Annotated in this window: 98 protein-coding genes (2 of these 98 cut by a window edge); 42 read left to right on the top strand and 56 right to left on the bottom strand. The window is 69.5% G+C overall.

The annotated features are described in order from the left end of the window. Both ABN273_RS04935 and ABN273_RS04930 read right to left on the bottom strand, forming a co-directional pair. Nucleotides 1–370: the 5' portion of an MmcQ/YjbR family DNA-binding protein gene (locus ABN273_RS04935; protein WP_349447425.1), read on the bottom strand. The gene continues 11 nt to the left of window position 1, outside the view; only the first 370 of its 381 coding nucleotides appear in the window; it begins with the start codon at nucleotides 368–370; its stop codon lies off the left edge, out of view. Further along, nucleotides 367–1,398 (bottom strand): DUF2293 domain-containing protein, encoded by a 1,032-nt coding sequence (locus tag ABN273_RS04930; protein ID WP_349447424.1) that lies wholly within the window; start codon nucleotides 1,396–1,398, stop codon nucleotides 367–369. Before ABN273_RS04930 ends, ABN273_RS04935 begins: the two co-directional genes overlap by 4 nt. 173 nt (nucleotides 1,399–1,571) lie before the next feature. Between ABN273_RS04930 and ABN273_RS04925 the strand changes: the two genes are divergently transcribed. Beyond that, entirely contained in the window at nucleotides 1,572–2,375 is an 804-nt protein-coding gene (locus ABN273_RS04925) for an FKBP-type peptidyl-prolyl cis-trans isomerase (protein WP_349447423.1), read from the top strand. A 71-nt stretch (nucleotides 2,376–2,446) separates the two neighbouring features. Here the strand turns inward: ABN273_RS04925 and mads6 are convergent, their stop codons facing one another. Continuing rightward, entirely contained in the window at nucleotides 2,447–3,793 is a 1,347-nt protein-coding gene (gene mads6 / locus ABN273_RS04920; protein ID WP_349447422.1) for a methylation-associated defense system protein kinase MAD6, read from the bottom strand. A gap of 61 nt (nucleotides 3,794–3,854) precedes the next feature. On the opposite strand from mads6, the gene ABN273_RS04915 reads away from it, so the two are divergent. Beyond that, nucleotides 3,855–4,472, top strand: coding sequence for a type 1 glutamine amidotransferase family protein (locus ABN273_RS04915; RefSeq protein WP_349447421.1), 618 nt, complete (start codon nucleotides 3,855–3,857; stop codon nucleotides 4,470–4,472). Beyond that, nucleotides 4,469–4,915: a MarR family winged helix-turn-helix transcriptional regulator gene (locus ABN273_RS04910; RefSeq protein ID WP_349447420.1), complete on the top strand. Its 447-nt coding sequence runs from the start codon at nucleotides 4,469–4,471 to the stop codon at nucleotides 4,913–4,915. Before ABN273_RS04915 ends, ABN273_RS04910 begins: the two co-directional genes overlap by 4 nt. Nucleotides 4,916–4,929: 14 nt before the next feature. On the opposite strand, the gene ABN273_RS04905 is transcribed toward ABN273_RS04910, so the two are convergent. After that, nucleotides 4,930–5,193, bottom strand: a complete 264-nt coding sequence (locus ABN273_RS04905; RefSeq protein ID WP_349447419.1) for a hypothetical protein — start codon at nucleotides 5,191–5,193, stop codon at nucleotides 4,930–4,932. Nucleotides 5,194–5,469: 276 nt separating this feature from the next. Between ABN273_RS04905 and ABN273_RS04900 the strand changes: the two genes are divergently transcribed. Both ABN273_RS04900 and ABN273_RS04895 read left to right on the top strand, forming a co-directional pair. Then, entirely contained in the window at nucleotides 5,470–5,784 is a 315-nt protein-coding gene (locus ABN273_RS04900) for a hypothetical protein (protein WP_349447418.1), read from the top strand. A gap of 984 nt (nucleotides 5,785–6,768) precedes the next feature. Continuing rightward, nucleotides 6,769–7,113: an STAS domain-containing protein gene (locus tag ABN273_RS04895; RefSeq protein WP_349447417.1), complete on the top strand. Its 345-nt coding sequence runs from the start codon at nucleotides 6,769–6,771 to the stop codon at nucleotides 7,111–7,113. Here ABN273_RS04895 and ABN273_RS04890 read toward each other — a convergent pair. The 4 genes from ABN273_RS04890 to ABN273_RS04875 form a co-directional block, all read right to left on the bottom strand. Beyond that, nucleotides 7,037–9,253 (bottom strand): terpene synthase family protein, encoded by a 2,217-nt coding sequence (locus ABN273_RS04890; RefSeq protein ID WP_349447416.1) that lies wholly within the window; start codon nucleotides 9,251–9,253, stop codon nucleotides 7,037–7,039. The genes ABN273_RS04895 and ABN273_RS04890 overlap by 77 nt on opposite strands. 69 nt (nucleotides 9,254–9,322) lie before the next feature. After that, on the bottom strand, nucleotides 9,323–10,738 hold the full coding sequence (locus ABN273_RS04885) for a family 2B encapsulin nanocompartment shell protein (RefSeq protein ID WP_349447415.1): 1,416 nt from the start codon (nucleotides 10,736–10,738) through the stop codon (nucleotides 9,323–9,325). 30 nt (nucleotides 10,739–10,768) lie between these two features. After that, the gene (locus ABN273_RS04880) at nucleotides 10,769–11,704 is read right to left on the bottom strand and encodes a 4-hydroxy-3-methylbut-2-enyl diphosphate reductase (protein WP_349447414.1); all 936 of its coding nucleotides are present in this window, start codon (nucleotides 11,702–11,704) and stop codon (nucleotides 10,769–10,771) included. Nucleotides 11,705–11,715: 11 nt separating this feature from the next. Further along, a complete protein-coding gene (locus tag ABN273_RS04875; protein ID WP_349447413.1) occupies nucleotides 11,716–12,759 on the bottom strand; it encodes a polyprenyl synthetase family protein in 1,044 nt (347 codons plus the stop codon). Between the two features lie 203 nt (nucleotides 12,760–12,962). On the opposite strand from ABN273_RS04875, the gene ABN273_RS04870 reads away from it, so the two are divergent. From ABN273_RS04870 to ABN273_RS04850, 5 genes are all read left to right on the top strand, one after another. Next, on the top strand, nucleotides 12,963–14,144 hold the full coding sequence (locus ABN273_RS04870) for a zinc-dependent alcohol dehydrogenase (protein WP_349447412.1): 1,182 nt from the start codon (nucleotides 12,963–12,965) through the stop codon (nucleotides 14,142–14,144). Nucleotides 14,145–14,196: 52 nt separating this feature from the next. Next, complete coding sequence (locus ABN273_RS04865; protein ID WP_349447411.1) at nucleotides 14,197–15,243, top strand: NAD-dependent epimerase/dehydratase family protein; 1,047 nt, start codon at nucleotides 14,197–14,199, stop codon at nucleotides 15,241–15,243. Between the two features lie 93 nt (nucleotides 15,244–15,336). Beyond that, a complete protein-coding gene (locus ABN273_RS04860; RefSeq protein WP_349447410.1) occupies nucleotides 15,337–15,807 on the top strand; it encodes an ATP-binding protein in 471 nt (156 codons plus the stop codon). A 77-nt stretch (nucleotides 15,808–15,884) separates the two neighbouring features. After that, nucleotides 15,885–16,784 (top strand): dihydropteroate synthase, encoded by a 900-nt coding sequence (gene folP, locus ABN273_RS04855; RefSeq protein ID WP_349447409.1) that lies wholly within the window; start codon nucleotides 15,885–15,887, stop codon nucleotides 16,782–16,784. A 9-nt stretch (nucleotides 16,785–16,793) separates the two neighbouring features. Beyond that, on the top strand, nucleotides 16,794–17,186 hold the full coding sequence (locus ABN273_RS04850; protein WP_349447408.1) for a DnaJ family domain-containing protein: 393 nt from the start codon (nucleotides 16,794–16,796) through the stop codon (nucleotides 17,184–17,186). 172 nt (nucleotides 17,187–17,358) lie between these two features. Here ABN273_RS04850 and ABN273_RS04845 read toward each other — a convergent pair whose 3' ends face one another. Beyond that, entirely contained in the window at nucleotides 17,359–19,713 is a 2,355-nt protein-coding gene (locus tag ABN273_RS04845; RefSeq protein WP_349447407.1) for a glycoside hydrolase family 6 protein, read from the bottom strand. Nucleotides 19,714–19,980: 267 nt separating this feature from the next. Between ABN273_RS04845 and ABN273_RS04840 the strand changes: the two genes are divergently transcribed. The 3 genes from ABN273_RS04840 (at nucleotide 19,981) to ABN273_RS04830 (ending at nucleotide 27,154) form a co-directional block, all read left to right on the top strand. Next, the gene (locus ABN273_RS04840) at nucleotides 19,981–22,932 is read left to right on the top strand and encodes a glycoside hydrolase family 48 protein (protein WP_349447406.1); all 2,952 of its coding nucleotides are present in this window, start codon (nucleotides 19,981–19,983) and stop codon (nucleotides 22,930–22,932) included. Beyond that, nucleotides 22,875–25,508, top strand: coding sequence for a glycoside hydrolase family 9 protein (locus ABN273_RS04835; protein WP_502910948.1), 2,634 nt, complete (start codon nucleotides 22,875–22,877; stop codon nucleotides 25,506–25,508). Before ABN273_RS04840 ends, ABN273_RS04835 begins: the two co-directional genes overlap by 58 nt. A gap of 65 nt (nucleotides 25,509–25,573) precedes the next feature. After that, complete coding sequence (locus ABN273_RS04830; RefSeq protein ID WP_349447405.1) at nucleotides 25,574–27,154, top strand: cellulase family glycosylhydrolase; 1,581 nt, start codon at nucleotides 25,574–25,576, stop codon at nucleotides 27,152–27,154. A 239-nt stretch (nucleotides 27,155–27,393) separates the two neighbouring features. On the opposite strand, the gene ABN273_RS04825 is transcribed toward ABN273_RS04830, so the two are convergent. From ABN273_RS04825 to ABN273_RS04805, 5 genes are all read right to left on the bottom strand, one after another. Further along, a complete protein-coding gene (locus tag ABN273_RS04825) occupies nucleotides 27,394–27,918 on the bottom strand; it encodes a hypothetical protein (RefSeq protein WP_349447404.1) in 525 nt (174 codons plus the stop codon). Further along, nucleotides 27,915–28,964, bottom strand: a complete 1,050-nt coding sequence (locus ABN273_RS04820; RefSeq protein WP_349447403.1) for a lytic polysaccharide monooxygenase — start codon at nucleotides 28,962–28,964, stop codon at nucleotides 27,915–27,917. The genes ABN273_RS04825 and ABN273_RS04820 overlap by 4 nt, the downstream gene beginning before the upstream one ends. Before the next feature lie 138 nt (nucleotides 28,965–29,102). After that, complete coding sequence (locus tag ABN273_RS04815) at nucleotides 29,103–30,338, bottom strand: serine/threonine-protein kinase (protein WP_349447402.1); 1,236 nt, start codon at nucleotides 30,336–30,338, stop codon at nucleotides 29,103–29,105. Beyond that, nucleotides 30,325–31,296, bottom strand: a complete 972-nt coding sequence (locus ABN273_RS04810; protein WP_349447401.1) for a LacI family DNA-binding transcriptional regulator — start codon at nucleotides 31,294–31,296, stop codon at nucleotides 30,325–30,327. The genes ABN273_RS04815 and ABN273_RS04810 overlap by 14 nt, the downstream gene beginning before the upstream one ends. A gap of 178 nt (nucleotides 31,297–31,474) precedes the next feature. Next, nucleotides 31,475–33,616 (bottom strand): transglycosylase domain-containing protein, encoded by a 2,142-nt coding sequence (locus tag ABN273_RS04805; RefSeq protein ID WP_349447400.1) that lies wholly within the window; start codon nucleotides 33,614–33,616, stop codon nucleotides 31,475–31,477. A gap of 289 nt (nucleotides 33,617–33,905) precedes the next feature. On the opposite strand from ABN273_RS04805, the gene ABN273_RS04800 reads away from it, so the two are divergent. The 4 genes from ABN273_RS04800 to ABN273_RS04785 all read left to right on the top strand — a co-directional run bounded on the left by ABN273_RS04800 (nucleotide 33,906) and on the right by ABN273_RS04785 (nucleotide 37,184). Continuing rightward, nucleotides 33,906–35,180 (top strand): hypothetical protein, encoded by a 1,275-nt coding sequence (locus ABN273_RS04800; protein WP_349447399.1) that lies wholly within the window; start codon nucleotides 33,906–33,908, stop codon nucleotides 35,178–35,180. Next, nucleotides 35,177–36,175, top strand: a complete 999-nt coding sequence (locus tag ABN273_RS04795) for a hypothetical protein (RefSeq protein ID WP_349447398.1) — start codon at nucleotides 35,177–35,179, stop codon at nucleotides 36,173–36,175. Before ABN273_RS04800 ends, ABN273_RS04795 begins: the two co-directional genes overlap by 4 nt. 15 nt (nucleotides 36,176–36,190) lie before the next feature. Further along, the gene (locus tag ABN273_RS04790) at nucleotides 36,191–36,700 is read left to right on the top strand and encodes a MarR family winged helix-turn-helix transcriptional regulator (protein WP_349447397.1); all 510 of its coding nucleotides are present in this window, start codon (nucleotides 36,191–36,193) and stop codon (nucleotides 36,698–36,700) included. Nucleotides 36,701–36,773: 73 nt separating this feature from the next. Next, nucleotides 36,774–37,184, top strand: coding sequence for an STAS domain-containing protein (locus tag ABN273_RS04785; protein WP_349447396.1), 411 nt, complete (start codon nucleotides 36,774–36,776; stop codon nucleotides 37,182–37,184). On the opposite strand, the gene ABN273_RS04780 is transcribed toward ABN273_RS04785, so the two are convergent. Continuing rightward, nucleotides 37,172–38,578, bottom strand: coding sequence for a dihydrolipoyl dehydrogenase family protein (locus ABN273_RS04780; RefSeq protein WP_349447395.1), 1,407 nt, complete (start codon nucleotides 38,576–38,578; stop codon nucleotides 37,172–37,174). The two genes, ABN273_RS04785 and ABN273_RS04780, sit on opposite strands and share 13 nt — an antisense overlap. Nucleotides 38,579–38,725: 147 nt before the next feature. On the opposite strand from ABN273_RS04780, the gene ABN273_RS04775 reads away from it, so the two are divergent. After that, nucleotides 38,726–39,826 (top strand): sialidase family protein, encoded by a 1,101-nt coding sequence (locus tag ABN273_RS04775; protein WP_349447394.1) that lies wholly within the window; start codon nucleotides 38,726–38,728, stop codon nucleotides 39,824–39,826. A 13-nt stretch (nucleotides 39,827–39,839) separates the two neighbouring features. Here the strand turns inward: ABN273_RS04775 and ABN273_RS04770 are convergent, their stop codons facing one another. Then, nucleotides 39,840–41,372: an IucA/IucC family protein gene (locus ABN273_RS04770; RefSeq protein ID WP_349447393.1), complete on the bottom strand. Its 1,533-nt coding sequence runs from the start codon at nucleotides 41,370–41,372 to the stop codon at nucleotides 39,840–39,842. A 137-nt stretch (nucleotides 41,373–41,509) separates the two neighbouring features. Between ABN273_RS04770 and ABN273_RS04765 the strand changes: the two genes are divergently transcribed. Continuing rightward, a complete protein-coding gene (locus ABN273_RS04765) occupies nucleotides 41,510–43,012 on the top strand; it encodes an IucA/IucC family C-terminal-domain containing protein (protein WP_349447392.1) in 1,503 nt (500 codons plus the stop codon). Here the strand turns inward: ABN273_RS04765 and rfaE2 are convergent. Beyond that, a complete protein-coding gene (rfaE2, locus tag ABN273_RS04760) occupies nucleotides 42,984–44,399 on the bottom strand; it encodes a D-glycero-beta-D-manno-heptose 1-phosphate adenylyltransferase (RefSeq protein ID WP_349447391.1) in 1,416 nt (471 codons plus the stop codon). The two genes, ABN273_RS04765 and rfaE2, sit on opposite strands and share 29 nt — an antisense overlap. Before the next feature lie 64 nt (nucleotides 44,400–44,463). On the opposite strand from rfaE2, the gene ABN273_RS04755 reads away from it, so the two are divergent. The 5 genes from ABN273_RS04755 (at nucleotide 44,464) to ABN273_RS04735 (ending at nucleotide 48,712) form a co-directional block, all read left to right on the top strand. Further along, complete coding sequence (locus ABN273_RS04755; protein WP_349447390.1) at nucleotides 44,464–45,519, top strand: glycosyltransferase family 9 protein; 1,056 nt, start codon at nucleotides 44,464–44,466, stop codon at nucleotides 45,517–45,519. Nucleotides 45,520–45,572: 53 nt separating this feature from the next. Then, nucleotides 45,573–46,082, top strand: coding sequence for a SigE family RNA polymerase sigma factor (locus ABN273_RS04750; protein WP_349447389.1), 510 nt, complete (start codon nucleotides 45,573–45,575; stop codon nucleotides 46,080–46,082). A 64-nt stretch (nucleotides 46,083–46,146) separates the two neighbouring features. After that, the gene (locus tag ABN273_RS04745) at nucleotides 46,147–47,316 is read left to right on the top strand and encodes a hypothetical protein (protein WP_349447388.1); all 1,170 of its coding nucleotides are present in this window, start codon (nucleotides 46,147–46,149) and stop codon (nucleotides 47,314–47,316) included. A 38-nt stretch (nucleotides 47,317–47,354) separates the two neighbouring features. Beyond that, the gene (locus ABN273_RS04740) at nucleotides 47,355–47,933 is read left to right on the top strand and encodes a TetR/AcrR family transcriptional regulator (protein WP_349447387.1); all 579 of its coding nucleotides are present in this window, start codon (nucleotides 47,355–47,357) and stop codon (nucleotides 47,931–47,933) included. A gap of 20 nt (nucleotides 47,934–47,953) precedes the next feature. Then, on the top strand, nucleotides 47,954–48,712 hold the full coding sequence (locus ABN273_RS04735; protein ID WP_349447386.1) for an SDR family NAD(P)-dependent oxidoreductase: 759 nt from the start codon (nucleotides 47,954–47,956) through the stop codon (nucleotides 48,710–48,712). Between the two features lie 78 nt (nucleotides 48,713–48,790). Here the strand turns inward: ABN273_RS04735 and ABN273_RS04730 are convergent, their stop codons facing one another. Beyond that, nucleotides 48,791–50,305: a golvesin C-terminal-like domain-containing protein gene (locus ABN273_RS04730; RefSeq protein ID WP_349447385.1), complete on the bottom strand. Its 1,515-nt coding sequence runs from the start codon at nucleotides 50,303–50,305 to the stop codon at nucleotides 48,791–48,793. Nucleotides 50,306–50,565: 260 nt separating this feature from the next. Between ABN273_RS04730 and ABN273_RS04725 the strand changes: the two genes are divergently transcribed. From ABN273_RS04725 to ABN273_RS04715, 3 genes are all read left to right on the top strand, one after another. Further along, complete coding sequence (locus tag ABN273_RS04725) at nucleotides 50,566–52,518, top strand: family 10 glycosylhydrolase (protein WP_349447384.1); 1,953 nt, start codon at nucleotides 50,566–50,568, stop codon at nucleotides 52,516–52,518. Nucleotides 52,519–52,550: 32 nt separating this feature from the next. Beyond that, the gene (locus ABN273_RS04720) at nucleotides 52,551–53,633 is read left to right on the top strand and encodes a sensor histidine kinase (protein WP_349447383.1); all 1,083 of its coding nucleotides are present in this window, start codon (nucleotides 52,551–52,553) and stop codon (nucleotides 53,631–53,633) included. 106 nt (nucleotides 53,634–53,739) lie between these two features. After that, nucleotides 53,740–54,879, top strand: coding sequence for a monooxygenase (locus tag ABN273_RS04715; RefSeq protein ID WP_349447382.1), 1,140 nt, complete (start codon nucleotides 53,740–53,742; stop codon nucleotides 54,877–54,879). Nucleotides 54,880–54,970: 91 nt separating this feature from the next. On the opposite strand, the gene ABN273_RS04710 is transcribed toward ABN273_RS04715, so the two are convergent. Beyond that, the gene (locus tag ABN273_RS04710) at nucleotides 54,971–55,918 is read right to left on the bottom strand and encodes an ABC transporter substrate-binding protein (RefSeq protein ID WP_349447381.1); all 948 of its coding nucleotides are present in this window, start codon (nucleotides 55,916–55,918) and stop codon (nucleotides 54,971–54,973) included. Between the two features lie 473 nt (nucleotides 55,919–56,391). On the opposite strand from ABN273_RS04710, the gene ABN273_RS04705 reads away from it, so the two are divergent. Then, nucleotides 56,392–56,820, top strand: coding sequence for a hypothetical protein (locus ABN273_RS04705; RefSeq protein ID WP_349447380.1), 429 nt, complete (start codon nucleotides 56,392–56,394; stop codon nucleotides 56,818–56,820). Nucleotides 56,821–56,830: 10 nt separating this feature from the next. On the opposite strand, the gene ABN273_RS04700 is transcribed toward ABN273_RS04705, so the two are convergent. The 9 genes from ABN273_RS04700 to ABN273_RS04660 all read right to left on the bottom strand — a co-directional run bounded on the left by ABN273_RS04700 (nucleotide 56,831) and on the right by ABN273_RS04660 (nucleotide 66,728). Further along, nucleotides 56,831–58,009: an ABC transporter permease gene (locus ABN273_RS04700; RefSeq protein WP_349447379.1), complete on the bottom strand. Its 1,179-nt coding sequence runs from the start codon at nucleotides 58,007–58,009 to the stop codon at nucleotides 56,831–56,833. Next, nucleotides 58,009–58,683 (bottom strand): ABC transporter ATP-binding protein, encoded by a 675-nt coding sequence (locus tag ABN273_RS04695; RefSeq protein WP_349447378.1) that lies wholly within the window; start codon nucleotides 58,681–58,683, stop codon nucleotides 58,009–58,011. Before ABN273_RS04695 ends, ABN273_RS04700 begins: the two co-directional genes overlap by 1 nt. Beyond that, on the bottom strand, nucleotides 58,676–60,406 hold the full coding sequence (locus ABN273_RS04690) for a peptidoglycan-binding protein (RefSeq protein WP_349447377.1): 1,731 nt from the start codon (nucleotides 60,404–60,406) through the stop codon (nucleotides 58,676–58,678). The genes ABN273_RS04695 and ABN273_RS04690 overlap by 8 nt, the downstream gene beginning before the upstream one ends. After that, the gene (locus ABN273_RS04685; protein WP_349447376.1) at nucleotides 60,407–61,312 is read right to left on the bottom strand and encodes a hypothetical protein; all 906 of its coding nucleotides are present in this window, start codon (nucleotides 61,310–61,312) and stop codon (nucleotides 60,407–60,409) included. A gap of 62 nt (nucleotides 61,313–61,374) precedes the next feature. Beyond that, on the bottom strand, nucleotides 61,375–62,268 hold the full coding sequence (locus ABN273_RS04680) for a hypothetical protein (protein ID WP_349447375.1): 894 nt from the start codon (nucleotides 62,266–62,268) through the stop codon (nucleotides 61,375–61,377). Nucleotides 62,269–62,308: 40 nt separating this feature from the next. Continuing rightward, nucleotides 62,309–63,205, bottom strand: coding sequence for a hypothetical protein (locus ABN273_RS04675; RefSeq protein ID WP_349447374.1), 897 nt, complete (start codon nucleotides 63,203–63,205; stop codon nucleotides 62,309–62,311). A gap of 34 nt (nucleotides 63,206–63,239) precedes the next feature. Next, the gene (locus tag ABN273_RS04670; RefSeq protein WP_349447373.1) at nucleotides 63,240–64,151 is read right to left on the bottom strand and encodes a hypothetical protein; all 912 of its coding nucleotides are present in this window, start codon (nucleotides 64,149–64,151) and stop codon (nucleotides 63,240–63,242) included. Beyond that, a complete protein-coding gene (locus ABN273_RS04665) occupies nucleotides 64,148–64,468 on the bottom strand; it encodes a PadR family transcriptional regulator (protein ID WP_349447372.1) in 321 nt (106 codons plus the stop codon). Before ABN273_RS04665 ends, ABN273_RS04670 begins: the two co-directional genes overlap by 4 nt. 43 nt (nucleotides 64,469–64,511) lie before the next feature. Continuing rightward, nucleotides 64,512–66,728 carry a glycoside hydrolase family 9 protein gene (locus ABN273_RS04660; RefSeq protein WP_349447371.1) on the bottom strand — a complete coding sequence of 739 codons (2,217 nt, stop codon included), beginning with the start codon at nucleotides 66,726–66,728 and terminating at the stop codon, nucleotides 64,512–64,514. Between the two features lie 210 nt (nucleotides 66,729–66,938). Here ABN273_RS04660 and ABN273_RS04655 point away from each other — a divergent pair, with 210 nt between their 5' ends. Continuing rightward, entirely contained in the window at nucleotides 66,939–67,517 is a 579-nt protein-coding gene (locus ABN273_RS04655) for a GNAT family N-acetyltransferase (RefSeq protein ID WP_349447370.1), read from the top strand. Nucleotides 67,518–67,620: 103 nt separating this feature from the next. After that, nucleotides 67,621–68,442 carry an N-acetylmuramoyl-L-alanine amidase gene (locus ABN273_RS04650; RefSeq protein WP_349447369.1) on the top strand — a complete coding sequence of 274 codons (822 nt, stop codon included), beginning with the start codon at nucleotides 67,621–67,623 and terminating at the stop codon, nucleotides 68,440–68,442. 98 nt (nucleotides 68,443–68,540) lie between these two features. Here ABN273_RS04650 and ABN273_RS04645 read toward each other — a convergent pair whose 3' ends face one another. The 4 genes from ABN273_RS04645 to ABN273_RS04630 form a co-directional block, all read right to left on the bottom strand. Next, nucleotides 68,541–68,762: a hypothetical protein gene (locus ABN273_RS04645; protein WP_349447368.1), complete on the bottom strand. Its 222-nt coding sequence runs from the start codon at nucleotides 68,760–68,762 to the stop codon at nucleotides 68,541–68,543. 172 nt (nucleotides 68,763–68,934) lie between these two features. Next, on the bottom strand, nucleotides 68,935–69,282 hold the full coding sequence (locus ABN273_RS04640) for a hypothetical protein (protein ID WP_349447367.1): 348 nt from the start codon (nucleotides 69,280–69,282) through the stop codon (nucleotides 68,935–68,937). Nucleotides 69,283–69,512: 230 nt separating this feature from the next. Then, nucleotides 69,513–69,731 (bottom strand): hypothetical protein, encoded by a 219-nt coding sequence (locus ABN273_RS04635; protein WP_349447366.1) that lies wholly within the window; start codon nucleotides 69,729–69,731, stop codon nucleotides 69,513–69,515. Continuing rightward, nucleotides 69,728–70,171, bottom strand: a complete 444-nt coding sequence (locus tag ABN273_RS04630) for an ATP-binding protein (protein ID WP_349447365.1) — start codon at nucleotides 70,169–70,171, stop codon at nucleotides 69,728–69,730. The genes ABN273_RS04635 and ABN273_RS04630 overlap by 4 nt, the downstream gene beginning before the upstream one ends. A 137-nt stretch (nucleotides 70,172–70,308) precedes the next feature. Between ABN273_RS04630 and ABN273_RS04625 the strand changes: the two genes are divergently transcribed. Then, a complete protein-coding gene (locus tag ABN273_RS04625; protein ID WP_349447364.1) occupies nucleotides 70,309–71,142 on the top strand; it encodes a helix-turn-helix domain-containing protein in 834 nt (277 codons plus the stop codon). After that, nucleotides 71,129–71,353, top strand: a complete 225-nt coding sequence (locus ABN273_RS04620) for a DUF397 domain-containing protein (RefSeq protein ID WP_349447363.1) — start codon at nucleotides 71,129–71,131, stop codon at nucleotides 71,351–71,353. Before ABN273_RS04625 ends, ABN273_RS04620 begins: the two co-directional genes overlap by 14 nt. 258 nt (nucleotides 71,354–71,611) lie before the next feature. Here ABN273_RS04620 and ABN273_RS04615 read toward each other — a convergent pair whose 3' ends face one another. After that, entirely contained in the window at nucleotides 71,612–72,250 is a 639-nt protein-coding gene (locus ABN273_RS04615) for a TetR/AcrR family transcriptional regulator (RefSeq protein WP_349447362.1), read from the bottom strand. An 87-nt stretch (nucleotides 72,251–72,337) separates the two neighbouring features. Between ABN273_RS04615 and ABN273_RS04610 the strand changes: the two genes are divergently transcribed. Beyond that, a complete protein-coding gene (locus ABN273_RS04610; RefSeq protein ID WP_349447361.1) occupies nucleotides 72,338–73,174 on the top strand; it encodes an NmrA/HSCARG family protein in 837 nt (278 codons plus the stop codon). Between the two features lie 203 nt (nucleotides 73,175–73,377). On the opposite strand, the gene ABN273_RS04605 is transcribed toward ABN273_RS04610, so the two are convergent. Then, complete coding sequence (locus tag ABN273_RS04605) at nucleotides 73,378–74,040, bottom strand: TetR/AcrR family transcriptional regulator (protein ID WP_349447360.1); 663 nt, start codon at nucleotides 74,038–74,040, stop codon at nucleotides 73,378–73,380. 98 nt (nucleotides 74,041–74,138) lie between these two features. Between ABN273_RS04605 and ABN273_RS04600 the strand changes: the two genes are divergently transcribed. After that, nucleotides 74,139–75,239, top strand: a complete 1,101-nt coding sequence (locus ABN273_RS04600) for a serine hydrolase domain-containing protein (RefSeq protein WP_349447359.1) — start codon at nucleotides 74,139–74,141, stop codon at nucleotides 75,237–75,239. Between the two features lie 83 nt (nucleotides 75,240–75,322). Here ABN273_RS04600 and ABN273_RS04595 read toward each other — a convergent pair whose 3' ends face one another. Continuing rightward, nucleotides 75,323–75,508 carry a hypothetical protein gene (locus ABN273_RS04595; protein ID WP_345000866.1) on the bottom strand — a complete coding sequence of 62 codons (186 nt, stop codon included), beginning with the start codon at nucleotides 75,506–75,508 and terminating at the stop codon, nucleotides 75,323–75,325. A 153-nt stretch (nucleotides 75,509–75,661) separates the two neighbouring features. Here ABN273_RS04595 and ABN273_RS04590 point away from each other — a divergent pair, with 153 nt between their 5' ends. Beyond that, entirely contained in the window at nucleotides 75,662–76,633 is a 972-nt protein-coding gene (locus ABN273_RS04590; protein WP_349447358.1) for an NAD(P)H-dependent flavin oxidoreductase, read from the top strand. Nucleotides 76,634–76,756: 123 nt separating this feature from the next. Next, complete coding sequence (locus ABN273_RS04585; RefSeq protein WP_349447357.1) at nucleotides 76,757–77,572, top strand: SAM-dependent methyltransferase; 816 nt, start codon at nucleotides 76,757–76,759, stop codon at nucleotides 77,570–77,572. Nucleotides 77,573–77,632: 60 nt separating this feature from the next. On the opposite strand, the gene ABN273_RS04580 is transcribed toward ABN273_RS04585, so the two are convergent. Both ABN273_RS04580 and ABN273_RS04575 read right to left on the bottom strand, forming a co-directional pair. After that, nucleotides 77,633–78,775, bottom strand: a complete 1,143-nt coding sequence (locus ABN273_RS04580) for an FAD-dependent monooxygenase (protein ID WP_349447356.1) — start codon at nucleotides 78,773–78,775, stop codon at nucleotides 77,633–77,635. 67 nt (nucleotides 78,776–78,842) lie between these two features. Further along, nucleotides 78,843–81,908, bottom strand: a complete 3,066-nt coding sequence (locus ABN273_RS04575; RefSeq protein WP_349447355.1) for an AfsR/SARP family transcriptional regulator — start codon at nucleotides 81,906–81,908, stop codon at nucleotides 78,843–78,845. 245 nt (nucleotides 81,909–82,153) lie between these two features. On the opposite strand from ABN273_RS04575, the gene ABN273_RS04570 reads away from it, so the two are divergent. Further along, the gene (locus ABN273_RS04570) at nucleotides 82,154–84,697 is read left to right on the top strand and encodes a M4 family metallopeptidase (RefSeq protein ID WP_349447354.1); all 2,544 of its coding nucleotides are present in this window, start codon (nucleotides 82,154–82,156) and stop codon (nucleotides 84,695–84,697) included. Here ABN273_RS04570 and ABN273_RS04565 read toward each other — a convergent pair. Both ABN273_RS04565 and ABN273_RS04560 read right to left on the bottom strand, forming a co-directional pair. Continuing rightward, nucleotides 84,694–87,579 (bottom strand): ATP-binding protein, encoded by a 2,886-nt coding sequence (locus ABN273_RS04565; protein WP_349447353.1) that lies wholly within the window; start codon nucleotides 87,577–87,579, stop codon nucleotides 84,694–84,696. The genes ABN273_RS04570 and ABN273_RS04565 overlap by 4 nt on opposite strands. Before the next feature lie 207 nt (nucleotides 87,580–87,786). After that, entirely contained in the window at nucleotides 87,787–89,349 is a 1,563-nt protein-coding gene (locus tag ABN273_RS04560) for a cellulase family glycosylhydrolase (protein ID WP_349447352.1), read from the bottom strand. 211 nt (nucleotides 89,350–89,560) lie between these two features. Between ABN273_RS04560 and ABN273_RS04555 the strand changes: the two genes are divergently transcribed. Then, entirely contained in the window at nucleotides 89,561–90,382 is an 822-nt protein-coding gene (locus ABN273_RS04555) for an AfsR/SARP family transcriptional regulator (protein WP_349447351.1), read from the top strand. A gap of 34 nt (nucleotides 90,383–90,416) precedes the next feature. Here ABN273_RS04555 and ABN273_RS04550 read toward each other — a convergent pair whose 3' ends face one another. Genes ABN273_RS04550 through ABN273_RS04535 form a run of 4 tightly spaced genes read right to left on the bottom strand, consistent with a single transcriptional unit; the run spans nucleotide 90,417 to nucleotide 93,550 of the window. Beyond that, nucleotides 90,417–92,327, bottom strand: a complete 1,911-nt coding sequence (locus ABN273_RS04550; RefSeq protein WP_349447350.1) for an ABC transporter ATP-binding protein — start codon at nucleotides 92,325–92,327, stop codon at nucleotides 90,417–90,419. Between the two features lie 5 nt (nucleotides 92,328–92,332). Beyond that, nucleotides 92,333–92,869 (bottom strand): TlpA family protein disulfide reductase, encoded by a 537-nt coding sequence (locus tag ABN273_RS04545; RefSeq protein ID WP_349447349.1) that lies wholly within the window; start codon nucleotides 92,867–92,869, stop codon nucleotides 92,333–92,335. A gap of 46 nt (nucleotides 92,870–92,915) precedes the next feature. Next, entirely contained in the window at nucleotides 92,916–93,359 is a 444-nt protein-coding gene (gene lepB, locus ABN273_RS04540; protein ID WP_349447348.1) for a signal peptidase I, read from the bottom strand. Between the two features lie 11 nt (nucleotides 93,360–93,370). After that, a complete protein-coding gene (locus ABN273_RS04535; RefSeq protein ID WP_349447347.1) occupies nucleotides 93,371–93,550 on the bottom strand; it encodes a hypothetical protein in 180 nt (59 codons plus the stop codon). Nucleotides 93,551–93,690: 140 nt separating this feature from the next. Between ABN273_RS04535 and ABN273_RS04530 the strand changes: the two genes are divergently transcribed. Further along, a complete protein-coding gene (locus tag ABN273_RS04530; RefSeq protein ID WP_349447346.1) occupies nucleotides 93,691–94,242 on the top strand; it encodes an EamA family transporter in 552 nt (183 codons plus the stop codon). Nucleotides 94,243–94,319: 77 nt separating this feature from the next. Here the strand turns inward: ABN273_RS04530 and ABN273_RS04525 are convergent, their stop codons facing one another. From ABN273_RS04525 to ABN273_RS04490, 8 genes are all read right to left on the bottom strand, one after another. Continuing rightward, nucleotides 94,320–95,528, bottom strand: coding sequence for a M20 metallopeptidase family protein (locus ABN273_RS04525; RefSeq protein WP_349447345.1), 1,209 nt, complete (start codon nucleotides 95,526–95,528; stop codon nucleotides 94,320–94,322). 68 nt (nucleotides 95,529–95,596) lie between these two features. Further along, complete coding sequence (gene ectA, locus ABN273_RS04520; protein WP_349447344.1) at nucleotides 95,597–96,169, bottom strand: diaminobutyrate acetyltransferase; 573 nt, start codon at nucleotides 96,167–96,169, stop codon at nucleotides 95,597–95,599. 36 nt (nucleotides 96,170–96,205) lie between these two features. Continuing rightward, entirely contained in the window at nucleotides 96,206–97,099 is an 894-nt protein-coding gene (locus ABN273_RS04515) for a DMT family transporter (protein WP_349447343.1), read from the bottom strand. Nucleotides 97,100–97,153: 54 nt separating this feature from the next. After that, the gene (locus ABN273_RS04510) at nucleotides 97,154–98,506 is read right to left on the bottom strand and encodes a diaminobutyrate--2-oxoglutarate transaminase family protein (protein ID WP_349447342.1); all 1,353 of its coding nucleotides are present in this window, start codon (nucleotides 98,504–98,506) and stop codon (nucleotides 97,154–97,156) included. 163 nt (nucleotides 98,507–98,669) lie between these two features. Next, nucleotides 98,670–99,236: a GNAT family N-acetyltransferase gene (locus ABN273_RS04505; protein ID WP_349447341.1), complete on the bottom strand. Its 567-nt coding sequence runs from the start codon at nucleotides 99,234–99,236 to the stop codon at nucleotides 98,670–98,672. Nucleotides 99,237–99,340: 104 nt separating this feature from the next. Then, on the bottom strand, nucleotides 99,341–100,126 hold the full coding sequence (locus ABN273_RS04500) for an iron-containing redox enzyme family protein (RefSeq protein WP_349447340.1): 786 nt from the start codon (nucleotides 100,124–100,126) through the stop codon (nucleotides 99,341–99,343). A 27-nt stretch (nucleotides 100,127–100,153) separates the two neighbouring features. Further along, nucleotides 100,154–100,513 carry a hydroxyisourate hydrolase gene (locus ABN273_RS04495; protein WP_349447339.1) on the bottom strand — a complete coding sequence of 120 codons (360 nt, stop codon included), beginning with the start codon at nucleotides 100,511–100,513 and terminating at the stop codon, nucleotides 100,154–100,156. A 598-nt stretch (nucleotides 100,514–101,111) separates the two neighbouring features. Then, nucleotides 101,112–101,789 carry a transposase gene (locus tag ABN273_RS04490; protein ID WP_349447338.1) on the bottom strand — a complete coding sequence of 226 codons (678 nt, stop codon included), beginning with the start codon at nucleotides 101,787–101,789 and terminating at the stop codon, nucleotides 101,112–101,114. Between the two features lie 295 nt (nucleotides 101,790–102,084). Between ABN273_RS04490 and ABN273_RS04485 the strand changes: the two genes are divergently transcribed. Beyond that, nucleotides 102,085–102,768, top strand: coding sequence for a transposase (locus ABN273_RS04485; protein ID WP_349447337.1), 684 nt, complete (start codon nucleotides 102,085–102,087; stop codon nucleotides 102,766–102,768). A gap of 318 nt (nucleotides 102,769–103,086) precedes the next feature. Beyond that, nucleotides 103,087–106,167 carry an AfsR/SARP family transcriptional regulator gene (locus tag ABN273_RS04480; RefSeq protein ID WP_349447336.1) on the top strand — a complete coding sequence of 1,027 codons (3,081 nt, stop codon included), beginning with the start codon at nucleotides 103,087–103,089 and terminating at the stop codon, nucleotides 106,165–106,167. Between the two features lie 164 nt (nucleotides 106,168–106,331). Here ABN273_RS04480 and ABN273_RS04475 read toward each other — a convergent pair whose 3' ends face one another. The 3 genes from ABN273_RS04475 to ABN273_RS04465 all read right to left on the bottom strand — a co-directional run bounded on the left by ABN273_RS04475 (nucleotide 106,332) and on the right by ABN273_RS04465 (nucleotide 110,031). Further along, nucleotides 106,332–107,531, bottom strand: coding sequence for a tetratricopeptide repeat protein (locus ABN273_RS04475; protein WP_349447335.1), 1,200 nt, complete (start codon nucleotides 107,529–107,531; stop codon nucleotides 106,332–106,334). Further along, the gene (locus ABN273_RS04470) at nucleotides 107,528–108,877 is read right to left on the bottom strand and encodes an AAA family ATPase (RefSeq protein WP_349447334.1); all 1,350 of its coding nucleotides are present in this window, start codon (nucleotides 108,875–108,877) and stop codon (nucleotides 107,528–107,530) included. Before ABN273_RS04470 ends, ABN273_RS04475 begins: the two co-directional genes overlap by 4 nt. A gap of 404 nt (nucleotides 108,878–109,281) precedes the next feature. Continuing rightward, entirely contained in the window at nucleotides 109,282–110,031 is a 750-nt protein-coding gene (locus ABN273_RS04465) for a sulfite exporter TauE/SafE family protein (RefSeq protein ID WP_349447333.1), read from the bottom strand. A gap of 140 nt (nucleotides 110,032–110,171) precedes the next feature. Between ABN273_RS04465 and ABN273_RS04460 the strand changes: the two genes are divergently transcribed. Then, the gene (locus ABN273_RS04460; RefSeq protein ID WP_349447332.1) at nucleotides 110,172–112,472 is read left to right on the top strand and encodes a M20/M25/M40 family metallo-hydrolase; all 2,301 of its coding nucleotides are present in this window, start codon (nucleotides 110,172–110,174) and stop codon (nucleotides 112,470–112,472) included. On the opposite strand, the gene ABN273_RS04455 is transcribed toward ABN273_RS04460, so the two are convergent. Beyond that, nucleotides 112,459–113,928 (bottom strand): long-chain-fatty-acid--CoA ligase, encoded by a 1,470-nt coding sequence (locus ABN273_RS04455; protein ID WP_349447331.1) that lies wholly within the window; start codon nucleotides 113,926–113,928, stop codon nucleotides 112,459–112,461. The two genes, ABN273_RS04460 and ABN273_RS04455, sit on opposite strands and share 14 nt — an antisense overlap. After that, nucleotides 113,915–114,585: the 3' portion of a PucR family transcriptional regulator gene (locus ABN273_RS04450; RefSeq protein WP_349447330.1), read on the bottom strand. Its footprint extends 682 nt past the window's final position; the window shows 671 of its 1,353 coding nt (coding positions 683–1,353); the start codon falls outside the window, past its right edge; it ends in the stop codon at nucleotides 113,915–113,917. The genes ABN273_RS04455 and ABN273_RS04450 overlap by 14 nt, the downstream gene beginning before the upstream one ends.

Genomic DNA, 114,585 nt, shown 5'->3' with positions numbered 1-114,585 from the left:
GGTTCTCGTCGAGCTGCTTGACCGCCCGCTTGGGCGCGACGGTCCGGTAGCTCTCCTCCACCCAGTCGAGCAGCACGTCCGGCTCCGGGAGCTCCGACAGGAACGGCACGGTCACCCAGCCCGCCTTGCCCAGCCCGTGGCTGGTGGGCTCCGCCCCCTCGACGGTGAGCGCGTGGCCGTGCGCCTCCGACACCAGCTTCACGCTGAACTTGGGGTCCCACTTCTCGGTCTGCTCCTCGATGCCGAGGAAGAGGAAGACCTTCTTGTTCACCTTGATGACGGTCTCGCCCCACGGGTGGTCCTCATGGGTCTCGGGCAGTCCGAGCGCGTACGCGCGCAGCTCTTCCCGTACGTCGTGCCAGTCGCTCATCGGCGAAATTCCTCCAGCTTGCGCTCGATTCGTTCCCTGACCATGTCCCTGGCCTCCATCCTGGGCACGCCGGACATGAGCAGGTGGTCGTAGTCGGTGTCGAGGTGCCGGATCGAGGCTATGACGGCCAGCGTGATGGCGTTCTCGTCGAGCGCCCTGGCGGCCGCCGTCCTGCCCACCCGGCCGCTGCCGCGCTGTCCGGCGTGCTCGGCGATCTCCTGCGCCCGCTGCTCGGGGCAGCCGGGGAACAGCCTGGCGATCTCGGCCGCCATCCTGGCCTGGAACTCGACGTCCTGCTCCGCCCTGCGCTCCCGGTCGCGTTCGCGGCGGCGCAGGCGTACCTCCTCGTCGGCCAGGCACCGCTCCTCGGCGGCGGCCAGCGCGGCCTCCTCGACCAGCAGGCCGACACGCTGGTAGACCTTGCGCCGCCGGTTGTACCGCACGACCACCGCCGACAGGCCGCTCTCCTGCTTGGCCCGGCGGCTCAGCGCCGCGTTCCCCGACGGCAGGAACACCAGGTGGTCCATGTCCGCGCAGGTCAGGCAGTGCGGCCGGTCGTCCTCCATGATCAGGTAAGGGCCCGTGTCGCCGCACGAGGCGCATGTCCAGGCGTCGAGCGGGGCCACCGCCACCAGGTCGGGCACCTTGGGCTCGGTCAGCTTGCGGACCCTGGCCTCGCTGAGGTCGGGCGAGAGCCAGTGCACGCGGAACGGCTCCTGCCCGTGCCTGGCGGTGAAGCGCAGCTCGCGGCGGTCGCGCGTGCCGGCCACGTACGGCGCGTCCACCGGCTTGAGCCCCTTGGCCAGCGCCCACTCCTTCAGCAGCGTGGCCGTGGTGAGCAGGCGGTCCTCGTCGACGGCCGCCAGCTCGGACAGCGTGGCGACCCGGCCCTGCTGCCAGGTGGCCACGTGTCTGGAGTGCAGCCAGCGCAGCCCCGTCACCACGTCGATGAACGTCACGTACTTCCGCGTGGTCAGCGCGATCTCGGCCGCCTCCGCGACCCTGCGCGACAAATTCGGCTTGCTCACAGGGCCTCCTGCGTCGGCCCTGTGAGCATGCTGCTGTGTCCATTGGTTCGCTCGCTGCGCTCCCTCACGTGCTCCAGTCTCCCGCGCCTTTGTCGTGAGATGGCGAGACCCGCAGCTTTCCTTTTGGCCATCGCGGCAAGTAACCCCTACGGACCTGGCCCTGGAGGAAAATCGTGCGTCTGTTCTGGCCGGCCGTGCTCATCCTCGCCACCTCGTGTGGCCTGGCTGGGGACGGCACGCAGCCCGTGGTCACGGGTGCGTTCGGCACCAAGCCGGTCGTCGCCATACCCAAGGGCAAGCCGAGCCGCACACCGCGGATCACTGTGCTGTCGATGGGCAGCGGCCGGCGTACGCTCCTGGGCGACGTTGTGCTCGCTGACGTGGACATCCGGCGCTGGTCGGGCAATCGGCCGTACATGAGCACCTATGACGGCAACCAGCCCACCGCCGTCGTCTTCGACGGCAGGCAGGTGTCGGAGACCTGGCGGCAGTCGCTCATCGGCCGGCCGGCGGGCAGCCGGGTCATGCTGGTCAGCCCGGCGTCCGAAGCGCTCGGGCCCGACGTGCCGCTGACCGGCCTCGCACCCGCGGACACGCTGGTGCTGGTCTTCGACATCCTGGGCGGTTATCCGCCCGACGCCAGGCTTGTCGGCCGCACCCTGCCGGTGATCCCGGCCGACCTCGTACCGGGCGCGCCGCCTCGTGTCCTCATCGACGGCTCGGGGGACGAGATCGTGGCCGGGGCGAAAGTGGTGATCCAGTACGTGGAGGCGTCCTGGCCGTCGCGGACCGTCGTGGACTCGTCCTACCGGAGGGGTGGGCCCAGCGCGTTCGTACTGAAGGAGGGGTCCGTGCCGGATGGCTGGCTGGAGGCGCTCGTGGGCCGGCGGGTGGGCAGCAGGGTCGCGGTTTCCTGTTCCGGTGACGAGTCGTCGCTCTACGTGATAGACGTATTGGACACGTTCACGCACGTGTAAAGAGGGGCCGGGTGACAGGTGTGCCACCCGGCCCCTTGGCACGTCGGCGCGCTACGCGCACCGGCGTACTGTCATGATCGGGACACCAGCCGACGTACCAGCCGCTTGAGGCGGGACTCCTGGACCGGCGCACCCTCAAGGGCGTCAAGGGCCTCGGCGGCGGTCGGGCGCTTGGCCGGGAGGTGGTCCAGCATCCTGCGTACGACCTCGGGCACATCGGGCCCGTGGGCGTCGCCGCTGGTGGGGAGCTCGCCCGTGAGCAGGTGGTAGGCGATGGCGCCGGCCGCGTAGACGTCGGAGGCGGTCGTCATCCGGTCGGGCCGCTCCTGGCACTCGGGCGCCGCGTAGTGGGCGTCGAGCACGTTGCCCAGCTCGTGGGCGACGGTGTAGTTACGCGGCCCCGGCTTGGCGTAGTCGAACCCGGTCAGCACCGCGTGCCCGTCGTCCGTGACCAGCACGGAGGCCGGGGTCAGCGCGCGGTGGACGACGCCGTTGGCGTGTGCGTGCGCCAGCCCGCGCAGCAGGTCCTGGATCACGCCCAGGTGGGCGCCCTTGCCCAGCGAGAGGTGCAGCGCCTCGCCGTGCACGTCGTCCAGCACCAGCACGAACCGGCTCTCGTCGTCGATGGCGAAGAAGTCGCGCGAGCGCACCACGCACGGGTGCGGTGGGATCCTGGCCAGCGTCTGGTACGCGTTGGCGATGCGCTGCCGCTCGGCCGCCCGCGCCTCGCTGTCGGCCAGCGGGTCGGCCTGGTAGACCCGTAGCAGCACGGTCTCGCTGCCCGGCAGCGTCGCGTTGAACGCGCGGTATTCGGTGACCTTGGTGTCGCCGCCGAGCTGCTCCTCGACCTCCCAGTTGCCGAACCTGGGCGGCGCGGTGCTGCGGCGTACCGTCTGGTTGAGCGCGTCGAGGATCGCGGTGCGGTACGGCTTCGCGTCGGGGCTGCACCCGCGCCTGACCCTGGAGACGTCGCTCAGCGTGGTGAGCAGGCCCGGCAGGTCGGTGACGTTGACCGCGTCGCGTTGCGCCGGGTCGACCAGCTCGGCGTCGGGCGAGGTGAGCACGACCAGGCAGTCGACGTAGACCCGCTCCAGCTGGGTGGCCTTGGACACCAGCAGGCCCTTCAGAGCCTTGGCGGTGCCGCGCAGCTTGGCCACAGGAGAGCCGAACGCCTCCCTGCGCGGCGGGAACCAGCGCGTGCCCGACACCTCGATGCGGCCCCTGGTGCCCTTGACGTCGACGACCACGAGCGAGTGGCCGGTCAGCACGATCAGGTCCACCTCGAAGACGTCGTGGCCGCGCTGGACCTCGACGTTGTGCAGCAGCAGCCAGTCGGAGGGGGCGTGGTCGCGCAGATAGGCGATCACCCTCCGCTCGGCGTCGTTGACCGGACGTCCCCCGCCGACGATCTCTGCCATAGGGGGTATCCTCCCACGGTTATCAGTTGACAGCATGTTGTCGAAATGACAGTATGTTGTCATGAAGGAAATCGTGCACCACGCCGTCTATGACACGTTCGCCGACTGGGAGACCGGTCACGCGACCGCCCACCTGCGCAACGGACGCCACCAGCGCGAGCCGGGCGGCTACGAGATCGTCACGGTGGGCCTGACCACCGACCCCGTCGTGAGCATGGGCGGCCTCCGCGTCACCCCGGATCTGGCGCTCGACCAGCTCTCGCCTGCCGCCAGCGCGCTGCTCATCCTCCCCGGGGCCGATCTGTGGGACATGGGCGCCACACTCGCGCCGTTCGCCGCGAAGGCCCGGGAGTTCCTCGACGCGGGGGTGCCGGTGGCGGCCATCTGCGGCGCCACCGCCGGGCTGGCCAGGGAGGGGCTGCTGGACGAGCGCGACCACACGAGCGCGGTGGTGCAGTATCTGGCGGCGCAGGAGGGCTACGCGGGCGCCGAGCACTACCTCGACCAGGACGCCGTGCTCGGGGGTGACCTCATCACGGCGGGTCCGACGGAGCCCGTGGCGTTCGCGCGGGAGATCTTCCGGCGGCTCGACATCTACCGGCCGGAGGTGCTGGACGCGTGGTTCCGGTTGTACGCGAGGAGTGACGCGTCGGCCTTCGAGGTGTTGATGGCGGCATGACGGACACGCCGGAGCTGCTCTCGGGCCTCGCGCTGGCTTCGTTCCGGCTCAACGGGCAGTTCCTCCAGGTGGCGGAGGGGCTGGCCCGCCCGGCGGGGATGACGGCGGCGTGGTGGCAGGTGCTCGGCGCCGTCCTGTCCGAGCCGCTGCCGGTTGCGGGGATCGCCCGGGTCATGGGGATGAGCAGGCAGGGGGTGCAGCGGATCGCGGACCTGCTGGTGGAGCGGGGGCTGGCCGAGTATCGCCCCAACCCGGCGCACCGGCGCGCCAAGCTGCTGCAGCCCACGGCCGCCGGCCGCGCCTCCATCGCGAAGATCGTCCCCGGCCACCAGGCCTTCGCCGACCGCCTGGTGGCGGAGCTGGGGGCGGACGGCGCCCGCGACTGCCTGGAGGCCCTGCACCGCCTCTCCGCCGCCTTGGACCGCCTGGACGCCCAGCCGTAACCCGATGGCCGCCCTCAGCGCCTCTGGGCGCGGGACGGCCACGGCGAGGTGGCGGTGCGGGAGTAGACCGACAGCGTGGTCGCGGTCATCAGCATGGCGATCTGGGTGCCGAGCGCGGCGATGTAATAGCGAAATAGCCCCCAATGGCTGGTCAGGCCCAGTGTGATGCCGGTGATCAATGCGGTGAGGCTGAGCGGTATGCCGCCCGCGAGGACCAGTGGATAACCATGACCGTCTTGCGGATACGCGACCGCATCGAGCTCACTTCGGTTGATCATTTGCTAAACAATGGTGAACGGCTGCCCCATCGCGCGTGCGGCCGGTAAAAATAAAGCTCGTTCACCGGACTGTTTCCGTGATGCCTGCGCCGCGCCTGGTTGACGAGCGGGAAAACCGAGTGCCAAGAAATCGAGGCACCTCTTTGACCTCCCGGAGGGCTTTTTGAGTTGCGATTCTTGCCGCCTCCCGCGATTGTTATTTGCGGCACCTCACAGCCCTGCAGAAACGACTAGGGCGCCGGAAATTTCCGCGCCGATCCATGGAGGAAAGCACACATGATCCGTCGCATTCTGGCCGGTGCAGCAATCGCCGCCGCCGCTCTTGGCTTCTCCGCCACCGCGGCCTCCGCCGACGTCGGGCCCAACCCGCAGATCAGCGGGACGAGCCTCCTGAGCCAGCTGACCGCCGCCGAGAACCTGACCGCGCTGAACAACATCGCGAACGACTCGGCCAAGGACATCCACCTCGTCCCGGTGAGCGTCCCGGTGAACGTCCCGGTGAGCGTGCCGGTGTCCGACGTCGCCGACCTCGACGCCCCGGTCCTGGCCGTCCCTGTCATGAGCCAGGTCAGCCCGGTCGACAACGACTGACGGCTCCTCACGTGACGTAGGCAGGAAGCCGATCGCGGCTCTCGTGTGAGGGGCCGCCCGGCCAAGGTCGCCTTCCTGGTAGTTGAGGTGAACCAGAAGAACGGGCCGTGGACATTCGCGAAGCCACGGCACGGGTTTGGTGCGCACTGAGCTATCCGCGCCCTGTGGCCCGGGTCGATCACTGCAGGATCACCTGGGCCGCGGGGCCGTGGCCGTTCACGGCCGCACGACGAGGCCGACGTGCTCAGGCCCCGGCTGCGCCGAATCGTTGTCGTAGCAGACCAGATCCCCCCGGCTCCACCTCCTCCTTGGACATCCGGATCCCCGACCCTCACTGCCCCTGCGTCGTCACCCCGCCCCCGCCCCACGGGTAAGCGATGCCCGGCGTCTCCATCGCCGCGCGCACCGCGACGGTTCCGCCCGCCGATTGCACGGCCGGCGCGGGTTGCGGAATGCACAGTGCGCAGCAGAATCACCTGCGCCAGGGCCATCGATATCGGCGGCAGCCGACGTGGCCCATTCATGGAATATTCAGCGCGCCCGGAAAACTCATGCGCGCCATACCGTTCTGTCGGTAGCTTTCCTGCGCCTCTATGCCGACAAACGTAACGCGCCAACATCTGGATATATCCGGAATCAATCGTGCTTGTGGGCGCTCCGACAAGGTGGACGCCACGGGGGTCGGCCGGGGCATGCGCACGTCGAGGAGCAGGGGCGCGGCTGCCGGAGCGCCTTCGTGCCAGGCGTGCGGGGAGCCGTTGCCGCCACCCTGCAGCCGGCGGGCGAGCCCGACCAGGGGGCGGATCCCGCTCCCATCCGGCCCCAGCGCACGCCCTCGCCGGGCCCGTCATAATTTCCCCGTAATTCGGTCATTTTCCGGCGAAAATAACATAGCCAAACATACTTCGTGTAACCTAGGTTCTGGTTAATCGTCAGAGCAGGACCACGACCCCCAGAGCGTGTGTGTTGGGGGGTGCGAGGAGCGTGAGTGGCGCCGAAGAACGGCTGCTCTACCAGGACCGGCAGCTGACGGTCACGATGCGTGCGATTCCCGGGCCACCGTCCGTCGCGCTCATCGGGGAGATCGACGCCTCCAACAGTCCTGCGGTCGCCGGTGCCCTGGCGAGCTGCCGCCAGGGCGCGTACATCGTCGTCGACACCGGCGAGCTGAACTTCATCGACGTCTCGGGCCTGCGCGTGCTCGTCATGCCCACGCTGCCGCCGTCACAGCGGTGGATCCGCCTGCACAACGTCACGCCGTACCAGCGCCGGCTGCTGCGCATGATGGGCTGGTACTACGAGCCCCGCGCCCATCACCTGCCCGTTTAGAGAGCAGGGCCGCCGAGGTGCCCAGGCCCGTCGGCCCGCCCAGCCGGAACTGCGGCGGCCGGTTGTGGCGGCGCAGCGACTCCTCGTCGTAGCGGAAGCAGTGCCGGTGCCAGTGGAGTGTCCCGCTCACCCAGCCACGCAGCTCGTCCACGTACGCGTCGAGGTCGCGCCGGGCCTCCGCGTCGAGGCCGAGGTCGTCGCACACGAGCGGCAGCTCGTGCTCGACGATGTGCTGGAACTGCCGCATCCGCGAGGTCAGCAGGTCGTTGACGATGCCGAGCGCCGTCGGGTAGTCGCAGTCGAAGAAGTTCTGGACCACCAGCACGCCGTTGTGCAGCTCGCCCTCGAACTCGATCTCCTTCTGATAGGAGAAGATGTCGTTGATCAGCCCCCCGCAGTCGGCGAGGGTGTTCTCCAGCGACCGCATCGGGCCGCTCTCGTACACCTCCCGGCTGATCCCCTTCCCGCGCAGCAGCCGGGCCAGGCTCATCGTCAGCTCGAAGCCGAAGGTCTGGCGGCGCATCTCCACGTAGTCCACGGGGTCGGGGATGTGGTTGGCGAACTGGTTGGCCAGCTCCCACAGCCAGCTCGTGCACATGCTCTCCACCGCACGGCGCAGCTCGCGGCGCTCCTCGAGCGGCATCGGCCCCGCCGTGCGCGCCCAGACGTCGGCCAGGCCCCGCTCCAGCACGTTCGTGGGTGGTGGCGCGGGCGAGCCGTCCAGCGGCATGAACGCCGAGAGCCGCTCCACCGCGATCTTGGCCGCCACGAGGTTGCGCGAGCGGCCGAAGACGGCGGGGACGTAGTCGTCCGCGTGCGTCCCCCAGGTCACCCAGTACGACGCCAGGTTCAGTTCCTCAGGGCCGGCGTCGGGATACAGGGCCGCGGCGAGCAGCGGCATGTCGACGTCGATCAGCCGCCGCTCGTCCCACACTCCCGAGCCGAGCATCCCCATCTCCTTGCACCACGCCACGGTGTGCCGCCGGGCCGCGTCGAGATGGGGCGACAGCCTGACCTGGAACGGCATGTACAGGTCGGGGATCCGCGACGGCCCCACCCGCTGGTGCGGCACGTGCGCGAAGTTACGCAGCCGCTTGGCCCCCAGCAGGTTGACGATCGACGACATGCCCAGCGGCTTGGCGGCGGCGGCCCGCTTGTTCATGTACCGGCTGGAACGCAGATGCCACTCGTGCCCGCCCGCCTGCCAGTCCTGCAGCCCTTTGACGTAGGCCAGCACGCCGGCCGCGCTGATCGGGTCGATCGCGTACTCCACGAACAGCGGTCCCAGCTCGGTGAGCGCCGTGTGCTCGAACTGCTGCAGCCGCGAGGTCAGCAGGTCGTTGACGGCGTCGGCGGCCTCCTGCGTGCCGCAGCCGAGGAACGTCTCAAGCACCAGCACGCCGTTGCTCAGCTCGCCCTCGTCCCCGACCTCCCGCTCGTACGAGAACAGGTCGTTGCGCAGGTGCACCGCGTCCGAGAAGGCATCCTTGAGCACCCGCAGGGGACGGGTCCCAGCGATCCGCGCGGGCACCTCGGCCCCCACCGCGTGCTCGACGAGCCCGGCCGACCAGGGCGCCCCGCCGACCTTGCGGCGCATCTCGATGTACTCGACCGGGTTGGCCACCCGCCCCCGGTTCATGTTGGCCAGCTCCCACAGCGACTCGTTCAGCAGGTTGCGGGTGCTCTCGGCGAACCGCGCCCGCCAGTCCGCCGACCTGCTCGGCACCGTACGCACCCACAGGTCGGCCAGGCCGGCCTCGACCGGGTTGGTGGGCTCGGGCATGCTCGGGTCATCGCCCATCGGCATGAAGCGGGCGATCCGGTCGAGGTACGCCTTGCCGCCCCGCAGGTTGCCGGAGCGCTTGAACACCTCGAGGAAGTGGTCGTCGAAGAAGAAGACCCACACGTACCAGTCGGTGATCAGACACAGCTCGGCGCCGTCGCAGTCGGGATGGGTGTAGGCGCACAACAGCGGGTAGTCGTGGGCGTCCAGGTCGGCCTCCTCCCAGACGCCGGGGTCGTCGAGCATGCCCATGTCGCGCGCCCACCGTTTGGAGTGCGCGCGAGCCTCTTCGAGATGCGGGTTCAGCCGCGCCGGGTACGGCATGTAGAAGTCCGGCAGTTCGAACGGCTCGCTCATGGTCGCTCCTTGACAGTGCGCGGCCGGCACCGTGCCCGCGGTGCCGGCCTCCGGCGTCCGGTCCCTCGGTCAGCCGTTCCTGCCGACCTCGACGTCCTCCAGCACGCCGAGCGCGTCCGGCACCAGGACGGCCGCCGAGTAGTAGGCGCTGACCAGGTAGGAGATGACGGCCTTCTCGTTGATGTTCATGAACCGGACCGACAGGCTGGGCTGGTATTCGTCGGGGATGCCGGTCTGGTGCAGGCCGACGACGCCCTGGTTCTCCTGCCCGGTGCGCATGAGCAGGAAGGACGTCGTGTACGTGGCCGAGATCGGGATCTTGTTGCACGGGAAGATCGGAATGCCCCGCCAGGCCGGCACCTTGTGCCCGAAGGCGTCGATGGACTGCGGGTAGACGCCGCGCTTGCTGCACTCCCTGCCGAAGGCGGCGATGGCCTGCGGATGCGCCAGGAAGAAAGCCGGCTCCTTCCACACGGTGGCCAGCAGGTCGTCGAGGTCGTCGGGCGTGGGACGGCCCGTGCGGGTGCGGATGCGCTGGCTGAGGTCGGCGTTGTGGAGCAGGCCGAACTGCCTGTTGTTGATCAGCTCGTGCTCCTGCCGCTCGCGCAGGGCCTCGATCGTGAGGCGGAGCTGCTGGTCGAGCTGGCTCATCGGCTGGTTGTACAGGTCGGAGACCCGGCTGTGCACACGCAGGACCGTCTGGGCCACGCTCAGCTCGTACTCGCGCGGGCTCAGCTCGTAGTCCACGAACGTGCCGGGCAGCACCGGCTCGCCGGTGTGGCCCGAGGCCATTTCGATCGCGGCCTCGCCGTAGTCGTTGTGGGCGTGCTCCTCGCTCGCCTGCCAGCGGTCCAGATGCTCGCGGAGCGCGGGCGACTGGTCGGCCAGCTGCTCGAAGTCCTGCCTGGACAGGGTGAGCACGGTGGTGGCCGTCTTGGCCCGCGCGGTGAACGCGAACCGCCCGCCATCGGTCAGCGTCTGCTCGCCGAGGTAGTCGCCGTCGGCCAGGATGCCGAGGTTCTGCTCGTCGCCGTACGCGCCGCGGGTCACCTTGCTCACCCGGCCGTGGGCGATGAGCACGAGCCGGTCAATGGGGCGGCCCTCGGAGACGATCTCCTCGCCGGCCTCGATCTCGCGCTGCGTGAAGCCGCCGGCCAGGGCCTGCAGCGCCTCGGCGTCGTCGAAGCCGCGCAGCATGGGTATCTCGGTGAGCTCGGCTGGGATGACCCGCACGTCGGAGCCGGTGTTGCTGAACGTGATGCGGCCGTCGCCCAGCTCGTAGGTCAGCCGCCGGTTGACCCTGAACACGCCGCCCGAGCACTGAACCCATGGCAGCAGCCGCAGCAGCCAGCGCGAGGTGATCTCCTGCATCTGCGGCGGCGTCTTGGTCGTGGTCGCGAGCTGCCTGGCGGCCTCGGTGCTGAGGCTGAGCTGGCTGTTGCCGTTGACGGTCTCAGGGGCTGTTGAGTTGGTCGTTTCGGTCATCGTGCTGCACCACCAATCTCGGTATGGGACTTAACCGGGCTTGCGGGTGGGTCGGAGTTCGGGCGGAAGCGAGAACGTGAGGGTCTCCTCGGTCAGCGTCATCCGCTCCACGTCGGCGTATCCGCGGGCGGCGAGCCAGTCGAGTAACTCCTCGACCAGGTGCTCGGGGACCGAGGCGCCGGAGGTGACCCCGACGGTCCGCACGCCGTCGAGCCACCGCTCGTCGGCGTCGGCGGCCCCGTCGACCAGGTACGCCGCGTCCGCGCCCGCCCCCAGTGCCACCTCGACCAGCCGCCGCGAGTTGGAGGAGTTGGCCGAGCCGACGACGACGACCAGCTCGCACTGCGAGGCGATCCGGGTGATCGCCTCCTGGCGGTTCTGGCTGGCGTAGCAGATGTCGTCGCTGGGCGGGTCGACCATGTCGGGGAAGCGTTTGCGCAGCTCGGTGACGGCTTGCATGGTCTCGTCCACGGCCAGCGTGGTCTGCGACAGCCAGCTCACCGGGCCCTGCGCCGTCACCTCGCCGGGGCGGGCCGGGTCCACGACGTGGATGTGATCGGGGGCCTCGCCGTACGTGCCCTCGACCTCCTCGTGCTCGGCATGGCCGATGAGCACGATCTCGTAGCCCGCCTCGGCCATGCGTACGGCCTCCTTGTGGACCTTCGTGACCAGCGGGCAGGTCGCGTCGATCGTCCGCAGGCCGCGCCGCTCCGCCGCCTGCTTGACCGCCGGCGAGACGCCGTGCGCGGAGAAGACGACCAGCGAGCCGTCGGGCACCTCGTCGAGCTCCTCGACGAAGACCGCGCCGCGCCGGGTGAGGTCGCCGACCACGTGGGTGTTGTGGACGATCTGCTTGCGCACGTAAACGGGTGCGCCGAAGCGCCTCAGCGCCTCCTCGACGGTGGTGATCGCGCGTTCGACGCCCGCGCAGAAGCCGCGCGGGGCCGCGAGAAGTACCCGTCCCATTGGGGAACCTCCTAGTAGGTGCGGTGCGCGAGCTGGTCTGCCAGCAGGGCCAGCGCTCTCGCGGCCGCCGGCTCGATCCGCGCCGCGGCCAGTGCCGTCACGGCCTCGTGCACGCGTTCTTCGATCATTTCCTCAACCTGGGCCAGTGCGCCCGTGTCGCACAGGATCTGCCGCAGCTCCGCGGCGCGCTCCTCGGTCAGCTCCGGGTTGCCGTGCCAGCTCTTGAGATGGCCGAGCTGGGCGGGCGAGGCGTTGCGTACGGCATGCGCGAAGAGCACCGTGTGCTTGCCCTCGCGCAGGTCGTCGAGCGCCGACTTGCCGGTCTCCGGCTCCGAGCCGAACGTGCCGAGCACGTCGTCGCGGAGCTGGAACGCCTCGCCCAGCGGCAGGCCGAAGCGCGAGTAGGACTCCAGGAGCTCCATCGAGGCGCCCGCCAGCGCGCCGCCGATCTGCAGCGGCCGCTCGACGGTGTATTTGGCGGTCTTGAACCGGATCACCGTGAGCGCCTCGGCCACGCTCGCGCCCGAACGGAGCTGGGCGAGGATGTCGAGGTATTGCCCGCTGATGACCTCGGTGCGCATGGCGTCGAACACGTGGTGCGCGGCGCGCAGCCGGTGCGGCTCGACCCCGCACGACGACAACATCGTGTCGGACCAGGCCAGGCTGAGCGTGCCGAGCAGGATGCCGCCCGCCCGCCCGAACGCCTCCGCGGCCGGTCCGGGATGCAGCCCCGCCAGGCTCCTGTGCACGGTGGCCCGGCCGCGCCGCAGATCGCTGCCGTCCATGATGTCGTCATGGATGAGCAGGCCGGCGTGGCACAGCTCCAGGGCCGCGGCGGCGGTGATGATCTCCTCGCTGTCGCCGCCGCCCGCGCCGCGCCAGCCCCAGTAACACAGCTGCGGCCTGACGCGCTTGCCGCCGATGAGGATGAAGTCGGCGAGCAATCGGTACGCCGCCCCGACGTCCGGGTCGTCGACGGGGGCACGCCAGGCCTCGAGGAAGCCGGCCAGGCACCGGTCGACGCGCGACCCGACGTTGGGTTGAGTGAAGCTCACCGGCATGCGCGCGGCTCCTTCGGTCAGAAGTTCGCTACCAATAGTTATCCATCCAATACGCAGCGTGTAAAGGCTCTTTTGTAGCGGGCGACTTCTTTTGCCTCAGCAATCCCAACGGCAGGGCGTGTCAAGAGGGGTGGACAGTTTGATGCTCTATATGGGGGTATGCGGCATTTGTGGGGCCCCTTCCGTAAGGAGACACCATGAAGGCAGTCACCTGGCACGGTAAGCGCGACGTCCGGGTCGAGGAGGTTCCCGACCCCGCGATCAAGGAGCCGAACGACGCGGTCATCAGGGTGACCAGCACCGGCATCTGCGGCTCCGACCTCCATCTGTACGAGGTGCTCGGGCCGTTCATGGCCGAGGGCGACATCCTCGGGCACGAACCCATGGGCGTCGTCGAGGAGATCGGTCCCAGCATCGCGAACATCAGACCGGGTGACCGCGTGGTCATCCCGTTCAACATCTCCTGCGGCCACTGTCACATGTGCTCCATGGAGCTCTTCGCCCAGTGTGAGACGACCCAGGTACGCGAGCACGGCACGGGCGCCGCGCTGTTCGGCTACACCAAGCTCTACGGCCAGGTGCCCGGCGGGCAGGCCCAGTACCTGCGGGTGCCCGAGGCGCAGTTCGGCCCCATCAAGGTGCCAGAGGGGCCGCCGGACGAGCGGTTCCTGTACCTGTCCGACGTGCTGCCCACCGCCTGGCAGGCCGTCGCCTACGCGGACATCCCCGACGGCGGCAGCGTCACCGTCTTCGGCCTCGGCCCGATCGGCCAGATGTGCACCCGCATCGCCAGCCACCTGGGCCACCGGGTGATCGGCGTGGACGGCGTCACGCACCGTCTGGAGATGGCCCGCCGCCACGGCATCGACGTCATCGACGCGAGCGAGGTCGTGAACGTCCCCGAGGAGATCCGCCAGCGGACCTCCGGGCGCGGCACGGACTCGGTCATCGACGCGGTCGGCATGGAGGCCCACGGCTCGCCCGCCGCCAAGGTCGCCCAGACCCTCGCCGGCATGCTGCCGTCCGGGGTCGCCGCGCCGCTCATGACCCACGCGGGCATCGACCGGCTGGCCGCGCTCAACCAGGCCATCGACGCGGTACGGCGCGGCGGCGTCATCTCCGTCATCGGCGTCTACGGCGGCATGACGGATCCCATGCCGATGCTGCGCATGTTCGACAAGGGCATCACGATGCGCATGGGGCAGGCCCACGTCCGGCGGTGGACCAGCGCGCTGATGCCGCTGCTGACCGACGAGACCGATCCGCTCGGCGTCATGGACCTGGCCACGCACCGGATGCCGCTGGAGCAGGCGCCCATGGCGTACGAGATGTTCCAGAAAAAGTCGGACGGAGCGGTCAAGATACTCCTACAGCCATAACTTGGCAGGTCACGGGGGTTTTCCGGCCCAAAGGGCGGGCAGCGGAGCCTCCATGAGAGTCGTTGTGGTTGGAGCAACCGGAAACGTCGGCACCAGCGTGGTACGCGCGCTGGCCACGGACGGCGGCGTGACCTCGATCGTCGGGGTCGCCCGCCGGTTGCCCGGGTGGCGGATCGACCGCACCGACTGGCGGCAGGCCGACATCGCGACCGCGGACCTGACGCGGATCTTCGACGGTGCGGACGTGGTCGTGCACCTCGCGTGGCTGTTCCAGCCGACCAGGCACCCGGCCATGACCTGGCGGGCGAACGTGCTGGGCAGCATGCGCGTCTTCCGGGCCGTCGCCGAGGCGAGCGTGCCCGCGCTGATCCACGCCTCGTCCGTGGGGGCGTACTCGCCGGGGCCCAAGGATCGGCCGGTGGACGAGAGCTGGCCCACGCACGGCTGGCCAGGGGCCGCGTACGGGCGGGAGAAGGCGTACGTCGAGCGCGTGCTCGACGTCTTCGAGCACGATCACCCGAGCACCCGCGTGGTGCGGATGCGGCCCGGGTTCGTCTTCCAGCGGGCGGCGGCGACCGAGCAGCGCAGGTTGTTCGGCGGGCCGTTCGTGCCGCGGCGGCTGATCAGGGCGGGGCGTGTCCCGTTCGTGCCGGACATTCCGGGTCTGCGGCTGCAGGTGGTGCACGCCGAGGACGCGGCGGAGGCGTACCGGCTGGCCGTCACCAGGGACGTTCGGGGCGCGTTCAACATCGCCGCCGAGCCCGTGCTCGACCCGCCCGACCTGGCCAAGCTGCTCGACGCCCGTACGGTGTCGGTCTCGCCGACCGTGGCCAGGGCGGCCATGGCGATGGGCTGGCGCCTGAGACTCATCCCGGCCGCGCCCGGGCTGCTCGACCTGGTCCTGCGGGTCCCGGTCATGAAGACCGACCGCGCCAGGGAGGTGCTGGGCTGGACGCCGCGGCACTCCTCGTGGGAGGCCATGCGGGAGCTGCTCGAGGGGCTGCACGACGGCGCCGGCATGGACACCGCGCCGCTGGCTCCCGACAGCGGGCCGGTCGGACGAGTCAAGGAGCTCGCCACCGGCGTGGGCGGAATGTGAAGCCTGTGGTGTAAGACTCCGGCTTCGGGGAACGGGAGACAAAACGCGAGGTCCTGAAGCGCGGCCTGTGTGTCGGACGACACGGAGGAGTGCATGCGCACCCTGATGGCCCAGCCCTTCACCCTCCACGACGTCACGAGACTGCGTCGCGCCGTGGCCGAGTTGGCCCGGAGTTGCGGGCTGAGCGGTCCCCGGCTCCACGACTTTGTCCTGGCCGTGCATGAGAGCGTGGTCAACGTCGTGGAGCACGCCGGTGGGCACGGGTACTTCAAGCTGTGGACGGTGAACGGCGTGATCCGCTCCGAGACGACCGACCGGGGCTCCGGCATCCCCGGCGGATACGTGGACGCCGATCTCAAGCCGGTCGACCTCGCCCAGGAGGGCAGGGGGATCTACCTCATCCGGCGGCTGTGCGACATGGCCGACTTCGACACCGGTCCCGGCGGCACCACGGTCCTGCTCACCATGCGGTTGCCACGAACGCCCCACCGCGCCACCCATCGGCCCATGAAGCGGATCCGGGTGACCGCCGGCCACCATCCCTTCGGCCGCTTCACCGCCTGACACCCTGCTCCGGTGCGGGGCGCCGCCGGCGCGCTCCCAGGCGGCTGGCCTGGGCGGAGGGCAGGTAGGCTCACAACGTGAGCGGCGAAACGCGTTCAACCGGGATGATCTCGCCCGTCCGGCGCATCGGGCGGCGGGAGTTCGATTTCGCGCGCCAGGTCGCCATCATGGCCATCGTCAACAGGACCCCCAACTCCTTCCACGACCAGGGCCGCACGTTCGAGCTCGACAGCGCCGTCGCGGCCGCGCGCAGGGCCGTGGACGACGGGGCCGACTGGGTGGACATCGGCGGGTTCGCCTTCAGCGCGGCCCAGGCGCAGATCGGCACGGACGAGGAGATCGACCGGGTCGCGCCGCTGATCGCCGAGGTCAGGCAGGTCACCGACGCCGTCATCTCCGTCGACACCCACAGGCCCGAGGTGGCGCGGGCGGCCGTCGAGGCGGGCGCCGACGTGATCAACGACACCAACGGCCTGCGCGAGCCCGGCATGGCGGAGTTCGCCGCCGAGTCGGGGGTCAGCGTGATCGTCACGCACAGCCTCGGCGGCCCGGGCCGGCGCGTCCTGCGGCCGAGCTACGCCGACGTCGTCTCCGAGGTGGCCGAGTACCTGCGCGAGCGGGTCGCGTACGCGCTCAAGACCGGCATCGCGGAAGACAAGATCATCATCGATCCCGGCCACGACCTGAACAAGAACACCTTTCACTCGATCGAGCTCACGCGCCGGCTCGAGGAGATCACCGCGATCGGCTACCCGACGCTGGTGGCCCTGTCCAACAAGGACTTCATCGGCGAGACGCTCGACCGGCCCCAGAGCGAGCGGAAGGAGGGGACGATCGCCGCCAACGTCTTCTCCATCCTCAAGGGCGCCCGCATCCTCCGGGTGCACGACGTGGCCGCCACGGTCGCGTCCGTACGCATGACCGAGGCCATGCTCGGCTGGCGTGGCCCGCTGACCCCGAGTCACAATCTGGCCTGAGGAGGTCAATTGACCGAGCGGAAACCGCAGGGGATGCCGTTCGAGAGCTGGGTCGACCGGCAGATTCGCGAGGCGGAGGAGCGCGGCGCGTTCGACGACCTGCCGGGGGCCGGAAAGCCCCTGCCGGACCGGCCGTACGACGAGATGTGGTGGATCAAGCAGAAGATCCAGAGCGAGGGGCTGTCGATGCCCCTGCCGCCCACGCTGGCACTGCGCAAGGAGGCCGAGGAGGCGCTGGCCGAGGCGCGCGGGGCCAGGTCGGAGACCCAGGTGCGGCAGATCCTCGAGGAGATCAACAAGAAGATCCGCGAGGCGATCAGGACGGGGCTGTCCGGCCCGCCGCTCAACCTGATGCCGTTCGACGTTGACGAGGTCGTGTCGGAGTGGCGCAGGGCTCAATGAAAAGAAGGGGCCCCGGGAGCGGGGCCCCTTCGATTGGTCGAGGGACCCGGGTCAGGCGGGCCCCTCCGAGAGACCCGGGTCAGGCGGGCCCCTCCGAGAGACCCGGGTCAGGCGGGTCGCTCGGGCTTGCGTCGGGGGCCCGGATCAAGGTCCGGGCCCGCCGTGGCGGTTGCTAGTTGATGGGCGGGTAGGCGTTCCGCAGCAGCTCCTGGAACTGCGCGGAGAACCAGCGCCCGGACAGCGGCGCGTTGGCCAGCGCCCCCGACTTGTTGTGCTTGTTGAGGTCGTTGCCCTCGTACGTCGGGTCGCACATCCGGTCGAACTTCTTGCCCTCGTCGTTCGGGATGTCTGTGCTGGCGCCGTCGGACTCGCCCGGCGGCTTGATCCAGACGTAGGCGTCGAACCCGGAGGGGACGTTGGCGGTGGGCCGCGCGCCCATGCCGGCGCCGCTCTGGTTGCACCAGTTGCCGGGGTGGATGCGGCGGTCGGTGCGTGACTGGTCGACGAACTCGTTCAGGTTCGTCGAGGTGCTCGGCCCGCTCGGGCGGGCGGCGCCGCCCCAGCCGTTGCGGGAGGTGTCGATCAGCATGCCGAGGCCCTGCCTGAAGCCCTTGCTGATCAGGGCGGTACGCAGTGCCGTGGCGAAGGTCGACTCGTCCACGTAGTAGTTCCAGTCGACCCAGTTGGACTGCCGGACCGTCGTGCCGTTCACTGTCGTGTTGATGGTGAAGTACGGCTCGGTGGTCGCGCCGTAGTTGGCGGTGTTGATGATGAAGCCGTCCACGCTGTCCACGCCGGCGGTGGCGCCGGCCACGGTGTTGTAGAACACGTTGACCGACGGGCCGAAGTTCGAGTCCCAGCCGATCCAGGCGTGGTGGGCGGCGTCGATGTAGGTGTAGACGTTGGTGATGGCGTGCAGCTTGTTGAGCGCGTAGCGGACGCCCTCGACGTAGGCGCCGGTCGAGTTGGCCTCGGCGCACTTGGGGAAGTTGAGGTTGGTGACCAGGTTGGGCAGCGAGTCGGGCTCGATGATCGTGACGATGCGCAGGTTCGCGTACGCCGGTTCGCTCATGATCGCCGTGATCGGGTCGATGTACTCGGTCTTGTAGCGGTTGAGCCCGTTCTCGGCGATGAGCAGCTCGCCGTTGGAGGCCAGCGCCGAGCAGTCGCGGTTGGGCAGGTCGTAGATGACGAACTGCACGGTCAGTGGCGTGGAGCCGTTGGCGGCGTCCTGCCTGACGGCCTCGTCCAGGTGGGCGCGCAGGCCCATGGCGGAGGAGGAGCCGGCGATGGCCGCGATGCGGTCCAGCCACACGGCCGTGGAGGTGTTGGCCACGGCGGCGCCGCCGGGCTCTGCCTGGGCCTTGGCCTTCCAGTCGGGGTTGACGTAGCCGGTGGCGCCGGAGTACGGGTTCTCGACGTGGCCGCCGGGGGTGGGGCCGCCGTCGTTGTCGGCCTCGGTGGCGGTGACCGTCCTGGAGGTCAGGCCGGGGGCCGAGATGGTGATCGTGCGGCTGCCGCCGGCCGAGTCGGAGTCCTCCGCGGCGGACAGGGTCACCGTTTGCGGGGTGTTCCAGTTGGCCGGCGTGAAGACGAGGCTGGCGCCGTTGGTGACGGTGATGTTGGTGTCGCCGCTGCCCGCCGTCGAGGTGACGGTCACGTTCGAGGTCGGCGCGGTGGCCAGGCGCACGGTGTAGCCGGCGGTGGCGCCCTCAGGCACGGTCACCGAGGCCGGCGTGACGACGAGCGACTGCTCCACCACGGCGTCGTCGTCCACCTCGGTGGCGTTGACGGTGGCCGGGGTGACGCCCGTGCCGCCGACGTTGAAGGCCGCCGTGCCCGCGGTGGTGTCGGAGTCCTGGGCCGCGGCCAGGGTGACCGTCTGGGCGGTGTTCCAGTTGGACGGGGTGAAGGTCAGCGAGCCGCCGGAGCTGACGGACAGGTCCGTGTCACCGCTGGTCCGCGTCGTGGTGACGGTCACGTTGGCGGACGGAGCCGAGGAGAGCCTGGCCGTGAACGTGGCCGTGCCGCCCTCGTTCACCGCGACCGAGCTGGCCGAGGTGACCACCGACGGGGTCGTCGGGTTCCCGCCGCCGCCGCAGGTGGTGCCGTTCACGCTGAAGCTGGTCGGGTTCGGGTTGCTGCCCGTCCACGTGCCGTTGAAGCCGATGGAGACGGAGCCGCCGGTCGCGAGGCTGCCGTTGTACGGCATGTTGGTGCCGGTCACACGCGTGCCTGACTGGCTCCAGTTGGCGCTCCAGCCGGTGGGGGTGTACTTCTGACCTGTGGTCGGGAAGTCGAAGGCCAGGGACCACGAGGTGATGGGGTCGCCGGTGTTCTTCAACGTGATGCTCGCGGTAAAACCGCCCTGGCCGGGGCTGCTCGTCCACGAGTTGGCAGAGTAGGTCACGTCGCAGGCGACCGCGGCGTTGGCGGCCGTGCTCTGGCCGACGACGAGCCCTAAGGCCGCGACACTCGCGGCGGTCACGGTCACGGCCCATCTGCGGAGGCCGCGTTGGAGTTTCACGAGCGATCATCTCCAGTGTTAGAGGGCTGGGAGCGCTCCCATGGTCTGCCTCAGTCGGATCCGTGTACAGCGGGCGCCACTCCGAAAGGTGTCCGCCGCCCCACATGCTCGTTGAATGGCCCGGAACGCGGATGAAACTTTCATCCCGGGCAGCCTGGTGAGAGGAAACACGGGGGTTACCGGACCGCCATTCCGTTGACATACGCGTGAGGGCACCCACAATCCCGTTTGGGAGCGCTCCCACTCCTCTACTCCCATGGAGATCCCGTGAAGTACAGACCTCCTTCCCTCCTCACCCGCTTATCGAGGCGGCTCGCCGTGGCCACGACGCTCGTCCTCGTGGCGGGCGCGACCGCTGCCGTGGCGGCCAGCCCGGCGCAGGCGGCCGTGGCGTGCGACGTGACGTACGCGGCCAACTCGTGGACGAACAGCCCTGGCCAGGGCGGTTTCACCGCGAGCATCACGTTGAAGAACACCGGCGACCCCATCACCTCGTGGTCCCTGGCCTTCGACTTCCCGACCACGGGTCAGAAGTACACCCCGACGGGTTGGAGTGCTAACTGGAGCCAGTCGGGCACCCGGGTCACCGCCACGAACATGTCGTACAACGGCAGCTTGGGCACGGGTGGCTCCGTCTCCATCGGCTTCAACGGCACGTGGACGGGGAGCAACCCGAACCCGACCAGCTTCAGCGTGAACGGCACCACCTGTGGCGGCGGCGGGAACCCGACCCCGCCCACCGTGTCGCTGACCTCTCCGACCGCGGGCCAGACGTTCACCGCCCCGGCCACCGTGCCGATCGCGGCGAACGCCTCCGACGCCGACGGCACGATCTCCAAGGTCGACTTCTACCAGGGCTCCACGCTGCTCGGCACCGACACCTCGGCGCCCTACAGCTACAGCTGGACGAACGTGGGGGCCGGCAGCTACTCGATCACCGCGAAGGCCACCGACAACAGCGGCGCGACCACCACCTCGTCGCCGGTCGGCATCACGGTCTCCCCGGACGCGGGCCCCGCGCTCCTGGTGAGCCCGACGACGCTGTCCGTGCCCGAGGCGGGGAACGCAAGCTTCGGCGTGAAGCTGTCGCAGGCGCCCACGGCCAACGTGACCGTCACCACGGCGCGCGCCAGCGGCGACACCGACCTCACGGTCTCGGGCGGCGCCAGCCTGACCTTCACGCCGTCCAACTGGAACACCGCGCAGAACGTCACGCTGGCGGCGGCCAACGACAGTGACACCACCAGTGGTTCCGGCGTGTTCAGGGTGAGCGCCACCGGCTACCCGGCGGTGGACGTGACCGCCAGCGAGGCGGACGACGACGTCGGCGGGAACAACACCTACGTCCAGCGCTTCGTCGAGATGTACAACGAGCTCCACGACCCGGCCAACGGCTACTTCTCGCCCGAGGGCGTGCCCTACCACTCGGTCGAGACGTTCATGGTCGAGGCGCCGGACCACGGGCACGAGACCACGTCCGAGGCCTACAGCTACTACCTGTGGCTCGAGGCGGCGTACGGGCAGGCCACCGGCGACTGGTCGAAGTTCAACAACGCGTGGGCCTCGATGGAGAAGTACATCATCCCGGCCACGGCCGACCAGCCGACGAACTCCTTCTACACGCCGAACAAGCCGGCCACGTACGCGCCGGAGTGGAACCAGATCAGCAACTACCCGACCGCGCTCGACAGCAGCGTCACCCCGGGCGCCGACCCGATCGCGAACGAGCTGCAGAGCGCGTACGGCACCCGTGACATCTACGGCATGCACTGGCTGCTCGACGTCGACAACACTTACGGCTTCGGCCGTTGCGGCGACGGCACCACCAAGCCCGCCTACATCAACACCTACCAGCGCGGTCCCGAGGAGTCGGTCTTCGAGACCATCCCGCAGCCGTCCTGCGACACCTTCAAGCACGGCGGCACCAACGGGTACCTGGACCTGTTCATCAAGGACAGCTCCTACGCCAAGCAGTGGAGGTACACCAACGCCCCCGACGCCGACGCGCGCGCCGTGCAGGCCGCGTACTGGGCGCAGACGTGGGCCAAGGCCCAGGGCAAGGATTCGCAGATCTCCGCGTCGGTCGCCAAGGCCGCGAAGATGGGTGACTACCTGCGCTACGCGATGTACGACAAGTACTTCAAGAAGCCCGGCTGCACGAGCCCCTCGTGCGCGGCGGGCACCGGCAAGGACGCCTCCAACTACCTGATGAGCTGGTACTACGCCTGGGGCGGCGCGACCGACTCCAGCGCCGGCTGGGCGTGGCGCATCGGCTCCAGCCACAACCACTCCGGCTACCAGAACCCGCTCGCGGCCTGGGCACTGGCGAACGTGGCCGAGCTGAAGCCCAAGAGCAGCACCGGGGCGGCCGACTGGAGCACCAGCCTCACCAGGCAGCTGCAGTTCTACACCTGGCTGCAGTCGGCCGAGGGCGCCATCGCCGGTGGCGCGACCAACAGCTGGGAGGGCCACTACGCGGCGCCGCCGGCCGGCCTGCCGAAGTTCCACGGCCTGACCTACGACTGGCAGCCCGTCTACCACGACCCGCCGTCGAACCAGTGGTTCGGCTTCCAGGCGTGGACGATGGAGCGGGTGGCAGAGCTGTACTACGCCTCGGGCAACGCCGACGCGAAGGCGCTGCTCGACAAGTGGGTCACCTGGGCCATGAACAACACCACGATCAACGCGGACGGCTCGTACCAGATCCCGTCCACGCTGAAGTGGACCGGCCAGCCCGCGGGCGACTTCAGCGCCACCTCCGGGATGCCCCCGGCCAACCCCGGCCTGCACGTGACGATCGCCGACTACACGAACGACGTGGGCGTGGCCGGCGCGTATGCCAAGGTGCTCATGTACTACGCGGCCAAGGCGAACAACACGGCGGCCAAGAACATGGCCAAGGCGCTGCTCGACGGCGTGTGGAAGAACCGCGACGCCAAGGGCGTGTCGGTCCCCGAGACCAAGACCGACTACAACCGCGTGGACGACCCGGTCTACGTGCCGTCCGGCTGGAGCGGCAAGATGCCCAACGGCGACGCCATCAACTCCAGCTCGACGTTCATCTCGATCAGGTCCTTCTACAAGAACGACCCGGACTGGGCGAAGGTCGACGCCTTCCTGAAGGGCACGGGCCCGGCGCCGGTCTTCAACTACCACCGGTTCTGGGCGCAGGTGGACGTCGCCGTCGCCCTGGCCGAGTACGGACGGCTCTTCCCGTGAGAAAGGCAGCACTGATCGCTGCGGTGTCGCTGGCCCTGCCCCTCTTCGGGGCCGGGCCGGCGGCCCGCGCCGCCGCACCCGCCTTCGCCTACGGTGAGGCGCTGCAGAAGTCGCTGTGGTTCTACGAGGCCCAGCAGTCCGGCGACCTGCCGAGCTGGAACCGCGTCTCCTGGCGCGGCGACTCCGGCATGAACGACGGCAAGGACGTCGGCGTCGACCTCACGGGCGGCTGGTACGACGCGGGTGACCACGTCAAGTTCGGCCTCCCGATGGCGGCCGCCACCACGATGCTGGCCTGGGGCGCGGTCGAGTACCGCGACGCGTACGCGAACTCCGGCCAGCTCACGCACCTGCTCAACAACCTCAAGCACGTCAACGACTACTTCATCAAGGCGCACCCGTCGGCGAACGTGCTCTACGGCCAGGTCGGCAACGGCGGCACGGACCACGCCTGGTGGGGCCCGGCCGAGGCGATGCAGATGGCGCGGCCCGCGTACAAGATCGACGCGTCGTGCGGCGGGTCGGACCTGGCGGGCGAGACGGCGGCCGCGATGGCGGCCTCGTCGATGGTCTTCCGCCCGACAAATCCGGCTTATGCTGACACGCTGCTGACGCACGCCAAGCAGCTGTACACCTTCGCGGACACCGTCAGGAAGAAGTACAGCGACTGCATCACCGACGCCCAGGGCTACTACCAGTCGTGGAGCGGCTACAACGACGAGCTGGTCTGGGGTGCGATCTGGCTCCACCGGGCCACGAACGACGCCTCCTATCTGGCCAAGGCCGAGACCGGCTACGACAACCTGGGCAACGAGCCGCAGAGCACCACGAAGTCGTACAAGTGGACGATCGCCTGGGACGACAAGTCCTACGGCGCGTACGTGCTGCTGCACAAGCTGACCGGCAAGCAGCGTTACCTGGACGACGCCAACCGCTGGCTCGACTGGTGGACGGTCGGCGTGAACGGCTCCAAGGTGGCGTACTCGCCGGGCGGCCAGGCCGTGCTGGACCGGTGGGGCTCGCTGCGGTACGCGGCCAACACCTCGTTCGCGGCGCTCGTGCACAGCGACTCCATCACCGACGCCACGCGTAAGGCCCGCTACCACGACTTCGCGGTACGGCAGATCAACTACGCGCTCGGCGACAACCCGCGCAACTCCTCGTACGTGATCGGGTTCGGCGACAACCCGCCGAAGAACCCGCACCACCGCACGGCGCACGGCTCGTGGACCGACCAGATCACCAACCCCGAGCAGACCCGCCACACCCTGTACGGCGCGCTCGTCGGCGGCCCGCCCGACCCGAACGACGCCTACACCGACAAACGCGACGACTACGTCATGAACGAGGTCGCCACCGACTACAACGCCGGCTTCACCAGCGCGCTGGCCCGGCTCTACAAGGAGTACGGCGGCGCGCCGGCGGCGAACTTCCCGGTGGCGGAGACCCCGGACGGCCCCGAGCTCTTCGTCGAGGCGGGCGTGAACGCCTCGGGCACCAACTTCACCGAGATCAAGGCCATCGTCCGCAACCAGTCGGCCTGGCCCGCCAGGGTCCTGTCCGACGGCTCGTTCCGCTACTACTTCACGCTCGACGGCTCGACAACCGCCTCGCAGATCACCGTGTCGTCGGCCTACACGCAGTGCAAGGCGCCCATGGTGCACGCGGAGCGGCGAACGCTCAGGCCCGAGAGCGGTAGCTTGCGTGACCAGCGAGGGCCAAGTGAGCGCGACCATCAAACCGTCGGCGGCACCACGTACTACGTGAACATCGACTGCTCCGGCCAGGTCATCGCCCCGGCGGGACAGTCGCAGCACCGCAGAGAGGTGCAGTTCAGGATCGCCAGCTCGGGGACGTGGGACCCGGCGAATGACTGGTCGTACCGGAACATCCCCACCACGCCCGGCGCGACGCCGGTGCGGACCGGGAACATCACTCTCTACAGCGGCGCGACCAAGATCTGGGGTGAGCCCCCGGGTCCGGAGGAACAGGACACGACAGCGCCCAGCAAGCCGGGCAAGCCCGAGGTTTCCGGGATCACGGGCTCGACCGCCAAGCTGAGCTGGACCGCCTCCACGGACAACGTGGGCGTGAGCGGCTACGACGTCTACCTGGGGTCCCAAAAGGTGGGCACGGCCACGAGCGCGTCCTTCGACCTGAGCGGGCTCACCCCCGCCACTTCCTACACCGCCTCAGTGGTGGCGCGGGACGCGGCGGGCAACACCTCGGCGCCGTCCGACAGCACGTCGTTCACCACCACGAACACGACGCCGCCGCCCACGGGCGGATGCGCGGCGACGTACAAGGTGACGAGCTCGTGGAGCGGCGCCTTCCAGGCCGAGGTGACGGTGAAGAACAACGGCACGGCCGCCACCGCCGGCTGGACGGTCACCTGGACGTCGGCGAACCAGATCACCCAGCTCTGGGGCGGCAAGCACACCCAGTCGGGGTCCGGCGTCACCGTGCAGAACGAGTCCTACAACGGGGCGCTCTCTCCTGGCGCCACCACCACGTTCGGCTTCATCGCGAACGGCACGTCCACCGTCCCCGACCCGATCACCTGCACTCCCGCCTGAGTGAAGACCCCGCCCCCGTCGCAGTAGCGGCGGGGGCGGTTCCACCGCTCAGTGAAAGGCAGCACATGAGATCACTGTTCACCGCGCTGGCCTGCCTCCTCGCCCTCTTCGTCGCCCCCGCGCCGCCCGCGAGCGCCGCCACCGGCATCCACGTCAGCGGCACGAAGATCCTGGAGGCCAACGGCCAGGAGTTCATCATGCGCGGCACGAGTCACGCGCACACGTGGTACGCGACGCAGACCAAGGCGTTCGCCGACATCAAGTCGCTGAAGGCCAACACCGTGCGGGTCGTGCTCAGCGGCGGCCGCTGGACCCCCAACACCGTCTCCGACGTGGCCAGCGTCGTCTCGCTCTGCAAGCAGAACAAGCTCATCTGTGTGCTGGAGAACCACGACACCACCGGGTACGGCGAGCAGAGCGGCGCCTATACCCTCGACCAGGCCGCCAACTACTGGATCAGCGTCAAGTCCGCCCTGGTCGGCCAGGAGGACTACGTCATCGTCAACATCGGCAACGAGCCGGTCGGCAACAACGCCGTCACCCCCGGCTGGGCCGCCGCCACCACGGCCGCGATCCAGAAGCTGCGCAGCAACGGCTTCCAGCACGCGCTGATGGTGGACGCGCCCAACTGGGGCCAGGACTGGCAGTTCGGCATGCGGGACAACGCGCGGGCGGTCTTCGACAGCGACCCGAACAAGAACACGATCTTCTCCGTCCACATGTACGGCGTCTTCGACACCGCCGCGGAGATCACCGCGTACATGGACGCGTTCAGGACCGCGGGACTGCCGCTGGTCGTCGGCGAGTTCGGGTTCAACCACTCCGACGGCAACCCGGACGAGGACACGATCATGGCGCAGTCCGTGAGCCGCGGCCTCGGCTACCTGGGCTGGTCGTGGAGCGGCAACGGCGGCGGCGTCGAGTACCTCGACCAGGTCACCAACTTCGACGTCACCCAGCTCACGGATTGGGGCCGGCGGCTGTTCAACGGCGCCAACGGCATCGCCGCGACCGCCAAGCAGGCCTCCATCTACGGCGGCGGCAGCACCGACACGAGCCCGCCGAGCGTGCCCGGCACGCCGTCCGCGTCCGGCATCACCTCGTCCGGGGCCACCCTGACCTGGACGGCCGCCACGGACAACGTGGGCGTGGCCGGCTACGACGTCTACACCTCGACCGGCACCACGCTCGGCTCGACCGCCACCAACTCGATCACGCTGACCGGGCTTTCGGCGGCGACCACGTACCAGGTGAACGTGAAGGCCAGGGACGCGGCCGGCAACCAGTCCGCCGCGTCGCCGACGGCGTCGTTCACCACGCTGAGCGGCGGCAGCGGCGGCGGCTGCACGGCCGCCGGCACCGTGCAGAGCCAGTGGAGCACCGGGTACGTCCTGCAGCCCGTGACCGTGACCAACACCAGCACCTCGACCAAGTCGAGCTGGACGGTGACCTTCACGCTGCCCGCCGGGCACACGGTCACCGGCTCCTGGAACGCCGCGGTGACGGTCAGCGGCCAGACCGTGACGGCCAAGAACCTGAGCTACAACGGCTCGCTCGCACCGAACGCCGGCACCAGCTTCGGGGTGCAGGCCAGCCGTCCGAGCGGCGACACGGCCGTCCCTTCCGGTTACACCTGTGCCAACTGAACCGCCCGTCGAACGGCTGCGTAGGAGGAGGTGAGGCGAAAAACCAACATCCCTGCCCATGACACCATCCCGCCCGGATGGGACGGACGCGGCCGATACCTCCAGTCGGCCGCGTCCGTGTTCATGGCCTCCACTCCGTGGAGGCGGCTCGGTCGCTGGGGAGCCGTCGCCTTCCCTCGTCGCTCTGGTCGCTACGCTCCCGACGCTCCTCAGTCCAGGCGACGGCGCTCCCTCGCGTCTTATTTGACCTGAGCCTTCTTGATCTCGGTGAACCTCTGGCGGGCCGCGTCTATCGCGTCCTCGTCGTCGAACTCGGCGAAGGCCTCGTCCTGATAGCGGGCGGGAATGAGCTGCCTGACCCGGTCCGGATACCCCATGCCCGCCTCCGGCACCCTGATCAGGGGCGGGATGCCGATGCGGACGGCGATCGGGCCGGAGGCGCGCACGGAGGTCGCCCAGTCGGTGCCGGCGTCGGTGACCGCGCACATGTGGCGCGCGTACACCCACTTCACCTCGACGGCGGAGGTGGCGTTCGGCGGATCGGTCCCGAAGGTCTCCACGGCGCACACGACGCGCGATTCGAAGTCGTGGCCGTGCGCGTGGTGCTCGTCGAGCGAGGACTGCTCGAGCGCCAGCGTCGCCTGGGCGGCGAGCTCCTTGTACAGCTGCGACGACTGCCGGCCGGCGAAAAACATCACCCCGGCCAGGGTCAGGCTGGCCAGGGTGACGATCGCCGCGACGAGCCCGCGACGTGACTTGATCACGGGCTGGTGCAGGTCAGGGCCGGGGCCGGGTTCGGGATCGAGCCCGTGGCGTTGAAGCCGAACGTGGTCGTCGCGTTCGGCGCAAGCTGCCCGTTGTAGCTGGCGTTCTTGACCACCACGTTGGGCGGCTGCCCGGACAGTACGCCGTTCCACGGCGAGCCGTCGAAGCCCTGGCCGCCGCTGTAGGTCCACTTGACCGTCCAGCCGTTCATCGAGGAGGTGCCCGTGTTCTTCACGGTCACCTCGCCCTGGAAGTGGCCGGCCCAGCCGGTGTCGGTGGCCTTCCACGTCGCCGTGCAGGCGCCGGTCGGCGGGGGCGGGGTCGAGGTGTTGGTGGGCGTGCTCTGGCCCGGGCCGACGCCGGTGACTTCGCCGTTGCCGCCGTCGAAGACGACGTCGGAGCAGCTGTAGAAGTTCTCGTTGCTGTCGGAGCGGATCCAGTGCGTGTAGATGATGTGCCGGCCGGTCTTGCCGGACGGGAGCTGGGCGTTCCAGTAGTAGTAGTTGAGCGCGCCGGCGGGGCCGGTGTCGGGCGGGTTCGTGACGCTGCCGAACGGCTCCAGGTCGGACCACTTCAGCGGCCCGTTCGGGTTCCAGCCGTTCTTGGTGATGTAGTAGTTGAACGAGCCGGGGTGCTTGGCCCAGTTGCTGTGCCGCATCTGGATGGTCGCGCCCGAGGTCAGGTGGGTCAGCGGCCAGTCGCTGCGGACCGCGTTGTAGGCCGTGAAGTCGTAGGGCCCGCCGCTGCCGCCACTGCAGAGCTGCCCGTCGGGGATGAATCCGGCGGTTCGGCCCGCGCCGTCGGAGCGCAGCACCGCGAACCAGTTGTACAGGGGGGTCGTGCCGCTCTGCGCGACGGCCGCCGCGCACGCCGGGTTGTAGGGGATGATCTGGCCGTTCTCCCGCAGGCCGTCCTGCCAGCACAGGAACGTCCTGGCGCCGGGGAACATCGACACCCCGTGCGCCTGTGCCTGCGTGGGCACCATCAGGACAGTCGCGATCAGTACCGTGACGGCGGTGACCGCCGCCGACTTGAATAACCTCATGGGGATTCCCTTGCGCTGACGACAGAGGAAACCTGCCCCACGACCTGCCCGCCCGGCGAGCGCATTGAATCACGCCGCGCACGGTTTCGACAACGCGCTGTGAAACTTTCATCCGATCTTGGTAATGGTGCTCTCTGCTCAATCCCGCTCGAGCGCGGAGTCGATCTCGTCGAGCCTGGCCTGTAACTCGCTCAGACAGGCGGGCGCGAGCCGGCCCTCGGCCATGCGGACGGAGAGCCTCTGGCGTACGCCCTGCGTCGTCGACTCCGACGGCCCGTGCGGCGACACCGCGGCGTGCAGCACCTGCGTGAGGTCCAGCACGACGTCGGCGTCGGTCGCGCCGCACGGTGTCCTGGCCTCCAGCGTGCTCTTGAAGTCGTCCACGGCCTGCTCCACCGTGATCGCCGTGGCCGGCGCGCTCTCGACGAACTTGGCCGTCGGCGACGGCTTGACCGTCAGCTCCAGCTCCTGGAGCCCCGACCGCTGGAACCACAGCAGGGCGGAGAGGGCGACGGCCGCGGACCCGGCAACTGTGAGACCGCGTCTCACATGCCGGCCCAGTGTTGCCGTGCCGAGTGCGGAGTTCAGCGCCGAGGCGATCTCGGCCGCGGTCGGCCGCGCCTCCGGCCGGTGCGCCAGGCAGCGCTGGCAGAGCGAGGCCACGGCGTGCGGCACGCCGATGACGCGGGGCGGGGGATACGTCCTGCGGGCCGCCTCGATCTCCTCCCACGTCGTCTCCGGGTACGGCGTGCGCCCGGTGAGCATGGCGTACAGCAGCACGCCCAGTGCGTACACGTCGACCGCGGGGTGGGTCGGCGCGCCGAGCAGCCGCTCGGGTGCGACGTAGGGAGGGGTGCCGCGGTCGTCGTCGGGATCTCCGGCCCAGGCCGCGATGCCGAAGTCGAGGAGCTTGGGGCCGTCGGCGGTGAGCAGCACGTTCTCGGCTGTGACGTCCCGGTGGACCAGGCCGCGGGCGTGCCCGGCCATCAGGACCCGGGCCAGCCGCAGCGCGATGGTCGCCGCCTCGGGCCACGGCAGGGGGCCCTGCTCGATGCGCTCGGCCAGCGGCATGCCGTCGAGCAGCGGCATCACCACGTAGGCCGCGACGCCGCCGTTCATGGTGACGGTCTCGCCGTAGTCGTAGATCTCGATGGAGTCGGGATGGATGAACCTGGCGGCGGCGCGGGCCTCGCTGCGCGCGCTGACGCGCTCGCCGTCGCCGGTGTGGAGTGAGGCAGTGAGCACCTTGACCGCGATCATCCGGTGCAGTGACTGGTCGAAGGCACGCCAGATGACCGACATTCCCCCGCGGGCCAGCGGATCCAGCAACAGATACCTGCGGGCCAGCACATCCCCCGGCTCAAGCCGACTCACGGATGACCAGTTCCGTGGGGAGTACGGGGTCGATCCCCGCGGCCCCCGTCAGGAGCAGCCGGGTGGCGACCGTGGCGAGCTCCTCGACGGGCTGGCGGATGGTGGTCAGGGCGGGAAGGGTATGTCTGGCGACCGGCGCGTCGTCGAAGCCGATCACCGCGACGTCCGCGGGCACCTTGCGCCCGGCCCTGCGCAGTGCCTGGATCGCCCCCGCGGCCATCAGGTCGGAGGCGACGAAGACGGCGTCCAACCCGGGGGCGTGGCGTAACAGCCACTGCATGGCGTGAGTGCCGGAGGCCGCGGTGAAGTCGCCGTACGCCACGGGCGCGTCGGGTAGGCCGGCCGCCTGCAGCGTGCGTACCAGGCCCTCTAATCGGTCCCGGGCGCCGGGCAGGGACGGCGGTCCGCCGATGGCGGCGACGTTGCGGCGGCCGGACAGCAGGAAGTGCTCGGCTGCCTGGCGCCCGCCGTCGAGGTTGTCCACGTCGGCGTACGGGAGCTTGAGGTCGTGGGGCGGGCGGCCGATGTTGCGCACGGGGACGCCCGAGGTGGATAACTTGATCGCCAGAGGGTGCCGCTCTCTGGCACCCACGATGAGCACCGCGCCCGACAGCGCGGGCAGGGTGGATGACGTGGGAGTGACGGTGGTCACCATGAGGTGGGTGCCGTGCTCGGCGATCACGGCTCCCGCTGCGGACAGGAGCCTGGCGTAGTAGGGCTCGGAGAAAAGGCGGGGGAGATGGTCACAGATCACCGCCGTGACGCCGTCGGCGATGGTCTTGGCGGCCGTTCCCCGTGGGGCGCGTTGGCGCACGTATCCCATGCGGGAGACGGCGTCGTAGACTTGCCGGCGGGTCGAGGTACTGACCCGCACCGAGCCCGTGAGGACTCGAGATGCGGTCGCGGGGGAAACCCCTGCAGCGGCCGCCACCTGTGCCAGTGTGGGCTGCTCGGTCATGGAGCACCTCGCGGAAAAGATCCTGGGAGCGCTCCCACGTTACCAATGTTTCGGCGTTGTTAATAGGGCCTTTGCTGGGAGTGCGTCCCATTGTGCGGACGCACTCCGAATTTGCTCAGCTAGAGGCGTTGATAACCGGCAGGGATTTCTGAGTTTTCCCAGTTTTCCCTGCCGATGATCAATGGTTCAGCGTCGTGTCGATGTCCGCCTCGTCCAGCAACCCGTCCGGGCGGTTGCCCCGGTCGGGCTCCTGCCGCCGCGGCTGGCAACTCCCACCGCAGCCGCCGAAGCGGGAGCTGTTGACCGGCGTGAAGTCGGTCGCCGGAATGCCCTTCAGCGCGGCCAGCATGGTGTCCTTCCAGATGGGCCCGGGGATGGAGGCGCCGAAGACCGAGCCGTAGTAGCGGCCGCCGATGGTGATGTTGTTCAGCTTGTGGGTGACCGCGCCGCGCGGGTCGCCGATGCTGACCGCGCCCGCCAGGTCGGGGGTGAAGCCGGCGAACCAGGCGGTGGACTGCGCGTCCGTGGTGCCCGTCTTGCCGGCCGCCGGCCGGCCGATGCCGCCGACGCCCTTCATGGTGCCCTTGGTGAACACACCGGACAGGATGCTCGCCGCGGCGTCCGTCACCTCGGGGTCGATCGCCTGCTTGCACTTGGGCTTGTAGTTGGTGACCTTGCCGTCGCGATCCTTGATCGAGGTGATGGCCATCGGCTCGCAGTACTTGCCGCGAGCCCCGATCGCGGCGTAGGCGTTGGCGACGGTCACCGGGTCCATCTCGTTGATGCCGAGCGTGAACGTCTCGTACTCCTGCAGGTCCAGACCGTCGGAGCGCTTGATGCCCAGCGACTTGGCCGTCTTGACCACGTTGCACAGGCCCGCCTTCTGCTCCAGCGCCATGAAGAAGGTGTTCACCGAGCCCCAGGTGCCGGTGGCCAGCGACTTGAAGCCCCCGCCGCCGCCCTCGGCGTTGGTGACGGTGAAGCTGGGATCGCCGACGTTGTCGCCCTTGCAGTTCTTGAACGACCAGTAGGCGGGAGCGCGGTAGCCGCCGCCCACCGAGATCCCCTCGTTGATCTTCATGCCCTGCTTGAGCGCGGTGAGCAGGGTGAAGGTCTTGAACGTCGAGCCGGCCTGGAAGCCGGTGCCGCCGCCGTGCACCGCGTCGGCGACGACGTTGTACGACATCTCGTTCTTGCGCTTGGAGATGCCGTACTTGCGGCTGGCGGCCATGGCCTTGATCTCACCGGTGCCGGGCTTCACCAGGGCCTCGGAGGCGACCGGGTTGTCCGACGCGTGCACGTGCTTCTTGATGGCCCGCTCGGCGGCCGCCTGCATCTTCGGGTCGATCGTGGTCCGGATCTCCAGGCCGCCCCGGTTGAGGAACTGGGTCCTGGCCTTCTTCGTCTTGCCGAAGTCCGGGTTGCTCAGGATCTCGTTGCGGACGTACATGCAGAAGTACGGGTAGTCGCTGGCCTCGCAGCCGCCGGGCAGCGGGGTGCCCTTGTAGCCGAGCTTGGCGGTCTTGGCCTCGGCGGCCTGCTCCGGCGTGATCTTCTTGAGCTCGGCCATCCGGTCGAGCACGACGTTGCGCCGGAACAGCAGCCGGTCCCTGAACTCCTTGCCCCGGCTGGGGTCGGTCTGGAGAGGGTCCTGCACGGCGCCGGCCAGGGTGGCGGCCTGGGGCAGTGTCAGGTCGGCGGCCTTCACGCCGAAGAAGCGCTTGGCGGCCGCTTCGATGCCGTAGGCCCGGGCGCCGAAGTACGCGATGTTCAGATATTTCTCGAGGATCTGGTCCTTGGTGTACTTCTGCTCGACCGCCATCGCGTACCGCAGCTCGTTGAGCTTGCGCGCGTAGCTGGCCTCGAGGGCCGCGTTCTTCTCCTTGGTGGTGGTGGCCGAGTTGAGCAGCACCTGCTTGACGTACTGCTGGGTGATGGACGAGCCGCCCTGGGCGATGCCGCCCGAGCTGAGGTTCTTGGCCAGGGCGCGGATGGTGCCCTCGATGTCGATGGGACCGTGCTCGTAGTAGCGGTAGTCCTCGATCGAGATGATCGCCGTCTTCATGATCTCAGCGATCTTGTCGAGAGCGACGTTCTCGCGGTACTCCTCGTAGAAGGTCGCGATCATCTTGCCCTTGGAGTCGAGCACCATCGTCCGCTCCGCGAGGGGTGGCTCCTTGAGCTCCTGCGGTTTGATCCCCAGGTCCTCCGACGCCGAGACGAACATCGCTCCGGTGCCTCCGACCGCGGGCAGCGCGATGGCCGCGGCCACCACACCAGCCGCGACCGCAGCCCCGGTCAGGCGCGCGATACTCGACATACGGGAACCCATGGTGGTAAAACCTCCCCCTCGTGGCATTAGGGTGCATCCTAAACCCCGCCATGACGTGCTCTATGTAAAACCTTGGACCCCGCTGGTGCCCGGTTTGTTCGCGGGGGAAGCGGGTTTTTCTCCGTCTCTGACCGCTTAACGGAAGTTCGGGCTGGCCGGGGCCGGTGCGGCAGCTGTGGCGATCTTCAGTTTTCGCCAAAGAAAACGTGTTGACGTGCGGGCGGACGTTGGCGGCTCTGGCAATGTCGGTTTCCTACCGGTCGTGGTGGGGGGTCTTATGCGACGTGTCGGGGATGGCGAGCACTTCGATCGGCTGCTCGCCGTAGCCAGAACATACTGGGGTGAGAGCCCGGGTGGTGACAGCTGTGTCGTGGCGGAGGCGTTCGACCAGGACATCCGGGTCGTGGTACGTACGCTCATGGTCGCGAAGGCGGTCTGCGAGCTGCTGTCGGCGCGGCTGTTCGCGCTGGTCGATCCGGAGTGGCGCAGGCTGGCCGAGGTGTTCGGGGCCGAGGCGGACGGAGGTCCGCGGGTGCCGCTGGCCGCGCTGGTCACGAGCCGGGTGAATCCCGATGTGCGCAGGGACATCCCGGTTGTGCACGTGCACGGGAAGGGGTCGCTGAAGGCGTACGCGATCTTCCCTGATCAGGGTCCCTGCTCGTACCAAGAAGAACTGCCCGCCAGGGTCGGCGCGTTCTTCGAGCGGCACGTCTGGCCGCACCGGCATGTGATCGCGCCCGACGCGGAGCGGACGGCCTGGCGCGCGAAGAGCGGCTACCAGCTCCGCACGGAGACCGAGCGCCGCCAGCTCCGCCACTACGGCTGCGCCCGTCTGGGCCTCGACCCCGACCTGCCGACGATCACGGTCTTCGGCCACCGGCCGGAGCAGGACAAGGAGCTGTTCGAGTCGACGGTGGAGTACGCCGCGTCCGATGTGTCGGCGAACTGGCTGTTCCTCGATCCCGTCACCAGAACGCATTCGCGGATCAGGGGCCTGGCCGGCGCCCTGTCCACGAACCTGCTCTGGAGCATGACGGACGCGGCCGTCGCGTTCGGCGACAGCGATCTGCCGGCGTTCGGCATCCCCGTCATCCAGGCAGGCTGGTCGGTGGGGAGAGCCTGCCGCACCACGCACATCGCACTGCAGCCGTCGGACATCCGCCTGCTGTTTGACGAGGCCATCGCCAAGCACGACAAGGGGGAGTCCATCCTCGAGCCGGAGCAGCGCGAGCGTGCCCGCCTGTGGCTCTGGCTGCGTCGTTGCGGCACGGACGTGCCCACCGGGCTCCTGCCGCACTGGGAGCACGGCGCCGATTACGCGCGGGCGCTCGCCGTCAACCTGTGGCACGTGGAGCGCGACGGCGACCCCCTCTACAGCGCGGTCGCGCGCATGTGGGACAGGCGTGAGCCCATGCTCACCCGTTTCGACTTCCACGATCCGGCGGGGCCGTACATCAGGAGCACCCACGACCGGTTCCGCCGGATCGAAGACGTTGATCACCAGGAGTTTCCCGACCCGGAAGGGCCGTTCGTCACCAGGAGCACCCCATGACAAGCCCAGGATCCACCACCGAGCTCGACCAGCTGATTCTTCCCGCCATCCCGCCCGTACACCTCAACAACGGCCAGGTCTCCGCGCTGCAGGTGACCGACAGGTTCCACCGGGGCACCCAGATCCTGGGCAGGTTCGAGACCTCGGGCCTGGCCGGGTTCAAGGTCTCGGCGCAGGGGCGCTCGCTGCGGGTGCTGCTGTCGCTGTCGCTGGACGAACGGTCCGTGACCGGCTGGCACGACGGCCAGGCCGAGGCGAGCGCGCTGCCGCGGCTGGTGCAGGTCCGCTCCCAGGGGCGGCTGCGCCAGTGCGTGCTGCTCAGGGGGAAGCGGGCGCACGCCCGGGTGACCTTCGACCTGGCGCCGGACGAGATCCCCGACGACGGGCTGATCTGTGTCGAGCTGCTCGACATCACGGAGGGGGACGGGGTCTCCCCGGAGGTACGCCAGGCCGTGTCGGGACGCGTCATGCCCGACGGGGTGGCCGGGGTGCGGCTGAACAAGGTGGTGTTCGAGGAGCCGCCGGCGGTGGACTTCGACCCGGACACGCTCGACGGCCTGCGCTGTGAGCAGTCCTCGCTGATCAGCGCGGGCGGCCTGGCCAACTTCAACCGGCAGGGCGTACGCGTGCTGCGCTCGGGCATGCTCGTGGTCAACCCGGTGCTTAAGGACACGTTCGGGTCGAGCGGGCGCCTCACCCTCAGGCTGGGCACCAAGGCGGAGCCCGCGAGCGTCATCCCCGCGACGTGGCGGCGGGTGAACAGCGAGCTGCGCTGGATGCGCCATGCCACCAGGAAGCTGCTGGGCATGGCGGCGCCGCCCGTGAAGCGCGTGCTCAGCATCAGGGACGGGAACATGGGGGTGCCCGAGGAACGGGTGGGGGCCAACGTGACCGAGCTCGTGCTGCCCAGTCCGAGCAACTCGCCGTTCCTGGTGATCATAGGTCCGTGCCTCGGCGCCATGCCCACGCTGGAGTCGGCCATCGCGCACCAGTAAATAAGATGCGGAGTCATGGGCGACGCTGTCGACGGGATCCTCGAGCAGTGGCGGCGTGAGCGGCCAGATCTTGATTTGTCGGCGATGGGCGTCTTCGGGCGGCTCGCGCAGGTGATGCGGATCCTGGAGCCGCGGGTCGACCAGGTCTTCACCAAGCGCGGGCTGCGGCCGGGCGAGTTCGACGTGCTGGCCGCGCTGCGCCGGGCCGGGGAGCCGTACACGCTGATCCCGTCGGAGCTGTCGGCGGTGCTGATGATGTCGCGGGCCGGCATGACCAACCGGCTCGACCGGCTGGAGGCGGCGGGACTGGTCGAGCGCAGCCTCGACCCCGCCGACCGGCGTAGCTTCCGCGTCCGGCTGACCGGCGAGGGGCTGCGGATCATCGACGAGACGCTCACCGAGCACGCCGCGAATCTGGCCCGGCTGGCCGCTCCGCTCACCACCGAGGACACCGAGACGCTCGCGGCGATCTTGCGCAAGCTGCTCGACGGGCCGCTTGGTAACCCTGAGGGCCGTGATGCGTAATGCGGGCAGGAAAAATAGCGACAGCCCGTGATATCGCCGCTCAGCGGGAAGTTTTTCCTACGTGAGGAACGGCTTGCGCATTGAGACGATCCGGCACCTCCATTGCACAGTCGTTCGCGCCAGCGGTGAGCTCGACCACGCGGGCCGGGTCCGGTTCAGCGCCTGCATCAATGCCGTGTGGGACTGGTCGGAGGGGCCCGTTCTGGTGTTCGACCTGGCAGATCTGGACTTCTACGACTCCTCGGTCATCGGGGTGCTCGCGATGGCCATGCAGCGGATGGAGGAGCAGAGAAGTGGCCGCATCATCCTGGTGCGGCCTGACGGTCACCTGCTGTCGGTGCTGCGGCTGACCGACCTGCTGTCGCGCGTGGAGCTGCGGGGGAGTGTGGAGGAAACGGTGGCCGAGCTGATGCTGCAGCCGCGATCGGCCGCCGCCCCGGCGCGCGGATCCGAGGCGGCGGCCGTGCGGGATCACAGCCCGTAGGCCTCCAGCAGCCGCAGCCACACCTCGCTCACCGTCGGGAAGGACGGGACCGCGTGCCAGAGGCGGTCGAGCGGCACCTCGGCCGTCACCGCGATCGTGGCGGAGTGCAGCAGGTCGGACGCGCCCGGCGCGGCGAACGTGACGCCGAGGAGCACCTTCCTGTCCTCGTCCACCACGGCCCTGGCCCGGCCGCGGTAGCCGTCGCCCATCAGGTAACCGCCGGTGACCGACCCCATGTCATAGTCCACCACGCGCACCCGGAACCCGTCGGCACGAGCCGCCGCCTCGGTCCTGCCGACCGCGCAGATCTGCGGATCGGTAAAGACGACCTGCGGCGCGCCGTACCCGTCCGCCAGATCCCGCATCGCGGGCAGCTCGTCGCCGCGGGCCCGCGCGGCGATCACGTCACCGCAGATCCTGGCCTGGTACTTGCCCATGTGGGTGAGGAGCGCGCGCCCGTTGGCGTCGCCCACGGCGTACAGCCAGCCGTCGGGGATCGCGGTGGCCCGCATGCTGTCGTCCACCTCGACGTACTTGCCGTCGGTCAGACCCACCGTGCTGAGCCCCACGTCGCGGGTCGCGGGCCGGCGGCCGGTCGCCACCAGCAGCTCGTCGGCCTCCAGCGGCGGCCCGTCCGGCAGGTGCACCGTCACCTTTCCGCCGCGCTCCGGGCGCTCGACCCTGACGGCCTCGACCTGGGCGCGCACCTCGATGCCCGCCTCCGCGAACGACTCGGCCAGCAGCTCTCCCGCGAACGGCTCCATCCTGGGCAGCAGGCCGCCTCCGCGCACCAGCACGGTGGTCTGGCGCGCGCCGAGCCCGTGCATGGCCTGGGCCATCTCGCAGGCGACCACGCCGCCGCCGATCACGACCAGCCGCTCGGGGATGGAGTCGGTCACGGTCACGTCATGGCTGGTCCAGGGCTCCGCCTCGGCCAGCCCTGGAGTGGGCGGGATGGCGGGCGTGCTGCCGGTGGCCAGCACGACGGCCTGCCGGGCGGTAAGTACGCGTTCCCCGCCGTCCTCGGTGGTGACGCGTACGCGCTTGGGGCCGTCGAGCCGCCCGCGCCCACGTACGAACTCGGCCGGCACGCCCTCGATCCACCGCACCTGCCCGGAGTCGTCGAAGTTCCCGATGGCCTCGTCACGCCTGGCCAGCACGGCCGCCACGTCGACGGGCCCGAGCGACAGCCCCGGGGCGCGCGCCACCTCGCCCACCAGATCGACCGGCCGCAGCAGCGCCTTGCTCGGGACGCACGCCCAGTAGGAGCACTCGCCGCCGGCCAGCCGCTCCTCGACGACCGCCGCGGTCAGCCCGCCGCGCACGGCCCGGTCCACGACGTTCTCACCGGCGGGACCGGCGCCGATCACGATGACATCGAACTCGTCAGCCACCCTGCCTCCAGAAGCACTCGCCCATGAATTGCACTCTTTCATGCCGGAGCTGCGACCACTTGTCGGGACGCGGCGGCTCGCGTGCCGTTCGCGGGAGGGGACGGGGAACGTCACGCCGCGTTCACCCGTGGCCCGTAACGTGCCCGCATGGATGATCGTTACCCGACGTCGGTGCCGTACCGGCAGCGCACGGATGGCTATCACACGTACCGGATCCCCGCGGCGGTGGTGACCGGGGCGGGCACGGTGCTGGCGTTCGCGGAGGGGCGGCATGCCTCGGCCGGGGACTCCGGCCACATCGACATCGTGCTCAAGCGCTCCACGGACGGCGGCAGGACGTGGGGCGATCTGCAGGTGGTCGCCACGGAGCCGCGCCGGGGCACCGCGGGCAACCCCGCGCCCGTGACGCTGGCCGACGGCCGGATCGTGCTGGTCCACGTCAGGCAGGGCCCGGCGGTCACTGAAGAGAAGATCAGGCGCGGTCAGGTCGCGGCGGCGGACGGGCGGCGGGTGTTCACGCAGGTCAGCTCCGACGACGGGGTCACCTGGTCGGCGCCGCAAGAGATCACCGGCAGCGTGAAGCACGCCGAGTGGCGCTGGTACGCGACCGCTCCCGGGCACGCGGTCGAGCTGCGCCACGGCCCGCACGCCGGGCGGATCGTGGTGCCCGGCAACCACTCGCTGCCGCCCGCCGGGTCCGACAGCGGGACCGAGGGCAGGTACGACGGCGGCCACGCGCTGCTGAGCGACGACGGCGGCCGGACGTGGCGCATCGGGTACGTCGACGACAAGCCCGACGGGTACGTCAACGTCAACGAGACCACGGCCACCGAGCTGCCGGACGGGCGCCTCTACGTCAACGCCCGCACCGACTCCACCGCGCCCGGCACCAGGGCCGACGCCTACTCCTCCGACGGCGGGCAGACGCTGGACCGGCCCTTCCGCCCCCAGGCCGGGCTGGCCGGGCCGGTGGTGGAGGGCAGCGCGCTGTGGTGCTCGGCGCCGGACGTGCTGCTGTTCTCCGGGCCCGCCGCCCCTGACGCCCGGGCGTTGATGACGGTACGGGCCAGCGACGATCTCGGGGTGACCTGGCGGGTCGCGCACACGGTGTCGGGGCTGCCCGCGGCCTACTCCGATCTGGTCAGGGTGGACGGGGACACGGTGGGGCTGCTGTTCGAGACCGGCGGCTTCGGGCCGTACGAGACCATCGCCTTCCGCCGCCTCCCCATCGCCGAGCTGACCCCCTGACCCCGGCCCGCGATCAGGCGGCGAGGGGGTTGCGCAGCGTGGTCCAGCTGTCGCCGGGTGGTGCCCCCGCCAAGCGGGCGAGCAGGTGGGCCTTGACCGTGAGGTGCGTCCCGAACAGCGCCTCGCGGTCCTCAGCGCGGGTCAGCTCGTCGAAGGCGTCGCGGGCCGCGGCGGCCACGACGTCCCAGAGGCGGGACTCGGCGGCCCGGTCGCCCCGGCAGAAGAGCGCGATCAGGCTGCCGAACGTGGTCCCGACGAGCCCGCCGAAGAGCTTGGCGTGCAGGATCCCGGGGTCGTCGGTGAGCAGCCTGGCGCTGACCGGCGGGAGCTCGATGCCGTTGCGGGCCAGCCTGGCGGGGCTGATCCGGACGTCGGCCAGGTCGCGGTAGACCAGCCGGTACGGCATGCCGTCCCGGTCGAGCTCGACCAGCAGGTTCTGGCCGTGCGCCTCGAGCGCCACGCCGAGCGCCAGCATGCCCAGGGCGTCCCGCCAGGCCAGCCGGGCGAACGCGGCCAGCCAAGCCACCGGGTCACCGACCATTGCAGGGGTGACCGCCGCGACGGGGATGGCGGACCCCGTCGGCTCGCGCAGCATGGCCGCCAGGTCGGGGCTGTGCTCGCCCTTCACCTTCGCGGCGGCCCCGGCCAGGTAGCGGGCGATGCGTGGCCGCCCGCCCTGCCGGGCGGACAGGGTGGTGAGCAGGTGTGACAGGTTGACGCAGTCGCGGACCGAGCCGGGCGAGATGTCCCTGACACCGGAGGTCATCCGGGTGCTGAAGGCGGTCTTGACGTGCGGGCCGCCGTCGAGAGGGGCGAGGGTGCGCACGGACATGAGCGGGCGGGCCGGGACGGCTCCGGCGACGTGCGGCCGCAGGCCGAGGCCGGGCAGGACGTGGGCGCTCTGCCAGGGATGCACGGGGAGCAGGAGCCGGTCGTCGTCCTTGAGGGAGTCCGGCCACGGGCCCGAGACGAGGCAGTCCGCGGCGGGGACCGCGAGCAGGTCCAGGTGGACGACCGGCCGGTGCTCCGGCATGTACGCGAGCTGCTCGGCCACGGAGATGCCCGGACGGCTGCGGCAGCCCGGGTGGTAGGGATGGCCGTCCACCACGCTCTGCTCGTGCTCCTCGGAGGTGGTCGGGGTGCGGGCCGGTTCCGCGCGGGACAGCGCCAGCGAGGCCACGCTGTTGTCCAGGTCCTCGACCAGCGGGCCCGCCCCCGGCAGGCCGAGGGCGGCGAGCAGCTCGGCCGGGTGCGTGTACGGGTGGCCGTTCAGCCAGAGCGCGGGCTCGCCCCAGAGGTCGTACGGCTCGCGTGCCCGGCCCATGAGACTGCGCCCGTCCGCCAGCGCGACCTGCACCAGGGCGGCCGGGCGGCACTCGGAGCCCACGGGGCTCACCAGGCCGGGGAGCGGCTCGTACAGGAGGCTGCGCCAGAGGCGGCCCAGGACGGCGGCGCGTGCGTCCGGGAGTGCCGCCATGTACGCGGCGGACAGCTCGGGGCGCACGAGGGCCAGGTCGGCCGCGAATTCCGCCTCCGAACGCCTCATATTTCCCACTATTACCCGGAAAGCTACGCATGTTGGCATCAATGGTGACAAAGGGTATGGATAAGGTCGCCATGACAGCTACCGACGGCCTTCTCGCTCTCTTGCGAGAGGCACGGAGAGACGCCTCATCCCTCGCGATGACGGCACTGCTCAACTGCCTGATGCGCGAAGTGGCCCGTCCCGCGTGGGACGGCGCCTTCCTGCTGCCCGCCACCGGACACGTCCTGCGTGCCGACGACGGGCGGTTCCCCGGCAGGCCCGCGCTCCACACGCCGGACGGCTGGTGCCCGCTGTCGCTGGACGACCTGGTCGCGTTGACGGCCGCCGAGCTGCGCGCCGGCACGGGGGTCGCCAACGACGCGCTGCCCGCGGAGATCGCGCACAGCCGGGACGTCATGGCCGCCCTGCTGGCCGCCAGGCAGACCGCGCCGCCGCCCGCGGACCCGTACCTGCGCTCCGAGCAGGCCCTCGTCGCGGGCCACCGCTACCACCCCGCGCCCAAGGCCCGCGGTGGCTCGGACCCTGGAGCCTGGCTCCCGTACTCGCCGGAGGCGCACGCGAGCTTCGCGCTGCCGCTGCTCGGCGTGCCCGCGGAGCAGCTGGTGGAGGACGGGGACGCGAGCGCGCTCGACCGGCTCGGCCCGCCGCCGGGCGACGGCCTGGCCCTGCTGCCCGCGCATCCCTGGCAGGTGGAGCTGCTGGGCGGCCCGCCGCTGCGGCGCCTGGGCGTCACGCAGGTGGTGGCGTGGCCGACCTCGTCGATTCGTACGGTGTACCTGCCGGAGCTCGACCTGTTCTGCAAGTTCAGCCTGGACGTGCGGATCACGAACGACATCCGGCGGCTGTGGCTGCACGACCTGAAGAAGCTGGCCGCGACCGCCGACCTGGTCGGGCGCGCGTTCGACGACCTGCCGGAGCACGTCCCGCGCCCCGCCGTACTGCGCGACCGCGGCTACCGCAGCGCGGAGCTGGGCCGGGACGGTGGGGAGGCGCTGGCGGTCATCGTCCGCGACGGGCTGCGCGAGCACCTGCGCCCGGGGCTGACGGCGCTGCTGGCGGCGGGGATCAGCGAGGGCTTCCCCGGCAACCCGATCGACGGGCTGGGCGAGGACGAGGCGCTCGCGTGGTGGGGGCGCTACCTCGGCCACGTGGTGCCCCCGGCCCTGCACGCCTACTTCCGCCACGGGATCGTGCTCGAATGCCACCTGCAGAACGTGCTGATCGCGGTGGACGGGCACGGCAGCCCGGCCCAGGCGGTCTTCCGCGACCACGAGGGCGTCAAGGTGCTCGCGGAGCGGCACCCGCTGCTGCCGGGCATGGACGGCTCGCGGGCGTGGGAACGGCTGGTGTACTGCCTGGTCACCAACAACCTCCGCGAGATCGCGGAGGCCCTCGCGGAGCGCCATCCGGGACTGCGGGGAGAGCTGTGGGCGCGGGCCAGGGCGGTGTTCGCCGCCTGCGGCGAGGACCACGGCGATCCGGACGAGCTGCGTGACCTGCTGTCCGCCACGCACGTTCCGGCCAAGGCCAACCTCCTGCTGCGCTGGCTGGACGCCCCGGGCGGGGACATGCGGAGCGTGCCCGTGCCGAACCCGCTGAGCCCCGGCCGCCTCAGGGAAGCGAGCGCATGCGGCCGATGATGGCCGTGGTCGAGTGGTCGGGCAGGTAGCCGAGCACCCGCACCTCGCCGCCCAGCGCGCGGACCAGCGGCGCCTCGGCCAGCATCTCCGCGGTGTAGTCGCCGCCCTTCACATAGAGCTCCGGGCGGATCATCCTGAGCAGCCGTTCGGGCGTGTCCTCGTCGAACTCCGTCACGTAGTCCACGTCGTTCAGCGCCGCCAGCACGGACATGCGGTCCTCGCACGGATTGACCGGGCGGCCCGGCCCCTTCAGCCTGGCCACGCTGGCGTCGCTGTTCACCGCCACCACCAGCACGTCGCCCAGCCGGCCCGCCTGCTCCAGGTACGTCACGTGCCCCCGGTGCAGCACGTCGAAGCAGCCGTTGGTGAACACCACCCGCTCGCCCCTGCGCCGGTGCTCGTCCAGGAGCTGGGCCAGGCGCTCGGCCGTCTGGACCGTGCCCTCGTGGCGGCGCAGGGCGCGCAGCAGCTCGTACCGGGTGCAGACGGCCGTCCCCTGGCGGCGTACGACGACGCCGGCCGCCGCCTGGCCCGCCTCCGCGGCCTCCTCCGGCGACGCGCCGCCGGCCAGCCAGAGCGCGAACGCGGCCGTGTAGGTGTCACCCGCCCCCGTGGCCATGTGCTGGGGCGCGGGCCGGGCATAGGTGCGGTACGGCGGGCGGCCCCTCCTGTGCAGCAGCGTGCCCTCGCCGTCCAGCGTGGTCACCACGATCCCGGCGCGGGTCAGCTCCATGAGCCGGTCGGAGCGGGCCGACAGGTACGCCAGGCGGTCGGCCGGCTCGTCCGCGTCGCCCAGCAGGCGTACGACCTCGGCATAGTTCGGCAGGACGGCGGCGGGAGCGCATTCGCCCCACGGCGCGACCGCGTGCGCGTCCACCACCAGCAGGGCGAACCCGGCGAGCGCCCGGCGCACGGCCGGGGTGAACACGCCGCCGCCGTAGTCGCACGCGACCACCACGTCGGCACCGCGCACGGCCTCGCCCAGCCGGCCGAGCAGCTCCCGCTCGGCCTGCTCGCAGAGCACGTCGAGGTCCTCCTCGTCGTAGCGGGCGGTGAGCTGGCCGCCGCTGACCAGCCGCCGCTTGTGCGCGGTACGCCGGCCCGGCACGGTCACCAGGTCCGTCTCGACGCCGAGCAGGTGGAGCGACTGTACGAGCTTGTCCCCGCAGGCGTCGTCCCCCACGGCGCCCAGGAGCCGTACGCGGGCGCCGAGCGCCACGAGGTTGGCGGCGGTGTTGGCGGCCCCGCCGGGGGCCTCCTCGGTGGCCTCCAGGCTCATCACGGGCACGGGCGCCTCCTGCGCCAGGCGCTTGGCCGAGCAGCGCAACCAGGAGTCGAGCATGACGTCGCCGACGACCACGGCGCTGATGGTGCTCTCTGTGCCCATGAGGAGCGAATACCGGAGAAGGCGCAGGTTAAACGCGTGAACTCGCTGGGTAGCACGGGCGGCCATGGGAAGCACATCCGGGCTGGTCGACGGGGTGGAGCGGATCGCCGTGCTACGGGCCAACGCGCTCGGCGACTACCTGCTGGCCGTCCCCGCCCTGACGGCACTCAAGCACGCCTACCCAGGCGCCCGCCTGACGCTGCTCGGCGTCTCATGGCACGCGGAGTTCCTCGGGGGCCGCCCGGGGCCGGTGGACGACGTGGTGGCGCTGCCGCCGATCTCCGGCGTGTCGACGCAGGCCGGCGGGCACCCGGCGCCGGAGGAACTGTGCGCGGGACTGCGGGCGCGCCGGTTCGACCTGGCGGTGCAGATCCACGGCGGCGGCCGCTACTCCAACCCGTTCATCCGCGGGCTGGGCGCCAGGGTGACCGCGGGAATGCGCGCTCCCGGGGCGGAGAGCCTGGACCGCTGGGTGCCGTACACGGACTACCACCACGAGACCCTGCGCTTTCTCCAGGTCGCCGCGCTGGTCGGCGCGGTCGCGGGCGGCCTGGAGGCGCGGGTGGCCGTGACCGGGGACGACCGGGCGGAGCTGGCTCTGGCGCTCGGCGAGCCGCCACGGGGGCTGGTGGCCCTGCACCCGGGCGCCAGAGACCCGCGGCGGCGCTGGCCGGTGGAGCGCTTCGCCGAGGTGGCCGACGGGATCGACCGCCCCATCGCCGTCACGGGCGCTCCGGAGGAGAAGGACCTGGTGATGGGCGTGGTCGACGCGATGCGCCGGCCCGCGGTCCCCGTCGTGGGCGCGCTCGGCATCGGCGGCCTGGCCGCGCTCTACGAGCGGTGCGACCTGGTGATCGCCAACGACACGGGCCCGCGCCACCTGGCCGCCGCCGTCGGCACGGCCACGGTCGCCGTCTACTGGTGCGGCAATCTGATCAACTTCGGGCCGCTCAGCAGGGCCAGGCACCGGCCGCTGGTCTCATGGACGACGGCCTGCCCGGTCTGCGGCGCCGACGGCATGGACCCGCGTGCCGAGCGCTGCCCGCACGACCTGTCGTGGGTGACCGACGTCTCGGTGGACAGGGTGATGGAGCAAGTCCGCGATCTGCTTGACGCATAGCGGGGGCGTACGCGGGCGTCTGAGAGGGTGACATCAATCCCCCGGAGGTGATCGTGGACGCCGCGGACGAGCAACGTTTCCGCGAGTTCGTCTCTGCGCGCTCTCCCGCCCTGATGCGGCTCGGGTTCCTGCTCACCGGTGGTGACCAGCACGCGGCCGAGGACCTGGTGCAGAGTGCGCTGGCGAAGCTGGCGAGCCGGTGGCGGCAGGTGGAGACGCCCGAGGCGTACGCCAAGCAGATCATGTACCGCCAGCAGATCAGCTGGTGGCGGGCGAGCAGACGGCGCGGCGAGGTGGTGCAGGCGACGCCGCCCGAGCTGGCGGACCGGGACCTCAACCACCAGAGCGAGCTGCGCATGGTGCTGCGGACGGCGCTGGCCAGGCTCACCGCACGGCAGCGCGCGGTGCTGGTGCTGAGGTACTTCGAGGATCTGCCCGAGCAGGAGGTCGCGCGGACGCTGGGCTGCTCCGTCGGCACGGTCAGGAGCACGGCGCACAGGTCGCTGGCCCGCCTGCGCGAGATCGCCCCCGAGCTGGCCCAGGAACTGGAGGTGGTCGCGTGAGCGAGCGAAGCGAGGGAACGATTAGACGCAGCACGCTCGTCACAGGGCCGACGAAGGAGGCCAAGTGACGCAGCTGCTTCGCGACACGCTGCGGGAGTGGGCCGACGAGACCAGGGTGCCGCACGACCTGGCCGACCGGGCGCTGCGGAGGCGCGCCTGGCGGCCCGCGGGCATGGTGGTGCTGGCCGTGGGGCTGGTGGCGGCGATCGCCGTGTTCGCCGTGGGCCCGAGGGACGTACGTAACGCGCCGGACACCGTACGCCCGGCCAACGGCATCACTCTGCCCGCCCGCCCGTCGCCCGCGCCGACCGACGTGCGGACCGACACGGAGCACAGCCCGCCGACCAAGCTGATTGCCGCGGGCCGCATGGCCGTGTCCGCCTACTACACGAACAAGCAGGAGAAGATCTCGGACCACGAGCAGCGGATCACGTACAAGTGGTCGCTGTACGACCCGCGCACCGACGGCTACGAGGAGACCTCGTGGGCGTGGGTGGACGTGGCGCCCGGCCTGCAGGTGGCCGCCGTGCTCGACGGGGACGGAATCAGCAGGAGGCTGGGCATCCTCGACATGAACACCCGGCAGATCCTGAAGTGGATCGACCTGGAGCACCCGGTGGGGTCGGTCTCGTGGTCGCCCGACGGCACCAAGGTCCTGGCCACCGCCTACTCCAGCTACCCGGGTATCGTGGACGACCGCCGTGCGGACGGGAACAGCCCGCGTACCGGCTACTACATCGTCGACGTCGAGGCGGGTACGGCCGACTATCACCAGCTGCCGCCGATGGCCGACGGGATACACACCGACGCCAACCCCTTCAACGGCAACGCCCGCCAGGACCTCGGCTGGAGCCTGGACGGCACGATGCTCTGGGCACCCAGCAGCACCATGCCGGACCGCGTCTTCTACAGCCTCGACGGTCAGCCGCGCGAGACGCCTCAGGGGGACCGGTACGTGGACTACACGGGCATCTCGGCGACCTCGCCGAACGGCCGCCTGGTCCTGAGTCGCGACGTGCCAGCCGATCCCGTCGGAGGGCAGAAGGTGCTGCAGCTGCACGCCTGGGCGGACGACGACAACGTCATCGCGCTGGGCTGCGCCGGGGCGTGCGAGAACGAGTTCGACAACGGGCTGGTCCTGGTGAGCGTGGACGGTCGGCGGACGACCCAGCTCGCCGCCAACCGTGACTCCAACAAGGACGGCGCTTGGCGATGGGTGCTGACACCTAGATAATTGGACCGATCGTTCTTGAATGTGCTAGCTTCGGCGTCGTGGCGAGGAGCAAGGAGTTCGATCCCGAGGTCGCGTTGCAGAAGGCGCTCGAGCTGTTCTGGGAGCGCGGATACGAGGCCACGTCGATGGCGGACCTCGTGGAGCACCTCGGGATCGCGCGGGCGAGCATCTACGGGACCTTCGGCGGCAAGCGCGAGCTCTACCTGAGGGCGCTGGAGCGCTACCTGGAGCAGCACAACGTGGTCGAGCGGCTGTCCCAGCCGGGGCCCGCGCTGCCCGCCGTCCGGGGCTTCCTCGACTCGTACGTCGCGGAGTGCCTGGCCGACGAGCTGCGGCGGGGCTGCATGGTGGTGAACACGGCGGTGGAGTTCGCCTCGCGCGACGCCGCCGTGTCCCGCAAGGTGACGGAGAGCTGGGCGGGGCTGGAGACCGTGCTGGCCGCCGCCCTGGTCAGGGCACGGGCCCAGGGCGAGATCCCGGCGGGGAAGGACCCGTACGCGCTGGCCAGGTTCCTGCTCGTGCTGCTGCAGGGCATCAGGGTGCTCGGCCGGGCCGACCCCGATCCGCGCCGCCTGCGCGACGCGGTCGACCAGGCCATGGTCGCCGTCCAAATTTGAGAACGATTGGTATGGAATAAATGAGCCGTTTCGAAGGCAAAGTCGCTCTGGTCACCGGCGCGAGCGGCGTCCTGGGCCGCGCCGCCGCGCTGGCGTACGCGCGCGAGGGCGCGGCGGTGCTGGCCGCCGGGCGCGACGCCGCCCGGCTGGCCGAGGTAGTGAAGCTGATCGAGGAAGAGGGCGGGCGGGCGAGCGCGTTCGCCCTGGACGTCACCCGCTCGGCCGAGGTCGCCGCCATGGTCGAGGCCGCGGTCTCCCGCTACGGCGGGCTCCACGTCGCGCTCAACGCGGCCGGGATCTTCGGCATGCTGGCGCCGCTGGCCGACTACGACGAGGACACCTGGGACCAGGTGCTCGCGGTGAACCTCAAGGGCGTGTTCCTGGCGATGAAGCACGAGATCGACCACATGCGCGCGCACGGCGGAGGTGTCATCGTCAACGTGTCCTCCAACCTCGGCGCGCACTGGCGGCTGCCCGGGGCGGCCGCGTACGCCGCCTCGAAGGCCGGGGTGAGCTTCCTGACCCGCACGGCGGCCCGCGACCACATCGCGGACGGGGTGCGGATCAACGCCGTCAGCCCCGGTCCGATCGACTCGCCCATGTCGACGCGCCCCGGCGAGACCCGGGAGGAGCGGGACGAGCGCATGAAGGGCGCGCTGCCGATCGGCCGGGTCGCCACGCCGGAGGAGGTCGCCGCCGCGGCGCTGTGGTTGTCGTCGCCGGAGTCCGCCTTCGTCGTGGGCCAGGACCACGTGATCGACGGCGGCGCCACCGCCTGACCCCGGGCTTCGTCATCGCGGCGTGATCAGTACGGCCCGCTTCCCGAGCAGAGCGGGGAGCGGGCCGTACAGAATCTGTCAGACCCGGCTGATGCGGACCGCGTCGGCAATGACGAGGCCCGTGCCCGAGGTCCATCGGCTCACGCCGACGGCGTTGTAGGTGCCGGCGTTGAGCGAGAAGGTGCCCAGGCTCTTCCAGGCTCCTCCGCCGGAGCGTTGGTCGACGTAGACCGTCTGGTTGCCGCCCGACGCCGCCACGATGTACGGCGCCGAGCTGTTGTATCCGGCATCGTCCGGATACCAGACCTCGACCCGGTACGTGCCCGCGCTGGGGATCGTGGCCGAGTACCACGCCGGGTCGCTGGCGGCGACCGGTTCGGCGAAGCGGTAGTCGGCTCCGTAGCGCTGGCTGGAGTAGGTGGAGGTGCCCCAGTTCGCGCTGGCGGCGAACTGGCCGGAGGTGGTGTTGTCGACGGTCGTGGACCACGTCGGGGTGCCGCCACCGGTCACGTAGTTCATGTACGTGGTCCAGTTCCAGTACGGACCCGGGTCGGTGTGGTCCGAGCCGGGCACCTCGACGTGCCCGATGATGTGGCTGCGGTCCTTCGGGATGCCGTACTTGTCGCAGATGGCCTTGGTCAGGGCCGCGGAGGCCCGGTACATCGCGTCGGTGAACCACGAGGCCTGGTTGACGTAGCCCTCGTGCTCGATGCCGATGGACCTGGTGTTGTAGGTCCAGTTGCCGGCGTGCCAGGCGATGTCCTTGTCCCGCACCATCTGGGTGATGGCGCCGTCGGAGGACCTGACCACGTAGTGGGCGGAGACCTGCGCGCTGGGGTTCTGGAACCAGGAGATGGTGCCCGCGTACGAGCCCTGGGCGACGTGGATGATCACCCGGTCGATGGCGTAGCTCGACTCGCGGCTGGAGGCGGTGTAGTTGCTGGAGCTGGCGGCCACCCAGGACGCCGGCGGGTAGTCGGGGCTGGCCACCGCTGCCTGCGCGTTCAGCTGGCGGGCGTTGGCGAGGTCGCCGCGGTCGGCGGTGACCTCCTGCGGCTTGACCTGCACGCCGCGGGTGTCGATGCCGAGACCGAGCTGCTCGTACACCGCGTCGGCGTAGAGCCGGGCCAGCTCGGGTGAGGAGGCGTTGCCGTACTTGGCCACGGCCTGGTACCAGCGGCCGATGTCCTTCCTGGCGGTCTCGTCGAGGCCCAGCGCGTCGGCCTGGGCGCGAAGGACGGCCGCGCCGCCGAGGATGTTCGCCTCGTCGTCGGCCTTCAGCTTCTCGACCGGGAGCTTGGTGAGCTCGGCGGCCTTCTCGAGCGAGTGGTAGGTCGGGTTGCTGACCAGGTGCATGACGCCGTAGCCGCCGCTGGCGCTGGGCTCACCTTTGTGCCCGTCGAGGTGGGTCTCGGCGTAGGCGAGTGCGACGAGCAGGTCGCGGGGCACGTCCTGCGCGGCCGCCGCCTTGGCGAACGATGCTTGGAGTGGGCTGTCCTTGGCCACCGCCAGAGCGGGCTGGCCTGCGGCGATGAGGAGGACGGCGAGGATCGAGGTAGCGAGGGCTGCTAATCGCGTGCGGGCGAGAGTCATGAGTGCTCCTCGTAAAGGGGGACGGCTGCACCGTAAGACATCTCCTGACAAATGTCGATAATTGACATTACTGCCGTGTTAAGTGAAACTTTTCGCCCCTGATCCCTTTTGGGGAGGGGCGTGGCGCGCACGCTCTCCCGCCGGCCGGGGTCCGTCGGCGGGCAGGGCGTGGCGCGGCGCCCTGCCCGCCACAGATTTGGGTCCAGCCGAAGTTGTGAAAACTATTGCGCTTTCAGCTGATCGCGCTGAAACTTCCTTTCGTGACCGCGCTCCTGCGTACCGTCCTGGCGGCGCTCACCGCCGCACTCGTCAGCATCGTGGCCCCCGTTTCCTCCTCCCCAGCCGCCGCCATGGCCTGCGCGACCGATCCCGCCACCCCGAAGCGGCAGCTCAGGGCCATGTGGATCTCGTCGGTCGCGAACATCGACTGGCCCAGCCGCACGGGGCTGAGCGCGTCGGCGCAGCAGGCGGAGTTCCGCGCCTGGCTGGACCTGGCCGTGCAGAAACGCATGAACGCCGTGGTGGTGCAGGTCAGGCCCACGGCCGACGCGTTCTGGCCCTCGCCGTACGAGCCGTGGTCGCAGTGGCTGACCGGCACCCAGGGCGGGAACCCCGGGTACGACCCGCTGGCCTTCATGGTCAACGAGGCGCACGCCCGCAACCTGGAGTTCCATGCCTGGTTCAACCCGTACCGGATCGCGAACCACGACGACCCGAGCAAGCTCGTGTCCACGCATCCGGCACGGCAGCACCCCGGCTGGCGCTTCGCGTACGGCGGGAAGCTCTACTACAACCCCGGCATCCCGGAGGTACGGGACTTCATCGAGGACGCGATCATGGACGCCGTCTCCAAGTACGACGTGGACGGCGTGCACCTCGACGACTACTTCTACCCCTATCCGGTGAGCGGCGAGACCATCCCAGACTCCGCCACGTACGCCCAGTACGGCGGCTCGTTCAGCAACGTCGGCGACTGGCGGCGCAACAACGTCAACCTGCTCGTTCGCGAGCTCGACCAGCGCATTCACGCCGCCAAGCCGCACGTGTCGTTTGGGATCAGCCCGTTCGGCATCTGGCGCAACGCCGCGACGGACCCGCTCGGCTCGCGTACCTCGGGGCTGCAGTCGTACGACGCGATCTACGCCGACAGCAGACAATGGGTGAAGCAGGGCTGGGTGGACTACCTGTCGCCCCAGATCTACTGGCACATCGGCTTCTCCGCGGCCGCTTACGAGGTGCTCACCGCCTGGTGGTCCGACGTGGTGCGGGGCACCGGCGTGCAGCTCGTGGTCGGCCAGGCCGCCTACCGCGCCGGAGCCTCAGGGCAGGACGCCGCCTGGCAGGACCCGGCGGAGCTGAGCGACCACCTGACCGACAACCGGCGGCATCCCGAGGTGGTCGGTGACGTCTTCTTCAGCGCGAAGGACGTCAAGGCGGACCGGATCGGGGCGATCACCCGGCTGGTGAACACCCACTACACGCGTCCCGCGCTCTTACCGGCCCGCGGCTCGTCGGCCGCGCCGTCCGCCCCGGCCCTCACCTCGGCCGTTCAAGGCTCGAACGGCGTCCAGCTCGCGTGGACGGGCTCGGGCACGTCGTACGCGGTGTACCGGGTGGACGGGTCGCAGTCCACGGCGGACCCGTGCTTCTTCGCCGACGCCCGGAACCTGGTCGCCACGACCCGGCAGACGTCCTTCACGGACACCGGCGCCTCCTCGGGCACCTACACCTACTACGTCGCCGCGCTCAACCGGACCCACCAGGAGAGCTCGCCCAGCGCGGGCCGGACAGTGGGCACCGGGCCGGGCTTCAGCGTGGTGATCGACAACGCGGACGCGGGCTTCGCCGCCAGCACGAACTGGGGCACCTCCACCTACTCCACGCAGTTGCACGGCACCGACTACCGCTTCGCCAATCCGGTCTCGGCCAGCGACCCCGCCTGGTACCAGGCGACCATTCCGAGCGCCGGGAGTTATCGGGTGGAGGTGTGGTATCCGGCCAACTCCGGGTACAACAGCGCGACCCCGTTCATCGTCGCGGCCTCCGGCGGCAACCAGACGGTCGCCGTGGACCAGCGCAGCGGCGGCGGGCAGTGGCGGGCGCTGGGGACGTACACGCTGGCGGCGGGCACGTACAACGTGGTCGGGGTGAGCCGCTGGACCTCCACGACGGGCTACGTGATCGCCGACGCCGTCCGCATCACCAAGACATAGCCGATTGGCAACGGTGATCGTACGATGAGCCGGTGGACGGTGTCCGTCCGCGGCCGATCGACGCGGTCGCGGTCCTCGTCGCGGGGGGCTTGACGCTGGCGACCGGCTACACCGGTCCGGTCCTCGTGGTCCTGCTGGCGGCGGCGGTGCCGGTGCTGTGGATGCGCAGAGCGCCGCTCACCGTCGCCTGGGTCAGTGCGGGCACGGCGATCGCCCTCCTCGTGCTGGCCGTGATCACGGACGTGCCGCCCCCGGCGGGGGCGCTGATCTGGCCGCCCACATGCGCCTTCGCCGCCTACGGCGCGATGGCGTACGCGGGGGAGCACCGGCGCGGCGTGCAGCGGTGGCTGCCGGTGCTGGTCCTGGCCCTCGCCGTGCCGGCGCTCCCCGACCGGCTCCCCCTGATCCTCCGCACCGACACGGCGATCGCGCTGGCCACCCTGTACGGCATGTACGTCGCCGTCAGGGAACGCCTGCACCGCGAGCTGGCGGAACGGGCCGAGCGGGTGGAGCGCGAGCGGCTGGCGGGCGAGATGCACGACGTGGTCACGCACCGGGTGAGCCGGATGGTGCTGCAGGCCGGAGTCCTGGCCCTGACGTCGGGCGACGAGCGCGCCAGGGCGGTGGCCGAGGAGTTGCGCACGACCGGGTGCGAGGCGCTGGGGGAGCTGCGTCACATGGTGGCGCTGCTCCGGCGCGGCACGGGAGAGGGGTTCGACCTGGGGCTGCCCCTGCCCGACCTGCGGCCGCTGGTCACGGAGTCGGCGCTGGCGGGTGTGCCGGTGGAGCTGGTGGTGGCCGGGACGCCGGTGCCCGTCTCCGGCGAGGTGGGGCGTACCGCGTACCTGCTGGTGCAGGAGGCCCTCGCCAACGTCCGCAAGCACGCGCCCGGCGCGGAGGTGCGGGTGCAGGTCCGTTACCTCCCCGGTTCGTTACGGGTCACCGTCCGCAACACCCCTGGCCAGCCGGACGCCTGGGTTGCGGCCACCGGCCCGGGGATGGGCCTGCTCGACCTGCGGCAGCGCGTGGAACTGGCCGGGGGCGCCCTGGAGACCGGCGAGGAGGATGACGGCGGCTTCCGCGTCGAGGCGACCTTGCCCGCCTCGCCGCCGTGAGGTCAGCGCATCGACCCAGGTCTGATGCCGGGGTCATACCAGGGGACGAAGGAAAACGTCCTGAGGAAGGATGCCCCGGCTCGGCCTCGCGCGCGAGTGTTGACGTATGAATCGACTCGCCCGGACGGCCGCCTTACTCGTCGCGGTCGTCCTGCTCGCCTCGTGCGGCGCCCAGAGCACCCACGCCCCGGCCGGTCACGGGGGACACGCGGGGCACACCGCCGGATCCACCCCGGCCGCGGCCCCGCTGCGGACCGGCGAACGGTTCGCCGACCTCACGATGGCGGAGCCGTACACGCCGGCCCCGCCCAACGGCGGCACGGACGACTACCGCTGCTTCCTCATCGACCCCAAGCTGACCAGCAAGGTGTTCCTGACCGGCGCCCAGTTCCAGCCCCAGAACCGCGACCTCGTCCACCACGCGATCTTCTTCAGGCTCGACCCCGAGCACGCCGCCGAGGCGCGCAAGCTCGACGACAGCACGCCCGGCCAGGGCTGGACGTGCTTCGGCGACTCGGGTGTCGACGGGGACTCATGGGTGGCGCACTGGGCCCCTGGCACCAGCGAGACGCTGCTCGACCCCAAGTACGGCTACGAGCTGCCGCCGGGCAGCCGGCTCGTCATGCAGGTCCACTACAACCTGCTGGGCGTGGCGGGCAAGCCGGGCACCGACCGCTCGGGCATCCGGCTCCGCTTCACTGACCAGACCCTGCAGCCCCTGCAGACCGCCCTGTTCCAGGCCCCGATCGAGCTTCCGTGCACGCCGCAGGAGTCCGGACCGCTCTGCGACCGGGCCGCCGCGGTCGAGGACGTCGGCGCCAGGTTCGGCGACGAGATCAAGGAGACGTCGGCAGTGCTCGCCAAGTTCTGCGGCCCCACCAAGCCCGGGCCGACCCAGCACTGCGACATGCCCGTCGAAGACCCCGCGACCGTCCATGCCATGGCGGGGCACATGCACCTGCTCGGCCGCTCCATCAAGGTCGAGCTCAACCCCGGCACCCCGCAGGCCCGGACACTCCTGGACGTGCCGAACTACGACTTCGACGACCAGTCGCTGCGGGTCCTGCCCACGCCCGTCAAGGTCAAGAAGGGCGACGTCGTACGGGTGACGTGCACGCATGACGCGGGCCTGCGCGCCCAGCTGCCGCAGCTCCAGAAGCTCCCCCCGCGGTACGTGGTGTGGGGCGACGGGACCAGCGACGAGATGTGCCTGGGCATCGCCATCGTGACCCCCGGCTCCGTGTGACGTGCCCTTGCCGAGGCGGCGAGCAGGGGGCGGAACGAAGCGCTCCGCCGCCCCCCGCCGCCGGGCTTCTCCGGCGGCGGGGACATCTCACCTACACGGCGACGGGTCCGTCGCTCTCCCACCTGGTGAGCGCCGTCCTGTGCCCGGTTTGCAGGCCGGTGCCCGGGTCGATCGCGAAGTCGCCGAACAAGGTGACCGTCCGCAGTCCGGCGGCGACCGACCACAGCTCCGCCCGCCCGGTGCCGCCCGCCCGTTCGGCGCAGTGGATCGCGATGATCGCGGCGGCGACCGCCTGAACGGCGGGATAGTCCGGCGGCTCCCCGGCCCTGTCGTGATACGCGGCGAGGAAGTCCCGCTCGGAGATCCCCACGGCCGCCTCGCCCGCCAGACCGGGGAACCACTGCCCGATGCCGTAAATCCCCCGAGGGTCGCCGACGGCCGCGCCGAACTCCCGTACCCCCGCGGCCACGGCACAGACCACCCGCGAACGACCGGCCTTCTTGACGGCCTCGACGTCCTCGTCGAATGACCCGGCGCACAGGAGGTTCCAGGAGTCCTCCACCAGGCCGCCGCGGACCACCGGGATGCCCTGCTCGTTCGCGGCCCGCGCGGCGCCGTCCGCCACCTGCCGGGCGAAGCCGCCCTTGCCGTACACGATCCGGAGCGGGCTCCGGTCGCCGGACCGCACGAGGTGGCGGATGAACGGCTCGGCGTACCGGCTCGCCGGCGTCAGCACCGAGACGACATGTCCGGGGTGCGCCGTCTGGACGTCGTCGCCCGCGCCGCCGTGGTTCCAGATCAGGCAGCCCAGCGCCGCGCCGATGCCGCCCGCCCGCCGCATGAGCTGCGTCGAGTACGGCCCCAGCAGGAGGTCGCACTGCCCCGCCAGCCGGGGAAGCGCGACGTCCAGGGTCCCGGGTTCGCTGCGGTCGTCCTCGACGATCAGCTCCACGGACGGGTTGAGGGCTCGCCAGACCTCGAGCCCGAGCCCGACCTGCCTGCCGAAACGGGCATGCTTCCCGGACCGCGAAACAGGCACTCCGATCCGTAGTGTCACCTGATCCCACTGCCCGTGGCGCTCGTGGTCACTCGCCTTCCAGCAGGCGTCCGAGCTCCTGGTGCTCGCCGCGGCTCACCGGGATGTGCGCTAAAGGGGTGTCGCGCTTGAGCCTTCCGGCGCTCATGTACGTCAATGGAGATTTGAACCCTCCCCCAGCTGAAGCAGGGGGATTCCTGGCTCAGGAAGCCCCGCAGGTCAGCGACCAGCAAGGTCTTACTCCATCAACACCAGCCGGGACGGAACCTGCCCGGTTTGGTACGGCAAGCTTGGAGACGCATGTGCTGTCTTGGTTCTCGATCAGCACGCGCGGGAGGCTTGGTTCTCGCAACCCGCGGATAGGACTCTACCGGACGCTGATCCGCCCTGGGGGCGCATCAGCTGTTCCTGTCCTGCTCCGCAGGAGTCCAATTCCTGCCCCGGCCTGAAGGCCGGGGCATCCTCGGAGGTATTCGGTGAAGATATGGCGAATCGTGCTCCTGCCGGTGCTTCTGCTGGCGCTGACGGCGTCCATGGCGCCGGCGCAGGCGGCGGCCGTGCGGGCCGTGAAGAAGAAGGTGCTGCTCGAGTACAGCAGGCAAGGCGGGTTCGCGGGGTTCGACGACCGCGTAACCGTCTACGACAACTACTGCGTCCGGCTGAGCCGCCGTACCGGGCCGACCATCGACAAGTGCCTGACTGCCCAGGAGCAGCGCACGTTGCGGAAGTACCTCAAGGGCCTGGTCATGGGCCGGTCCGAGGCCCCGCCGGCAGGGGCGGACTTCATCAAGTACACGCTTGTTCATAAGAAGCAGCGCGTCACCCGCTACACGCTGCCGACCAGCTGGCAGCCGGTGGTGCAGGAGCTGGACAAGATCATGCAGAAGTACTGGGCGCCGGACTGAGCGGCCTCTTCTACCTGAGCGCGTCCACCGGCTCCATCCTGGCCGCTCGCAGCGCCGGGTACAGCCCGGCCAGCAGGCCGACCACGGCGCCCGCGACCGGGGCCGCGACCGCCAGTCGCAGGTCCAGGAGGGGAGTCCACTGCTTGGCGGCCGACACCGCGACGACCGTGACGATGCCCAGGGCGGCGCCGATCACGCCGCCCGTGAGCCCGATCAGCGTCGACTCCAGCAGGAACTGGGCCGCGATGTGCCGCCTGGCGGCGCCGAGCGAGCGGCGCAGGCCGATCTCCGGCACGCGTTCCATCACCGTGACGAGCGTGACGTTCGCGATGCCCACCGCGCCGACCACGAGCGAGACCAGGCCGAGGATCAGGAAGAGCGCGTTGACGTCGTCCTGCGCCTTGTCACGTGCCCTGGTCGGGCTGGGCGGGGCGACCACCTGCAACATGTCGCCGTTCCCCGGGCTGAGCGCGGCAGGCGCCTGACGGGTGATCAGCCCGGCGGCGCCCAGGCTCGTGTTGACCAGCACCCTGGTGACGTCCCGCAGCCCGAACTGCCTGCCCACGGTGGGCGGCACGAGCACGGCGGTGCTCAGGTTGCGCTCCCGGCGCAGGTCGCCCAGGATCCCGATGACCGTGTACGCGTGCTTGCCGATGAAGATCGCCGGTGCCCGGTCGAGGCGGGTGACGCCTAGCATTCTGGCCGCCTGGTCGCCGATCACCGCCACGCGGTCACGCCGCGCGATGTGCCCGGCGTCGTAGAACCGGCCCTGCACCATCCGGCCGCGTGCCGCCGCCGGCAGGCCGGTCGTCGCGGCCAGCACGGTAAGGGTCTGCGTGGTGACCCGGGTCGGGTCCACGATGTCGTTGGAGCGCACGGACACGTTCTCGCCGTCCTTGGAGTCGGCCACCGCGGCGGCGGACTCGACGCCGCGCAGCCTGGTCAGCCGGTCGATCGCGTCCCACTCGACGAGCGGAGCCTCCGGCGATTCCGGCACCTCGACCGTGATGGCCGTGGCCACCAGCTCGTCGAAGCGGCCGACGATCTGGTTGCCCGCGGTGGCGGCCACGCCGAGCGTGATGACCAGCGTGGTGATGCCGAGCACGGTCCCGAGCGTGGTGAGCGCCGAGCGCACCGGCCTGGCGAGCATGCCGGCGATGGATTCGCCGATCAGGTCCCGTACGTGCATCACTGCTCCTCAAGCAGGCCGTCGGTGATCCGCACCCTTCGGCCGGCCCGCTCGCTGACCTCCTGCTCGTGCGTGATGACCACGATCGTCAGCCCCTGCCCCCGCAGCTCGTCGAACAGGTCCAGCACCGCCTCCGTGTTGCGGCTGTCGAGGTTGCCGGTGGGCTCGTCGCACAGCAACAGCGACGGCTCACCCATGAGGGCCCTGGCGATGGCCGTACGCTGGCGCTCGCCGCCGGACAGCCGGTCGGGGAGGAACCCCGTCCGATGGCCGAGGCCGACTCGCTCCAGCGCCGCCAGGGCCCGCTCCCGCCTGCCCCCACGCCCCTGCTTCCGGTAGATCTCGGCGAGTATGACGTTCTCCACCACGCTGCGGTGGGAGAGCAGGTGGAAGGCCTGGAAGACGAAGCCGATCCGGTCGCCGCGCAACCTGGTCCTGGCCCCGTCGCGCAGGGCCGTGGTCTCCGTCCCGTCGAGCCGGTAGCTGCCGGAGGTAGGCCGGTCGAGCAGGCCGAGCACGTTCAGGAGCGTGGACTTGCCGGAGCCCGACGGGCCCACGATGGCCAGGTAGTCGCCCTTGCCCACCCGGAGCGTGACGCCGTCGAGCGCGCGGACCGGCGGTTGCGAGGGGAACTCCCTGCCGACGTCCACCAGCGAGATCACCGGCTCAGGCACCGCTGACCACCACCCGGTCGCCCTCCTTGAGCGCGCCGGTGACCTCGACGTTCCCGTCGGCGGTCAGGCCCGTACGCACCTCGACCTCCCGGGTCTTGTCGGTGGCGTACTCGACCTGCACCCGAGCCTTCCCGTCCGCGGCCGTGATCACGGCGGCCACGGGCACGACCAGCACCGGACTCTTCGTCGCCCCCACCGTCACGCGGGCCGTCACCGCGGTGCCCGCCTTGAGCCCCTTCGTCGAGACAGGCGTGAGCAGGACCGGCTGCGCCCCGTTCGCGGGCTCCTCGGCGCCGGGCACCTTGGCCTGGTCGCCGACCGCGGTGAGCGCTGCCTTGTACGTCTTGCCGCTGTCGAGCTCGATGCTCGCCTCCATGCCCGCGCGCAGCAGGTCCGACTCCGTCGCCTCGACCGACCCGGTCACCATGAACGTCGAGCCGGTCACCGTGGCGATCTCGTTCTGAACCTGCTGCCCCGCCTTCACCGAGACCTTCTCCACCCGGGCCGGCAGCTTCGGCAGGAACACCACCTCGCCGGGCGGGACGGAGGTCCCGTACGTACGCGCGAACTCGGCCAGCATCCCCTTGGCCGCCGCCACGTCCTTCCTGGCGCCGGCCACCTTGAGCCTGGTGGGGGAGAGCTGCCTGGCCTGGCGCAGCGCCTGCTCGGCCGTGGCCTTGGCCTCCTTCGCCGTGCGCACGGCCTTGCGCAGCTCTTCGAGCCGCTTCTCCCTGGCCTGCCGCGCCTCCTCCGAGGCCCGGTCGCGGGCCTCGTGCGCGGCCGCCAGGTCCGCTCTCGCGTTCTCGACCCGCATCTCCAGCAGGCTCGTGTCAGTGGAGGCGGTGGGCTGCGGCGCGGCAGTGGCTCCGGGAGTGGCCCCGGAGGCCGGCGGGGTCGGCGGGTTCCTGGCTGCGGCGAGCTCCTGCTCCGCCTGCGCGAGCTTCTCCTCCGCCGCGCGCACGGCCGCGTCCGCGGCCGCCAGCTTGGTCTCGTCCTCGGGCGTCGTCTCCTGCGACTGGGCCTCCTTCAGCGCCCGTTCGGCCGACTTCAGGTCCACCTTGGCGTTGGTCAGCTTGATCTTGAGAGGCAGGACGTCACGTCCCTGGTCGAGGAGGGTCTGCAGCTCGGTCGCCAGGGTCTCCTGGGCGGTCTGTACGGCCTTGCGCAACGTGTCGTACTGCTGCCGGTCGAGCAGCGTGGGCTGCTGGGCCTCGTACCCCTTCTTCGCGTACATCCGAGTGACCGCCGAGATCGTGGCCCGGTCGAACACGCCCGTGACGGGAGCGCCGTACCCCAACCGGCGCAGTGCCCGCTGGAGCTGCCGGACGTCGTCCCCCTTGGTCCCGGGGGCGATCGTCCGGTGCATCGGCACGGAGCCGCGCAGCGCGAACACCGGGCGGCCGTTGACCTCCATCAGCACCGCGCCCTCCTTGAGCCGGCCCCGGTGCGGCGCCCGGGTGGCGCGCTGCAGCTCGGAGGTGCCGCCGACCACCCCGGCCAGGCTGATCGGCAGCGGCGAGCCGTACTCCAGCGTGCCGCTGACCACGACGGTGCTGACCAGCTTGCGGCGCTCGACGGCGGCGGTGATCAGTGATGCTCTGGGCGCGGCCCGGCGGGCCGCCTCGTCGGCGGGGGAGCGCAATCGGGTGCTCACCGCCCACCCCGCCCCGGCGACGAGCACGACACCGGCGATGACGCCGGTGAGGAGTCTGCGTGGTCTCATTCAAATGCCGTACTGCTCGTTGACCCGCGCCCTGGTCGCCCATTCCTTCGGGAGGTAGGCGGGGTAGAACTCCTTGCCGCAGTCCACGTCGTCGAGTGCCGCCTTGATCTCTTTCGCCAGGTACGGCTTGGCGTCCTCGGGAGTGAGCGTCGGCGAGTGGTACATCGGCACCTCGTCCTCTTTCCGCGGAGGGGCGACGTCGGGCACATCCTTGCTCTGCGCCCTGCCCAGCTTGTCCTCCTGGGTGCGGAACTCCGTCGGACCGCGCTCCGCCATGGCCATCGGCGTGGTGTCCGCGATCGCGTAGCCCTTGCCCTTCAGGCAGGTGGCCATGGCGGCGGCCAGCTCCACGAGCTTGGGGTCGCTGTTGACCGTGGTCCTGACGGCCCGGTTCGAGGCCTCGCCCGCCTGGCTGAAGAAGTTGATGCCCTGCTTCAGATTCAGGCCGTAGAGCTGATTGGCCGTCGTGATCTCGCAGGCCTCCATCGCTTTCCGGTACGCCTGACCCTGCGCCTTGGAGAGCGAGGACTGGATCTTCCAGTTGGGGTCGACTGCTGCGGGGTTGTCGGGCTTGACCTGCGGGTTGCCCAGCTCTTTGGGATAGACGTACATGGCGAAGACCCCGAAGCCGTATTTTTCGCGATATTTCCGCATCGCCTGGTAATCGCCCGCTTCCCGGAGCCGTCCTTCCGCGGTGCCCTTCGGCTCCGGATACACGTACGGGATGTACTTGAAGCCCTTCTGCTTCATGCAGTCGGCCTTGGCCGCCTGGAACTGGTGCTTCTTGTCCTTGGCCGCCGTCGCGCCGGCCGAGGGCGGGGCGGCGGTCTCAGTGGCGCTCCCGCAGCCGGAGAGCGCGGCCAGAGCCAGCACGGCGGCGGCGGTCACGGGGAGTCTGGTGAGCATGGCGAAGATCGTCCTTAATTCATGAGGCAGGGCCGGCGAGGAGCTTGCGCGGACGCCTCATCTCACATGCCGAACTGTTCGTTGACCTTCTGCTGGATCGCCGACTCCTTCGGCTTGTAGGCCGGGTAGAAGTCCTTGCCGCACTCGATGTCGTCGAGCGCCGCCTTGATCTCCTTGTTCAGGTACGGCCTGGCCTGCTGCGGTGTGAGGGTCGGCCAGTAGGACATCGCGATCTCGCCCTCCTTCACCGGGGGCGCGACGTCGGGCACGTCGTCCCGTTGCGCGCGGCCCAGCTTGTCCATCTGGGCGAAGAACTCCCTCCAGCCGCGATCGGACAGGGCGACCGGTGTGGTGTCGCCGATGGTGTAACCCTTGCCCTTCAGGCACGTGGCCATGGCCGAGGCCAGTTGGACCAGTTGGGGGTCGGCGTTGAGCTCGCTCTTGAGCGCCCGATCGCGGGCCTTCTTCCCCTGGCCGAGGTAGTCCATCTGCGACTTCACGTCCAAGCCGAGCACCTGCTTGTAGGACGTGGCCTCGCAGACAGTCATCGCCTTCTCATAGGCCTTGAACTGCGCTTTGGAGAGCGAGCCCTGGATCTTCCCGTTCGGGTTGGTCTCCGGCGTGGCGTTTTCGCTCTTCGACTCCTCTGGGTAGACGAACTCCCGAAACACTCCGAACCCGTACTTTTCGCGGAATTTCCGCATCTCCTGGTAGTCGCCGGATGAGCGCTTCCTCGACTCCTCGCTCTCCGGCGGGTCCTGATACACGAAGGCGACGTACTTGAAGCCCTGCTGCTTCATGCAGTCGGCCTTGGTCGCTTCGAGTTGGTGCTTCTTGTCCATAGCCGCCGTCGCGCTGGGAGAGGGCGGGGCGGCGGTCTCTGCGGCGCCCCCGCAGCCGGAGAGCGCGGCCAGAGCCAGCAGGGCGGCGGCGGTCGCGGGGAACCTGGTGAGCATGGCGAAGATCGTCCTTAGTCCAAGGGGTGGGCCGGCGGTGTCAGTAGGCGAACTGAGCCTTGATCTGCACGTCGATCGCCGACTTCCGAGGCGTGTAGGCCGGGTAGAAGTCCTTGCCGCATTCCAGGTCGTCGAGCGCGGCCTTGATCTCCTTGGCCAGGTACGGCTTGGCCTGCTCGGCGGTGAGCGTCGGCATGTGAATCTGCTTGCCCTGGCCCTCCTTCGACGGGGGGGCGACGTCGGGCACGGTCTCATCCTGCTTGCGGCCCACCTCGTCCTGCTGGTCGAGGAACGTACGCTCGCCGCGCTTCGCCATGGCCGTCGGCGCGGTGTCACTGATGGTGTAGGCCTTGCCCTTCAGGCACGTGGCCATGGCGTTGGCCAGTTCCACCAGCTTGGGGTCGCTGTCGAGCGTGCCGGCGGTCGCTCGCTTCCTGGTCAGCGCTATTTGGTTGAAGTAGTCGATGTTCGACTTCACGGTCACGCCGAGGACCTGCTTGGCCACCGTGATCATGCAGGCGTCCTTGGCCTTGTGGTAGGCCTGAGACTGAGCGGCGGAGAGCGACCCCTGGATCTTCATGTTCGGGTCCACGACGCCGCTTTCCATCTGGGCGTCGGGGGTGTCCATCTCCTTGGGGTAGACGTGTTCGGCGAAGACGCCGAACCCGTATTTTTCGCGATATTTCCGCATGGCCTGGTAGTCGCCCGCGTCCCGGCGGCGGTCCTCTTCGCTCTGCGGCTTCTCCGGCTGCACCCACGCGACGTACTTGAAGCCCTTCTGCTTCATGCAGTCGGCCTTGGCCGCTTCGAGCTGGTGCTTCTTGTCCTTGGCCGCCGCCGTGCTCGGAGAGGGCGGGGCGGCGGTCTCTGCGGCGCCCCCGCAGCCGCAGAGGACGGCGAGGGCGAGCAGCGCAGTAGGCAGCGTCTTTCTCGTCATGGCGAGAGACCATACTCTGTTTAACGAAGTATGGTCAATCCAGACAGTGTCGCCGCCTTCGGAACGGCGCGGAGGTGGCCCCGAGGGTCAGCACGGTCAGCACGCCCCAGTAGGCCAGGTGCTGCCTGGTCAGCGCCTCGGCGTGCGTGGTCAGCTCAATGGACGTCACCAGCAGGTAGATGCCCGACGCGAGCGCCCAGCGGTGGTCGCGCGTCAGGTAGCAGCACGCCACGGCCAGTCCGAGCACCGCGGCCTCCACCGCCAGCCTGCTCAGGCTGAGGGGGAACGTCGCGTCCTCCTCCATCCACTGGGGACCCGCCCACGAGATGGCCACGGCGGCCGGCCACCACCACCACGACCGGATCCGCAGCGCCTCCCGCCGTCTCGACGCGAGCACCAGCAGCCCGATCAGCACCACCGCGTGGCTTGAGGCGACGGCGAAGGGGCTGCTGTTCGCGAACAGGCCCTGGGGAGTGAGGAAGGAGGGCTCGACCGGCAGCATCGTCAGGTTGAACGCCTGCCATCCGCCCGCGACGGCGACCGCCTTCACGCCTGTGACCAGGGAGAGCGGGAACGCCGCCAGCACCCGTCCCCGCAGGACGGCCAGTAACGCGAGTGCCGACAGCAGCGTCCACAGCGGCATGGCAGTCGCATAGGGAAGCAGCGCCGCGAGGTTCGCCGCCGCCACGGCCGTGATGCCCAGGTGCAGGCCGTCCACCCAGGCGCTGCCTGTGGCCTGGTGGGCGATGCGGCTGCGCACGCCGCCCGTCAGCAGGCCCCACGCCTCTCTGAGTGCGGGGACCGTCCTGCCGGAGTCGGCCGACTCCAGCAGGACGTCGAGCAGCTCGTCGCCGTGCGCTGCGCGGTACTTCCGCGGATACGCGAGCAGCAGCCTGCGGTAGCGACGTTCGAGAGCGGTCGTGGGCTGGGGCGCGGTGGCGGTCATGTGCTGGGGCGCAGCACGAGCTGGGCAGCCTCGTGCATGCGCCTCGCCTCGGCCTCGACCAGAGCCTGGCCCTCGTCGGTGATCCGGAAGTAGCGCCGGTTGCGGCCGTTGACCGTCTCCTCTCTGTCGACGGTGATCACGCCCCGCTCGTTCAGGCGCTCCAGGATGCCGTAGAGGGTGCCGACCGAGGGCTGGACCCGGCCCCCGGACAGCTCCTTGATCGACTTGCTGATCGCGTGGCCGTGCAGCGGGCCCGCGCGTAGGGCGGTGAGCACGAAGTACATCGGCTCACTGACTTCGGAGGTTCCCCTGGGCATGCGCAGACAGTATTCCGTTGAACGGAGCGTCCGCAACGCGGGGTCACCGGGATCGCCTGCCCTTGCCGGCCAGGAACGCGGAGACCCAGGCCAGCGGGGAGTTCCAGTTGATGGTCAGCTCGTTCGTCGCCCACGACTCGATGTCGTCGATGTAGCAGAACTGGGGCTTGCAGCCCTTGAGCAGTCGTTGCGCGAGCGGGTCCTGGATGCCGGAGTTGGGGCCGCCGGCCAGCGTGCCGCGCGGCGGGTTGGGCAGCGCGGGGTCGAGCTGGCGCGCGTACCAGCGGCTGTGCTGGTTGTGCGAGGCCACCTCGCCGTAGCCGGTCACGTACGACTGGTTGAGCGCGTTGCGGCCGAGGAGGTAGTCCATGCCCTCGCGCACGGCCGCCCGGTACTTCTCGTGCCCGGTCAGGTCGTACGCCGTGGCCAGGACGACCATGTTGTTGAGCACCAGGTTGTTGGAGCCCCAGTCGAAGTCCGGCGGGTTGTACGGCAGCCCGTACGGGTGCGCCCGCTGGATCGCCAGGTACTTCTCCGCCCCTTCCACCACGGACTGCCGCACCCGCGCCCGGTCGGGGACGGCGTTGGGCACGGTCGCCAGGTCGAGGCGGCCGAGCTGGGCGGTGTTGCCCCAGTCGAAGCCCCTGTCACGCCAGATGTCGCCGGCGTGGTGCGGCGAGGCCAGCAGGAAGTCCTTGAACTCCGTCCCGCCCGTCGTGATGAACAGCTCCGCCGCCGCCCAGTAGAACTCGTCGCTCACATCGCCGTCGCTGTAGGCGCCGCCGCCGTTGCCGTCGTTCGGATCGGCGTACCTGGCCGGGTTGGCCTTGGCGGCCGCCCACGCCCTGCGGGCCGCTCTGAGGTTCCTGGCGGCGAACGCCGGGTCGTACCGGGCGAACAGCCTCGCCGACTGCGCCGCCGTCGCGGCCAGGTTGAGCGTGGCGGCCGTCGAGGCAGGGTGCAGCTCGCGGAGCTGCGGGTCCAGATGCGGCAGCAGGGGCAGGCCCGTCCAGTTCTGGTCGTGGATCTTGTGGTGCGCCATCCCCGCGTACGGCTTGCCCTCCGGCACCTGCATGCTGAGCAGGAACTCCTGCTCCCAGCGGGCCTCGTCCAGGATGTCCGGCGTGCCGTTGCCGCTCTCCGGGATGTTCAGCTGGCCGTCCTTGAAGGCGGACCTGTCCCGTTCGTACACGGCCATGAGCTGGTGGACCGAGATGCCGCCGTTGACGACGTACTTGCCGTGGTCGCCGGCGTCGTACCAGCCGCCCTTGACGTTCAGCGAGTAGTCGCAGACGCCGGGCTGGCACGGGACGCTCACGTCGCCCTGGTTCGGCGCGACGCCGACGTGCCCGGCGGGCCTGGCGTAGCCGGGCCTGAGCCGGTCGAAAATCTCGATGCCGCTGCGCTGGGTGTAGTAGAACTTCAGCGCGTCCGCGGGGAGCTGGTCGTAGATGCCGGCCGCGATGTCGAACGGCCTGCTGGTCTCGCCGTCCGCCGTCAGGGTGTAGCCCTTGCCGGGCCTGCGGTATGCGCCGAAGTCCAGCGTGTGCACGCTCTGGCCGGAGCTGGCGTCCACGCCTCTGGGGGTGGTTCTGCCCTTGGCGACCGCCTGGCCGGCGGCGCTCTTGAGCTCCCAGTCGAGGGCCGTGGTCGCGGTGGTGACCACGGTGGCCTTCTTGGGGCCCCGCGGGAGGTAGCCGACCATGTTCACGCGGACCCGCGGTCCGGTGTCCGGCTCGTACGTCTCAGGCTCCGCGCCGCCCTTCAGCGACACGTTGTCCAGACAGAACCGCCACGGCTCGGCGCTGCCGCCCAGCTGGAAGGCGACCTGGGCGTTGGGCAGCGACACGGGGGCGGTGAAGGTGTAGGAGCGGTCGTTGCCGGCGACGCTGAGCTCCGGGTTGGCCGACAGATACTGCGTCCACGGGTCCACGGGGAGCTGGATCAGCGCCTTGCCGACCTTGGCCGGGCTCGCCGAGCCGCTGAAGCGGTACGCGTACGTCTCGCCCGCCACCAGCGGGATGTCGTTCTGGCCGATGATGACGTCCCAGGGGTTGGCGGTGCCGCCGGGGATGTCGGCGCAGAGCCGGCCGCCGTCGACCGCGAGGGTGAGGTTGGCGGTGCTCCACCAGGGGGCGGTGCCGGCGTCGAAGGTGCCGTTGACGATCTGCTCGGGTCCCTCGTCCGCCTGCGCTGTCGTGGCGGGGGACAGGGCAACCATGGTGAGGAGGGCCAGTATGGCGGCCCGGCTTCGGGTCATGGAGGTCCTTCGGGGGGTGGGAGCGCTCCCAATTCTCGGAGCGATCTGATCCTCCTGTCCCGCCGCCGTCCCGTCAACAGGGGTCTCCGGCGACGCGACCGAATGCGCACGTACTGCGGGCGGGGCAGCCTGCCGTTTACGCTCTGGTGGGAATGGGCGCCAAGGCGGCGATCCGGGATGGGGCGTGACACGATGACAGAATCCTGGACGATGCGGCCGGTCATCCGGCGTGCGACGGCGGACGACGCGGGTCAGGTGGCGGAGCTCATCGCGACCGCGTACTCCGGGCTGAGGGTGGTGCACTACCTCGTGCCCGTCCGCAGGGAACGCCACCGGGTGATGACCGCCAACATCCGGATCCTCGTCGACCATGCCATCGAGCACGGCGAGGTCCACCTCATCGACGACGGGCCCGGGGTCACGGTCTGGCTCCCGCACACCGCCCCGCCGCCCGAACAGTCCGACTACGACCGCCGGCTGGCCGAGGCCACGGGCCATTGGGCCGAGCGCTTCCGGGCGCTCGACGCGCTGTTCGCGGCGAACCATCCCACGCAGCCGTGCCACTACCTGGCCTTCATGGCGGTCCACCCGGGGCAGCAGAACCAGGGACTCGGCTCGGCGCTGCTACGGCACCACCACGCGCGCCTGGACGGCGTGCCCGCGTATCTGGCGGCCAGCGACCCGCGTAACCGCGACCTGTACGCGCGCCACGGCTACCAGGCACGGGAGCCGTTCGCGCTGCCGGACGGGTCCCTGTTCTGGCCGATGTTGCGGCCGGCGGGCGGATGACCTCCGCCGGACCGTGCCGGAGCGGCCTGGCATCGTGAGACACGAAGGCCCAGGTCAGGCGGGTTATTGGGATTGCCGGGCGGCACCGGGTACGGTCGGGACCATGCACGCGTACCGGACCGGATCCGTGGCGTTCGCCATGCTGGCCGCACTGGGCGCGCTGTCCGCCGCGTGCGGCGGCGCCGCGCCCGCCGCGCGGCAGGCGGCGCCCGCGTCGGCCCAGTCCCAGTCCGCGTCGCCGTCGCCGCGCCCGCCGTCCACGGGGGAGGCGCTGGCAGGGAAGATCGTCGTGATCGACCCCGGCCACAACGGCGGGAACGCCTCGCACCCCAAAGAGATCAACCGCCAGGTCGACATCATCACCGGCAAGAAGGCGTGCAACACGACCGGCACCGAGACCGACGCGGGATACCCGGAGCACGCCTTCACCTGGGACGTCGCCAGGAGGCTCAAGCCGATCCTGGAGAAGATGGGCGCCAAGGTCGTGCTCACCAGGCCCAACGACAAGGGTGTCGGCCCGTGCGTCACCGAGCGGGCCGCCATCGGCAACGAGGCCAGGGCGGACGCGGTCCTGTCGATCCACGGCGACGGCGCGGCGCCGGCCGGGCACGGCTTCCACGTGATCATGCCGGGGCTGGTCGCCGGGCACAACGACGCGATCATCAAGCCGTCCCGCCGGCTCGGGGTGGCGATCAGGAACGCCTACCACGCCGGCACGGGGCTCCCGTACTCCACCTACACCGGCGTCGACGGGCTGGAGACCCGCACCGACCTGGGCGGGCTCAACCTCTCCACGCGCCCTGCGGTGTTCATCGAGTGCGGCAACATGCGCAACCGCGGGGACGCCGCCAAGATGTCCGACTCCGCCTTCCGCGAGCGCATCGCCGAAGCCCTGGCCGGCGGGCTCAGGAAGTTCCTGGGCTAGCGGTCCCGCACCGTGTGCTCCGAAGACTTGAGCCGCAGCGTCTGGTGAGGGCCAGCGCAGCCGGCACGGTGCCCGCACTGCCGACCCGAGCCTGAGAATCAGGTGGGAGGCGGGCCCACGTAGTGGATCGCCTTCTGCTCGACGTCTGGGGTGACGTCATAGGCCCAGTCGAACGCCTCATTCTGATCATCAGCGGGGACATCGGCGGTGAAGTACGCCGGGGCGCCGCTCTCACGGCCTTCTGACCGAAGCGCCCACCCGCCGGTCTCTCTCGTTAGCACCCACTCATCGGCCACGGGCTCCCGACGGGGGCGAGGCATCAACACCACCGCTGCAGCCTTCGCCAGAGCCTTCCACCTGGACGCGTGCAGGCCACCTCGGCCGACGCCAGCGGAAGCATAGCCGAGAACACCCTCCCGGGGTCGGCCGCGCAGGCACAGCCAGAGCGCGTCTGCCGCATGCTTCAGCGCCGCTACTCGAGGCCGAGGTGTTTCAGCGGAGTTCACAGTCATCGGCGCTCACCAGTTTCTCGGGGCTGTCCTTTTGCGCGGGCTCGTACTCTTTCACCTGGCCGTCAGAGGCTCGTAGGGCGCCGACAGATGTGCCTCGCGCCCTCCACAGGCCAGGAAAGCAGGGCGCGGCCACGCTCAAGGTTCTCACAGTCGCGGTTGGGACCTTGCGGTCTTGCCTTTCATCCATGGTGACCCATCGCCCGTTGGTGTCGCGCATCTGGAGCCGAATCGAGGTGCGGGCTCGGACGGGCGAGATGGTGCACCAGTACTTGAGTGTGCCGCCGATGCCGGCGGGCGAGACGCTGATGCCATCCTGCAGGATCTCCATGAAGCATGTCGGGTCAGAGACTCGCCCTTTGTCTCCGCTGGAGTCCTGGTCGCCGCACGAGCCGGGCGAGGTGACGGCTAACAATGTGGCGACAACAAGACGCCCGCGTCGCGGTCTCATTGTTCAGGCTCCTCACCCTGCGACGTTGTCACTGACAGTAGCCAGCTGATCACTTTCGTACAATCACAATGGCCCCGGCGCCACCGCCTGACCGGCCGACATGTGGCTGGTCATCCTGTTCGATCACGGGCTCTGCGCTGAGGTCCGTTCGAGTCGGGCCTGCCGCGCGTTTCCACCTCCAGATGCTCGAACAACTCCGGCAGGGTCGCGCCGCAGCGTACGTTGGACAGTGGGCTGTGCTCGGGCGCCAGAACGGTGCGGATGGCGATGTAGCCGCCTCCGGCGCCTTCGATGATCTCCCAACCGGGAAATCTGCTGGCCGCCGTCACGGCATGCTCGCTGCGATGTCGGCCCACACGACGCGATAGCCCTCCTCGGTGGCATGCGTGCCACATTTGGCGCTCAGCCGGGCCACGATGCCAAGGCCGCGACCCGACTCCTCCATAAGGCTCACCTGGCGAGGGACGAAGCATGGCTCCGGTTCCGGAGCGCCCGGGTCGATCACCTCAAGACGGACGAAGCCGTCGCCAAAGCCCAGCCGGACCTTGACCCAGTCGCGCCGCCTGCCGCCCGGGACGTGCTGGATGACGTTGGCCACCAGTTCGGAGACGATCTGAAGCGCGTCGGAGCGGACCGATGGATGGCTGTCGGTGAGCCATAGCCCGGTCGCTTGCCGCGCCTGCCACGACGTCTTGTTGTTTCGGTGCAGCGTTGTATCGCGCCATAGGACGATATCTGGCAGCTCTGTTGATGTGATTTCTGCTCGCACGAAATCACCGCCTTTGTTCTGTTGCGCTGCTATTTGGCTCGGACAAGAGGCTGAACGTGTGTCTGGAAGCTCTCCCCAGAGTGCCGCCGCCGGGGCTAACTTGTAATCAGTACGTCACAGTCCGTTTCCAGACAGACGTGCTGGTGCTTGTCCGGGTCCTGCGAAAGGGCAATGACATGACGACAGGGGTTTACGGCGAGGTACTGAAGAAGGCACGTAACACGGCAGGTCTTTCGCAAACGGCTCTGGGAGACTTGCTCTCATGCAGCGAGAGCCTGGTCGGCCTGATCGAGCGCGGTAAGCGGAGGCCGAGCAAGAAGTTCACCCTGGCGGCCGAAGCGGTCCTGGGGCTGAACGGGGAGCTCTTCGAGCTCCTGCCCAACACAACGGTCATGTCCACGCCGAAGTGGTTCAGTGAGTGGCCGAAGGTGGAGGAGAAGGCGCACACCATACGAACGTGGCAACCGCTCGTGGTTCCGGGGCTCCTCCAGACACCTCGCTACGCACAAGCCATCCTCTCTGCCGCGCCGTGGGCCACCGAGCAGTGGGTCGAAGATGCCGTCGAGACGCGGCTCCGGCGACAGTCCGTGTTCGAGCGCGAGGATCCACCCATGTACTGGGCCCTGCTCGACGAATGCGTGCTCCTTCGGTCTGTTGGCGAAAAGGAAGTGATGCGCGAGCAGTTGGAGCATTTGCTGAAAATGGCCGAGCGTCCCAATATCTCGTTCCAGATCGTGCCCCTGGAAGTGGGTGCCACACCAGGCGTGCTTGGAGGCTTCGCTCTCGCCCAGGGTGACGGCATGCCGGATCACGTCAGTATCGATGCCGCCGCGCAGGGCGCCGTATCCGCTCGCGAGGAGACGGTAAGGCGGGTTAACGTCATATATGACGCAATTCACACATGGGCACATCCCATACATGTGAGCCAGCAACTAGTACGTGAGGTGGCGGCAAGGTATGAAGATCAGTGACGAGTTGCGTGCCGAGCTGGAGGCCGCGCAGTGGACGAAGTCCATGCTCTCCGGCCCAGACGGAGGGGACTGCCTCTACGCGGCCAAGCTGAGCGGCGACCGTTACGCGATCCGGGATTCCGAGCAGCCCGACGTCCCTCCGATGATCGTACGCGGAGGTGTCTTCCGCGCCTTCGTGGGCGGCGCGAAGCTCGGAGAATTCGACTTCTGACCAACCCGCGCAAAGAGACCTCTGCGACCGCAGCCTGACGCCGAGATGGGGGTCAGGCTGTGGCGCACCTGGGGCGTCTCGTGCTCAGTTGCCGGGGACCAGTTCGACGCCCGTGATGATCGTCGCGTTGATGCGGATCACATGGTATCTGTGCCCGCCACGCAGATGTGATCGGAAACTCCTGGTCGAGGCGTGAGCGACATCTCGCCGACAAGGGTAAACATCAAGAGCGCCTACCGTCGTCAGGGGTTGCGCTTATCAGGTGTCCCAAAGGGCCTGGTAGTGCTGCGCACTGGGTGGTTTGCCGGGCAGCGGGCCGGTGTTGTGGGCTTTCAAGCCGTCCACAGCGATGGCCAGCAACCGGGAGCGGATCTCTTCCTCATCTTGCCCTGGCGGGGCTGGGACTGTGCGGCCGAACTGGCCGATGAGCAGGGAGATGTCCATGGTGGACACGTCCGCGCGAAGCAGTCCTGCGCGGTGAGCGCGGGCGATGAGTTCGTCGGCCAGCTGCTGAGCGCGCTGGTTGGCCTGCCGCATCTCGGGTGTGACGTCGATGGCGCCGGCCAGCGGGGCCAGGATGCCGAAGCCGAAGGCCACGCATTGCTGGATGTAGGAGGCCAGTCCCTGCCAGGGATCCTCATGAGCCAGGCCGTCCTGGGCAGCGGCTGCGACGCGTTCCATCGAGTCGACGCACAATCGTTGGAGGAGTTCTTCCTTGGTGCGGTAGCGCCGGTACAGGCTGCCCATGCCCACATCCGCATGCTCGGCGACGGCTGATACGGGCGCATCGAACCCCTGAGTGGTGAACACGTGGCGGGCGGCCTCGATCAGCGCCTGGTCGTTGCGGGCGGCCAAGGCCTGCGGGCCTCGCTTGCGCTGCGTCACGGGGTCGGACATGGATCCAGAATAGCAATTGCGGAGTGTTCCGCTCCGAGTTACATTACCCGGAGCAAAACGCTCCGAGTAAGAGGCGGTTATCTGACCATGTCTGCTTCCCGAGTTGTTCTCGTCACCGGCGCGACCGGCAATCAGGGTGGAGCCACCGCCCGCCAACTGCTGGCCCGCGGCTGGGCTGTTCGCGCGCTGGTACGCGATCCAGGCAAGCCCGCAGCTCAGGCACTGCGCGACCAGGGGGCCGAACTGGTCCAGGGCGATCTCGACGACCCCGGCTCCTTGCGGGAGGCGATGCGCGGTGCGTACGGCGTGTTCAGCGTCCAGGCGCTGGCCTATGAGCCCGAGACCTTGGCCGCCGAGGTACGCCAAGGCAAGACCGTGGCCGACATCGCCCACGACAGCGCCGTCCTTCACCTGGTCTACAGCTCCGTGGGGGGCGCCGAACGCGAGACCGGCATCGATCACTTCGAAAGCAAGGCCGAGATCGAGCGGCACATCCGAGCTCTCGGCCTGCCCGCCACCATCCTGCGGCCCGTGTTCTTCATGAACAATCTCCTGCACTACGCCAACGCCGACGGCGAGCGACTCCTGGCGCTGCCCGTCAAGCCGGACAAGCCGATGCAGCTCATCGCCACCGACGACATCGGAGTCTTCGCCGCCGACGCCTTCGACAACCCCGGACAGTTCATCGGCCGGCAGATTGAGCTCGCCGGCGACGAGCTCACCTTCTCCGAAGTCGCCGAGATCTATGAGCGCGTCACCGGCACTCCGACCAGGTTTGAAGCGCTGCCGATAGATGAGCGCATGTTCGAGTGGTTCGCCGAAGAGGGCTACCAGGCCGACATCGCGGCCCTGCGCCGAAAGCACCCGGAACTGCTTACGTTTGAGCAGTTCCTCGCCCGGCGGTTGGGCACGGGCCGATCCTGACCATCGCCCGGCTCAAGCACCTCAGGGCGCGGAGGTGTTCTATCTGGTTGCTGCGCGGGGCTCTGTTCTGCGCGTACGTGTCTCTGCACACTCGCCTGTACGCCGACAGAGCGCGATCAGGCCGGCTCGTATCGCTCAAGGCGGCGGCGCAGCTTGGTTGATCTCCTGCGGATCGTTCACCAGCTCTGCGGACCCCTTGATGATCACGCTCCATCCCAGATGGGTGACCGGATCGATGTCGTCGTCCCGTACGCGCGCAGGAACGCCGCGACGGCGGCCGCGGAGAGTCGCTCCAGGTCGGCTTCCGTGTAGTGGTCGCCGCCTCCCCAGAACATGACCTTGTTCACCGGGACCCACAGCAGCAGGCCCACGAAGTGCTCGGCGGCCAACTGGGGGTCGTCCAAACTGAGCAGCCCGCGCTCCGCCAGGCGTTCGAACGCGCCGGCCATGGTCTTCAGCGAACGCTCGAAGCCCTGCTCGTACCAGGTGCGGCCGAGGTCGGGGAAGCGGTCGGCCTCGGCGATCACCAGTCGCCGCAGGCGGAGCAGGTCCGGCCGCATGAGCGCGTCGAGGAACTGGCGGGCCAGCTCGCCCAGGTCCTTCGCCAGGTCGTCGCTGTCGTCGAGGGCCGCCGTGATCAGCCTGGCCAGCCCGTCCACCTGGCCCGTCGTGTCGAGGATGATGCTGGTGAACAGCTGCTCCTTGTCGGTGAAGTGCTTGTAGACGGTCTGCTTCGAGACCGCCGCCAGCGCGGCCACCTCGTCCATGCTCGCGCCGACGTAGCCGTTGCGCAGGAAGACCGGCCGTGCCGCGTCCATGATCTGCCTGCGCTTGCGTGCCGTGCGGCCGTTCTCTTCCGCTGCCATGACCACCCTTTCGCGCTGCTACGGAGCAGAGTACTAGACAGTTCCGTACTGATATGAGTACGGTACCGTCTAGTTCCCAACATGACCAAGGACTTTCCATGAGCGATCTCCAGAAGCAGGTGCAGGAAGCCGCCGACAGGCTCGTCGAGTCAGGCGAAGAGCGCGGGCTCCAGGTGGCGGTTTATCGAGACGGCGTCCAGATCGTGGACGTGGTGGCGGGTGTGGCCGACCCCGGGACCGGGCGGCCCGTGACGTCCGACACGCCTTTCTACAACTTCTCGATCGGCAAGGGCGCCACCGCCACCGTCGCCCACGTGCTGGCCGAGCGGGGGCTGTTCGGCTATGACACGTCGGTGGTGGAGCTGTGGCCGGAGTTCGGGCGGCACGGCAAGCAGGGCGTGACCGTGCGGCATGTGCTGTCGCACACGGCCGGCGTGCCCGGCGTGCCGCTCGACACGACGCCCGAGGACGTCTGCGACTGGGGCAAGATGGTTGCCGCTCTGGAGGACGCCGAGCTGTGGTGGGAGCCGGGCACGAAGGTGGGCTACCACGCGTACACGTTCGGGTTCCTGGTCGGCGAGATCGTCCGCCGGGTCACCGGCAAGCCCATCTCGCAGGTGCTGCTCGAGGACGTGGCGGGCCCGCTGGGCGTGGGCGAGGAGCTCTACTTCGGGATGCCGGAGAAGGAGCACGCCCGGCTGGCCAGGCTGGAGGACGCGCCGGTGGACATGTCGGCGTGGGGGGAGATGCCGGCGGACCTGCCGATGTTCAAGGCGGGGCCGATGACGCTGATGCCCACCGCCGACCTGGGCAACCGGACCGACTACCTGTCCGCCGACATCCCCGCGGGCGGCAAGACCTCGGCCAGGGCCATCGCGCGGATGTACGCGGCGCTGCTCGGCGAGGTGGACGGGACGCGGCTGATCTCGCCCGAACGGCTGCGCGAGGTGACGGCGGTGGCCTCCAGCGGGGTCGACGAGGTGTTCGGCATGCCTTCGGCCTGGGGGCTCGGGTACGGCATCGGCGGCCCCGACTCGACGGCCGAGGCGAGCTCGACGGTCTTCGGGGTGCCCGGTGCGGGCGGCAGCGCGGCCTGGGCCGACACGGCGACCGGCACCGCGTTCGCCCTCACCAAGAACCGCCTCACCAACGACTTCGCGGCGGCCTTCCAGATCGGCGCCATCGTCAAAGCCGACTGACCTACCTACCCCGACCCCTCACTTCAAGGGACGGCCGCCATCGACCGCCGTCACCTCGGTGCCGGTGGGAAGGGCCGCCGGCGTCAGCCGTCGCGGCAGAGTGGTTTGCCGCCGACCACACAGGCGATGTCGTCGAGCTGGCAGCTCAGCAGGGTGCCGTCCATGCCGAGCACGAGCACGAGATCGCGCCTGGACGGATGAGCCAGCATGACCCTGCCGACCACGCCATTATCCAAGATCACGGTCGGGCGGCCTGCCGCGTTGTCCATGCCCTCGTGACTCCTCTCAGCTGCGGAACGAAACCCGCTCCCCACCAGGATGCACAGGTGTGTGCCATGAGCGCATCGGCCATAGGGCTCTATTTCCGGTCCGGAGGTAGGAAGGACCATGGAAGACTGGCTCCAGCAGGGGTTTCGGAGGTAGTGATCTTGCGCACCTGGCTTACCGATCGGTTTGGACTGAGGGTGCCCGTGGTGGGCGCGCCGATGGCGGGGGTGGGCGCGGGCCGGCTGGCCGCCGCCGTCTCCGAGGCCGGGGCGCTGGGCCTGATCGGGGTCTCCGCCACCACCACGGGGGAGTGGATCGAGAAGGAGGCCACCGCCGCGGGCTGCGGGCCGTACGGGATCGGGCTCATGGCCTGGGCGCTGCCCCACAACCCGGCCCAGCTCGACGTCGTGCTCGAGCTCCGCCCGGCGATGGTCTCGGTGAGCTTCGGGCCGTACGAGCGCTATGTCGAGGAGCTCCGGCAGGCGGGCATCACGGTCGTCACCCAGGCGGGCACCACCGACGAGGCCCGCGCCGCCGAGCAGGCCGGGGTGGACGCGGTGGTGGCGCGCGGGGCCGAGGCCGGCGGGCACGGGCGCGACGCGGTGGGCACCTTGCCGCTGCTGCAGAGCGTGCTCGACGCCGTGCGGATCCCGGTGCTCGCGGCGGGCGGCATCGCGACCGCGCGCGGGCTCGCCGCCGTGCTGGCCGCCGGCGCCGCCGGGGCGTGGGTGGGCACGGCGTTCATGGGGTGCGTGGAGACCTCACTCTCCGCGGCGGCCGGCGATCAGGTGCTGGCCGCGGAGGAGACGGGCACCGCGTACGGCCGGGTCTTCGACGTCGCCCAGCGCCTCGGCTGGCCGCCGGAGTACGGCGGGCGCGCGTTGCGCAACGCGTTCTTCGACCGTTGGGTGGGGCGGGAGGACGAGCTGGCCGCGGACGACTCCGCCCAGGCTCAGCTGGAGGTGGCGCGGCGCGAGGAGGACTTCGACACCGCCTACATCTACGCGGGGCAGGCAGTGGGGATGGTGCGCGAGCGGCGTACGGCCGCTGACGTGGTGGCCGGCTTCGCCGCCGCCGAGCAACTCCTGACCCGCTTCGGCGCCCCGGCGCCGGACGGCCCGCACTAAACGAGAACCTGTTCTGTTTCGCCTGCCGGTCCAGTCGAAGAAGCTTCACAGACCTGGGCCTTCGGCGCCGAAGCGCCGAGTAGTATGGCGGTCGAGTCGTACGCTTAGAAGGAGACGGCCCCCGTGACCGAGCTAGAACGCGTTCCGCCCGGTGTGGATCCGACTGTTCCCAGCTCGGCCCGGGTTTACGACTATCTGCTCGGCGGCAAGGACCACGTCGCGGTCGATCGGGCGGTGGCCGAGAAGCTGCTCGCCGTCGCCCCGGAGGCGCGCCTGGTGGCCAGGGCCAACCGCAGGTTCCAGGTCGAGGCCGTCCGCCATCTGGCTGAGCAGGGCATGCGGCAGTTCATCGATCTGGGCACCGGCATCCCGACCTCGCCCAGCATCCACGAGACCGTCCGCGCGGTCAGCCCGGCCTGCCGGGTGATCTACGTGGACCACGATCCGATGGTGCGGCTGCACGCCCAGGTGCTGCTCGCCGACTCGCCCGGCGTCGCCAGCGTCCAGGCCGACCTGCGCCGCCCCGCCGACGTGCTGTCCGACCCCCACGTCACCGGCTTGATCGACTTCGATCAGCCGGTGTGCGTGCTGATGGTCGGCGTGCTGCACTACGTGATGGACGAGGAGGATCCCGCGGGCGTCGTGGGCGCGTTCAGAGAGCCTATGGCGCCGGGCAGTTACCTGGTGCTCACCCACGCGATGGCGGAGAGCGACCCCGAGGCGATCGCTCAGCTCACGATGGCGACGGCCGGCACCCCCGCGCAGGCGCGGTTCAGGGCGCGGGATGAGGTGCTGCGGCTGTTCGACGGGTTCGAGCTGATCGGGCCCGGCCTGGTGCCGGTCCAGGACTGGCACCTCGATGAGGAGCCCCACATCCCCCTGCTGACCGGCATGTCGAGGATCCGCATCGAAGGTGGCGTCGGCCGGCTCAGAGCTTGATACCGAGCACCTGACGGCCGCCGATCTTGACGGTCTTCGTGTCGCCGGAGAACGTGCGGTTCAGTACTCCTTGAGCGTGATGTCGTTCGCGAACTTGTCGGTCATCTTCATCATCAACCCCAGCAGGAAGCTGTACTTGAACAACCAGTTCCGCATCTGGATCCCCCTCCTGGTGCGGGGGGCGAGGAAGGGGCCCGCGTTGCCGTTCTTGGCGATCTTGGCATATCCGCGCATCTCCTCCTCGTACTGCGCGAAGGCCACGCGGTGATTGCCCCCCGCCCGCTTGAGCTCGCCCGCGAGCACATACGCGCCGACCACGGCCAGGCCGGTGCCGAATCCGCCCAAGGTGTTGCCGTACGCGGCGTCGCCGAGCAGCACCACGCGACCCTGGCTGTAGCGGTCGATGCCCGCCTGGCTGATCGAGTCGAGGTAGACGTCCTCGGAGCGGCGAACCGCCTCCATGAGCGCCGGCCCCTGCCAGCCCATGCCCGCGTAGGCGCGGGTCAGGATGCCCTTCTGCTGCCGCATGTCGTACCGGTCGTAGTCGAGGCGCTCGGCGGCGAAGACGAAGAACGCCGGTGCCTTCGGCCCGCCGACGGCGGCCATCCTGCCGGGCTCGTTGTACATCTTCGAGACCCCGCCGAAGTCCTCCTGGACGTCGACCAGGGCGTAGTAGTAGCCGAGATGCTTCACGTGGTCGGCCTCGGGGCCGAAAGCGAGGCGGCGTACGTTGGAGTGGATGCCGTCCGCCCCCACTACCAGGTCGAACGTGCGGGGCGCGGAGCGTTCGAAGGTGACGTGGACGCCGCCTGAGGTCTCGGTGAGCGAGGTGATCGAGTCGCCGAAGACGTACTCGCAGCTCGCGGCGGTCCGCTCGTGGAGGAGGCGGGACAGGTCGCCGCGCCTGATCTCGATGTCGCCGCCGGTGAACTCGCCGGGCATGACCGTCAGCCGGCGGCCGTCCGCGTCGACGATCTCCTGGTCGACGCCGCCGGTCTGGTGCGCTTCGATCTCCTTGAGCACCCCCATGCGGGTCAGGACGGTGCGATGGGTCTTGCCCTTGAAGTCGACGGCCTGGCCGCCGAGGCGGAGCGACGGGGCCTTCTCGACGACGGTGACGTTGAAGCCATAGCGGGCGAGCCAGAGGGCGAGAGCGGGGCCGCCGATGCCGGCCCCGGAGATGAGGATGTTGGTGTTCTTCATGCCCCGCAGCCTCGCGGGCGGCGCTGACAGCGGGGCGACCACCGGCTGACAGCCGGGGCGGGCTCTGTCAGCGGGTGGGGCCTGTGGTCGCGGTCAGGGCGGAGAGCGCGTCGTCCCTGCTCATCGAGGCGCCCTTGGCGAACGCCGCCGCGAACCCCTCGGCCCCGAGGACCTTCGTGGCGGTGGCGGCGATCCTGGCGACGTCCCGATCCCCGGCGACGGCCATGCCGCGCAGCGCCACCCCCACGCCGAGCAGCAACGCCGCCCGCTCCGCCGAACCCCCGTTCCCCGTCGTCGCGCCGTCCAGCAGGCACTGGCCCGCCATGCCCTCCGCGGCGTCGGCGAGGTCGGTGGACAGCGGCGACTTCAACGCGGCGGTCAGGGCCTCCGCGTACCGGTGGGCGGCCGTCGCGGCGTCGCCCGACGCCTCCGCCAGGCGGCCGAGCGCCGTGAGCACGTGCGCCCTGATCCCTGTGGACGTGAACGCCCCGCTCTCCGAGGCGGCCAGGGCCGCGTCCAGCAGGCGGCCGGCCTCCGTCAGGTCGCCCTCCACCCGGGCGATCTCGCTCAGCCGCAAGTGAACCCCCGCCACCAGCTCCGGCCTCCCCAGCCGGCGCGTCAGATCCTCGGCCCGCTCGCAGTCGGCGCGTGCCGCCTGGACGTCGTCCGCCCGCCAGTACGCGTCGGCCCGCCGGCCCAGCACGTCCACCAGCTCCTCCATCGCGCCGAGCTCTTCCAGCAGGCCGATCGCGTCCTGCCACAGTCGCATGGCCCGTTCCCACTCGCCGCGCCAGCTCGCGATCAGTCCGAGCCAGTCGAGCCCCTGCGCCTTGCCCCAGCGCTCGCCCAAGGTGCCGAACTCCGCGAGCACCGACTCCAGCTCCTGCTCCGCGACCGCGACCCTGCCGCCCAGCAGGCTCAGCAGCGCGCGGCCGAGCCGTTCGAGCGCCCTGCTCCATGGATCGGCCGCGAGCACCCGCCCGTCCAGCCGCGGCTCCGGCGGTCCCGTGATCATTCCCCACAGGGCCGGGCCGAAAGGGCACCGCATCGGCCGGTCGAGCGACTCGATGATCGCGCGGGCCTGCTTCCAGTGCGGCGACCCGGCCTCGGGTACGGCGTGCAGCACCACCAGCACGTACTCCTCGGCCAGTTCGGGCCCGATCGCGTCAAGGAGGCGCACGGCATGCGGGGTCGCCTCCCCCCGCCGCCCGCTCAGCCACCAGTACATGGCCAGCGCCGCCACCAGCCGCGCCGCCGTCGGCCTGTCGTGCTCCACGCTCCACCGCAGCGCCGCCTGCAGGTTCGCGTTGTCGGCCGAGAGCAGGGCCAGCCACTCGAGCTGCGCGGCGCTGTAGAGGTGGCCGTCGGCGCGGCCCGCGAACTCCAGGAACCAGGCGGCGTGGGCCGCCCTCAGGCGTTCCTCCTCGCCCGCCTCCGCCAGCCGCTCCGCGCAGAACAGGCGGATGGTGTCGAGCATGTGGTAGCGCTCGCCGTCGGTCTCGACCAGCGACTTGTCCACCAGGTCGGCCAGCAGGTCGGCGCTGTCCGCGCCGCAGACCCGTTCCACCGCCGCCAGGCTCGCGCCGCCGGCGAACACGGAGAACCGCCTGGCCAGCGCCTGCTCCTCGGCGTCGAGCAGGCTCCAGCTCCACTCCACGACCGCGTACAGCGTCTGGTGGCGGGCAGGAGCGGTACGGTCGCCGCGCGAGAGCAGCCTGAACCGGTCGTGCTCGGCCAGCCGGGTGGCGATCTCCGCCACCCCGAACGTGCGCATCCGGGCCGCCGCCAGCTCGATGGCCAGCGGCAGGCCGTCCAGCGCCGCGCAGATCCGCAGGACGGCGTCCTGGTTGCCGGGCCCGGCCACGAACCCCTGCCGCACGGCCGCCGCCCGTTCGGCGAACAGCCGGACGGCCGGCCCGGTGGGCAGGGGCGCCAGGGGGACCAGGTGCTCGCCGGTGATGCCCAGCGGCTCCCTGCTCGTGGCCATGATCGTCAGGCCGGGAGAGGCGGCGAGCAGGCGGCGGGCCAGGGCGGCGACCTCGGCGATCACGTGCTCGCAGTTGTCCAGGACGAGCAGGAGGTCCTGCTCGGCCAGCGCCGCCACCAGGCGTTCCGCCGGGTCGGGGAGCCCGCGCAGCGCCGGCTCGCGCAGCCCGAGCGCCGCCAGCATCGCCCCCGCCACCTGCTCCGCGCCGTCCACCAGCGACAAGTCCACGAAACACGCCTCCCGGGTCTCCCCGGGCGCGGTGGCGGCCTCGATGACCAGGCGGGTCTTGCCGGTGCCGCCGGGGCCGACGATCGTCACCAGGCGGGCGCCGCGCAGCTCGGCCAGCCGCGCGAGCTCCTCCTCCCGCCCGACGAGCTGGTTCAGCTGGGCCGGTGGTGCGGTCCGCCGGACGTGGTGCCGTTCTGCGCGCAGGATCGCCAGGTGCAGGGCCGCCAGCTCGGGCGAGGGATCGGTGCCGAGCTCGTCGGCGAGCAGGCGGCGCGTCTCGTCGTAGACCGCGAGCGCCTCGGACGGCCGACCCGCCGCCTCCAGGGCACGCATCAGCAGCCCGCGCGGCCGCTCCCGCAGCGGATGCGCGGCCACCAGGCCCTGCAGCGCGGCCACCGGGCTGCCTTCCGGCAGGCCCAGCTCGGCCTCCATCAGGTCTTCCGTGGCGGACAGCCTGAGCTCCGCCAGCCGGAGCGCCTGCGGCCCCGCGAACGGCGCGTCGGCCACGTCCGCGAGCGCCGGTCCCCGCCACAGCTCGAGAGCCTCCCTGAGCGTGGAGGCGGCTCCCGGGAAACGGCCGGACGTCAGCAGCCGCCGCCCCTCGCGGGACAGCCGCTCGAACCGGTGCGCGTCCACGTCATCCGGTGAGACCGCCAGCCGGTACCCCGCCCCGTGGAACTGGATCAGGCCGGCGGGCAGGCTACGCCTGAGCCGGGAGATCTGCGCCTGGATGGCGTTGGCGGCCTCCGCGGGCGGCCGGTCACCGTACTGGCCGTCGATGAGGCGCTCCACGCTCACCATCCGACCGGCGTCGAGCAGCAGCAGCGCGAGCAGGGCACGCGGGCGCGGACCCCCGATCGACAGGGCGTCACCGTCGGGGGAGCGCACCAGGAGCGGGCCCAGGATGCCGTACTGCACGCCCCGATTGTTCCTCAGCTGAGCAGTAAGAACGGAATTATCGGTATACCTACGGATGCATATACGTATTTCCCAGTCGGGAGTGACCGTTTAGCGTCGCGGCATCAAGGCGCAACAGTACTGCTAGCTTCCCACCCCCCAATCTCCCTGCAACCCCGCCGCCGAGGCGATCCCCGGTGCGGCGTGTCGCGCGCTCACGAAGCGTGCCGACCCCCGAGGGAGAACGTCGAAAGGAGCAGCACAGCGTGAAACGTAAAGCCTTACTCGCGGCGGTCGTCGGCATGGCCACGGCCGCGACACTGGCCTTACAGGCGCCACCCGCGAACGCCGCCCCTCCGGGAGCCGCCCCGCGCAAGCAGACCACGCGAGCAGGCGACCCCGCGTCGCTCGCCGCGCAGGTCGCGGACAAGGCGATCTCCAGCCAGCTCGACGAGCTGACCAGAGGGCCGGACGAGGCCTACAGCCGCGTGGCGGTCACCCCGGGCGCGGCCGACATGTACTACGTGTCGTACGAGCGCACGTACAAGGGCCTGCCGATGGTCGGCGGCGACGCCGTCGTGGTCACCGACGCGGCGGGGAACGTCAGGGACACGGTCGCGGCGGCGGGCCCGACCCCCAGCGACGTGCCGACCAGTGCCACGATCAGCGCCGACCGGGCCACCGAGGTCGCCAGGACCAGGCTTTCCCGCGTGGACGACACCGCCGCGCCCCGCCTGGTCGTGCTGGCCTGGGGCGAGAAGCCGCGGCTGACCTGGGATGCCATGGTCAGCGGCATCGCCGAGGGCAAGCCGAGCATCCAGCACGTGTTCGTGGACGCGCGCACCGGCGAGATCGCCGACTCCTACGACCTGGTACGCGCGGGCACCGGCAACGGCTACTACTACGGCCAGGTCACCATCCAGACCAGCGGCTCCGGCAGCTCGTACTCGATGACCGACTCGACCAGGCCCGGCATCCAGTGCGGCGGCCAGAACGGCAGCGCGTACACCGGCACCGACGACGCCTGGGGCAACGGCTCCGGCACCAACCTCGAGACCGCCTGCGTGGACGCGCTCTACGGCGTGCAGCGCGAGTGGGACATGCTGCGCGACTGGCTGGGCCGCAACGGCATCAACGGCAGCGGCCGCGGCTTCCCCATCCGGGTCGGGCTCGCCGACGTGAACGCCTACTGGAACGGCAGCTACACCAACTTCGGCCACAACCAGGCCAACACCCGGCAGGCGACCCCCATCGACGTCGTGGCGCACGAGTTCGGGCACGCGATCTTCCAGACCACGCCGGGCGGCGCCGGATCGGGCAACGAGAACGGCGGCATCAACGAGGGCACCGGCGACATCTTCGGCGCGATCACCGAGGCGTACGCCGCCAACCCGAACGACCCGGCCGACTACCTGGTCGGCGAGGAGGTCGACCTGGTCGGCGACGGGCCGATCCGCAACATGTACAACCCGAGCGCGCTCGGCGACCCGAACTGCTGGTCGTCCTCGATCCCGAGCACCGAGGTGCACGCGGCGGCCGGCCCGCTGAACCACTGGTTCTACCTGCTGGCCGAGGGCAACAACCCCGGCGGCGGCAAGCCGTCCAGCCCGATCTGCTCCGGCGGCCCCTCGTCGGTCACCGGCATCGGCATCCAGAACGCCGGCAAGATCTTCATGGGCGCGCTGTCCCGCAAGACCTCGTCCTGGCGGTACACGAACGTCCGCGCCGCCTCTGTCGCGGCCGCGATCGAGCTGTTCGGGGCCAACAGTGCCCAGTGCAACACCACCAAGGCGGCGTGGAGCGCGGTCAGCGTGGCGGCGGCGTCGGGCGAGCCCGCGTGCGGCACATCGACCAGCGACTTCTCGATCTCGCTCAGCCCGACGTCCGGCAGCGCGACACCCGGCAGCCAGGCGACGGTCACGGTCAGCACGCAGACCACCTCCGGCAGCGCCCAGACCGTGAGCATGAGCGCGTCGGGGCTGCCCAGCGGCACCACGGCGAGCTTCAACCCGTCGTCGGTGACCTCGGGCAACTCCTCGACGCTGACGCTCTCGGTCGGCTCGTCGACGGCGGCGGGCACGTACAACATCACAGTCACCGGAACCGGCTCGACGACGCACACCGCGACGTACGCGCTCACCGTCAGCTCGAACCCGCCGACGCGTGACTTCTCGATCTCGGCCAGCCCCGCGTCCGGCACAGTGCAGGCGGGCTCGGCGGCGACGACGACGATCGGCACGACCACCACGGCGGGCACGGCGCAGACGGTGAACCTGTCGGCCAGCGGCCTCCCGACGGGCGCCACGGCCGCGTTCAACCCGGCCTCGGTGACCTCGGGCGCCTCCTCCACGCTGACGATCTCGACCGCGCCCACCACACCGGCCGGCAACTACACCGTCACGGTGACCGGCACGGGCGTGACGGCGACGCACACGGCGACGTACGCGCTGACCGTCCAGAGCACCTCGGGCGGCAGGACGTTCACCAACGGCACGAACTACACGATCAACGACTACAGCACCATCCAGAGTCCGATCACCTCCACCGCGACGGGCACCGCGACCTCGCCGGTCAAGCTGTCCATCACGATCAGCCACACGTGCGCCGAGGACCTCGACATCTGGCTGCGCGGTCCGAACGGCACGTGGTATGCGGTCGACAGGTACGGCGGCACCACCTGCACGCAGTACGGCACCAGGACGTTCTCCGTCCCGGTGAGCCAGCAGGCGGCGGGCACCTGGATCCTCGAGATCGAGGACGTCTACCTCCAGGACACCGGCTACCTGGACTCCTGGAGCATCACCGTCTAGCTCTCCACGAGCCCCGGCCGGTCGTCCGGCCGGGGCTCCCGGACGTCCGCCCTCGTGCGCACGCCGAGCTTGCGCAGCACCTTGGCCACGTGCGTGTCCACCGTGCGGCGGGACAGGAACAGCACCTCGGCGATCTCCCTGTTGGTCCGCCCGAGCGCGACCAGCCTGGCCACCTCGCTCTCGCGCGGCGACAACACCCCGCTCCCGCCCCCGCGGCCCCTGCGCCGCGCGGCCGCCCTGTTCATTTCTGGGCCGATCTCGCGCAGCAGGTGGCGGCAGCGGGCCGCGTCGTGGGTGGCGCCGAGCACCGCGTACCGCTCGCCCGCGTCGGCGACGAGGTCGGCGGCCCGCTCCCGGTCACCGAGCGCGAGCCGGGCGCCCGACTCCGACTCCGCCGCCCTGGCCGCGTCGCACGGCCGCGGCATCGCCTCATAGGCGGCACGAGCCCTGGCGTAATAGTGCGCCGCCTCGTCGGCGTCCCGGGCCAGCGCCCCTCTGGCGGCGTCGAGCCCGGCCTGCGCGGACGGCGCGTTCCTGCTTTCGATCCCCGCGGCGAACTCGCCCACCAGGTCGGCCGCTTCGCCCCGCCTCCCCGCCCTGACCAGCGCGCCGGCGGCGGCGGGCACCAGCTGGTCGCCCCACACCCACACGCCCTTGCGCCGCAGCCTGCCCACCGCGAGGTCGGCCTCGCGCAGCGCGGACTCGAGCGAGTCGCGGGTCAGGTGCAGCTCGACCAGCCCGCTGGAGGCCGCCGCGGCGACGGGCAGGAAACCCGAGTCCAGGTCCCGTACGCCGGCCGCCTCGAGGTGCGCGCCGGCCTCGTCCCATTCGCCCCTGGCCAGGGCCAGCATGCCGAGCGTCAGTCGGGCGTCGACCGCCAGCAGCGGCGCCTCGAAGGTCATCTCGACGGCGGCGACGGCACGCTCACGCAGGCCCTTCCAGCGGCCGGTCAGCAGGTCGAGCCTGATCGACGACATCTCCACCAGGAACTCGGGGTAGAGCGCGCCGGTCTCCTCGGCGATGCGCCTGCTCTGCTCCGCGAACCGCTCGGCCGCCGCGTAGTGCCCGAGCGCCACCGCGGCGTCGTACAGGTTGGAGTAGCCGCGCGCCACCTGGCGGCGCACGGCCGTGGCGGGGTCGTCCACCGGCAGCGCGGCCACCAGCTCGAACGCGTCGGGCGCGCCGACGAGCATGGCGAGGCTCACCTTGTTGGCCAGCACGGCGGCGGCCAGCTCGGGTTCGTGGTCCTCGTCGATCAGCTTCTCCGCCTGGACCATCCACTCCTGGTGCATGGAGAGCGGCTCGCCGCCCCAGGCCGGCATGGCCAGCAGGGCGAGGCCGCGGGCGGCGAGGCTGGGGCTGTCGTGCAGGTCGGGGAGCGCGGTCAGGATCTCCTGGCGGCCCGCGGCCACCGCGCCCGCCTGGTTGGACAGGAGGATGCCCAGGTTGAGCCTGGCCTGGCCGCGTACCTGCGGGGACAGGAAGTCGTCCTTGAGCAGGTGGCGCAGGATGCGTACGACGCGCCGGTGGGACAGGCCGATTGCGGCGACCCCGCTGAGCCTGAGCGCCAGCGGGCCGCGGGCGTCGCGGGGCAGCTTGGGGTCGGCCAGCAGCCCTTCGAGCACCTCGACGGCGAGCGGGATGTCGCCGAGCGCGGCGGCCCGGTCGGCGGCGGCGCTGCCGTGGCGCTGCCAGGCCGCGAAGTCGCCGGCGCGGCGGGCGTGGTGGGCGAGCTGGACGAGGGGTGGCGGGTCGAGCGCGGCCAGCGCGGCCATGGCCCGCTGGTGGATCAGGCGCCGCTCGGGGCCGGGGATCGTGTCGTAGACGGCCTGCTGGGCGAGGGTGTGGCGGAAGCCGTACTGGCCGTCGGGCTGCTCGAGCAGCACCCCCGCCTCCAGCGCCTGGCCCAGCCCGGTCTCGGACGGGGCGGGGGCGGAGACGGCGGCGATCAGGGGCTCGTCGGCGGGCAGTCGCAGGACGGCGGCGGCGCGCACGGTGCTCAGCGCGCCCGGCGACAGCCCGGCGAGCCGCTCGGCCATCGCCTCGCGCAGCAGCAGCGGCACGGCCATGCGGTCGAGCGCCTCCGGCTCGGGTAACCGGCCCTCATCGTCGAGCAACGAGCGCACCACCTCCTCGATCACGAACGGCACCCCCGCGGTCCGTTCATGCAGCTTGGCGGCGAACTCGGGGGTCGGCGCCGACCGGCCGAGCAGCGCGCCGGCCAGGCTGCGCACACCCTCGACGTCGAGCGGCGTCAGCGAGATCACCTCGCCGCGCACCCCGGGAGCCCGCCGGTACGCGTGCCCGAACGGCAACCCGGGCACCGGCAGCTCCTCCCTCCGGAACGTCACCACCAGCGCCAGCCCGTCCGGCGGCTGGTCGGTGAGGAAACGCAGCAGGTCACGCGTGCCGTCGTCGGCCCAGTGCAGGTCCTCGACCACCAGCACGACGGGACCCGCGGCGGCCAGCAGCGCGTGGACCGCGCGGAACAGCCGGTGCCGCTCGGCCCGCGGGTCGTCGAGCGGCTGCGGCGACGGTGCGGGCGGGAGCCGGTCCGCCAGCTCGGGGAGGTAGCCGCGCAGAACCCCGGTGAGCGGGCCGAGCTGTTCCCGGGGCGGCAGCGCCGCGGCGACGTGCCGCAGCGCGTCGAACACCGGCCCGTACGGCAGCGGCTCGCGGATCTGGTGGCAGTGGCCGAGCAGCACCGTCCGTTCGCCGCCGGCTTCGCGGAGCGGGTCGATGGCTGCCCTGACGAGTCTGGTCTTTCCTATGCCCGCCTCGCCCTGCACCTGGATGACGGAGGGCGGCCCGGTGATGGCGCCGTTGAGCAGCCGCAGCTGGGCGTCGCGCCCGACCAGTGCGGGAGAAGCCGCGCTTGCCATCGGGGTCTCCGTAACAGTGCAGGTTTACTCCCTTTGTCGGAATCCGTTATCCACTACGTGCGAGCCATGGTCAACCCTCCTGCCCGCCGTCCCTGAGGGTTTCCTGTGAGGAAGGCGAGCGCCCGCCCCGCGGTGCTCGGTCGGGAAGCGCGGGGCGGGCGCTCGTTCGGGGCCGCGGGCGGGAGCGCGTCCGCCCGCGACGCCGGGTCAGGAGCAGGCGGGGTTGGCGGGCTGGCTCGCGGGGCCGTTCGCGGTGAAGCCGATGGCCACCGACGCGCCGGGGGCGAGGTTCTTGGCGTGATCAGGACCCTTGGCGGTCCACGTGGTGCCCGACTGGGTCACGACCGCGTTCCAGCCGTTGACCAGCGTCACCCCCGACGGGAACGTCCAGGTGGCGGTCCAGTCGCTGATCGTGCCGGTGCCGGTGTTCTGCACCGTCACCTCGCCCTGGAAGCCGCCCTGCCAGGAGTTCGTCTGCTTGTACGTCACGGCGCACTGCCCCGGCGGATTGGGCGTGGGCGTCTCGGAAGGCTGCTGCCCGCTGCCGAACGGCGGGATCAGGTACGGCTGGAGGATGTCCTGCTTGGCCTGGTTGACCGTGGTCCAGTCGTCGTTGAGTATGCCGCCGGTGTCACCGGAGTTCGGGTTCCACGACCAGTACGTGAACGACATCCCGTTCACCCCGGTCCCCGTGTATTTCATGAGCTCCTGCAGCCAGATCTTGTCCACGTTCGAGGCCAGCGTGGTGCCGAACTCGCCCAGCATGATCGGCGCGATGTTCTGCTTGTACAGGTATCCCCAGTACTTGTCCCAGATCCCCGGCAGGTTCGCGGGGTAGTCGGGGGCGTCGAACCAGCTCTGGTGGTAGACCGAGGTCGCGTAGTCGTGGGGCGAGTAGACCAGGCGGTTGGCCACGTTGAGCCGTACCGGATACTGTCCCGCCTTCGACAGGTTGCCGCCCCACCAGCCGCAGTCCTCGTCGTTGCTGGGATCGCCGTCCCAGACGTTGGACAGGCCGCCGCTCGGGCAGCTCACGCCCTCCACGAAGATCAGCCAGTTCGGGTTGACCGACAGGACCGCGTTGCCGGCCCGTTCGGCGGCCAGCCGCCAGTCGCGCGCCTGGTCGCCGCAGCCCCAGCACGCGCCGGTCGCGTTGGGGTTGGTGCCCTCTGCGTGCGGCTCGTTGTGCAGGTCGGCGCCGATGACGGTGGGGTTGTTCGCGTAGTGCTGGGCCAGCGCCTTCCAGTCGTTGATCCAGGTGCTCTCCGGGGTGGCGGCGACGTACCAGAGCGGTGACTGACCGGCTGCGGTCGGGCGGTGGCGGTCCAGGATGATCCGCATGCCCTTGCCGCCCGCGTACGCGATGATCTTGTCCAGGATCTGCAGCGGCGACAGGCCGATCAGGTCGGGGTTGACGTAGTCGTTGATGCCGGTGGCCGTGGCGCCGGGCTTGAGCGCGTCGTTGGAGTAGGGCACCCGGATCGTGTTGTAGCCCAGCGAGGCCATCTTGTCGATGTGGCCCTTCCAGGGGGTGCTCGACCACAGGCCGTGGAAGGTCCTGTTGTCGGTCTCCATGCCGAACCAGTTGATGCCGGTCAGGCGCACCGTCGCGCCGGTGCTGTCGACGATCTTGTTCCCGCTGGTACGCAGGTAACCGGTGCCCGTGCCGGCGAGGGCCCCTGCCGGGGCGGCGGTGGTCACGGCGACCGCGACCGACGCCCCGGCCACCAGCGTGGCGAGGGCGGCCGTCATCGCCTTTGACAAGTGCATGGGGGTTGCCCTTTCGGAGAGGGAGAACGCGGCGTCATGCTCACCAGCCCGCTTCCTGCACGTCAACGCGCCGCCTGCCGATCCGCCCTGACCTGCGCGAACGCGTGAAAGTTTCACAAGCGGCCGCCCCGTACCGAGCGTCCATTGACACATGATCGACACAAACGTACCGTTTCGTGGGAGCGCTCCCAAGAAGGTGTGCGGGAGGGAAATGATGGGTCTTCGGTTCGGCATCCTCGGACCGGTACGGATTTGGCGAGACGGCGCGATGGCGCCGCTGGGCACGACGAAACAGCGGCTCCTCCTCACCCGCCTCCTGCTGGAGCCGAACCGCGCGGTCTCCCACGACCGCCTGTTCAGCGCGTTGTGGGAGGACAGCCCGCCCAAGTCGGCCCTGGCCAACGTACGCAGCTACGCGAACCTGCTGCGCAAGGACCTCGACGGCCGCCTGCGGGCGAACCCGCCCGGCTACCTCCTCACCGTCGAGGCCGGTGAGCTGGACGCCACCGAGTTCAACGAGCGCGTACGGCAGGGCCGTGACGCGATGGCAGGCGACCGTTACGAGGAGGCTCTGGGATATCTGACCGCGGCGCTCGACCTGTGGCGGGGAGCCGCGGCCGAGGACCTGCCCAGGACCGTCGGGGTGGCCGCCCAGCTCGACGCGCTGGAGGAGCAGCGCTACATGGCGATCGAGGAGTGCGCGCGGGCCCGGCTCGCGCTCGGCAGGCACAGCGAGGTCATCGGCGGCCTCCGGGAGACGCTGGCCCTGCGGCCCACCAGGGAGCGGCTGTGGGGGCATCTCATGGTGGCGCTGTATCGCACTGGAGACGTGGCGGGGGCGCTGAGGGTGTATGCCGAGGCCAGGCAGGCGCTCGACCGCGAGCTCGGCATCGAACCCGGGCCCGAGCTGGCCGAACTGCACCACCTCATGCTGAACCGGGATCCCCGATTGAGCGGCCCCGCGCTGGGCTGGCGCCGCCGCCGACTCCGCTGCCATCGCCGCCCCGTCCGTCTCTTCCCAGGCTCCGCATGACCACCGCGGCTCCCGTGCCGCCGAGTCTCCGGTCTCACGGTCCCGGATGACCGCCAGGGGACCCGGCCTCGGCGGACTGGTAGCCCTGGGCCTGCAGGGTGAACAGCCGCCGGTAGAGCCCGTCGAGCATCATCAGCTCTTCGTGCGAGCCATGCTCGGCCACCTGCCCGTCGTCGAGCACCACGAGCACGTCGGCCTCCCGCACGGCCCCCAGCCGATGCGAGATCAGCAGGCTCGTACGTCCGGCCCGATGCTCGCGCAGCCGGTTGTGGATCTCGGCCTCGGCCTCCGCGTCGAGCCCCGAGCTCGGCTCGTCCAGGATCAGCAGGTCGTGTCCGTCGCCCAGCACCGCCCGGGCCAGCGCGAGCCGCTGCCACTGCCCGCCCGACAGCACCACCCCGGCCTCGGCATCGGGGTCGGGTCCGAAGAACATCCTGGTCAGCAGCGTGTCGTAGCCGCGCGGCAGAGCGCTTACCGCGTCGTGGACGCCGGCCTTCCTGGCGGCGGCCTCGATCCGGGCGGCGGAGGCGGTCAGGTTGTCGCTCCCCGCCACGTCGCCGATCGCGATGTTCTCGGCGGCGGTCAGGTCGTACTCCATGTAGTCCTGGAACACCGCGCCGATCCGGCCGCGCAGCTCCTCGGGGTCGAGATCGCGCAGATCGACGCCGTCCCACAGGATCGTGCCCCGGTCCGGGTCGTAGAACCGGCACAGCAGCTTGACGATCGTGCTCTTGCCCGCGCCGTTCCTGCCGACGAGTGCGACTGCCGAGCCGTACGGGATCGTGAAGCTGACGCCGCGCAGCGACCAGGGATGTTCGGGGGAGTAGCGGAACCATACGTCGCGGAACTCGATGCCGTGCCGCAGCGCCGGCGGGGACACCGGTCGCGCCGGTTGCCGCAGGTCGGGCTCCGCGCCGGTCACGGCCAGGTAGTGGTCGAAGTTCAGGAGTTGCTGGTGCGCCATCGTGACCTCGCTGACCAGCGCGGCGAGCGCCGATTGCACGCCTACGATCGAGGTGGCGAGCAGGGCTATGTCGCCCGCGGTGAGCCGCCCGTCTCGTGCGGCGAGCAGCGCCCAGATCAGCCCGGCCCCGGCGATCACGCCGGACAGCAGCCCGAGCCCGCCCTCGACGACCAGCTCGCGGCGGTCGAGGTGGCGGCGTTCCGAGTCGGCCGCGGCACGTTCGGCGTTCATCCTGGACCGGAAGTACCGGCCCGCGCCGAACAGGCGCAGCTCCTTCGCGGCGCGGACGCTGGTAAGGAGCTGCCGGTAGAACAGCTGCCGGCGTTCCATCGGCCCGATCCGCCACATCATGGACGCCCGCTGGCGTGACAGGCGCAGCTCGGCGGCCAGCGCGGGGAGAGCCGCCACCAGGACCGCGCCCGCCAGCAGCGGGTTGACGACCAGCAGGGCCCCGAGGAAGCCCAGCACCGTGACGAGCCCGCGGCAGATGGCCAGCGTCCCGGCGACCACCGCGCTCGGGGTGGCGCCGCCCGAGGTGTGGGCGAGGCTCATCCGGTCCAGGAACGCCGGGTCCTCGAATCTGGCCAGGCCGGTGAAGCGCTCGACGCCGGCGAAGAGCTGGTCCTGAGCCAGGCGGCCGGTGCGGCGCTCGAGCTCCTTGCGTACGTAGCGGGAGACGTGCGGGAGCGCGATCGCCGCCACGCCGGCCGCCGCCAGCGCCACGCCCACGGCCACCAGCGCGGACGCGCCGCTCTGCCGGTGGGCGATCACATCCAGCGCCGACTTGGTCAGCCAGGCGGCGGTCACGGGCACGGCCGCTTCGAGCAGGGCCAGCACCGCGTACGCGAGGATGTGCCACGGGCCTGACCGCCAGGCCAGGCCGAGCGCGCGCGCCAGGGCCGCCGGGCTGGCCTTCATCCGCACGTCCGGCCCTCCCGCCACCGCCGACCCGGCTCCGTTCACCTCCGCTGCCTGCGTCACGGCGGCTATGCCCGGGCGAGTGCGACGACCTGGCCGAGCCGCAGCCCGCTGGCCAGGATCCGGCCGCCGCCGCCCACCAGCGCGAACACCGGGAACGCCTGCGCCCGCAGCGCCGACGTGACCGGCCCGTCCATGTCCTCGACCACCACGCGGGCGACCGGCTCCAGCTGCTCCCGCTGCGGCCCCGCCAGGCCGCCCTTCTGGTCGACGACCACGGCGAGCACCTGCTCGCGGGGGAACTTCGCGGCCATGTCGAGGAAGCCCGGCATCGCCTCGTGGCAGGCGTCGCAGCCGGGCGAGAAGAAGCCCACGAGGACCGGCTCGGTGATCAGCTCACTGGATACGGCGGATCCGTCGGTGGCCACGGTGGTGTACGGCGGCGCGACCGAGCCCTCGGTCAGTATCGCCTGCCGCCCGTCGGCGGACCGCGAGGCGAGGGCCTCGGAGTGCTTGCGCAGCCGCCGGATCACACCGACGGTCAGCATCAGGTTCAGCAGGCACAGTACGCACAGGAAGGTGACAAAGGTGACGAGGTAGGGCATGGCTGGACTCCAGGTCAGGAAGCAGGTTGATCAGGTCGTCGCCGAGTCAGGACAGGCGGCGGAGCACCACTCCGAGCAGGGTGCCCCCGTCGATGAGGCCGCACTGGCGGGAGTCGAAGCTGGCCGAGAGGTTGTCGCCCAGCACCACGAGCCGGTCCGGCGCCACCCGGCGATCCGGCACCACCGGCCGGACCGAGTCGGGGACGGGATCGCCGGGAAGCGCCACCGCTCGCTTGACCATCCAGCGCCGCTCGGGCGGCAGGGGCTCGCCGGTCTCCAGCCAGTCGGGCGTCTCGAACACGACGACGTCCCCGGCCGAGATCCTGGCCAGCCCGGTCCGCCTGACCAGGAGCCGGTCGCCCGCGTGGAAGGTCGGCTCCATGCTGAGGCCGGACACCACGACGACGGTGAGCCGGCGCCGCAGGACCAGAAGGGCCGGCAGGAGCACGGCGACGGCGAGGAGACCGGCCGTCCACGCGAACATGGTCATCTACGTGGCCGTCAGCCGCAGGTGTACTGCCAGGGACCGCACGACTCGCCGGTGCCGCAGGAGGCACCCCAGGTGCAGCACTTGCGGATCAGGCACGTGGTGCCCTCCCACCAGCACGGACACGCGGCCTGCGCCGACTGCTCAGGGAGCACCTTGGCCAGCAGCCAGTCGCTCAGCTTTCCGATCTTCATGTGAACCGCCTCTCGTCGGGCGTTTTTGGGATCACCGAAGACGTTAGAAACGGGCCTGACAATTCACATACCAGCGAGGTACGCCACAGATACATTCGGCACGGCCGCTTGCCGGGGAGGAACGAGAGTACTGTTGATGGATGTCCGCTTCTCGCCAAGGTGTCCTCCTCGGCGTGGCGGCGTACCTTCTCTGGGGATTGTCGGCACTCTACTGGCCGATGGTCGAGCCCACGGGCGCGGTCGAGATCTTGGCCCTGCGCGTGCTCTGGTCGCCGGTCGCGGTCGGGATCCTGGTGCTCGCGCTCGGCCGCCGCCGGCAGGTGGCGGCGATCGTGTGCCGTCCGCGCGACCTGGCACTGCTCGCCCTCGCCGGCGTCCTGACCTCCGCCAACTGGGCGTTGTTCATCTGGGCGACGATGAACGGCCACGTGGTCGATGCCTCGCTCGGCTACTTCATCACCCCGTTGGTCAGCGTCGCACTCGGGGTTACGATCGAGGTAGCGAGCGGGGCTATGTCGCCCGCGGTGAGCCGCCCGTCTCGCGCGGCGAGCAGCGCCCAGATCAGCCCGGCCCCGGCAATCACGCCGGACAGCAGCCCAAGCCCGCCCTCGACGCCCAGCTCGCGGCGGGGCTTCCATCAGCCCTCCGTCATGCCTCAGAGGCTATGGACGGCTGGGATAGGGCCGGAATGAGGCGCATGGCCGTTTCCGAGGTGAGGAAAACCGCAGGACGGCAGGGTGCCGGGATACGAGTCGGGGCAAACCGCAAGCTATGTGGCAGCCCTTCCAAAGTCCGGTCGCCTCTGCGAGGCCGCCAGTCTCCGAAGCGCGAGCTCGGAGAGGAGCACAGCTCCATCGGTCAGCACAGCGTCATCGAACGCCACATCGGCTGCATGATTGAAAGGCGCAGTAAGGAGATCGCGATCGGGTGGACACGCGCCAAGGAAGACAAGCGACCCAGGCACCCGGTCGAGAACGTACGCGAAGTCTTCAGACGCCGTTAATGGGTTGGGCGCCCAGACAAAGCGATCCGGACCGAAGACACGGCTCACCGTATCCGCTGCGTGCTCAGCCTCGCCCGAATCGTTCACCAGGACGGGGTGGCTGCTGTCGAAATCGACGTCGACAGTAAGCCCATGAGCGCTCGCGATGCCGCGCAGCACACGCGCCACGCCCTCTCTTGCGCGGGTTTGGGCTGTCGGGGACATGGAACGGATGGTGAATTCGAAGTACGCCTCCGCTGGGAGAGTGTTGGCCTTGCTCCCCGCGTGTAGGCTGCCGACCGAAAGCACAATGGGATCGAAGGCGTCGAAGGCCCTTGCCGCGAAGGTTTGTAGTGCAGTCACCATCTCGCAGGTCGGAGGAATCGGGTCCCTTGCCAGATGCGGTTGGGAACCGTGTCCCCCCGCTCCATGTACTGTGACGTGCACCTCGTCCACGGCGGCCATTATGGGCCCCCGCCGGGTCATGAACCAACCAGATGGCAGTTGGGAGGCGGCGACGTGCAGGGCGTAGGCGGCGACAGGCAGCTGTCCGGCCGCCTCCAGCACACCCTCGTCGATCATGTGCTTCGCGCCACCATAACCCTCTTCGCCTGGCTGGAACATGAAGATCACGCTGCCGGCGAAATCCTTGCCGGCCAGCAACCGTGCCGCGCCGACCAACATAGCTGTATGCAGGTCGTGACCGCAGGCGTGCATACGGCCGGGGAGGAGTGAGGCGTAGGCAACGCCGGACAGCTCATCCAGCGGCAATGCATCCATATCAGCTCGGAGGAGCACAGCTGGCCCCGGACTTCTGCCATGAAGCACGGCGGTCACGGACGACAGCGACTTGCCAGTCGTTATCTCCAACGGCAGCCCGCCCAGCGCCTCGAGCACCTTTTCTTGCGTGCGCGGCAGCTCAAGACCTAATTCAGGCTCGCGATGCAACGCACGACGAAGCCGTACGATTTGATCTTGGAACGTCGCACCATCCATGGGGAGAAACGACTCCAAAGATGGATGGCTATTGGTTACATTCATTGGCCATCGGGAGCACGGTAGTCTTACGAGACCGCATCCCCATCCTCTCTTCCAGTGAGCGGTCCGATACGGTAAAGCGTTTCTGGCGCGTGCGCATCTGGAAACAATTCCTCACCGAACAGCGGTGTGCGCTTCACCGGTGCGGCACAGCTACGGGCGAACGATGTGAAGAGTCGGGCGGATGCGACATTATCGGGGCACACGGTGGCCTCAAGAAATCGATATCTGCTGTCCACGAGGCAGTGGAGCATATTACGGCCCACGCCACGGCCACGCTGCCCGGCGTCAACCGCCACCTGCCAAACGAAAACTGTATCGGGCTCGTCTGGACGGCTGTAGCCAGCCACGAAGCCGCAGGGGGTGCCGCCTGATCGTGCGACGATTGACGTAGCCGCGAAATCACGACACCACAGCACATAGGCGTAGGAGGAGTTCAACTCCAAGGCCTTTGAGTCACGCGCGATCCGCCAAAGCTCCTTACCGTCCTCAAGACATGGCGTGTCAAACGCGAGATCATTCGATTCCTCGGACCGATAAGACGAAGAGCCGACGCCTAGCGCCAGAGTGAAGGGAAGGATACATGGCCCGTGTTTCATCCTGACTCCGTCCATCTTCCATGCGAAGACTATGCCTCAAAGCATCTTGGTCGAACGACGCGTAAGTATCGCTCCGAATATGATCGTCGCTCCCCCTGCGACCTGATTCCAGGTGAGAATCTCTCCATACAGCAAGACGCCGAGCACGGGTGCCACCACCGGAAACAGGTACGTCACAGTCGACGCCATCGTGGCGCCGGCGTCCCGGATCAACCCATAGTAGAGAGCGTAGGAAACCCCTGTTCCCAGCGCGCCCAGGGCGAGCATCGCGAGGACGACACGGGGCGGCAGATGCCCTGGCGCCTGAGTGAACCAAGGGGTTATCAGACCGAGTTGAACAGTCGCGCACGCCACCTGGCCGACGGACAAGGAAACAGTCGAGTATCCAGAATCGGTCAGAAACCGCCGGGTATAGACGCTTGCCGCGCCATAGCATGCAGATGCGCCCAGCACGAAGGCAACACCGACTTGATAGCCATCAGACAAAGTTCCCGGCAGCCCGCCCAGGTCGCCAGCCATGATGACGACCACACCGGCGAAGCCGCACAGAATCCCTATGGTCTGCCAGCGATTCTTCCCTTCCTTCAACACCAGGAATGCAACGAGGAGCGTGAAGATCGGGGTCGTCGCATTCAAGATGCCGGACAGCGATGACGGGATGCGCTCCGCTGCGTACGCCAGAAGGGTGAAGGGCAATGCATTATAGAAAAAGCCTACGACCGCCAGGTGACCCCATATCATCCACCCGCGAGGAATTTGTTCGCGCCGTATAAGCAGAATCAGGGAGAGCGCTATCGTTCCCAACGCGACACGCGCCAGAGCCACATGCAGGGCCGCGAGGACTTCAACCCCGATAACGATGAACAAGAAGCTAGAACCCCAGATGAGCGCGAGAGCAACGTATCGCAACCGCCAGTCAACAGGTGGCATGACGTTCCTTGATATGACCGGGCACTGGACGAACCGAAATATCTCGCTCGTGACTTAACCGTGGATGGCGCACAGGGCACGATCCAGCCTCGCTACGACTTCGTCTAGTTCCAGTGGATTGATGATGAGTGGCGGCAATATCCTGACCACGCTCCCATGCCTGCCGCCGGTCTCGAGTATCAAGCCGTTGGCGAGACACTCTCGCTGTATCGCGCGTGCCGCCATGCCATCAGGCGGTGGGTTTCCGACCATGTCCAACGGACCGTCCGGATCGACTATCTCCAGCCCCCACATGAGTCCGCGGCCTCGCACGTCCCCGACGCGGGGATAGCGGTCGGCCAGCTCCGCCAGCCGGACTGCGAGATACTCCCCCTTTTCCTGTACCGCCTTGATCAGCTCATCCTCCAGCAGGATGTCCATGGTCGCTGTCCCGGCGACCATGGCTATCTGGTTCCCGCGGAACGTCCCGGCGTGCGCACCGGGCGTCCAGGCGTCGTATCGCTTGTGATAAAGCATGAGCGCCAGCGGGTATCCACCACCAAGTGCTTTCGACACCACAACCGCATCCGGCTCGATATCCGCCGCCTCAAAGGCGAACATCTCGCCGGTTCGGCCGAAGCCCGTCTGAATCTCGTCGATGATCAGCGGAACCTCGGCCTCCGCGGTGATTCTCCTCAGGCCGCGTAGCCAGTCAATAGGAGCCGGAATCACACCACCCTCGCCCTGCACGACTTCCACGACCACGGCAGCAGGCAACGTGATCCCGCTCTCGGGATCGCTCAATACCTGCTCCATATATGCCAACGAAGCGCGGTAGCCTTCGACGCCAAGGCCGAACGGACAGCGGTACGGGTGCGGGTATGGCATGAAGTGCACATCCGGCATGAGACCACCCATGAAGTTCTTGGCAGTAAGATTGCCGGTCAGCGCCAATGAGCCGCTCGTCATACCGTGATATGCGCCGTGGAACGCTATAATCGAGTTACGTTTCGTCGCCGTTTTGAACAGCTTCAGCGCTGCCTCAATCGCATCAGCGCCAGTGGGGCCACAGAACTGCACTCGGGCGTTCTCGGCGAACCTCGCAGGCAGGCATTGGTAGAGCCTCTTCAGGAAGTGATATTTCACCGGAGTAGTGAGGTCAAGGGCCTGCTGAAGCGCGCCAGACCCGAGGAACTCCTCGACCGCTCCCTGGATCCGTGGATGGTTGTGCCCCAACGCCAGAGTACCGGCTGCAGCGAGACAATCGAGGTATTCACGGCCCTCCAGGTCGTAGAGCCGCATCCCCGAGGCTCGTTCGAAGACCAGCTTGAAGCGATTGGCATAGGTACGGGCTGCCGACTCTCGTTCCTGGACAAAATCGTACATCGCTGATGTCGTGGCGATATCAGCGGCGCGATGCTCGCTCATATAGCGGAGCGCTCCTTGGCGTCTGGTCATTCAATAAGTGAGAGTGTTGTCGGCCGCACGAGGCACTGCTGGTTCGGGGCGGGTGGAGCTCCGTTCAGTGGTAGCCCCACTCGCCCTTCGCCGGGTGCAGGCATTCATGCGCTTGAGCGGCTAGAGGACCAGGTCACATCATGAGGGAAGGGACTGGATAGTCCGTGCTGAGGCCGGCGAGTGCGCGCAGGTCCCGAACACTCGCCGACATGTAGACGCCGCAATAAACGTCTCCACCTATCCGTGCGTAGTCCTCCAGGCGTCCGTATTCCTGGAACCCGAGCCGTCGCCACAGCTCCACGGGGCCGTCGCTACGGACGTCGAGTATCATCTGCTCACAGCCGAGGTCCTTTGCCTTTTCCAGGACATCTATGAGGCCTTGGCTGAGCAGCATGGATCCGCGATAAGTGTCGTCGATGACGCATCTTTTCACCGCGATGATGTGCTTCTGTGCAGGGAGCTTCTGCTGTTCAAGCGTGATCATGCCGATGATGCGCTCAGCTTCGTTCCGGGCGATGAGGACATGGCAGACGCCTTTCTTGAGGCCGTCATTGATGCTCTCCATCAATTCTTGCCTCAAGTCGGATGACAAGGGTTCGTAGTACCCATTTGTCGCCTCCTTGAGCGCCACCTGATCTAGGAGCGCCACCACGTCTTCCATGTCTTGGCGGGTCAGCTCCTTGACGAACCCGATATGCATGGCTTCTCCAGCAGCATGTTGAGTACGTGGTCATCTGTTTCTGCTCGGGCAGGGCGGCGCGATCGCGGCGGATCGCGCTGCCCAAGACCCTCTGGTGGAACTGCTCAAGACTGTCTGACGGCAGTCTTCACCGCGGCCAAGGGCGCGGCCATGGCCTGCTGCGACGCGGTCGCCGCGCTCCTCTTCTCGGAGATCTCGTTGACTTCAAAGAAGTAGGCGATGAAGAGCGCGTTGATTTTGGTGAGGTGACGAATGACGGCTTCCTCGTCCTCCTCGGTCTTCACCACATTCATGATCATGTTCCAGACCAGGTCTACGTGTTCGTCCTCCTCATCCAGATTCAGATGAGCGCGCGCGCCCCGAGTCTTGTCCTTACCGATATGCTGCTCCATCACGTCCAGCCAGGCCGGCTGGGTCCGATCGGCAACCGACTCCAGGTAGAAGACAGCCGCCATCGCACCGAGCGGGCCGTCAGTGGCGAGGGTGTAGTAGTAGTAACCGGTGAGCAGCTCAGTTGCGAAGGTGGGCGGCGTCGAGTAGATCTCCTCGTCGGTCACGCCGACGAGATGCATGTCACGGGCGAACATCCGGTCGTGGCGGCCTTCCTCCGCCCCGTAGAGGGCCCACTCCTTGCAGAGCTTGGAGTTCCGAGATGCCCAGTAGTTCGCGATCAGTGGATCGATGGGGCGCCTGAGCACGATCCGGAGAATCGTCTCGATGTTGTGCCGCTTGTAGAGTTCGAGCGAGAAGAAGTCGTTGTTGAGCATCTTCTGCGCCTCGGGGTCCTTGTAGAACTCCTCCTGGAACTGGTCAAGCAGCGCTTCGACGCGCTTTCGGAACTCCGGTCGCTGAAGCGTGGAGTAGGTGTTGTAGGACTTGCTGATCGGCATTCTTTCACAGCCTTTCATCTGGCAGCGCTATTTCTGGGCAGGCTTCCGTGGGGATGTCGTTCTGTAGGCCAGGCACCCGTAAGGGGTGACCAGCACCGGGAGGTGGTAATCTTCAAACGGCTCGCGTATGCGGAATGTCACTGCAACCCGTGGATTGAAAGGGATGATGCCCAAGGTCGCATAATACTCGTCCGTGTTGAATTCAAGGCGATAGAGGCCGGTGGCCGTTGCTAACTCAGACTGCCAAGCGGTGAGCCAGCCATTTTCATCGGTATAGCGTTTTACGGGTTCTTCCCAGATTCCACCAACATGGCGTTCGAGGCGAACAGCTATACCTGACGCAGGACGACCGTTCGTCCAGTCGATCACATCCACCGTGATGTTCATTGCAGGAGTCCCATCCGAGAGCGATGACACACAGGCTCTCCGGGGCTGCTATCGCGATGCTATTATCGCGCAATCATGAAAGATGGCCGGCGCCGACAGCACGGTAATAGTGATCTGACATCTGGGTTGTCTGTAGTGGGGCTACGTACATAACGCAACTGCCCGGGAGGTTGAGATGGTTCGCACCACAAGAACAGTCACTTGCTTCGCTCAGGCTTCGTCCGCCATCGACGGTCCTCCGTGGGGTGTGCCCGGAACGACGAAGTGAGCTCTCGCCGGCCGATGCGGAGCCGCCAAAGCCGCCGGGCAGATCAGGCGCTTGACCAGGAAGAACGCACGGTCGTGGATCCGTACGCGAAAGGTCGGGGCTTGTAGCCCTCGGTCCACGGCGGGATGGCGACGTCCGCCCGACGAGCTGTTTCTTGATCAGGTTCGGAGCCAGATGGCCAGGTTTACGATCGTGAGAGCGCCCAGGAATATGTAGGCGCATCTGTCGTATCAGGTCACCTTGGTGGCTAATTCTGATCAGGCGGCCAAGGCGAGTTCGAGGCGGGCGAGGTGTCTGGTGCGGGTCCGGTCGAGTGGGTGGCCGTTCCAATCATGCGCCCAGGCGGACCAGGTTGAGCGCGACGGCGGAGTAGACGTGTTCGAGGTGGGCCTTCTTCCATCCTGGTCGGAAATTAGGACCGTTTGGTAGGCGCACGTCGGCAACCCACCGCTGCTCCAGCGCGGGTGATGCTCTTGAGCTGCATGAACGTGAAGTGTTGACCGGCCAGCGGGGTGCCGGGGACTTACGAGCTGGGGTTGAGTCGTTCCAGTTCCCGGATCTTGCTGCGGGTACGTTTGTCCGGGTTGAGCGTGTCGCAGTACTCGGCGCCCAGGTCGTGGAAGGGCGGAGCGTGGCATCGGCGATCAGCCGGTAGGCGATCTCCAAGATGGTGCGGGCGATTGCGAACAGGGCTTTCTGTTTGCCGCGGCGGCGACGGATCCGCTGGTAGCGCTCGCCGAGGAAGGTGCCCTTGCTCTTGGCGGCTGCCATCGCGGCGGTCCCCAAGCGCGCCGCGTAACCAGCGGTTGCCTTTACCCGGCGGGCCGGTCCGCGAGGCGCGCCGGACTGGTGGGCGATGGGGACCAGCTTGGCCCAGGCGGCGGCATGCGCCGGGGTCGGGAACTGGGCGGACACGTCGGTGCCGAGTTCGGCGATGATGACCTGAGCGCACGAGGTGTCCACCCCGGTGATCTCATCGAGGCGTCCGGCCAGACCGGGCAGCAGCACGTCGGCATCGGCGCAGCCGGGGGCGTGCTCGCCGCCGACTAGAGCGCACCTGCCGCACGCGGGAGTCGCGCCTGGCAGCGCGTCCGACCATAGGTGACGGCAAGTTGATCGCGCTTGGCCTGCGAGGTCGGCAACCGCCAGAGTCCACGCGCGCCCAATACCGCTCGGCATAGCCGCTCTCCTCCAGCACCCGCCCGGTCCAGCCCGGAATTGCGGCCGTGATCGCCTCCAACGCCGCACGCACACAATCCCCGGCCAGCTCCAACCGGTTCAAGTCCCGCACCGCGCTGATCACATGGGTGCAGGTGAGCACTACGTCGACTCCGGCTACGCCTTGGCGGAGCTGGTTGTCGGTGCGCGTGAGGCTTACGCCCTGACATTCGTCACTCCCGTGCTGGTGGATCAATCGCCTCAGGCTCGCGCCCGGAGCGGGTATGACCGGAGCGCGTTGACCGTGGACTGGGACAACCAGCAGGTCACCTGCCCGCAAGGACGCCGGAGCACCTCGTGGAGCCCATGCGTCCAGCGCGGCACCGATGCCATGTGGTCACCTTTTCCACCACGTCATGCCGTCCGTGCCCGGTCCGCGCGCTCTGCACGACCTCCACCCGAGAACGTTGTCAGCTCACCCTTCACCGCAGCCGTTCCAACGGGCCTGGAAGCCGCCCGTGCCGAACAGGCCAGCCGGCAGCGGCAGGACCAGTACAAGATCTGCGCCGGAGTCGAGGGGACGATCCGCTCGGCCATCGGCCTGCGTCGCGCCCACTCCCGAGAGATCAAGAAGGTCCACCTTGAACACGTCTTCTCCGCCGTCACACTCAACCTGATCCGGCTGGATGCCTGGTGGAACGGCACCTCCTCGATCGAGGCCGAACCAACCATCTCGCCCGCCTTGAACTGGCAGAGGAAGCACAAGCAGTCTGAAGGCGAGTTAGCCAGCAAGGTCTCCCCCGTGATCAAAAACATTGGGAACTTGTAGACATTTCGGTAGATTCCAGTAGACAATTCGTCCAGGAGGTTAAAGACGCTTGACGGCTTCGGCGTGCTACGCAGCCAAGTCGCCCAATGTCCTCGTTGGTCTATACGCCCGGCTCAGTGTTGACAGGGGAACACGTGGATGAGAGCGAGCGCCCAGGACACATGCGGATTGAACTGGCGTCGTCGTCCTGGCTGGGGAGATGGCATGGAGCGTATCGAACCCCAGCATGTCGCGTGCGCGGCGCTTTCCTCACAGTCAACGTGTTGGCGACGATGAGAAGCCCTGCAACAAAGGACGTACCCTCTCAAAGGAACGTTTATGCTCGAATTCAGGCTGCTGGGATCTGTGGAGATCGTGCTCAACGGCAAGCCGATCGGCATTTCTGCGCCCCGGCAGGAGATTATGTTATCCATGCTTCTCCTAGATTCGAATCAGGTAGTTTCGGTCAGGCGGTTAATTGATGCCTTATGGGACGCGGATCCGCCTTCTACTGCCAAGAGCCAAGTCCAGTTCACCGTGTCGGCGTTACGACGCCTGCTCGGCCACTCGGACGGCAGCGGGGTCATCACGACACGTTCACCCGGCTATCTGATTCACGTGTCCGATGACGCCTTGGATGTCAAGGTCTTCGAACGTCTGGCGGCGAGAGGGGAAGCCGCGGCCGCAGAAAAGCGACCGGAAGAAGCGGTGCAGCATTTGAGGGCCGCGCTAAAACTATGGCGAGGCCCTGCCATGACCGGAGTGTCGAGCAGGCTCGTTCAGTCCGCGGCGACCAGGCTGAACGAAAAGATATTCGTAGCGCTGGAAAGCTGTCTCGAACTGGAGCTCGCGCTCGGACGCCATAATGAAGTAGTCGGCGAGCTGACCGAGTTGGTGGCAGAGAATCCGCTGCGTGAGAGATTTCGCGCACAGCTGATGTTGGCGCTGTACAGGTCTGGCCGGCAGGCAGAGGCCCTTGAGGTGTACAGGAAGGGACGCGACACCTTCCAAGAGGAGTTGGGGCTGGACCTTGACCCGGAATTGCGCGCCCTCGAACAGGCGATTCTGCAGAATGCCCCCGAGCTCCGCAGTCCGGCCGGATCGGAGTACAACGCCGAAAGCGCCCCTGCAGTTCCCATACCACGCCAGCTCCCTGCGACCTCAGGCGACATAGTAGGCAGGGATGCCCTTCTCCGCCAGGTGCGCACCATCCTGTCACCAGGCCGAGCATCCAGCTCAGAGTCCGTGGCGGTTGTCACGTTCACCGGGCCTGGGGGTGTGGGGAAGACCTCCCTCGCGATTCATGCCGCACATCTGATCAAGGATGAATATCCTGACGGACAGCTGTTTGCCCGGCTCCAGGATGGAAATGGGCAACAGAAAAGCCCCGCCAGCCTGCTGGAGCAGATCCTCCGCTCGTTCGGTGTCGAACCGTCCACGCTTCCGCCCAGCATGGACGATCGGGCTGCCTTGTACCGGAGTCTGCTGGCCGAGCGCCGTGTTCTGATCGTTCTGGATGACGTCGACAGCATGTTCCAGGTAACACCACTTCTGCCCGGAACGCCCCGTTGCGCAGTCATCATCACCACCCGGAACCGTCTGACCGGACTGGTATGCGGAGGTCAGCAATTTGAAATCGCCCCTCTTGACGAGCAATCCAGCGTAAATCTTGTGACGCAGTTGATCGGCCCTGCGCGAGCGGAAGCCGAGCTGCACTCTGTACGTGATCTGGTCAGGTTCTGCGAATATCTCCCCTTGGCGATTCGCATCGTGGCGGCAAAGCTTGCCGCAAGGCCTCATTGGGCTATTCACCAGATGGTTCGTCGACTTGAAAACGAGAAACGCAGGCTGGACGAACTCGACCTGGGATGCATGAGCATGCGGGCGACGATATCGCTCTCCTATCAGAATCTGGACAAGGAGAGTCAGACCCTTCTCCGGCGTCTCGGGCTGCTCGGCTCAATCGAGTTCGCGTCCTGGGTATGCGCTCCTTTGCTGGATCGCGATTTGGAAGCCGCGGAGAACATGCTGGAGAACCTCGTGGACGCCCGGCTCGTGGAGGTCAGGCGAACAGCGGACGGATCCGTGCGTTTCCAGGTGCACGACCTTGTGCGGATCTACCTGACGGAGCGGTTGGTAGACGACGAGTCGACCACCGAGCGAATAGCATCGATACGCAGATACCTCGGGTGCTGGCTGACCCTCGCCGCTGAAGCCCATCGTCGGGTCTACGGCGGCGACTACAGCGTCTTGCATGGAACCGCCGAACGCTGGCACCTCCCCGAAGACATCGTTGACACTCTGCTTCAATCTCCCATGCGCTGGTTCCGGCGTGAGCATGAGGCGCTCGTCGCTGCGATTTTCCGGGCTGCCGGAGCCGGTTTCGACGAGCTGTGCTGGGACCTGGCCTTGACCTCAGTGACTCTCTTCCAGCCGGATTCACATGTCACTGACTGGCGTGAGACCCATGAGGCTGCCCTGGGTTTGGTCAATGAGACCCGCAACCGTCGCGGCCAGGCCGCAATACTGTATTCGCTGGGCATACTCGCCCTCACCAGTCATCTGAAAGATGCTTCGAGCTACTTCGAGCGCGCCCTCAAGATCATGGATGAGCTTGGTGACACGCATGGGCGTGCCCTGGCTCTGGGCGGGCTGGGCTATCTGGATCGACTGGCCGGCCGATACGGGGTGGCACTGGCTCGGTACGCGGAGGCGCTGCAGGGGTTCCAGGAGGCAGGTGACCTCATCGGTGAGGCGCACATGCTCAAGGACATCGCTTTGATCCATATGGATCAACAACAGAATGCGACTGCCGAAAGTCTGCTCCAACAGGCCCTCAAAGTATGTCGGCGGCTCGGCGCGCAACGGGTCACCGCACAGACCCTGCATCAGCTCGGTGAGTTCTATCTGCAGACACGGCTCCTGGAGTCTGCGAGGGAGATGTTCAGTGCGGCCAATACGATCACCGAGTCTAGTGGGGATGTCACTGGGCAGGCGTACACACTGTTGGGCATCGGCATCGTTCGAACCCGGCAATCGTCGTTCAGTTTGGCTGAGGCCAGTCTCAACGCGGCCCTTGCCGCCGCGGATCATGCGCAAGACCTTCTCATTCGGGGTCGGGTGCTCCTGTCCTTGGCCGAACTCGATGTGGCACGCGGCCAGCCTCAAATGGCCATGGGAAGACTTGACCAGGCTCTACAAGCACTCGGCGACCTCGGGCCGGCTGCTGTATGGCGCGCTCGGGTGCTGGAGCTCGTTGGGCGGCTGCGTGAGCAAGCAGGACACGGGGAAGAAGCCGTACGAAACTGGCGCTCGGCACTGGAGTTGGTGGGTGATGCCGATCCCCTGCTTTATTCCCGCCTCATGAACGCGATCGACTCAGCGGACGCGAGCGGTCTGGCCGTCGGTGACGACTCTTGATCACGGTTTGGTGGTGTCGGGGCGGTCCCGCCGTTGTGGCGGGAGCGCGCGTGGCGGGGTCAGGTGGACGAGGACTCACCAGACGAACTGGCCGAGCAGCTGCTGCGCATGTTCAGAATGGGCCAAGAGGAGGCGCACGCCATCGTCCGCACCCGCCCGAAGGGCTAGCCCTCGGCGGCGCTGTGGTCCAGGAAGAAGCGCCGTACGCCCGCCGCTACCCAGATCGTGCCGAGCTCGGCGTACACGCTCACCAGTGCGACGACGGGGGCGCCGGCGATCACGGCCACGGCGATGGTCGCCACCAGCAGGCCGGTCCAGCCGTAGAGCGTCTTGCGGCCGCGGGGCGACCCGGTGTGCGTGGCCTCCTGCACGGCAGTGACCAGGGCCATGACCGCCACACCCGCCGTACCCACGGCCTCCAGGCCGAGCGCGATGCCCAGCCCGAGCACCGCCGTCCCGCCGGCGACGAGGGCGCAGCACGCCAGGGCCACGCGGGCCTCGGCGCCCTCGAACAGCAGCCGGGTGGCCTTGGCGCGGGCCAGCCGCAGCACGGTCACCGACTCGGAGACCCACGCCGCCCAGTGCAGCAGCGCGACGAGGACGAAGACGGCGATGAGCGGCGGGGCCACGGGCAGCAGGAACACCAGCCGCCAGCCGCCGCGGTAGCGGCGCCGCAGCTTCGACAGCGTCTGCTGGAGCGGGTTGCGCTGCTTGAGCGCCGTCACCAGGAGGTCCCTGGCCGAACCGAAACCCGGGTCGAGGCGGAGCACCTCGCGGAAGGAGTCGACGGCCGCCTTGGGGTCGCCGAAGGCCAGCGCCGCCCTGCCGGACACCAGGTGCGCGGTGGCGCTCTCCGGATCGAGCCGTAGGGCGTGCGCCGCGGCGGCCCTGGCCGGCTCTGCCTCCCCGAGCTTGGTGTGGGCCAGCGACAGCAGGCTCACCAGGTCCGGCACTTCCGGATCGATGGCCAGCCCGCGGCGGGCCGCATCGGCCATCTGGCGCCATTGGCCCTTCAGCATGTGCCCGCGGGCGAGCAGTTCCCAGACCGCCGCCTGTCCGGGATCCGCGGCCAGCGAAGCCTGGGCGGCGGCGATCGCGTGGTCGGCCAGGTTCGCACGGTAGTACACCTGTCCGGCCACGTAGTGCGAGTACCAGTGATCGGGTGCCAGCCGCACCGCCTCCTGCGCCACGGCCACCGCCTCGCCTGCCCTGCCCTGCTGGATGAGGGCCAGGGCGAGCAGGCATTGCGCCATGCCCTGCTGCGGCTCGACGGCGAGCACGCCGCGCAGCTCCCGCTCGGCGTCCGCTGGGCGGCGTAGTTGAAGCAGCGTCTTCCCGCGATTGATCGACTCGCCGACGTTCACCACTTGCCCTTGATCCAGGGCATCAGCTCGTCCCACGCGCCGGACTCGTTGGCGTGCAGCACGTAGTTGCGCGCGGTGGCCAGCCACTCGCGTACCGCCGTGGGCCGGACGCCCTGGGCGGCGGCCAGCAGGTCGCCGGTGGTCATCGGGATGGGGCGGCCCGCGCTGATCGACTGCTGGAGCTTGACCTCCACCGCGCGGTCCACCAGGCCCTTGAGGTCCGCGCCGACGTAGTGGTCGGTGACCTTCGCCACCGCGTCGAAGTCCATCTCGGCCAGCGGCTTGTCGCGGCAGAGGATGCGCAGGATGGCCGCGCGCGCCGCGGCGTCCGGCGGCGGCACGAACACAAGCTGGTCGAAGCGCCCCGGGCGGCGGAACGCCACGTCGATGTACCAGGGCGCGTTCGTGGCGGCCAGCACCAGCACGCCCTCGTTGGCGCTCTGGTCCACGCCGTCGAGCTCGGCCAGGAACTGGTTGACCAGTTGCCGGGTGTGCGCCTGGCGCATGTCGGAGCGGCGCGCGGCCAGCGCGTCCACCTCGTCGAAGAAGAGCACGCACGGGCGGTTGCGGCGGGCCAGGTCGAAGGTCGCGCGCAGGTTGCGCTCGCTGGAGCCGACGTACATGTCGAGAATGTCGGCCAGGCCGACGTTGACGAACGCCGCGCCGAGCTCGCCGGCCGCGGCCCTGGCCAGGTGGGTCTTGCCGGCCCCCGGCGGGCCGTACAGCAGGACGCCGCCGCCGGCGCGCTTGCCGTACGCGGCGAACAGCTCGGGCTGCTGGATCGGCAGCAGCAGCTTCACCCGCAGCGACTCCTTGACCGCCTCCATCCCGGCCACGTCGGCGAAGGTCTGCTTCGACTTCTCCACCTCGGCCCCCGAAGGCGCGTCGGCCGGTGTGGCATATGCCGGTGCCGCGTGAGCAGGTGCGGCGGGCGGGGGCGGGGGCGGGGCGGTCAGGCGGGCGGCCAGTTCGGGATCGGCGACGGACGGATCACGGGAGACCGCCTCGTGGTAGCGGTGGCCCGCCCTGCCCGTATCCCCCTCGCCGAGCAGCGCCCTGGCCGCGAGCACGCCCATGCGCGGCGGATATCCGGGTGTGGCAAGGAACGGCTCCAGCACCGACAGTGCGGCGCTGTGGGCACTCTGCCGTACGAACGCCTCGGCCAGCCCCGCCGTGATGTCCGGGTCCTTGGGCGCGAGCACGAGAGCGGCGCGGAACTCGGCCTCCGCGTCGGCCAGATAGCCCTTGGCCAGGAGCTGCTCGGCGAGATGCCGCCGGAGAGGGAGGTTGTCCGGGGACAGGCGTGCCGCCTCGCGGAGCGCCTGGAGGCCGGCATCTTCGAGCACGTGCCTGGTCCCTTCTGTCACAGGATTCGGTCGTCCCTAAAACTACGCAGACTATCGAGATCCCGTGCATAGAGGTGCAGCGTCGGGTGGTAGCGCTGGGTCTACCTCGGGTTCTCGCGGCAGCGCCCATGTGCGGACGCGCTCCGGTCGCTTGGATCGATGGCATGACGATCAAGCACACGCTTCCCGGGCGCTGGGTCGAGGGCGCCGGTCTGGTGCTCGGCCCGTCGCTGCTCATCGCCGGGGTGCTCATCCGGGCCGGCGAGGGCGACTTCTTCCCCGACCAGCTCGCCGCCTACGCCGCGCGGCCGGAGCAGATGGTCCTGTCGTACAGCCTGTTCGCGGCCGGGGTCGTGCTGCTGTGGCCCGCGGTGACCGCGCTCGCCCGCGTGTGTCCGGCTGAGCTAGGCGGCCAGGAGCTTGACGATCGCCGCGACGCCGATGCAGACGATCACGCCGCGCAGGATCGGGGCGGGCAGCCTGCGGCCCACGCGGGCGCCGAGGAAGCCGCCGATCATCGAGCCCAGCGCCACCAGCAGCACGGCGAGCCAGTCCACGTCGGCGACCAGCGTGTAGAGGACGGCGGCGGTGAAGTTCACCAGCAGGGCGAGCACGTTCTTGGCCGCGTTGATGCGCTGCAGGTCCTCGTGCAGGAGGATGCCCATCAGGCCGATGAGCAGGATGCCCTGCCCGGCGCCGAAATAGCCGCCGTACGCGCCGGCCGCCAGTGTGCCCAGCCACAGCCACGGGCCGCCGTGCGTGCGCCCCGGGTGGGCGGCCAGCATGCGGCTGATCCTGGGCTGGATCACGACCAGCACGCAGGACAGCGCGATCAGCACGCTGACGATCATGTTGAAGCTGCTCTCGGGCAGGTTGAGCAGCAGCAGGCCGCCGGCCAGCGAGCCGATGACGGAGGCGGGGGCCAGCCTGAGCAGCCGCTCGCGCTGGCCCTTCAGCTCGGGCCGGTAGCCCATGGCACCGGTGAGGCCACCGGGGACCAGGCCGATGTTGTTGGAGACGTTCGCGGTGATCGGCGGCAGGCCGACCGCCAGCAGTGTGGGGAACGTGATCAGCGATCCCGACCCGACCACGGTGTTGATGCCCCCGCCCACGACGCCGGCCGCCAGCACCGCGACCATCTCCCAAGGTGTCATGCCATGGGACTTTAGGGCATGTCTTATTTTCTAAGACGAATCGTCTCGCCATATGGGACGCATGGTGTGGAAAACCGCAGGTCTATCCGGGCGCGCACATCATTCCGCTGCCCTGGCCAGGGTACCTAGCGTTCCCGGTCATGATGGGAAAGTTGTTCGACCTCCCGCGCCGGGCGTCTGCGGGGGTGTGCGCCCTGCTCGTGCTCGCCGGAGTGATCATGTTGACCGCCATGGCGAACAGCACGATGCAGCCGCTGCCCGCCTCCGCGCCGGCCGCGGAGTTCAGCGCCGAGCGGGCCCTGCGCCACCTCGAGAGGTTCGCCACCGAGAGCCGCCCGATCGGCAGCCAGGCAGGTGACCGGGCCAGGGACTACCTCGCCGGGCAGCTGCGCGCGGCGGGGCTCGACGTGCGGGTCCAGCGGGCGATCGGGGCGAACCCGTCGACGGGGCTGGCGTCGTTCGGGCAGGTGGACAACGTCGTGGCCACGGCGAAGGGCGCCGACCCGACCGGAACGGTGCTGATCGCCGCGCACTACGACTCCGCGGCGATGGGGCCTGGCGCCTCCGACGACGCCGCCGCGGTGGCGGCGATGCTGGAGACGGTACGGGCGCTCAAGGGCGGCGCGCTCCGCAACGACCTGGTGCTGTTGATGACGGACGGCGAAGAGGACGGAACGCTGGGCGCCGAGGCGTTCGTCAGGGAGCACCCCCTGGGCCGCGCGGGCGGGGTCCTGCTCAACTGGGAGGCCAGGGGAGTGAGCGGCCCGTCACTGATGTTCGAGACGTCCAGGAAGAACGCCGGGCTGGTCGAGACGTTCGCGAGCGCCGTGCCGCACCCGCGCGGCGACTCCACGATGGTGGAGATTTACCGGCTGCTCCCCAACAACACGGACTTCACCCCGATGTCCAAGAGCGGCTTCGGCGGCATGAACTTCGCCTACATCGAGGGCTCGTCGCGCTATCACACCGCCGACGACTCGCTCGCCCACCTCGACCGGGGCAGTCTGCAGCACCACGGCTCCAACATGCTGGCGCTGGCCCGCGCACTCGGGAACGCCGACCTCCAGGCGCTGGCCGCCGATCACGACGTCACCTATTTCCGCGTCTTCGGGACCATGGTCACGTACTCGAACGCGCTCGTCTGGCCGCTGGCCGCGCTCGCGGTGGTCGCGGTGGCCGGGCTGGCGCTGCTCGCGCGCAGGCGGCGGCTGGTCAGCCTGCCCCGGCTCGCCGCCGGCGCGGTGTCCGGCGTCGTGCCGCTGGTGCTCGCGGCGGCCCTGGCGCAGGGGCTGTGGGAGGTGCTGGTGGCCGCGCGGCCCGCGTACGACGGGATGGGCGGGCTGCTGCACCACCCGCGGGCGTTCCAGGTGGCCGTCGCGGTGCTGTCGGGGCTGGCGCTGCTCTGCTGGTACCTGCCGCTGCGCCGCCGCCTCGGGCCCGCGGCGCTCGCCGTCGGGGCGCTGGCCTGGCCTGCCGGGCTCGGCCTGCTGTGCGCCCAGGTCGCGCCGGGCGCGTCGTTCGTGTTCACGCTGCCCGCGCTGTTCTGCGCGCTCGGCGGGACGGCCGCGATCCTGCTGCGTGGCGCGGTCTGGCCGGTGGTGGCGGCGACGCTGGGCACGGTCATGGCGGCGATGCTGCTGCCCGCCCTGGCCGGGAACGCGTTCGACGGGATGGGCCTCGCGCTCGGCGGCGCGCCCGCGCTGGTGCTGGCGCTGTTCGGGCTGACGGTGCTGCCGATCGCGGAGCTGTGCCTGCCGGAGCGGGTGCCGAGCCTGGTCCCTCTGGCCGCCGCCGGGCTCGCCGTGGTGCTGGTCGGCGGCGGGCTGGCCACCGACGGCTTCGACGCGGACGACCCGCTGCGCACACACCTCGCGTACGTGCTGGACGCCGACGCCGGGACCGCGAGCTGGGTCAGCGCCGACCCGGAGCCGCCCGCCTGGACCAGGAAGTACGTGTCGAGCCATGACACGACGAAACTGCCTCCCGGCTACGCCCGCGGCACCTCGCTCTGGACGGGACCCGCGCCGGTGACGAGAGCCGCCGAGCCCCGCGTCACCGTGCTCTCGCGCGACGGCGACACGGTCAAGCTCCGCGTGACCGCCGGCCGGGCGGCCCGCTCGGTCACGCTGAGAGTCGAGCGGCCCATCACCGGGGCGAGCGCCGCCGCGGCCGGCATGACCCCCGTGAGCGTCGAGGTCACCGGCACGCGGGCCAACACCTGGCCCGGCGAGATCCGCTTCCGCGGCCTGCCCGATTCCGGCGCGGAGATCACCGTGCGAGTGCCGCGGGCCGGCCGGTTCAGGGTGACCGCCATCGCCGAGACCGACGGATTCCGGCAGGTGCCCGGCTTCGTCCCGAGGCCGGTGGGGGTGGTGGCGGCGACGCGCGAGGACGGCGATCTGGTGGCGGTCACCCGTACGTACACGATCAGCGAGAGATGAGCGCCCGCTTGAGGATCTTGCCGGTGGGACTCATCGGCAGCTCGTCCACGAACGAGATGCGCCGCGGGTACTTGTAGGCCGCCACCCGCTCCCGCACGAAATCGCGCAGCTCCTCGCAGGTCACCGCGGCGCGTACGGCCACCACGGCCTCGATCTCCTCCCCGAGCCCCGGGTGCGGCACACCGAAGACCGCCGCCTGCCGCACCGCCGGGTGCTCGTACAGGACCTCCTCGACCTCGCGCGGATAGACGGTGTAGCCGCCGCGGATGATCACGTCGCGGCGGCGGTCCACCAGGTAGAAGTAGCCGTCCTCGTCCACCCTGCCGAGGTCGCCGGTGTGGAACCAGCCGTCGCGGACGGCCTCCGCGGTGGCGGCGGGGTTGTTCCAATAGCCCTTCATCACGTTGGGACCGCGCACGACGATCTCGCCGATCTCGCCACGCGGCGTCTCGCGGCCGTCCTCGTCGACGATCTTCATCTCGACGCCCCTGATCGGCCAGCCGATGGAGCCGGGCCTGCGGTGGTGGCCGCCCCGGTTCGTGGTGGCCACGGGGGACGTCTCGCTGAGCCCGTACCCCTCGATGATCTCGCAGCCGAACCTGGTCTCGTACGCGCGCTGCACGTCCAGCGGCAGCGCCGCCCCGCCGGACGCGCGGACGCGCAGCATCGACAGGTCGGCGGCGCCGGGATGGTCGAGCAGCGAGATGTACATGGCGGGCACGCCGTGGAAGACGGTCACCCCGTCGCGCCTGATCACCTCCAGCGCCCGCCCCGCCTCGAACCGCCGCAGCAGCGTCAGCCGCGCCCCCGCGTGCACGGTTGCGTTGAGCGAGCACGTCTGCCCGAACGTGTGGTGGAGCGGCAGCGCCCCCAGCACCACGTCGTCCACGCCGAGCGCGTGCATGCGGGCCACGGTGGCGGCGTTGCCGCCCAGGTTCGCGTGGGTCAGCTCGATGCCCTTCGGACGGCCCGTCGTCCCGGAGGTGTAGTGGATGACGGCCGTGTCGCCGTCTCCGGTGGCGGCGATCTCCCGCTCGCCCGCCACGCCCCGCAGCAGCCTGCGGAACTCCTCGGGCACCACGAAGAAGCAGTCCGCCTTCGTGCCCGCCGAGCCCGCCTCGGCGGTCTCCGCGAACGCGTGCCAGGCGATCAGCAGCCGCGCCCCGCAGTCGCCCAGGTACGCGGCGATCTCCCGCCGCTTCAGCAGCGGGTCCAGCGGCACCACGATCGCCCCGATCCGCAGCACCCCGTAATAGACGACGCCGAACTCCGGCACGTTCGGCAGCATGATCGCGACCCGGTCGCCGGCGCCGATCCCGCGGCCTCGCAGCAGCCCCGCGAGCCGGGTGCTCAGCTCGTCGAGCCCGCCGTAGGTGAGCTCCGCCTCGTCCAGCGTGAGAACCGCTCTGCCGCCGAGTCGCCCGGCGGCGATGTGGAGCCGGTCAGCGAGGTTCATGGCATGACCGTACGTCCGCTCTCCCTCGCCCCTCATCGGTCGCGGTGACCAGTCTTTCCCGCCCGGCATTGGTGGTGTGGAGCGAGTCCTGCAGCGCGATCGCCACGAGCAGCTCGACGAGATCGCTGATCGAGCGCAGGCTGCGCCCCGTGCGCTCCTGGATCCGGCGCAGCCGGTATTGAGCGGTGTTCGGATGGATCTGCAGCCGCTCGGCAGCGGCCCGCAGGTTCAGGTCGGCGGCGGCGAACGCCCTGATCGTGGCCGTCAGCACGCCGCCCCGCGCCCGGTCCTCGGCCAGCAGCGACGTGATGCGCGGGTCCACCAGGTGGCGGGCGGTGTCGTCGGCCTTCAGCGCCAGGTACTGGAACGGCGTGATCCGCGGCAGCGCCGCCACCCCGCCCTCCTCGGGCACGAAGTCCAGCACGGCCCTGGCCTCCTGGTACGCCTGCGGGATCTGCGCAATCCCCGCCGACACGGTGCTGATGCCCATGGCCAGCCTGATCCCCTCGCGGGCCAGGCCAGCCAGCACCGCCTGCAGCCGGTCGCACAGCTCCTCGGGGCCGGTGCCGGGGCCGAGCACGGGGATCGCCACGATCTCCGACTGGCGCACGACGGACAACGTACGGGTGCCGTTCCCGCCGGTCCTGGCGATGGCCG

Source organism: Nonomuraea sp. B19D2 (assembly GCF_040137845.1).
Lineage (GTDB): Bacteria > Actinomycetota > Actinomycetes > Streptosporangiales > Streptosporangiaceae > Nonomuraea.
Note: the sequence above shows the minus strand (reverse complement) of the source record. Positions and strands in the feature narration are given on the sequence as shown.

What these genes read in the sequence shown, in the direction of transcription:
- mads6 (WP_349447422.1), bottom strand. Translation starts at nt 3,793, where the DNA reads ATGGCAGAGATCGTCGGCGGGGGACGTCCGGTCAACGACGCCGAGCGG.
- ABN273_RS04915 (WP_349447421.1), top strand. Translation starts at nt 3,855, where the DNA reads ATGAAGGAAATCGTGCACCACGCCGTCTATGACACGTTCGCCGACTGG.
- ABN273_RS04910 (WP_349447420.1), top strand. Translation starts at nt 4,469, where the DNA reads ATGACGGACACGCCGGAGCTGCTCTCGGGCCTCGCGCTGGCTTCGTTC.
- ABN273_RS04905 (WP_349447419.1), bottom strand. Translation starts at nt 5,193, where the DNA reads ATGATCAACCGAAGTGAGCTCGATGCGGTCGCGTATCCGCAAGACGGT.
- ABN273_RS04900 (WP_349447418.1), top strand. Translation starts at nt 5,470, where the DNA reads ATGATCCGTCGCATTCTGGCCGGTGCAGCAATCGCCGCCGCCGCTCTT.
- ABN273_RS04890 (WP_349447416.1), bottom strand. Translation starts at nt 9,253, where the DNA reads ATGAGCGAGCCGTTCGAACTGCCGGACTTCTACATGCCGTACCCGGCG.
- ABN273_RS04885 (WP_349447415.1), bottom strand. Translation starts at nt 10,738, where the DNA reads ATGACCGAAACGACCAACTCAACAGCCCCTGAGACCGTCAACGGCAAC.
- ABN273_RS04880 (WP_349447414.1), bottom strand. Translation starts at nt 11,704, where the DNA reads ATGGGACGGGTACTTCTCGCGGCCCCGCGCGGCTTCTGCGCGGGCGTC.
- ABN273_RS04870 (WP_349447412.1), top strand. Translation starts at nt 12,963, where the DNA reads ATGAAGGCAGTCACCTGGCACGGTAAGCGCGACGTCCGGGTCGAGGAG.
- ABN273_RS04865 (WP_349447411.1), top strand. Translation starts at nt 14,197, where the DNA reads ATGAGAGTCGTTGTGGTTGGAGCAACCGGAAACGTCGGCACCAGCGTG.
- ABN273_RS04860 (WP_349447410.1), top strand. Translation starts at nt 15,337, where the DNA reads ATGCGCACCCTGATGGCCCAGCCCTTCACCCTCCACGACGTCACGAGA.
- ABN273_RS04830 (WP_349447405.1), top strand. Translation starts at nt 25,574, where the DNA reads ATGAGATCACTGTTCACCGCGCTGGCCTGCCTCCTCGCCCTCTTCGTC.
- ABN273_RS04820 (WP_349447403.1), bottom strand. Translation starts at nt 28,964, where the DNA reads ATGAGGTTATTCAAGTCGGCGGCGGTCACCGCCGTCACGGTACTGATC.
- ABN273_RS04810 (WP_349447401.1), bottom strand. Translation starts at nt 31,296, where the DNA reads ATGACCGAGCAGCCCACACTGGCACAGGTGGCGGCCGCTGCAGGGGTT.
- ABN273_RS04805 (WP_349447400.1), bottom strand. Translation starts at nt 33,616, where the DNA reads ATGTCGAGTATCGCGCGCCTGACCGGGGCTGCGGTCGCGGCTGGTGTG.
- ABN273_RS04800 (WP_349447399.1), top strand. Translation starts at nt 33,906, where the DNA reads ATGCGACGTGTCGGGGATGGCGAGCACTTCGATCGGCTGCTCGCCGTA.
- ABN273_RS04795 (WP_349447398.1), top strand. Translation starts at nt 35,177, where the DNA reads ATGACAAGCCCAGGATCCACCACCGAGCTCGACCAGCTGATTCTTCCC.
- ABN273_RS04790 (WP_349447397.1), top strand. Translation starts at nt 36,191, where the DNA reads ATGGGCGACGCTGTCGACGGGATCCTCGAGCAGTGGCGGCGTGAGCGG.
- ABN273_RS04775 (WP_349447394.1), top strand. Translation starts at nt 38,726, where the DNA reads ATGGATGATCGTTACCCGACGTCGGTGCCGTACCGGCAGCGCACGGAT.
- ABN273_RS04770 (WP_349447393.1), bottom strand. Translation starts at nt 41,372, where the DNA reads ATGAGGCGTTCGGAGGCGGAATTCGCGGCCGACCTGGCCCTCGTGCGC.
- ABN273_RS04765 (WP_349447392.1), top strand. Translation starts at nt 41,510, where the DNA reads ATGACGGCACTGCTCAACTGCCTGATGCGCGAAGTGGCCCGTCCCGCG.
- rfaE2 (WP_349447391.1), bottom strand. Translation starts at nt 44,399, where the DNA reads ATGGGCACAGAGAGCACCATCAGCGCCGTGGTCGTCGGCGACGTCATG.
- ABN273_RS04755 (WP_349447390.1), top strand. Translation starts at nt 44,464, where the DNA reads ATGGGAAGCACATCCGGGCTGGTCGACGGGGTGGAGCGGATCGCCGTG.
- ABN273_RS04735 (WP_349447386.1), top strand. Translation starts at nt 47,954, where the DNA reads ATGAGCCGTTTCGAAGGCAAAGTCGCTCTGGTCACCGGCGCGAGCGGC.
- ABN273_RS04730 (WP_349447385.1), bottom strand. Translation starts at nt 50,305, where the DNA reads ATGACTCTCGCCCGCACGCGATTAGCAGCCCTCGCTACCTCGATCCTC.
- ABN273_RS04715 (WP_349447382.1), top strand. Translation starts at nt 53,740, where the DNA reads ATGAATCGACTCGCCCGGACGGCCGCCTTACTCGTCGCGGTCGTCCTG.
- ABN273_RS04700 (WP_349447379.1), bottom strand. Translation starts at nt 58,009, where the DNA reads ATGCACGTACGGGACCTGATCGGCGAATCCATCGCCGGCATGCTCGCC.
- ABN273_RS04690 (WP_349447377.1), bottom strand. Translation starts at nt 60,406, where the DNA reads ATGAGACCACGCAGACTCCTCACCGGCGTCATCGCCGGTGTCGTGCTC.
- ABN273_RS04685 (WP_349447376.1), bottom strand. Translation starts at nt 61,312, where the DNA reads ATGCTCACCAGACTCCCCGTGACCGCCGCCGCCGTGCTGGCTCTGGCC.
- ABN273_RS04680 (WP_349447375.1), bottom strand. Translation starts at nt 62,268, where the DNA reads ATGCTCACCAGGTTCCCCGCGACCGCCGCCGCCCTGCTGGCTCTGGCC.
- ABN273_RS04675 (WP_349447374.1), bottom strand. Translation starts at nt 63,205, where the DNA reads ATGACGAGAAAGACGCTGCCTACTGCGCTGCTCGCCCTCGCCGTCCTC.
- ABN273_RS04670 (WP_349447373.1), bottom strand. Translation starts at nt 64,151, where the DNA reads ATGACCGCCACCGCGCCCCAGCCCACGACCGCTCTCGAACGTCGCTAC.
- ABN273_RS04665 (WP_349447372.1), bottom strand. Translation starts at nt 64,468, where the DNA reads ATGCCCAGGGGAACCTCCGAAGTCAGTGAGCCGATGTACTTCGTGCTC.
- ABN273_RS04660 (WP_349447371.1), bottom strand. Translation starts at nt 66,728, where the DNA reads ATGACCCGAAGCCGGGCCGCCATACTGGCCCTCCTCACCATGGTTGCC.
- ABN273_RS04655 (WP_349447370.1), top strand. Translation starts at nt 66,939, where the DNA reads ATGCGGCCGGTCATCCGGCGTGCGACGGCGGACGACGCGGGTCAGGTG.
- ABN273_RS04650 (WP_349447369.1), top strand. Translation starts at nt 67,621, where the DNA reads ATGCACGCGTACCGGACCGGATCCGTGGCGTTCGCCATGCTGGCCGCA.
- ABN273_RS04645 (WP_349447368.1), bottom strand. Translation starts at nt 68,762, where the DNA reads ATGCCTCGCCCCCGTCGGGAGCCCGTGGCCGATGAGTGGGTGCTAACG.
- ABN273_RS04640 (WP_349447367.1), bottom strand. Translation starts at nt 69,282, where the DNA reads ATGGAGATCCTGCAGGATGGCATCAGCGTCTCGCCCGCCGGCATCGGC.
- ABN273_RS04620 (WP_349447363.1), top strand. Translation starts at nt 71,129, where the DNA reads ATGAAGATCAGTGACGAGTTGCGTGCCGAGCTGGAGGCCGCGCAGTGG.
- ABN273_RS04615 (WP_349447362.1), bottom strand. Translation starts at nt 72,250, where the DNA reads ATGTCCGACCCCGTGACGCAGCGCAAGCGAGGCCCGCAGGCCTTGGCC.
- ABN273_RS04610 (WP_349447361.1), top strand. Translation starts at nt 72,338, where the DNA reads ATGTCTGCTTCCCGAGTTGTTCTCGTCACCGGCGCGACCGGCAATCAG.
- ABN273_RS04605 (WP_349447360.1), bottom strand. Translation starts at nt 74,040, where the DNA reads ATGGCAGCGGAAGAGAACGGCCGCACGGCACGCAAGCGCAGGCAGATC.
- ABN273_RS04600 (WP_349447359.1), top strand. Translation starts at nt 74,139, where the DNA reads ATGAGCGATCTCCAGAAGCAGGTGCAGGAAGCCGCCGACAGGCTCGTC.
- ABN273_RS04595 (WP_345000866.1), bottom strand. Translation starts at nt 75,508, where the DNA reads ATGGACAACGCGGCAGGCCGCCCGACCGTGATCTTGGATAATGGCGTG.
- ABN273_RS04580 (WP_349447356.1), bottom strand. Translation starts at nt 78,775, where the DNA reads ATGAAGAACACCAACATCCTCATCTCCGGGGCCGGCATCGGCGGCCCC.
- ABN273_RS04565 (WP_349447353.1), bottom strand. Translation starts at nt 87,579, where the DNA reads ATGGCAAGCGCGGCTTCTCCCGCACTGGTCGGGCGCGACGCCCAGCTG.
- ABN273_RS04560 (WP_349447352.1), bottom strand. Translation starts at nt 89,349, where the DNA reads ATGCACTTGTCAAAGGCGATGACGGCCGCCCTCGCCACGCTGGTGGCC.
- ABN273_RS04555 (WP_349447351.1), top strand. Translation starts at nt 89,561, where the DNA reads ATGATGGGTCTTCGGTTCGGCATCCTCGGACCGGTACGGATTTGGCGA.
- ABN273_RS04545 (WP_349447349.1), bottom strand. Translation starts at nt 92,869, where the DNA reads ATGCCCTACCTCGTCACCTTTGTCACCTTCCTGTGCGTACTGTGCCTG.
- lepB (WP_349447348.1), bottom strand. Translation starts at nt 93,359, where the DNA reads ATGACCATGTTCGCGTGGACGGCCGGTCTCCTCGCCGTCGCCGTGCTC.
- ABN273_RS04535 (WP_349447347.1), bottom strand. Translation starts at nt 93,550, where the DNA reads ATGAAGATCGGAAAGCTGAGCGACTGGCTGCTGGCCAAGGTGCTCCCT.
- ABN273_RS04530 (WP_349447346.1), top strand. Translation starts at nt 93,691, where the DNA reads ATGTCCGCTTCTCGCCAAGGTGTCCTCCTCGGCGTGGCGGCGTACCTT.
- ABN273_RS04525 (WP_349447345.1), bottom strand. Translation starts at nt 95,528, where the DNA reads ATGGATGGTGCGACGTTCCAAGATCAAATCGTACGGCTTCGTCGTGCG.
- ectA (WP_349447344.1), bottom strand. Translation starts at nt 96,169, where the DNA reads ATGAAACACGGGCCATGTATCCTTCCCTTCACTCTGGCGCTAGGCGTC.
- ABN273_RS04515 (WP_349447343.1), bottom strand. Translation starts at nt 97,099, where the DNA reads ATGCCACCTGTTGACTGGCGGTTGCGATACGTTGCTCTCGCGCTCATC.
- ABN273_RS04510 (WP_349447342.1), bottom strand. Translation starts at nt 98,506, where the DNA reads ATGAGCGAGCATCGCGCCGCTGATATCGCCACGACATCAGCGATGTAC.
- ABN273_RS04505 (WP_349447341.1), bottom strand. Translation starts at nt 99,236, where the DNA reads ATGCATATCGGGTTCGTCAAGGAGCTGACCCGCCAAGACATGGAAGAC.
- ABN273_RS04500 (WP_349447340.1), bottom strand. Translation starts at nt 100,126, where the DNA reads ATGCCGATCAGCAAGTCCTACAACACCTACTCCACGCTTCAGCGACCG.
- ABN273_RS04495 (WP_349447339.1), bottom strand. Translation starts at nt 100,513, where the DNA reads ATGAACATCACGGTGGATGTGATCGACTGGACGAACGGTCGTCCTGCG.
- ABN273_RS04485 (WP_349447337.1), top strand. Translation starts at nt 102,085, where the DNA reads ATGGGTGCAGGTGAGCACTACGTCGACTCCGGCTACGCCTTGGCGGAG.
- ABN273_RS04480 (WP_349447336.1), top strand. Translation starts at nt 103,087, where the DNA reads ATGCTCGAATTCAGGCTGCTGGGATCTGTGGAGATCGTGCTCAACGGC.
- ABN273_RS04465 (WP_349447333.1), bottom strand. Translation starts at nt 110,031, where the DNA reads ATGACACCTTGGGAGATGGTCGCGGTGCTGGCGGCCGGCGTCGTGGGC.
- ABN273_RS04460 (WP_349447332.1), top strand. Translation starts at nt 110,172, where the DNA reads ATGATGGGAAAGTTGTTCGACCTCCCGCGCCGGGCGTCTGCGGGGGTG.
- ABN273_RS04455 (WP_349447331.1), bottom strand. Translation starts at nt 113,928, where the DNA reads ATGAACCTCGCTGACCGGCTCCACATCGCCGCCGGGCGACTCGGCGGC.